Here is a 115,343-nt window from a genome sequence, read left to right on the forward strand (position 1 = left end):
TGTACTGACTGGGTTGCCAAACCGCTCGCTATTTTCAACTCGTCTTGCTCAATCTATTCACAGAGCAGAACATAGCGGTGAAAAGCTAGCGTTAATATTCTTAGATTTAGATAGATTCAAACATGTTAATGATTCATTTGGGCATAGCATGGGAGATGCGCTTTTAGTCGAAGCCGCCAGCAGGTTGCAATCTTGTATTCATGATGGGCATACCTTGTGTCGTTTTGGTGGTGATGAGTTTGTGATTCTACTCAGAGATGTCAGTGATATTGATATGATCAATCACATATGTACTGAACTACTAAAACAGATAGAAACCCCCTTTGAACTCTATGGCCGAGAGTTTTTTATTTCGACGAGTATCGGAGTCAGTCTATGGCCTGATGATGCAACTCAAGCTGAGAATTTGATTAAAAATGCTGATCAAGCTATGTACCATGCCAAAGAGGAAGGGAAGGGGAATTTTCAATATTACTCCTCTGAGCGAAATTCCGAGGCACTTTATCACCTTCATCTTGAAGCTGAGTTAAGACGCGCTATCGAACGTGATGAGTTTGAGCTTCACTATCAGCCCCAAGTTGATATTCTTAAAGATGATAAGTTGATTGGCATGGAGGCGTTATTGCGTTGGCGCCATCATCAAGATGGGCTGATCCGTACCGATATCTTCATCAAGGTGGCAGAATCTTGTGGTTTAATTATTGATATCGATCGCTGGGTTCTGCGTCAAGCTTGTATTCAAGGCGCACAGTGGGCATCGGTCTATGGCGAGAGCTTTAAACTGTCAGTTAATATCTCAGCGGTTCACTTTCGCCAGCCAGATTTTATTGAGGGAGTGAAGGCGATTATTCATGAGACGCAAATCCCTGCGAAAATATTAAATTTCGAGATAACCGAAGGGGTCTTGATGAAGGAGCTTAATATCGCTAAAGCGCATCTTAAGGAGTTGAAGTGTCTAGGGATTGATGTGGCAATTGATGATTTTGGTACGGGTTACTCCTCGTTGGCTTACCTTCGCCACTTTGATGTTACTACGCTTAAAATTGATCGCTCCTTCCTAATCGATATAGCGACTAATGAGGCTGATCAAGCAATTGCCAGCAGTATTATCGAACTTGCTAGAAACCTGAAGTTAAGTGTTGTTGCTGAAGGGGTAGAAACGAAGGCCCAGTTAGAGCAAGTTTTCAGTAGAGGCTGCTACATTATTCAGGGCTATTACTTTTCTAAGCCTTTAACTCAGCCTGAGATGGAACGTTATATGAAAAGTCAAAACTAGGTGTTTAGGTCCTGATTAAATAATAAGCGTGTTGGCTTTTTTGTGTTTTATCTATGTTGTGTTTTTTTTGATACTATACGGCAGCCTTGTATAGAAATTAATTAAGACATAACACCCTATGATACGTTCTACAGCACTATTCCTACTACTCTCTCTTCTCTCCAGCTCTGTTTTTGCGGAAGTCAGACCTAAAATTGGTCTAGTGCTCAGTGGTGGTGGGGCCAAAGGGGCTGCCCATATTGGCGTGCTTAAAGTTCTCGAGGAAAATCGAGTACCTGTCGATTATATCGCTGGGACAAGTATTGGTGCCTATGTCGCTGGTATGTATGCACTCGGTTATAGCGCTGCAGAGATTGAACAGATCATGATGAATGAGTCTTGGTCAAACGGTTACTCCGATACGATCCCAAGGGAGTCGTTGAGTTATCGCAATAAGCAGCAGCGAGATCGTTTTAATATTCCGTTAAACATTGGCTATAGCGATGAAACCGTGAAACTCCCCAATGGCCTGCTTCGTGGTCAAACCATGTCGCAACTATTACAACGCTCAACTGGGTTGGTTCATCAATTTGGGCACTTCGATGAACTCGCTATCCCCTACCGCGCAGTAGCGACAGATCTGGAAACCAGTAACCCTGTTATCCTCTCAACAGGCAGTATCGTCAAAGCGATGCAAGCATCCGCAACCGTACCCGGAGCACTTCAACCAATTGAGTATGAAGGCAAACTGTTAGTTGATGGTGGTATTGCGAATAATATGCCTGTCGATGTCGTCAAAGCGCTAGGCGCCGATATCGTAATCGCTGTAGATATTGGTTCATCTCTGGTGAAAAAAGAGGCATTAGATAGCACTGTAGCTGTACTTAATCAGCTATCAACCATGCTGACCAATGCAAGTACTGAGAAGCAAAAGTTGTTGCTTACTGAAGATGATATTTTGATCCGGCCTGATGTTGGGGATATGAGCACAACCGATTTTGAGATTATGCCTCAGGCCTACGCGCTTGGCGAAAAAGCGGCACTTGAACATCTGTTAAGTCTTAAAGGCTTGGGTGTTGGTGAGGCCGAGTATGTGGTTTATCAAGATAACAAGCAGAGATTAAGCAAGCGTTGGCAAGATAGTGTGGAACGTCCTTTAGTGGAGATTGTGTTTAATAACAACTCTAAAGTGAGTGAGTCCCTGTTAAGAGAGACACTCGATCTTCATGAAGGTGAGGTGGTGACGAAAGAGGAGTTAGAGAGAGCCATTGCTAATGTTTATTCATTAGATAAGTTTGAGCGAGTGAATGCTGAATTTGTCGATACGGATAGAGGACGGATCTTGACCCTAAATACTCGAGCAAAATCTTGGGGGCCTAACTATTTTGGCCTCGGATTTAGTTGGGAAGATGACCTTACTGAAGACTCAAGTATGTCTTTGGACTTCTCCTATACCATGACAGATCTAACCGATACTGGTGGAGAGTGGCGTAATGAGTTAAGGCTTGGTTTTGAGAAGTTACTATCAACCGAGTTTTATCTGCCAATGGATTATGATCAGGCTTTCTATGCCAGAGCAGGGCTGGCTTATGAGCTCAAGGATTTTAGTATCTATGAAGATAACGCTAAATTTGTGGAGTTTTCTCAAACTGTGTACCGAGCAGATGTAGGCGTTGGCTATAACTATACATTGGAAGGTTTGGTTGAGTTGGGGGTTACCAATGAGAAAGGTGAATTTGAATTTCTTAAAGATACTTATGACTATGACTCTTACGGTATTTATTTAAAGCTAGGTTTCGATAACCTCAATAGTATGAACTTCCCAACGTCAGGTAATCGATTCACTTTTAATATGTATTATCGAAGAGACGTAAATGAGTTATCTGGTGAGGACTCTTACGCTGAGAACTCGCTTCAAATAGAAGCCGACTGGCGAGGGGCTTTGAGCTTAGGGAACCATGCAATAGTAGGTATTGCCTCATTGGCAACCATTGATACTGAAGAGCAGTTTAGTCCACATCTATCTGAACTGGGTGGCTTCCTTAATCTCTCCGGTTACCACAAAAACTCCTTGGTTGGCTCTCATAAAATATTTGGTGCTTTTGTGTATCAATATGATTTGGGACGTGATGTGCTGGGAATGACGGATTACCCACTCTATCTTGGTGGTAGTTTGGAAGCTGGTAACGTTTGGCAGAACAAAGATAACATTGACCTCAACGATCTCATCTATTCAGGTAGCCTATTTTTCGGTACTGATACCAGTATGGGGCCCGCAGCCTTAGGTTTTGGTTGGGCCGATGATGGTGAGATGACGCTGTTTCTCTTTTTAGGAAAGAGTTGGTAAGTCATAGAAAGTTACAAATACAACCTGTAGGCCTATGGGACTAATGTTAAGGTTAAAATGTTAAGCTAAATCATAATAAAATCGGGGATTATAATGAAAAGAGTAAGCAAGCTGGCAATTGGCATCGCCTTAAGTTTAGGTCTTGCTGCGTGCAGTAGTAATGAGCCAAGTGCACCGGAAGTACAATCAAAGAGCATGGTTTCTGGTGTCGAGAAGGCTAACTTCGATACCTCTGTACGCCACCAAGATGATTTTTATTATAGTGTTAATGGTCACTGGCTAGCGAACACACCAATCCCCGATGATAAGTCTAACTATGGTGCCTTCTCTGTTCTCTATGAGCGGAGCCAAAAAGCGCTAAAACAGATTATCGATGATGCTGCATCTAAGCCAAATAAACTAGATGGCTCCAGTGAGCAAAAAGTGGGTGACTTCTATAACAGCTATATGAATACCGATATTGTAGAGCGGTTAGGTATTGCACCACTAAGTGAGCAGCTTTCTGATATCTCTCTGGCGAAAGATCATGATGATATTGCCAGTTTAATGGGAGGCCTCTTGCTCAATGGTGTGCAGATCCCATTTGGCTTTTACGTTAATAATGACGCAAAAAAATCTACTCAGTATGCCGTTTACCTTTATCAGTCAGGCCTAAGCCTGCCAGATCGTGACTATTACTTAAAAGATGATGCAAAGTTTGTGGCTAATAGAGCCGCACTTAATACTTATGTCACCGATATTATGACTCAAGCAGGCAGTAAAGATGCAAAGCGTATCGCTGCTAGTGTTGCGAAAATAGAGCACTTTATTGCTAAGAGTCAATGGAGCCGTGTGGAGTCTCGCGATGCTAATAAGAGTTATAACAAAATGAATAGAGCAGAACTACAGGCAAGTATGCCTGAGTTTGATTTTGTTCAGTTTGCTGCGAGTGCAGATATTGGCAAAGTGAAAGAGGTTATTGTTCGTCAAAAATCCTACTTTGAGGAGTTTGGCAGGCACTTCACCGGATTCACTGTTACTGAATGGCAGGATTACCTCTCTTTTCATCTTGTTGATAGTTATGCCGAGCTATTAAGTCAAAACTTTGTTGATCTGCATTTTAATTTTCACAGTAAAACCCTGATGGGCATAGAAGCACAGAAGCCACGTTGGAAAAGAGCGGTTGATGCTGCAGACCAAGTGCTCGGTGAGCTAGTTGGTAAGGAGTATGTAAAGGAACACTTCAAGCCAGAAGCCAAAGAGAAGATGGAGTCACTGATCCAAGATCTGATCAAAGGGTTTGAAGTGAGCATTAATGAACTTGAATGGATGACGCCTGAAACAAAGGTCGCCGCTCAGGAAAAACTCTCTAAGTTCACTTATAAGATAGGTTACCCAGATAAATGGAGAGATTACACCGACCTCCAAATTAAACCAGATGAGCTGGTGGGTAATTATCAGCGTTACGCTAAGTTTGAATATAACACCATGCTAGATAAGCTTGGTAAGCCTATCGATCGCACTGAATGGCATATGACGCCGCAAACCGTTAATGCTTACTATAATCCGGTAATGAATGAAATTGTGTTTCCAGCCGCGATTTTACAGCCTCCCTTCTTTAATCTTGAAGCGGATGATGCAATCAACTTTGGTGGTATCGGTGCGGTGATTGGCCATGAGATAAGTCATGGTTTCGATGATCAAGGCGCTAAGTATGATGGTGATGGTAATTTACGTAATTGGTGGACAGATGCCGATCGTGAGGAGTTTCAAAAACGTGGTGCTCAACTATCTGCTCAATACTCTAAATATGAAGCGCTACCAGGTAAACATGTAAATGGTGATCTGACATTAGGTGAGAATATCGGTGATCTTGGAGGCTTAACGGTTGCAGCACGTTCATATCACCTAAGCTTAGATGGTCAAGAAGCACCAGTTATTGACGGATTAACTGGAGAGCAGAGGCTCTTTATTGGCTGGTCACAAGTATGGCGTCGTAACTATCGTGATGAAGAGCTAAGTCGTCGTTTAATGACAGACTCTCACTCACCTAGTCACTTCCGTGCGATGGGGACGCCAAGAAATATTCCTGCATTTTATCAAGCCTTCGATTTAAAAGAGGGAGATAAGATGTTCTTAGCTCCAGAAGATCGAGTAAAGATCTGGTAGTGAGTTGATAAAGTCTATAAATAAAGAGCCCATCGTTTGATGGGCTCTTTATTTTCAAGCTGTAAAACAGTATTCGTGTGGTGATTTTGTCAACTATTGTGGATAAGTCAGGGGGTAAGTGGTGTGTAGAATGTGGCTAAAAGTGGCTTTTAAAAAAAGATCGTTTTTTATGAAAAAAGCCCTTGTGCTCTGGGCTGAACTGCCTATAATGCGCATCCACTGACACGGCACAGCAGGTCAACTACCCAGCGTAAGCGCTAGATAGAACGGGACTTGTAGCTCAATCAGTATCTCTTTTAACAAAGAGATGAGAGATTAACTTCTTTGGAAATTAATCTCTGGTGACAAACGCTTTAAGGGCTTCGGGTTTTGTTTCTTTTACGAGAGTGTTTCACTCTGCTGATTAAGAAATCATCGCTTGAAAAACTTCTTCAAATAAGCGCTTGACGCCAACCACGGAGAGTGTAGAATACGCCTCCTCAAGCCAACGACCTAGCGTCAACGGCGGCATCTGAAAGATTGATGCTAACGCTCTTTAACAATTCAAAACAAGAAATCTGTGTGGACACTCACAGGTGTTGAGTTATTCGAAATTGCTTTCTTGTCCTTCGGGATGTAAGCAATCAAAAATTTTCTCAATGAACCACTGAGTGACCATAGCAATATGTAAACTATGAATCGCAAGATTCATAAAACAGTATAATTCATTGAGCCGTTCTTCATTCTTAATCGGATGAGAACACAAAACTTTAATTGAAGAGTTTGATCATGGCTCAGATTGAACGCTGGCGGCAGGCCTAACACATGCAAGTCGAGCGGAAACAGGAGAGTAGCTTGCTACTTTCGCTGTCGAGCGGCGGACGGGTGAGTAATGCCTAGATATCTGCCTAGTCGTGGGGGATAACAGTTGGAAACGACTGCTAATACCGCATACGCCCTACGGGGGAAAGGAGGGGACCTTCGGGCCTTTCGCGATTAGATGAGTCTAGGTGGGATTAGCTAGTAGGTGAGGTAATGGCTCACCTAGGCGACGATCCCTAGCTGTTCTGAGAGGATGATCAGCCACACTGGGACTGAGACACGGCCCAGACTCCTACGGGAGGCAGCAGTGGGGAATATTGCACAATGGGCGAAAGCCTGATGCAGCCATGCCGCGTGTGTGAAGAAGGCCTTCGGGTTGTAAAGCACTTTCAGCGAGGAGGAAAGGTTAACGGTTAATAACCGTTAGCTGTGACGTTACTCGCAGAAGAAGCACCGGCTAACTTCGTGCCAGCAGCCGCGGTAATACGAGGGGTGCAAGCGTTAATCGGAATTACTGGGCGTAAAGCGTACGCAGGCGGTTTGTTAAGCCAGATGTGAAAGCCCCGGGCTCAACCTGGGAATTGCATTTGGAACTGGCAAACTAGAGTCTTGTAGAGGGGGGTAGAATTTCAGGTGTAGCGGTGAAATGCGTAGAGATCTGAAGGAATACCGGTGGCGAAGGCGGCCCCCTGGACAAAGACTGACGCTCAGGTACGAAAGCGTGGGGAGCAAACAGGATTAGATACCCTGGTAGTCCACGCCGTAAACGATGTCTACTCGGAGTTTGGTAACTTAGTTACTGGGCTCCCAAGCTAACGCATTAAGTAGACCGCCTGGGGAGTACGGCCGCAAGGTTAAAACTCAAATGAATTGACGGGGGCCCGCACAAGCGGTGGAGCATGTGGTTTAATTCGATGCAACGCGAAGAACCTTACCTACTCTTGACATCCTCAGAAGAGCTTAGAGATAAGCTTGTGCCTTCGGGAACTGAGAGACAGGTGCTGCATGGCTGTCGTCAGCTCGTGTTGTGAAATGTTGGGTTAAGTCCCGCAACGAGCGCAACCCTTATCCTTATTTGCCAGCACTTCGGGTGGGAACTTTAGGGAGACTGCCGGTGATAAACCGGAGGAAGGTGGGGACGACGTCAAGTCATCATGGCCCTTACGAGTAGGGCTACACACGTGCTACAATGGTCGGTACAGAGGGTTGCGAAGCCGCGAGGTGGAGCTAATCCCATAAAGCCGGTCGTAGTCCGGATTGGAGTCTGCAACTCGACTCCATGAAGTCGGAATCGCTAGTAATCGTGGATCAGAATGCCACGGTGAATACGTTCCCGGGCCTTGTACACACCGCCCGTCACACCATGGGAGTGGGCTGCACCAGAAGTAGATAGCTTAACCTTCGGGAGGGCGTTTACCACGGTGTGGTTCATGACTGGGGTGAAGTCGTAACAAGGTAGCCCTAGGGGAACCTGGGGCTGGATCACCTCCTTACCTATACGACTAACTCGATATTTGCTGAGTGTTCACACAGATAACTTGTTCTTGTTAGAGCGAGTGGCACGCCTTTACGGCGATGCTTGTTCTTTAAAAATTTGGAAAGCTGATAGTATTAATTTAACGATTAATGCGAAATAAATAATTGAGTTCTCAAACACTTAAATCAAGTGCCGAAGGATTTACCTTAGGGTAATGAATTCATGAGTATTCTTTTGGCGAAAGTAAACACCATTAGTTGCGATACAACGACTGAGCTTACCCGCTTGGTAGAGTTTGTTTCCTTGTGAAACTTATTTGGGTTGTATGGTTAAGTGACTAAGCGTATACGGTGGATGCCTTGGCAGTCAGAGGCGATGAAGGACGTAGTAACTTGCGAAAAGCGTTGGCGAGCTAGTAACAAGCATTTGAGCTAACGATGTCCGAATGGGGAAACCCACTTACATAAGTAAGTATCATTAACTGAATACATAGGTTAATGAGGCAAACCCGGGGAACTGAAACATCTAAGTACCCGGAGGAAAAGAAATCAACCGAGATTCCCCTAGTAGCGGCGAGCGAACGGGGATTAGCCCTTAAGCGTAGAGGGTGTTAGTGGAATGAGTTGGAAAGCTCAGCGGCACAGGGTGATAGCCCCGTACATGAAAACTAACTTTACGTGAAAACGAGTAGGACGGGACACGTGACATCTTGTCTGAACATGGGGGGACCATCCTCCAAGGCTAAATACTCCTGACTGACCGATAGTGAACCAGTACCGTGAGGGAAAGGCGAAAAGAACCCCTGTGAGGGGAGTGAAATAGAACCTGAAACCGTATACGTACAAGCAGTGGGAGCGGTTCTTGAGACCGTGACTGCGTACCTTTTGTATAATGGGTCAGCGACTTACATTTTGTAGCGAGGTTAAGCGAATAGCGGAGCCGTAGGGAAACCGAGTGTTAACTGCGCGTTTAGTTGCAAGGTGTAGACCCGAAACCCGGTGATCTATCCATGGGCAGGTTGAAGATTGAGTAACATCAATTGGAGGACCGAACCGACTTATGTTGAAAAATGAGCGGATGACTTGTGGATGGGGGTGAAAGGCCAATCAAACCGGGAGATATCTGGTTCTCCTCGAAAGCTATTTAGGTAGCGCCTCGAGCGAATACCATTGGGGGTAGAGCACTGTTAAGGCTAGGGGGTCATCCCGACTTACCAACCCTTTGCAAACTCCGAATACCAATGAGTACTACTCGGGAGACACACGGCGGGTGCTAACGTCCGTCGTGAAAAGGGAAACAACCCAGACCGTCAGCTAAGGTCCCAAAGTTATTGCTAAGTGGGAAACGATGTGGGAAGGCTTAGACAGCTAGGATGTTGGCTTAGAAGCAGCCATCATTTAAAGAAAGCGTAATAGCTCACTAGTCGAGTCGGCCTGCGCGGAAGATTTAACGGGGCTAAGCAATACACCGAAGCTACGGGTTTGCATCTTAGGATGCAAGCGGTAGAGGAGCGTTCTGTAAGCCGTTGAAGGTGAAGGGGTAACCCACACTGGAGGTATCAGAAGTGCGAATGCTGACATGAGTAACGATAAAGGGAGTGAAAAACTCCCTCGCCGAAAGACCAAGGGTTCCTGTCCAATGTTAATCAGGGCAGGGTGAGTCGACCCCTAAGGCGAGGCCGAAAGGCGTAGTCGATGGGAAACGGGTTAATATTCCCGTACTTCTGCTAACTGCGATGGAGAGACGGAGAAGGCTAGGCTAGCGCGGCGTTGGTTGTCCGCGTTTAAGGCTGTAGGCTGTTCACTTAGGCAAATCCGGGTGAACATTAGGCTGAGAGTTGATGACGAGGTCCTAAGGGACTGAAGTAGTTGATGCCATGCTTCCAGGAAAATCTTCTAAGCTTCAGGTTAGTAGGAATCGTACCCCAAACCGACACAGGTGGTTGGGTAGAGAATACCAAGGCGCTTGAGAGAACTCGGCTGAAGGAACTAGGCAAAATGGTACCGTAACTTCGGGAGAAGGTACGCTCCCGACGGTGATGAGACTTGCTCTCTAAGCTGTTGGGAGTCGCAGATACCAGGTGGCTGCAACTGTTTATCAAAAACACAGTACTGTGCAAACTCGCAAGAGGAAGTATACGGTATGACGCCTGCCCGGTGCCGGAAGGTTAATTGATTGGGTTATCTTCGGAGAAGCTCATGATCGAAGCCCCGGTAAACGGCGGCCGTAACTATAACGGTCCTAAGGTAGCGAAATTCCTTGTCGGGTAAGTTCCGACCTGCACGAATGGCGTAATGATGGCCACGCTGTCTCCAGCCGAGACTCAGTGAAGTTGAAATTGCGGTGAAGATGCCGTATACCCGCGGCTAGACGGAAAGACCCCGTGCACCTTTACTATAGCTTGGCACTGAACATTGAACCTACATGTGTAGGATAGGTGGGAGACTTTGAAGATGGGACGCTAGTTCTATTGGAGTCAACCTTGAAATACCACCCTTGTAGCTTTGATGTTCTAACTCTGGCCCCTGAATCGGGGTTGAGGACAGTGCCTGGTGGGTAGTTTGACTGGGGCGGTCTCCTCCCAAAGAGTAACGGAGGAGCACGAAGGTTGGCTAAGTACGGTCGGACATCGTACGGTTAGTGCAATGGCATAAGCCAGCTTAACTGCGAGACATACACGTCGAGCAGGTACGAAAGTAGGTCATAGTGATCCGGTGGTTCTGAATGGAAGGGCCATCGCTCAACGGATAAAAGGTACGCCGGGGATAACAGGCTGATACCGCCCAAGAGTTCATATCGACGGCGGTGTTTGGCACCTCGATGTCGGCTCATCACATCCTGGGGCTGAAGTCGGTCCCAAGGGTATGGCTGTTCGCCATTTAAAGTGGTACGCGAGCTGGGTTCAGAACGTCGTGAGACAGTTCGGTCCCTATCTGCCGTGGGCGTTGGATGATTGAAGGAAGCTGCTCCTAGTACGAGAGGACCGGAGTGGACGAACCGCTGGTGTTCGGGTTGTTATGCCAATAGCATTGCCCGGTAGCTACGTTCGGAATCGATAACCGCTGAAAGCATCTAAGCGGGAAGCGAGTCCTAAGATGAGTCATCCCTAGGGATTTAATCCCTCTAAAGAGCCGTTCGAGACTAGGACGTTGATAGGTCAGGTGTGTAAGCGTTGTGAGGCGTTGAGCTAACTGATACTAATGACTCGTGAGGCTTAACCATACAACCCAGATGGGTTTTATGAGTAGCTAGTGTGATTACTTCATAAGCACAAAAGAATACGAACTTGATTTAAGTTTGAGACAATTATTTAAGCTTTCTAAATTTACCCAATTAGTCTGGAAACAATAGCATTGTGGTCCCACCTGATCCCATCTCGAACTCAGAAGTGAAACGCAATCGCGCCGATGGTAGTGTGGGGTCTCCCCATGTGAGAGTAGGTCATTTCCAGGCGCCTAATACACGAAAAAGCCCTAGCAGAAAACGCTAGGGCTTTTTTCGTATATACGCTCCGCGAAGGAGCTATTCTCGATGTCAACCCACCGCTGAGCGGGACCTCCAGTTCAGCGACTACGTCGCTTCTCGCTACAAAGTAGCAAAATGCTGCCGCATTCAAAGCACTACTTTTCCGCCCCCATGTGTTCGCTGCGCGAACGTCGAGAGTAGGGCGAATATCGCGCTAGTGATGTGTTTATGGCTAAAAATAGCTCCATGCATTTTCAGCATTCCCCACATCCATGTGGGTTAGCGCGAAGCTGACCATGACAGGCGCCTATTTAAGTGAAGAAGCTAGCCCGCTGTATATGAGAAGAGTAGATGGCTTTTTTGTACAGGAAGTACTTATCCTTGATTGCCATGGATGGCATAGGAGAGGATTTGCGTTTGGGGCTTTGTAAAATTATTAACTTTACGTCTCGAATTTACAGTGCTGATATCAGGTGGCTGTTCCACTTAAGCACGTACGTGCAATGCTTACTCCCGATGTCGGTCGATAATTGCATCCTGCATAATGGACACTTCCGCCATCCATGTGGGTCGTAGGGTGAAATAGGCGTTGTTGGTGAAGCGCAGCTTTGCGCCTATTGAACGCGGAGAGCTGGCTCGCAGCTGGGCTATTGGAAGGCGCCTTTGGGATGGCTAAGAAATCACTTTTTATTGGCTTACCCACTTAAGCACGTACGTGCAATACCTACTCATATGCAGGTTGATATGATGCTTCTCAGGCTCTAACATCCTAGGTAACAGCTCCTGTATTACTCTCTATAATTGCTCCTGCATATTCTACCTTCAGCGATCCATGGCTTCGTACCTCCTGCATCTATCTGTTTCTGACACTCGGTACATCTATGGTCTCGTACCTCATATATCCATATGATGTGTTCATGGGGTCAGGTGCATTTCGGAAACGATCTTACAAAGGAAGTTGAATACAGGGGGCTGTCTTTTTAATTGAACATATTCTGTTCCATATAAATATTGAGTGGCTATTGCTATTAATACCTAGGTTGTTATTTTAGCTGCTATTAATGGATTACTGCTTAGGGTCTTTATGAAGCTTGAGATGATTTGTACTGGTGAAGAGGTGTTAGCGGGTCAGATTGTTGATACCAATGCTGCTTGGTTTGCGAATACTTTGATTGAGCGAGGTGTTGAGTGTCAGCGACGCATTACCGTTGGTGATCGCCTTGAAGATCTTGTTGCTGTTTTTAAAGAGCGTAGTACAGAAGCTGATGTGATCATGGTCAATGGCGGTTTAGGGCCTACTAGTGATGACCTGTCCACCGAGGCGATGGCTTTGGCTCTTGGTGTGCCTTTAGTTGAGAATAAGGAGTGGCGCAGTAAGTTAGAAGCTTGGTTTGCTAAAAATGCCAGAGTAATGGCTGAGAGTAACCTGAAGCAGGCGTTATTGCCACAAGGGGCTATTATGATTGATAACCCTGTTGGTACTGCTTGTGGCTTTGCCATTAAACTTAACCAAGCATGGCTTTTCTTTACTCCTGGTGTTCCTTTTGAGTTTAAACGTATGGTGAAGGAGCAGTTCATCCCTTTCATTGAGGAGCATTTTCCTCTATCTGAGCCTGTTTCAGTCAAGAAGCTTCTGACCTTAGGTCATGGTGAGTCGGCTCTTGCTGATAAGTTAGAAGTGATACCTCTGCCTAAAGGGGTTACTTTGGGTTACCGCTCCTATATGCCCTATATTGAAATTAAGCTTTTTGCGAGAGGCCAATTAGCGATTGATTCGCTTGCAACGATAGAAACTGAAGTGAAAAAGATACTTGGGCATAGTGTGGTTGCTGAAGATATTACCACTTTAGATCAGGAGATCCATAATAGCTTGGTCAATTCAGGCTTTAGCTTGAGTGTTGCGGAATCTTGCACTGGAGGTTTAATTGCGAGTGGTTTGGTGGCTTTTGCTGGCAGCTCTGCATATCTCCATCAAGGCTTAGTGACCTATAGTAATGAAGCAAAGGTCAAGGTATTAGGTGTAAACCCTCAGACCTTAGATGATTATGGCGCAGTTTCTATTGCGACAGTTGAGGAGATGGCTAAGGGAGCAAGGGGCATACTGGATAGTGATTATGCGCTTGCTACTAGTGGTATTGCGGGGCCAGATGGAGGCAGTGATGAGAAACCCGTTGGAACAGTTGCAATTGCTTTAGCGACTAAATACGGTGTGTATAGTCAGATGTTGAAGCTACCTAGTCGTTCAAGAGCCTTAGTTCGTAGCTTAGGCACTGCTATTGCCTACGATATGTTGAGGCGTGAGCTGTTAGGTGAGGCTGTAATTGTTGATTACTCCTCTTTTTCTCGTTTTAGCAAATAACTTTTAGCAAGTACGTTGGTATTAGATACAAAAAATGCAATCAACTAAGCTGATTGCATTTTTTAGTTTATGGATTAGATGTTGAAGTTAAGCTACTCGTCAAATATCAGTTTTAACTTTCCTGGTTTCACCTCAATTCGCTTTGTCATCTCAGCGATTAAAGCCTGATTGGACTCTGAGGTGTCCAGTATATAAACCGGCTGCGTTTCCAGAAAGTGGGTTAAAAACCCCATCATCTGCGGTGCTACCTGCTTAACTGCTTTTTCAATATCCTTAGGGTTAGACTCGATACTCACAAGTCTTAATTGCTTTAAGTAAACGCTATGGCTATCGGCATCGTACCAAGGTTCAGCCTCAAAGGTCGTCTTCATTTTTGCTTTAAATGGCACTAATGGATTTCTGACTTTTACGATACTATCTGCAGTCACAGACATGGTATCGACCTTATGGCCTAAGCTAACATCTATATTGTTGATACGCATCTCGATACCAAAGAGTTGATTGCCCTCTTTAATTTCAAAATGGATCTCATCGGATAGATAACCCTCTAGCTCTTTTTCTGTAATGCTGTACTGACTAACACACCCGCTTAGTAGCAGTAGTGTCAGTGGCATTATGTAGCTCAGTAATTTCATCAGCCCGTATTTCTCATGCCTGCCGCAACTCCAGCGATGGTTAACATTAGCGCCAACTCTACATTGGTTGATTGCACCTCATCTTTACGTGTACGAGCCAGCAGCTCAGCTTGCATAAAGTTAAGGGGATCAATGTAAGGGTTACGTAAGGTCACTGATTCTCGGTTCCACGGAGTGTGTTCCATTAAGGCCTGCGACTGAGTGAGTGCTAACACGGCTTTAACGCCTGTTGCTAAACGCCCTCTCAATGCATCACCCAGATGATGAAGGTTTTCAGGCACCAAACAGGTTTCGTAGTATTTAGCTAAATTAGGTTCCGCCTTGGCGTAGACCATCTCTAACATCGAGATCCGTGTTTTGAAGAAGGGCCACTTCTGCTCCATCTCTTGAAGCAGTTCCATCTCTCCTCTATCACTTGCCGCTTGCAGTGCTTCTCCAGCTCCCAGCCATGCAGGGAGCATTAAGCGGTTTTGTGACCAAGCAAAGATCCATGGAATTGCGCGAAGAGACTCAATGCCGCCATCGACACGCCGTTTTGCTGGGCGACTGCCTAATGGCAGCTTACCTAGTTCTACTTCAGGCGTTGCGGCGCGGAAGTAGGCGACAAAATCAGGCTCTTCTCGAACGATAGAGCGGTATGCAGCAACTGACTCTTCAGCCAATCTTTGCATGCAGGCTCGCCATTCAGGTTTAGGCGCCGGAGGTGGTAGCAGTGTGGCTTCCATGACTGCTGAGGTGTATAAAGCCAAGCTTTGTACAGCTAGTTTAGGTAAACCAAATTTAAAGCGGATCATCTCTCCTTGCTCTGTCACACGGATGCGTCCATCAACAGATCCTGGAGGTTGAGAAAGTATCGCCTCATGAGCGGGTCCGCCTCCACGACCAATCGTACCGCCTCGGCCATGGAAGAGGGTAAGTTTTACATCAGCTTGACGACTGACTTCTACTAATTGCTCCTGTGCATGGTATTGCGCCCAAGCGGCAGCCATTACACCTGCATCTTTTGCGGAGTCAGAATAGCCAATCATCACCTCTTGATGACCTTTGGTGTAACCACGGTACCAATCAATAGCAAATAGCGCTGACATACAGCTAGAAGCATTATTGAGGTCGTCTAAGGTTTCAAACAGTGGTACAACACGCATTGGGTGTGGGCAGCCGGTTTCTTTTAGCAATAAAAGAACAGTGAGTACATCTGATGGCTTGCTGGCCATAGAGATAACATAAGAGCCTAGGGCTCGTGCGGGTTGAGTCGCAATAAGTCGGCAAGTGCTGACGACCTCTGCAACGTCTTCGCTTGGTTGCCAGTTCGATGGGATCAATGGACGCTTACTACTGAGCTCTCTGAGAAGAAAGGCTTGCTTCTCGTTTTCATCCCAGTGGTTAAAATCACCCATGCCTAAGTAACGGGTGAGCTCTGCAACAACATCACAGTGGCGTTGAGCATCCTGCCTGATATCTAGCCTGAGCATATGTATGCCGAAGCAGGCGATACGACGTAGCATGTCCAGCAGTAGACCGTTAGCGATTAGACTCATTCCTGAATCGGATAGACTCTTATACAGCATCATTAGTGGCGCTTTAAGATCGTCCTCATTCCAAATAATGCTGTTTTTATCGACTTCAGGTTGATGACCTTCTAGGCGCTCATTTAGGTAATCTATGGTGTTCCTAAGTTTCTGTCTGATTCCACGAAGTACGTCACGGTAGGGTTCATGACTATTGTTAGTGAGCGCTAACAGTTCATCGTTGGCCTCTTCCATGGAAAGGTCGTTAACCAGTAAGACAACATCTTTTAGGTATAAACGTGCTGCTGTATGGCGGTTTCTATCTAAAACCTCTTGAGTGACCTGAGCGGTAACAAATGGGTTTCCGTCGCGATCTCCCCCCATCCAGCTAGAAAAGCGCACTGGAGCGATATCGATTGGGAGCTGTTTGCCGGTTCTCTCTTCAACTTGCTCATTGAGTTGTCTGAGAAAGTCTGGAATGGCCTGCCAAAGTGAAACCTCAATGGTGCTTAACCCCCAGCGAGCCTCATCAACTGGGGTTGGACGTTCGTGGCGGATCTCGTTGGTATGCCAAATTTGTGCGATAAGCTGGCGCAGACGAAGATGTTGCTGCTTTTTCTCACGCTCAGTGAGTAATGGGTTCTCAAGTGCAGCAAGACTGTCGACAACTGAGGCATACTTTTGAATTAAGGTGCGACGGGAAATCTCTGTTGGGTGCGCAGTCAGTACTAAATCAATGTCTAGGTTTTGCAGGCAGTCCAACATCTTGTCTTGCTCTATATTACTACTTAGCACTCTCCCAAGTAGTTGCTCTACAGGATCTGGAACACAGACAAGTTCGTCACAGTTACGGCTGATGGTATGAAACTGCTCGGCGATATTGGCTAAGTTAAGAAATTGGTTAAAGGCTTTAGCAAAAGGAACCAGCTCATCGTCGGGAAGTGCGGCGAGTAGTTTAAGCATCTCTTCTCGTGAGGCTTCATCGCCTTGTCTCGAGCTTTTAGCTAACTGACGGATCTGCTCTATTTTATCAAGAAAAGGATCGTCTAAATTGGTGCGAATAGTTTCACCAAGGATCTGTCCTAAAGTGCCCACATTGGACCTTAAGGACGCATACATATCTGTCATACTTTCTCCATACCAATATTTACGCTAATCCTTCACAATACCTAGGCTTACTGGCCAAGGTCAATATTGGCGTGCGAGATATTGTGAGCTTATGTGTTCTACATCACTTCTGTGCTTATCATGGGTAAGCTTGAGCTCACTTATTACTTTATACAGGCGTGATAGATAAGCTGTTTAAGTAGCTCTACTGTCTTATTTAGGTATTGAGTATCTAGATATTCATCGGGTTGATGAGCCTGCTCAATGCTCCCTGGGCCTAGGACTAAAGTTTGACATCCAAGTTTTGAGATATAGGGCGCTTCTGTCGCATAGTTAACGACCTCGGGAGCATTAGCTGAAAGCTCAGCGACGAGTTTACTCCAACTATTCTCACGACTGTCTGCAAAAGGCTCTGACCCCGGGTAGAGTGGCGCAACATTGATACAACCTGGGTATTGGTCATTAATCGGTTTTAGATAGTTCATTACCATCTGCTCTAGTATCTCTAATTCCAAACCAGGAAGAGGGCGGATATCAATATGCAGATCGCAACAACCACAGATACGGTTAGCGGCATCGCCTCCATGTACATGGCCAAAATTCATCGTTGGGTAGGGGACACTAAATGCTTCCTCTCGGTAGTTATCTGCAAGATGCTGTTTGAGTTTTAACAGCTGCCCCATGACCAAATGCATGATCTCTATTGCATTTACTCCTTTAGCTGGATCGGAAGAGTGTCCGCTTTTACCTATGACTCGAATACCTTGAGTGAGGTGCCCCTTATGCATATATACCGGCTTTAAGCTTGTCGGCTCTCCTATGATGGCATAGTCAGGTGCAATCGACTTTTGCTGTGCGAATGCTTTAGCGCCATTCATGGTTGTCTCTTCATCTGCGCTGGCGAGAATATGCAGAGGGCGCTTAAATTGGGCCAGAGGCATATCTTTGAGAGCTTCGAGTACAAGAGCAAAAAAACCTTTCATGTCACAGGTGCCTAGCCCATACCAGCGATTATCTTTTTCGGTCAAAGTGAATGGATCTTGACTCCAGCGTCCTTCATCAAAAGGAACTGTATCAGTATGTCCTGCAAGCAGTAGCCCGCCTTTTCCTGAGCCAAGACTGGCGACTAGGTTATGTTTACTTCGTGAATCTTTAACTGCCTGAGCTTTGCATTCAAAACCAAGTTCAGAGAACCAAGTTTGCAGTAGATCAATAACACCTTGATTACTCATATCTTGCTCAACTTCAAGTGCACTGATTGAGGGGGATGCAATGAGCTGGCTAAAATTGCTTTTTAGATCTGCTAAAGAGGCCATAAAAAATTCCGTAAAATATATATTCAAATATATTGCATAATTAGTTTTGTGTGTTAGTCTATCAAACAGCTAAGACAAGCACCAGAATACAATTCATATTATTGAGAGCATAAATGAATAATCTACAAATAAAATTTATTATTAAGGCGATGTGTAAAGACTTCCTGCGACGATAAACTTGTCAAAATTGGTATTTCTACCAGGGCTTAAGTTGTGCCCCCTCTTTTTTTACTTCCAAGCATTAATTTTTAAATTAAGAAGTGTCAGATTATTATGAAAAGCATTGCGATTATTGGCGCTAGTGGTTACACCGGCGCACAAATTACCTCTCTTATCGATGCCGATAAAAACTTAGTGATACAAGGTTTGTACGTATCTGAAAATAGTGTCGATAAAGGTAAACCCTTATCTGAACTCTACCCTACATATAGTCATATCTCCCTACCGTTATCACCTCTTAGTGATGAAGCTAAAGCGCTTATCGCTGAACAGGCCGATGGCGTAGTACTGGCAACGGATCATGCGGTGAGCCTACATCTGGCAGCTTGGTTTTTTGAGCAAGGTTTAACAGTATTTGATCTTAGTGGCGCTTATCGGTTCTCTGACAAATCTCAGTATCCACAGTGGTATGGCTTTGAGCATGATTATCCTCAGGTTTTATCCCATGCAGTTTATGGCTTGGCTGAGTGGAACGGTGCTGATATTGCCGATAGTAAGATGATTGCAGTTCCAGGCTGTTATCCGACAGCCTCCTTAACTGCGCTTAAGCCAATCCATTCCTTAATGACCTCCTCTTTACCTGTTATCAATGCAGTGAGTGGTGTGACTGGAGCGGGAAGGAAAGCGCAGTTAAATACTAGCTTTTGTGAAGTGAGCTTGACCCCTTATGGCGTACTAGGTCACAGACATCAACCTGAGATAGCAACTCAGTTGGGACAGGAGGTGATATTCACACCTCACCTGGGTAATTTTAAGCGAGGTATTTTGGCAACGATAACCGTGCAGTTGAAAGAGGGAGTGACGCAGGCTGATATCGAACAAGCCTATGCTATTTACGATAATGCTCCTCTGGTCACGGTAAAGCAGAATCAATTCCCTAAGGTAGATGATGTAACTAATACTCCAAATTGCCACCTAGGCTGGAAGTTTGATCCTAAGACAGGTTATTTAGTCGTTGCAAGTGCAATTGATAACCTGATGAAGGGCGCTGCTAGCCAAGCTCATCAGTGCATAAAGATTCATTTTAAATACTAAATCGACAAGCGAGTAGATTACGATGACACAGAGTAATAAAGCATTAGTTATCAAGGTTGGCGGCGCTCTGCTTCAGTGCGAAATGGGGATGGCAAGGTTGATGGACACTGCGGCAAAGATGCTAGCAGCAGGGCAGAAACTGATTTTAGTGCATGGCGGAGGGTGTTTGGTTGATGAACAGCTGTCGGCTAATGGCATGAAAACTGAAAAGCTAGATGGTCTAAGAGTGACGCCTGCTGAGCAGATCCCTGTCATTGTCGGTGCACTTGCAGGTACTTCAAATAAAGTTTTACAGGCAGCAGCAATAAAAGCTGGAGTGACATCCATCGGCATGAGCTTGGGCGATGGAGATATGGTTACTGCTCAGGTAAAAGATGAGCGTTTGGGTTTTGTGGGAGAGGTGGCACCAAAGAGCTCGGCATACCTCGATTTCATTTTGTCTCAGGGCTGGTTGCCGATAGTGAGCTCTATTGCCATTGATGAAGCAGGTCAACTGCTCAATGTTAATGCTGACCAAGCGGCTACAGTACTGGCGAAGCTGGTTGATGCGAAGTTAGTACTTTTGTCTGATGTTTCAGGCGTTCTTGATGGTAAAGGTCAACTTATCTTAAGTTTGAATAGAGCTCAGGTTGACGATCTGACCCATAAGGGTGTGATTGAAAAAGGGATGAAAGTGAAAGTTGAGGCAGCATTAGATGTTGCTGAACTAATGGGGCAGGCTGTGCAAGTCGCTTCATGGAGAAGTGCTGAGCAACTTCTCGCGTTATCTAACGGAGAGAGTGTTGGTACGCAGATCCAACCTCATTAAACCCTAAAAATTAAGTTTTATCGGGCCTAAAAAGGGCCCGCTATAAAAGTGACAGACTTGGTGGTATCACCAATTAGAGGAGTTATACATGGACCACTTATTATCGATTAAAGACCTGTCTCAGGAGCAGCTTAAAGAGTTGTTATCACTTGCTAAGAAGATTAAGGCGAATCCTGCTGAGTATCGACATGCCTTGGACGGTAAAAGTGTGGTTATGCTGTTTGAGAAGCCTTCATTAAGAACACGTGTGAGCTTTGATATAGGTATTAATAAGTTAGGTGGTCATTGCCTCTATCTTGATCAACAAAATGGTGCATTAGGTAAGCGTGAACCTGTGTCAGACTTCGCTGCTAATATCTCTTGTTGGGCTGATGCCATTGTGGCGAGAACCTTCCTACACTCGACGATAGAGACGTTAGCTGAACATGGCAGTGTTCCTGTTATTAATGCGCTATCAGATCTTTATCACCCTTGTCAGGGCCTGGCTGATTTTCTCACGCTTTCGGAGCAGTTTGATGACGTTAGCCAAGTAAAGCTTGCTTATGTTGGCGACGGTAACAATGTAACCCACTCCTTGATGTACGGAGCGGCAATTCTAGGTGCGACGATGACAGTTGTTTGTCCGCCGGGACACTTTCCCGATGGTCAAGTGGTGGTTGAGGCTCAGGCATTGGCGGCTAAATATGGCGGTAAGCTAATACTCACCTCTGATGTTGAACAGTTGGCCGAGCAAGATGCCATCTATACCGACACCTGGATCTCAATGGGTGATGATACTGACTTAAGCGAGATCAAAGCCAAGTTTCAGCCCTACCAAGTTAATGAAGCCATGATGAAACAAGCTGGTGCTAGTTACTTCATGCACTGTTTACCGGCATATCGCGAAGTGGAGGTGACAGCTGAAGTGGTTGATGGTGAAGGCTCACTGATACTGCAGCAAGCTGAGAACAGAATGCATGCACAAAATGCCGTTTTAGTTACTTTATTAGGTCAATAATTTAATCCATATTGGTTCTCGTAGGCACGCCTGCGGGACAAGTTTAGAAATTAGGAAATAGAAGATGTCTGCAGAAATTAAGAAAACCGGTGTGAAAAAAGTTGTTTTGGCTTATTCAGGTGGACTCGATACATCAGCGATCATCCCTTGGTTAAAAGAGACTTATGATGATTGTGAAATTGTCGCATTTTGTGCCGACGTGGGGCAGGGAGAAGCTGAGTTAGAGGGTTTGCATGAAAAGGCCATCGCTTCAGGTGCTTCTGAGTGTTATATCGTCGATCTAAAAGAGGAGTTGGTTGCAGATTATATCTACCCAACTATCGCAACCGGCGCTATCTATGAAGGGACATATTTACTCGGCACTTCTATGGCAAGGCCTATTATCGCTAAAGCGCAGGTAGAAGTTGCACGTAAAGTTGGCGCCGATGCTGTCTGTCACGGTTGTACAGGTAAAGGTAATGATCAGGTACGTTTTGAAGGCTGCTTTGCTGCACTGGCACCGGATCTAAAAGTGATCGCACCTTGGCGTGAATGGGAGATGGTGAGCCGTGAAGATCTGCTTGATTACCTTGCTGAGCGTAATATCGAAACCACAGCATCAGCCACCAAAATTTACAGCCGTGATGCTAATGCTTGGCATATCTCCCATGAAGGTGGCGAGTTAGAAGATCCATGGAATGAGCCAACCAAAGGCGTGTGGACCATGACTGTCGCACCAGAAGATGCACCGGATAAACCTGAATATGTGACGATCGATATCGAGCAGGGCAAAATCACTAAGGTGAACGGTGAGCTCCTTTCCCCTTATGCAGCACTAATGGTGCTAAATGAGATAGCGGGTGCACATGGTGTAGGTAGAATTGATATCACAGAGAATAGACTCGTTGGCATGAAGTCTCGTGGCTGTTATGAAACACCTGGTGGCACCGTTATGTTTGCTGCGCTCCGTGCCATTGAGGAGTTGGTGTTAGATAAGAGCAGTCGTGAATGGCGTGAGCAGGTCGGTGCCCAGATGGCACACCTTGTTTATGATGGTCGCTGGTTTACTCCTCTGTGCGAGTCTCTGTTAGGTGCATCTCAGCCTTTAGCTAACCTTGTTAATGGTGAGGTTGTTATCAAGCTCTATAAGGGGCAGGCTCAAGCGGTTCAGAAGCGCTCACCTAATAGCTTGTATTCAGAAGAGTTTGCGACATTTGGTGAGGATGATGTCTATAACCAAAAAGATGCAGAGGGCTTTATTCGCCTTTACTCACTAGCCAGTCGTATCAGAGCGTTAAATAGTAAGAGCTAGGCAAACCCATAGTCTATCTATATTAAGTTAATAAATTAAATGGGGCGCTAAGCGTCCCTTTTTACAGAACAAGAGGAACTCACCATGGCACTATGGGGCGGAAGGTTTAGTCAAGAGAGTAGCGCACTGTTTAAGTTGTTTAATGACTCGCTACCTGTTGATTATCGTTTAGTTGAGCAAGATATTGTTGGCTCAATCGCTTGGGCTGCTGCAATTACCCAAGTAGGGATTTTGAGCCAAGATGAGTGTGAAAAGCTGCAACAGGCATTGAAAGAGTTGTTATCTGAAGTTGAAGGTAATCCTGAGCTTATCTTGGCATCGGGTGCTGAAGATATTCATAGTTTTGTTGAACAGTCCTTGATTGCTAAAGTTGGTGACTTAGGTAAAAAGCTGCATACGGGCCGTTCACGTAACGATCAAGTGGCCACGGATCTTAAACTCTGGTGTAAAAAAGAGGGACAGCAGCAGCTTGTATTGCTAGCTAAATTAAGAGAAGCCCTGCTTGCATTGGCTGAGCGTGAGCTCGATGCTGTTATGCCTGGTTATACTCATCTTCAGCGTGCACAGCCAGTTGCTTTTGGCCATTGGTGCCTAGCCTATGTTGAGATGTTTGAGCGTGATATCAGTCGCCTTGAAGATGCATTAAAGCGTGCCGATACCTGTCCGCTTGGAACCGGTGCCTTAGCGGGGACTGCATATCCGATGGATAGATATAAACTTGCTGAATCTTTAGGTTTTGCCTCTCCAACCTTAAATAGCTTAGATACCGTATCAGATAGAGATCACGTGGTTGAGATCTGTAGCGATGCCTCCATTAGCATGATGCACTTGAGTCGTATGGCTGAAGATCTAATCTTCTTTAATAGCGGTGAAGCTGGATTTATCGATCTAGATGATGAGGTCACCTCTGGTTCATCTTTGATGCCGCAGAAGAAAAACCCTGATGCACTTGAGCTTATCCGTGGCAAAACTGGCCGTGTTTATGGCAGTTTGATTGGTATTCTCACCACCATGAAGGCGCTGCCGCTTGCGTATAATAAAGATATGCAGGAGGACAAAGAGGGCTTGTTTGATGTCATGGACAGCTGGTCGATCTGTTTAGAGATGGCTGCGTTAGTACTAAGTGGTTTGAAGGTCAATCGTGAGAATACACTTAAAGCTGCCCAGCAAGGTTATGCAAACTCTACTGAGCTTGCTGATTATTTGGTCGCAAAGGGGATGCCTTTTAGAGAGGCTCATCATGTTGTCGGTGAGGTTGTTGTACATGCGATTAGCGAGCAGAAACCATTAGAGGATTTTGCACTTGAACAGCTGCAGTCTTTTGCGAGCATTATTGAGCAAGATGTCTATGACTGCTTAACAATTGAGTCATGTTTAGCTAAACGTGAGGCGCTTGGTGGAACGGCATTACCACAAGTTCAGTCAGCATTAGCGGCTAAAAAGGTTAAAAAATAGCCCGTTGAGATTTTTTAAAAAAATATTTTTGTGGGGTGTCAAAAAATAGTCACTAGAATAGTAGTTTAGTATTAGTGATATTGATGATTAAAGCACGAAAGGTTGAACTAGCCTTTCGTGCTTTTTAATGGAGTTATTTAGTCGCTATTTTACTGAAATAGATCTTCAGGAGACTCATCGATGAAAATATCATTAGACTCCTCCTCAGCTTGGGGGGCAAATTCAGTTGGTTCGGTACCTGAGATAAAGTATTCGAACTTACTTGTGTGATCTGTTTTGCGGCTGAGTTTGCCTGTGGCTAAATCAATTCTGACTGAAACGATGCCATCTGGTGGAGAGCTTGGCACTTCAGGCTGGCCTGCAAGGGCATTTTTCATAAACTCATTCCAAGCAGGACCTGCTGTTTTCGCTCCGGCTTCAGCTGCTGAAATCTGATCCTTAGCCCCATTTGCATTCCAACTGGTTCTCCCCAACTCTTGGCTGTGATCATCAAACCCAACCCAAACGGTTGTTGCTAAACTTGGGTTGAACCCACTAAACCAGGTATCGCGAGATTCGTTTGTAGTACCAGTTTTACCTGCAATATCGTGTCTCTTTACCACTCGTGAAGCACGCCAAGCTGTTCCATTCCAGCCGGTGCCTTTACTCCAATTTCCTCCTCCCCAAATAACACTCTTAAGTGCGTCAGTGATGAGGAAAGCTGTCTGCTCGGAGATTATTTGAGGCGCATAACGGCTATCAGAGTTACCACATAAAGAGATGGGTTGTGGTGTTGCAGGCTCAGCTTGAAGCTCATCAGCCATTGAGGCAAACGGATCCACCTCTGATGTTTCTTCAATGATAGCAGCAGGCGTTGGGGTACAAGCCAGCGTTGGATTTGATTTCTCAATCACATCACCATAGGCATCTTCAATACGTTCTATAAAGTAAGGCTCGACTTTATAGCCGCCATTGGCGAAGACAGAAAATGCGGTAACAACTTGCAATGGTGTCACCGATGGTGAACCTAGAGCGACAGATTCGTTTTTAGGAAGATCGGCAGGATCAAAGCCGAATCTAATCAAGGTTTCGATGGCAGTGTCTAAGCTCGCGTAACGAATAGCTCTAACGGCCATCACATTAATAGATTGAGCTAATCCCATTTTGAGTCGTGTCGGCCCTGTGTATCTGTCCGGAGAGTTCTTTGGTCGCCAAGCAGTTCCCTGTCGTGTGTCAGGCTTATTAATAGGTGCATTATTGATTAAGGTTGCTAAGGTGTAGCCCTTCTCCATCGCAGCGGTATAGATGAAAGGCTTAATATTGGAGCCTAACTGACGCTTAGCCTGAGTGACTCTGTTGTACTGACTCGTGTGGAAGCTAAAACCTCCGACTAAGGTGCGTATGGCACCATCATGGGGATCCAAAGATACGATGGCACTGGATACTTTAGGGATTTGGGACAGCTGCCAAAATTCACCATTGTTACGCACCCATACTTGTTCGCCCGGAGTCAAGATTTGAGTGGCTGTTTTAGGTGCCTTACCTTGGCGCTTATTGGTGATAAATTTGCGGGCCCAGTTTAATCCTGGCCACTCGATTTTTATCTCCTCACCTTCAGAAGTCAGTACTTGTGCACTGAGTTCGTCAACACTAAGGACCGCGGCAGGTACCATGCCTTGAAAGGCATTGGTCTTTTTGAGTCTTGCAATAATTGAATCGGTATCTAATGGCGTATCAGTCCATAAGACCTTAGTGCGCCCACGATAGCCGTGTCTTTCATCGTATGCATAAACATTATCTCTTAGTGCTTCCTGCGCGTAGATCTGCAGGCGAGAGTCGATGCTGGTATAGATGTTATAGCCGCCAGTATAAGCTTCCTCCTCCCCAGACTTATCGACTAAGTAGTCGCGAGCCATTTCGGAGATGTAGGGAGCGTATAGGTTTATCTCTGCTCCATGGTATTTAGCTGTAACTGGCGCCTGAGTTGCTGCAGCATATTGTGCTTGTGTTATGTTATTTTTCTCGAGCATTCTGCTAAGCACCCAATTGCGTCGGTTGGTCGCTCTTTCAGGGTTTCGTATTGGGTTTGCAGCTGATGGTGCTTGAGGTAAACCAGCAATCATCGCCATTTCTGGAAGGGTTAGCTGCTCTAACTCTTTGCCGTAGTACACTTGTGCAGCAGCGCCAACGCCATAAGCGCGATTTCCTAAGAAGGATCTGTTGAGATATAGCTCTAATATCTCCTCTTTAGAAAGGGCTTTTTCAATCTTGATTGCTAGGAATATCTCTTTGATTTTACGTATATAAGTCTTTTCTCGTGTAAGAAAGAACCCTCTTGCTACCTGCTGGGTTATGGTACTTGCACCTTGGCTCTTTTTTCCTGTCGTTAGAAGGATAAATGCTGCGCGGGTAATACCAATAGGATCAATACCGTGGTGTTCAAAGAACCTTGCATCTTCAGTATCTAAAACGGCGTTAATCAATTGTGGGGGAACATCATCAAATGCCACAGGGATACGTCTTTTCTCACCAAATTGAGAGATAAGCTTACCGTCACTACTATAAACTCGTAGTGGAGTTTGAAGTTTGACTGTCTTTAATGTGTTGACATCCGGCAACTCTGGCAACACGTAAAAATAAGCCGCAGCAATAGCAGCAATGCCTAGAAGAGCTAGGCTGAATAGAGCAATAATTATACGTTTAAACCACTTCACCGGAATATTCCAAAATTTGAGCAAGGGCAACAGTATATAAGGCACTAAGCAATTGGTGAAGCAAAAATGGTCGTCAAAAAAATGTCAATTGTAAAAACGTGAAACATTCTGTACAAATACCTATAACGAGTTGATTTTGTGCTAATCTAGTTCTTGTAACAATAACAATAAGCGACAATAAGACTATGCTTTCTAATTTATGGAAGCGTCAGGCTCCGCAGATGGTTGGAATTGATGTTGGTTCCCACGAAATAAAAGCAATCTTGCTGAGTAAGACGGCCGATGGTTATAAAATTTTAAGTCATGCTGCAGTCCCTTTAAAAAAAGGGGCTGTGAATGATCATGAGATCAGAGATGCCGATGCAGTCGTAGAGTCATTAAAACAGGTGAAACGCATACTTCCAAAAGGTGCGAAATTAGCAGCTGTTGCTGTATCAGGTTCTGCCGTGATGACCAAAGTCATATATATGGATGCGTCATTAAGTGAAGAGGAGATGGAAGCTCAAATTGAGATTGAAGCGGACAACTTAATTCCCTATTCCCTCGACGAAGTTAGTATTGATTTTGAAACACTCAATGTTAATAGTACTGACCCAACCAAAGTTGATGTCCTACTGAGCGCATGTAGAACTGAGAATATTGATGCGCGGGTTGATTCACTTGATGAGGTGAATATTGAGGTTAAAGTCGTAGATGTTGAAGGTTATGCCTTAGGCCGCTCATATGAAGTTGTTGCGGCTCAGTTGCCTGAAGGTACTGAAAATAAAATTGTTGCTTTGGTTGATATTGGAGCCAATATCACCACTTTTGCAGTCGTTGAAAATGGTCAAACTAGTTTCATTCGTGAACAGGCATTTGGCGGTGAGCAGTTTACACAGTCGATTTTGTCGTTTTATGGTATGTCACATGAACAGGCTGAAAAAGCCAAGCTTGAAGGAGATCTTCCTCGCAACTATATGTTTGAAGTTTTATCTCCTTTCCAAACTCAACTATTACAGCAAATAAAAAGAACACTGCAGATTTATTGTACATCGAGTGGTAAAGATAAAGTCGATCATATAATTTTATGCGGCGGAACATCTAAATTAGAAGGGATGGCTAACTTATTAACAAATGAATTAGGTGTGCACACGATAATTGCAGACCCATTTCAAGGTTGTTTGCATGCCGATGAGGATATCAAGAATAGTCTTAAACCCGATATAAGCAAATATATGGTTGCTTGTGGCTTAGCCCTAAGGAGCTACTCACAATGGCGAACATAAATTTATTACCTTGGCGAGAAGAGGCCAGAGAGAAACAGAAGAAAGATTATATCGGCATTTTGGCGCTGGTTTTTTTACTCTCATCTTTTATTGTTTATTTGTCATTAAGCTTTGTAGAGATGATGACTGATAATCAAAAGGCAAGAAATGCATACCTAACTTCTGAAATTCAATTATTAGAAAAGCAGATAGCTGAAATAAAGAAGATAAGAACGCGAAAGAAAGATATTGAGCGCAGAACTGAGATTATTTTAAATCTGCAGCAAGCACGAAACTTACCTACCCATGTTTTAGATGAGTTAGTGAGAATCGTTCCACCAGGGATCTACCTTTCAAGCATAGAGAAAAAAGGCAGCTTGTTGTGGATTCAGGGACGGAGTGAGTCTAACAACAATGTGGCTAATATGATGAGGAAAGTGAAAACCTCTCAATGGCTACAAGATCCAAGCATGCAATCTATCGTTGCTCAAAACGAAGAGTTAAGACAGTTACAGAGTTTCAGCTTAAAAGTAACCATACAACAAGTTGAAGAGGTAACGAGTCAGGCTGCCAAAGGAGCGAGTAGATGAATCTGGATCTAAATCAGTTCAATGACATCGACTTTGAAAATGTAGGGGCATGGCCGCCACTGGTTAAAATCGTTTTCGCTGCTATTTTATCTATCTGTATTTTTGTGGCGAGTTACTTCCTATTTGTGTCTGACGCAGTAGCGCAACTCGATAAAGAGCAGAGAACAGAGCTGCAGCTACGAGAAGACTTTAAATCGAAATATCAATTAGCTGCTAATCTAAAGCTCTACCGTGAACAGTTAGCTGTGATGGAAAGCCAGTTTGCTGAACTATTAAAGATGTTGCCCTCTAAAAATGAGATGCCAGGTTTACTGGATGATTTGACCTTTGTCGCAACTGACTCAGGCCTGAAAATTGATAGTCTAGATTGGCGTGAGGTGATTCAGCGAGATTTTTATATTGAATTTCCAATCAGTATGTCTGTCACGGGTGAGTATCATGAATTGGGGCAGTTGGTTAGTGGCGTTGCTAGATTACCAAGAATCGTTAGCCTGCATGATTTTGTCATTAAAAAATCTGATACCGGTGGGTTAGGTATGGAGATTATGGCAAAAACTTACCGCTTTAAAGAGGGGAGCGAGCTCCCAGATAAGGCAAAGAAGGGGAAAAAGTAATGAAACAACTCCTTCTGATTATTTTTGTTTTCTCTTTAGTTGGCTGCGTAGGCGATCGTAGTGATTTGGAGCTATTTGTCACTACGACCAAAGCGCAACATGTTGCTCATATTCCTCCTTTAAAAGAGGCGCCTAAGTTTGAACATTTTGCTTATCAGGCCGATTTGATGCGAAGCCCTTTTGTGCCTCCATCAAGAGAGTTAACTGAAGAAGTTATTGATACAACAAAAGATTGTTTGCAACCAGATCTAAAAAGACGAAAGGGAAGGTTGGAAACTTATGCGTTAGATAACTTAAAAATGCGAGGCACCTTAAGTGAAGTTGAGAAGATATGGGCGCTAGTTGAAAGTAATGATGGCAGTGTATATCGCTTAGGTTTAGGTGAGTATCTAGGACTTTATAATGGAAGAATCGCTAAAGTTACTCCGCAAAAAGTCGAAATAATTGAATTAATTCCGGATGGTTCTGGTTGCTGGACTGAAAGAGTCAGCAACATGGAACTAACCGGAGAATAACAAGCGAAGGATGAGGGAATAATGGGATCTTCTGCCGCGACAAATACTGTATTAAGTGTGCCATCGCTATCTAGGCTGGTGGGCTGTTTAGCCCTTTTTATCATTGGGATCTCCAATGCTGCTGCGTCTAATAGATTAGTTGATGTTAAGTATCACGCTGTTGTTGACCACCAACTGGAGCTTCAATTGGTGTTTGAGGACGAAGTTGATAAGCCTGAAATAGAGCTTAACGCTGAACCTGCACAGATCATACTGCTCTTTAAAGAGAGTATCTCTGGACTGGAAAAAGACAAACTGCCAATTAAGACTGTAGGTGTTGAGTCTGTGAGTATTAACCAGACTAACGGTGCAATGAGGCTGGTGGTCGATCTTGATAAGGTAAAGGCATATAAAGGAAAGCTATCTGGCAATACCTACAACATCACAATAAACGATGAGGTCGCTGAACGAGACGATAGTAGCGAAAATCCGTTTGTTAACTCAATCCAAAATATCGACTTTAGAAGAACGGCGGAAGGTGGCGGAGAGTTAATCGTCAAGCTGAATAATAATAGAGTCGCAGCGAATGTAGAACAGGTAGGGGCTAAGTTAGAGCTTAAACTTTACAACACAGAGATAGGATCTGATTTTCTTTATGTGATGGATGTGCAAGATTTTGCCACTCCAGTAAGAAGCTTCGAAACTTTCAAAGAGGAGTTAACCTCCCGTGTTCTTATCGATATCTCAGGCGAGTATGAGTACAACTATCGCCAAGAGGAGGACCTATTTAAATTAAGCATTAACAAAGCTGAGCGCATTGTGGTCGCTAAAGAGGAGGAGAAATACGATGGAAAGTCTCTTTCACTCAACTTCCAAAGCATCTCTGTAAGGACTGTACTGCAGATCATTGCCGATTATAACAACTTTAATTTAGTGACCAGTGACACCGTTGAGGGCGATATTACCCTTAGACTGGATGATGTGCCATGGGATCAAGCGTTAGATTTGATTCTTCAAACTAAAGGGTTAGATAAGCGCATTGAAGGTAACATTCTTATGGTGGCGCCCAGAGAGGAGTTGGCCATTCGTGAGAGCCAGATGCTTAAAGATATGCAGGAGGTGAAAGAACTCTCTCCTCTCTACTCTGAATATATTCAGATAAATTACGCTAAAAGTGCCGACATTGCTGAACTGTTAAAAAGTACTGATTCAAGTTTATTGTCTTCTCGAGGCAGTGTTGCTGTTGACGAAAGGACCAATACATTACTGATTAAAGATACAGAAGAGATCATTGAGAATATCCACCGATTAATAAAAATCTTGGACATCCCAATTCGCCAAGTATTAATTGAAGCTAGAATGGTCACAGTGAAAGATGATGTATCTGAAGATCTTGGGATCAAGTGGGGAATTAGTGATAAACAAGGTAGTAAAGGCACATCTGGCAGTATTGGTGGTGCACAAGATATTGCTAATGGCATTATTCCCAGCGTCAATGATAGGTTAAATGTAAACTTTCCTGCCCCCGAAGCGGCTGCAAGTATTGCATTTCATGTCGCAAAACTTGCCGATGGCACCATACTCGATATGGAGTTGAGTGCCCTTGAGCAGGAGAATAAAGGTGAGATTATTGCCAGCCCGCGCATTACCACCTCGAACCAGAAAGCTGCTTACATTGAGCAAGGTGTCGAGATCCCCTATGTTGAGGCAAGCTCAAGTGGTGCTGCAACCGTTAGCTTTAAAAAAGCGGTTTTATCGCTTAGGGTTACACCACAGATCACCCCAGATAATCGTGTGATTCTGGATTTAGAGATTTCACAAGACTCTCAAGGTAAAGTGGTTGCGACACCATTGGGAGAGGTTGTTTCAATTGATACTCAGAGGATCGGTACGCAAGTGTTGGTCGATCATGGTGAGACCATTGTATTGGGCGGTATCTATCAGCAGAACTTGATTAGCCGTGTTTCTAAGGTGCCTGTTTTGGGTGATATTCCCTTTGTTGGCTTCCTATTTAGAAGCACATCGGATAAAAATGAGCGACAAGAACTGCTCATATTTGTGACACCGAAAATTATCTCTGAAGAGATTTAAACGTAATTCATTATGATATAAAACCAGCATCTAAGGTGCTGGTTTTTATTTTTTAATCATACAATATTCTAATTATGTGGGATACATGGCTTGCCTTTAATGGTGTTTAACTGAGATAATCAGGGGTCAAGTCTCATTAGAGCAAGGTAACATATAAGGTCGGTTTTATTTTTCAAATCGACGTAGGCAAACTTAATATAAGATTCAGACGTAAAGCAATGGCTGAGAAACGTAATATTTTTCTAGTAGGTCCTATGGGGGCTGGTAAAAGCACTATAGGCCGTCATCTGGCACAGATGCTGCACTTAGAGTTCCACGATTCCGATCAAGAGATTGAAAGCCGTACAGGTGCGGATATAGCGTGGGTTTTTGATGTCGAAGGCGAAGAGGGTTTTCGTATTCGTGAAACACAGGTAGTCGCAGATTTAACTGAGAAGCAAGGCATTGTCCTAGCGACTGGCGGCGGATCAATTCAGAGTAAAGAGATACGCAATAATCTTTCTGCTCGTGGGATCGTCGTTTACCTGGAAACTACAATTGATAAGCAAGTGGCTCGTACACAACGAGACAAACGCCGTCCATTGTTACAAGTAGAAGATCCAAGAGAAGTTTTGGAGAACCTAGCTGCCACTCGTAATCCTTTGTATGAAGAGATTGCTGATGTCATCGTGAAAACTGATGAACAGAGTGCGAAAGTGGTCGCAAATCAAATTATTGAACAGTTAGGTTTCTAGGCGGAAAAATGAAGCAAATTCAGGTTGATCTCGGGGTACGTAGTTATCCTATTGTTATTGGTCGGAATTTGATGAGTTGTGGCGAGCATTTTGCTCGCTTCCTCCAAGATAAAAAAATCCTAATCGTTACCAATGAAACTGTTGCTCCTCTATATTTAGAGAAGCTTGAGTTACAGCTATCCTCATTTGATTGTGTTGAGCCTGTCATCTTACCCGATGGCGAGCAATATAAGACGTTAGCTCAGATGGATAGTATCTTTACCTCATTACTACAGCAAAACTCTGGCAGAGACACCGTTCTTATTGCCTTAGGTGGCGGTGTAATTGGTGATATGACCGGTTTTGCGGCCGCAAGTTACCAAAGAGGTATCGATTTTATCCAGATCCCTACGACACTGTTGGCGCAAGTCGACTCCTCAGTCGGTGGGAAAACAGCAGTAAACCATCCCTTAGGTAAAAATATGATAGGTGCCTTCTATCAACCTAAGCTTGTGGTGATTGATACTGACTGTTTATCTACATTACCTGCTAAAGAGTTTTCTGCTGGAATGGCGGAGGTGATTAAGTACGGTATTATCTGGGATAGTGAATTTTTTAGCTGGTTAGAAAATAACGTCGAACGCTTAAAGACATTAGATGATGAAGCACTAGCGTATGCTATCGGTCGTTGTTGTGAAATTAAAGCCGATGTTGTCGCCGAAGATGAGACAGAACAGGGTGTGCGTGCTCTGCTGAATCTGGGTCATACATTTGGTCATGCAATTGAAGCTGAGATGGGTTACGGTGTTTGGTTGCACGGTGAAGCCGTTGCTGCTGGCACAGTACTTGCTGCATCTACTGCGAGCAGGATGGGATTAATTGATGGGTCAATTGTTTGTCGAATTACAAAATTATTTGAAGCATTTGATCTCCCCGTTTCCCCTCCCGATTCAATGAATTTCGAACAATTCATTAAACATATGCGGCGAGATAAGAAAGTACTTAAAGGTCAAGTCAGATTAGTTCTACCTGAAGCTATGGGTCAGGCGGGAGTGTATTCTGAAGTGAGCGATGAACTACTGGAAGATGTTATTCGCTGCGCATAGTTTGTGTGGTGTATGAGTGACTTTTAAAGACTCCATTTTATTACCAAGCCAAGAAAATCTTCTGCAGAGACTCCAACATGTCAGTCTCTACGGTCAACAGCTGCTTGTTGTTACGGGGCAAAATGGCTCAGGTAAAACAAGATTAATTACCTCCTTGATTAACGAGCTTGATGACTTTAGCTCTGCACTCGTTCTATGCCCAAAGCATTGTGATAATAGCGAGATCCGCCGTAAGATCTTGGTTCAACTGCTAACCGATCCTGTTTTTGATGATGAAACACCTCTAGCTGAAACTCTATTAAGGTTTGCGGATTCACTCCCCCAATCCTGTTTTATCGTGCTCGATGATGCGCATCATCTCTCTATAGAGTTGATTGCTGAATGCATCGTATTAAGCCAGCTGTCGATTGCGGGCAAGTCAATCTCGATCACACTCACTTCAACTGAAGAGTTTTTCTATCACCTGGTTGAGCAGTTACCGGAAACCCAGCAAGATAATTTGCTCTCGATTAATATTGAACCTCTTACTGCGCAAGAGAAAGAAGCTCTCTATTACACACTACTTAGTCGAAGCGAGCAGGCACCCTTTACACCCAGAGAGATAGTTAGAGCTCAACTTGAGAAGCAGTCAGGAACGCCCCAAGAGGTGGTGAACTTATTGGAGTTAGCACTTCATGGAAAGGAGGTAGAAGTTCCTAAGAGTGCTAAATATAAGTGGATTATATCTATTGCACTGCTTTTACTACTATCCCTTGGAGCATATCTACTGCTGCCGAAGGAGGCCAGGGATGAAAAAATATCAAGCCCTGCTAAGCTAGTTTTAGATAGCTCAAGTGAGATGAACTGGCTTGCCAACTATGGTAAAAACCTTTTGGAAGCAGACTTTTCTGCTGAAAAAAAAGAGGGTAAAGCTGAGCTCATTTCTAGTAACACCGCCTCAGTAGATAGCACGTTAACCCAGCAAGCCGCTAGTACTGAACCGCAATCAGAACCTCATAAAGGTAAGATGGTTGATGAGAGCACTTCATTAGTTAATCACGATGAGGTGGAGGTTTTTAAAGGATTAGGGGAGATAAAATCATCCCAATTACCTCACAAGGTTAATGTTGAGCCCAAAATTGAACCCATTGCTCTTAAAGGTTATACGCTGCAGTTAGCAAGTGTAAAAAAACAAGAGTCGTTGGATAATCTATTAAAGCGCTTTAGTGGTGAGTCCGATGTTAAGGTGGCACGTTATGGGGAGTTCTGGGTTGTATTGTTAGGTGAGTTTTCTGATATCAATCTTGCCCGTATAAAATCCAAGCAGATGGTGAATAAATATCAGCTAACAACCCCTTGGATCCGCCAATGGAAAGATTTAAGCGGTTATAAGGTACAAGATAGTATTCCAGCCCGTGATATTCCTTTGTAAAGAGAGTACAATCGATGACTTCTTTTTTCTTGGTATTCAATCAATTTAGATGAGTAAAAAACAGAGAGCCTTTCTTAAGTGGGCAGGTGGAAAATTTAAACTGATTGAAGCTCTCACTGAGCACTTACCTGAAGGTCAACGGCTCGTTGAACCATTTGTTGGAGCGGGATCGGTTTTTCTTAACACTGATTATCCAAGTTACCTTTTGTGTGATATCAACAAAGATCTCATCAATCTTTATAAAATCATTCAAAAAGAGCCTGAGAAATATATCGCTGCCGCGAAAGCCATGTTTGTTCCTGAAATGAACGAAAAAGAAGCCTATTACCGTGTTCGTGCTGAGTTTAACCTCAGTACAGACCCTTTCCTCCGCTCTGTTTATTTTCTTTATATGAATCGCCATGGTTTTAATGGCTTGTGCCGTTATAACCGGAAGGGGGGCTTTAATGTTCCCTTTGGTTCCTATAAGAAACCTTACTTTCCTGAGAATGAGATCCGTGCTTTTTCTGAAAAAGCACAAAAAGCTGAATTCAAGTGTATTGGTTATGAGGATGCGTTCGAGCTGACTACAAGTGGTGATGTTGTCTACTGCGATCCGCCTTATGCGCCGCTTTCAACAACGGCAAGTTTTACGACTTATGTAGGCACAGGTTTTAGTTTGGATGACCAAGCGTTACTTGCCCGTAAATCACGCCACACTGCGATTGATAATGGTATACCAGTGCTGATAAGTAATCATGATATCCCTCTTACCCGAGAGCTATATCACGGTGCTCGATTTGATACTATTCAGGTGCAGCGAAATATCAGTCAGAAGGGCAGTGCGCGTAAGAAAGTCGATGAGTTAATGGCTCTTTATGATGACCGTTACCATAGTGAAAATGATTAAGCCTAGTCAATACTAGGCAAGTACTTGATTAACAATGAGTAAAAGTGTGATAACAAAAATGGCCGCTAATATGATTCCCATAATAATGAAGGGAATTGGTGAGCTGGTTTGAAAGTCACGAAGCCTATTCTTATCGCTTTGAACACCTAAAAATGCAGCCAAAGTACTCGAAAATAACTGCCAAGCTTTAAATAGCATTAAAGCTTATTTTTTTGATTACTAAGTGAAACTTCATCGACAGGGCTGTCTTGATGACCATGAAGTAGCTCTAAAAGATCGACGAAATGCAGTTGATTGGAGCGACTGTTACCACTAAACCAATTAGCCCAGTTTAACTCTTGTGATTGACGAGCGCAGCGATTACCTGGGTGGCTAGTTGGTAGGGAGCTATTGTAACTTGTCGTAGATTCTTTTGAGCAGACGCAAGCTGATTCACTATCAGAAGATGATAGATTTTGAGCACCCACGGCAGTAAGGGCAATAAATATTGCCGAAGTTGCAAGAAAAGCAGCAGGTTTAGCACCCACGATTAGCTTTTTACTACTCTTCATTTTATCTTCCCTTATAAAACAAAACCTACACAGCTTTTAATTATAGCAAAAGAGATTACATTTTAAACACTATTTTTAACTAAATCTTAATATCGTATAAATGTATGAATTTTTTCGTGAGATTATAGATAAATGAGGGATAAGCCCTAGAGGCTTAGGTTCTCAAAAGGTAGAATAGCGTACTTCTTAGACACTGTTGTGAGTATTCTATGCGCCCATTTCTTATCGCCCCCTCTATTTTGTCTGCTGATTTTGCCCGTTTGGGTGAGGATGTTGATGCCGTTCTTAACGCAGGTGCCGATGTAGTTCACTTTGATGTTATGGATAACCATTATGTTCCTAACCTAACCATAGGTCCTATGGTGTGCCAAGCATTGCGAGATTACGGCGTGACAGCTGATATTGATGTCCATCTTATGGTGAAGCCAGTCGATCGCATTATTCCTGACTTTGCAAAAGCAGGGGCTTCGATTATTACCTTTCATCCTGAAGCGAGTGAGCATTTAGATCGCTCTCTACAATTGATTAAAGAGTCAGGCTGTAAAGCGGGCCTGGTATTTAACCCTGCAACACCACTGCATTATTTAGATCATGTGATGGATAAGCTCGATGTCATCTTGTTGATGTCAGTAAACCCAGGTTTTGGAGGGCAATCTTTTATTCCTTCAACGTTAGATAAACTGCGTCAGGTAAGAAAGCTTATCGATGACAGTGGCTACGATATTCGTCTTGAGGTCGATGGCGGTGTTAAGGTCGATAATATTGCTGAAATCGCTGCAGCAGGTGCAGATATGTTTGTTGCTGGCTCGGCGATCTTTAACAAACCTGATTATAAAGCTGTGATCGATGAGATGCGTAGCGAACTTGCTAGTATAGAGTCTTAAATCATGGCCTCCTGGGATAAGCTTAAAGCGATAGCGTTCGACCTTGATGGCACACTTATCGATAGTGCGCCAGATCTCGCGGCTGCAACTCAAGCGACTCTTACTGAGTTGAAACTGCCTAGTTGCAGTGAAGAGCAAGTGAGATCTTGGATAGGTAATGGCGCTAAGGTGTTAATGCAAAGGGCATTAACTCACTCTCTAGACAGGCCTGTAGAAGCGGATATGTTAGAAGATACTATGCCGCTTTTTATGAAACATTATCAAGAGAATTTAGAGCAACATAGTCAACTTTATCCCGGAGTTCTTGAGGTACTCAATGAGCTAACATCACTTGGGTACTCCATGGCGGTTGTGACCAATAAACCCTACCGATTTGCCATTCCACTTTTAAAAGCGTTTAAGATAGAGCATCACTTTACCAAGGTGCTTGGTGGGGACTCTCTTGAAAAGATGAAGCCTGATCCTTTGCCGTTAACTCACCTGCTCGATAAGTGGAAGCTTAAACCTGAAGCGCTTTTGATGGTCGGCGACTCTAAAAATGACATTTTAGCGGCAAAAGCAGCAGGTATTAGCTCGATAGGCTTGACCTATGGGTATAACTACGGTGAAGATATCGGGCTAAGCTGTCCCGACGCTGTTTGTGTCCAGTTTAGTGAAATTTTAAAATTCGTAAATAACAGTGTAAAAGTAATGGAGCATGAGAGCGTATGACTAACCCAGTAAAACCCATAGTACTTAGCGGTGCACAGCCGTCAGGTGAGCTGACAATAGGTAACTACATGGGCGCATTAAGGCAGTGGGTAGCCATGCAAGACAGTCACGACTGTCTCTATTGTGTTGTCGATCTTCATGCGATCACTGTAAGGCAAGATCCTAAACTTCTCAGAGAAGCTTGTTTAGACACATTAGCACTTTACTTAGCTTGTGGTGTAGACCCGAAAAAAAGCACTGTCTTTATTCAATCTCAGGTGCCTCAGCATACTCAACTTGGTTGGGCGTTAAACTGTTATACCCAGATGGGTGAACTGAATCGTATGACTCAGTTCAAAGATAAGTCTCAAAAGCATGCGAATAATATCAATGTTGGCTTGTTTGGTTATCCGGTACTTATGGCTGCAGATATTTTACTATATCAAGCCAATGAGATCCCTGTAGGCCAAGATCAAAAACAACATCTTGAGCTGACTCGTGATATCGCGACTCGCTTTAATAATGCTTATGGAGATACATTTACTATCCCTGAGCCATTTATTCCTGAGCATGGGGCTAAGGTGATGTCACTGCAAGATCCGCTTAAGAAGATGTCTAAGTCTGACGATAACCGTAATAATGTTATTGGTTTGCTGGAAGATCCTAAGAAGATCATGAAGAAGATTAAGAAGGCGATGACAGATAGCGATGAGCCGCCAGTGGTTCGTTTCGATACTGAAAACAAGCCGGGTGTATCAAACCTATTAAGCTTGATGTCAGGTGTTTCTGGTAAGAGCATTGCTGGTCTTGAGGCTGAGTTTGAAGGGAAGATGTATGGTCATCTTAAAGTGGCTGCCGGCGAAGCGGTTGTCGAGATGATAGAGCCACTGCAAGCTAGATATCGTGAGTTTAGAGAAGATCAGACTTTCCTAAATCAGGTGATGAGCGATGGCGCTGAGAAAGCCCAAACTCGTGCTGAAGTGACGGTTAAAAAGGTATACGAGAAGATCGGATTGCTGGTTTAATACTATGTGATTTAATGAAAGCCAGCGATACACGCTGGCTTTTTTATTGGCTTTTTCTATCTGATTACAGACTATTCCTACTTATACTGATTGGTATTAACCAGATCACAAAGGTAATAGCTGGTGGGGTCATGTGTCTTTAAAGATCAAGAGTCTGGAGATTCAAATACCTTAATGACTTTACGTACTCCGGCAGTATTACGCGCGACATCAACGGCGAGATCGGCTTGATCTCGTTGGACAATACCTAGTAAAAATACCTCACCATTTTCTGTGATCACTTTAATACGTGTGGTATCTAAGTTATCAGTGTTTAACATGCGGGTTTTTACCTTGGTTGTTATCCAAGTATCATTGCTACGAGTGGTAAATGAGGTGGGATTACCTATACGGATCTGATTATGGATCTTGCCACCAATCTCAATAGCTTGCACCGTTCGAATCGCCTTATCTCTTAACATGGAGTTAGGAGCTTGGCCAATCATCAACACATTGCCGTTCATTACCACCCCGGTGATGTTTGCCTGATTTTTTACATCTTCCAATGCTGCAAGCTCACTGGCTATTTGAAAATCGGCATTTGTGTCATCGAGTTGAGTTGAAAAGCTACGCTCATCATTAACCATCATGGCACCACCTACGGCTCCAACCATCACCGCACCGGCGCAGCCTTGTAGCATAAATATGACAGCGATAAGTGAGAGCGTTTTTATCATTATGGTTCCTTTAAAAGGTGTGTAACTGCCGTGATTGAACTGAATAACGTTAAGGCGTTGAACTAAAGCCACCAAAATATTTGCTGGTGGCTAAACACTTTATCCCCTCGATTGCTTACTCATCCTGTGGGAATAGTGTACGGTCGATATTGTCACATAGGCAGTGGATCGCGAGTAGGTGAACCTCTTGTATACGCGCCGTGCTGTTAGAAGGCACACGGATCTCAACATCATTGATACTAAGCAGGCCTGCCATCGGACCACCATCTTTACCTGTAAGGGCGACAATAGTCATGTCTCGGCTCAATGCTGCTTCAATCGCTTTGATCACATTACCAGAGTGACCACTGGTCGAAATAGCCAGCAGAATATCACCAGGTTGCCCTAATGCTAAAATCTGCTTAGAGAAGATCTCATCATAACTATAATCATTAGCGATGGCGGTAATGGTTGAAGTATCTGTTGTTAACGCAATCGCTGGCAGCGGTGGGCGCTCAACTTCAAAGCGGTTTAATAGCTCGGCAGAGAAATGCTGAGCATCACCGGCGCTGCCACCATTACCACATGCTAGAATTTTATTCCCACCTAGTAGACAGTGAACCATCATCTCAGCGGCCTTAGCTATAGACTCTGGAAGCGCTTCAGACGCATCTATCTTGGTTTGAATTGAGTGGGTAAAACTATCTTTAATGCGTTCTAACATGGGTCAATCCTTAATATTAAATCTGGTGTTATCATGCCATAACTTTTAAGTCGTTAAGGCACAAACATTATTCATTTTGTTTAAAAAGCATTTGGGAGCCAATGTATTTGGCTCGCATCAATGGCTATAAGATCAAATCGGCAAACCGCATCAATCTTATGTATCTGTATATAGTGCTCAGCGGCACGTCTCAGTCGGCCTATTTGCGCAGGGCTTAGTGCGTTTAGTGCGCCACCATACTGAGCTTTGGAGCGGTATTTTACCTCAATAAATATCCACTCTTTACCATCTTTCATGATTAGATCTATTTCACCAAACTTGTACCTGACATTTGCCTCTACAAAGTTAAGACCTCGCTCGGCTAAATAGTTCATCGCCAGCTTTTCACCTGCCTGACCATGCTCTCTTGGGATCTGGTGTTTATTATCTATCATTGAGGGCGTAAATTACCTCTTTTATAGCGTCCCCAGCTCAGCTGTCTGTTAACGGTACCGTCAGGTGCGACCGATAACATGCCACTTCTTCCTGAGAACTGATAGCCAGGCAGAGCCCTCATTTGAGCCAGCTTGCCGACTAATTCGAGTGCATCATAGCCCATAATATAGAGGCGCTTTTGTCCATAACTCCAGGTTGGCCATAGTGACTGTACCTGTTGTGCTTCAGGGCTGTCGGTTAACAGCCAAGGTATATCGCTGATATTTAAATTGTTGAGCTCCAAAGCCGTATTCCTTGAGCTGTCCTCAACTCGGCTGCGACTGCTAGCATAGAGGGGAACAGGCTCTGCAAATACACTGAAATTAACATCGATAAAGGGCTTTAACAGTGGAAGGTCACGATTACCTGAGATCATATAGATGGCATCGATATCTCGTCTGGATCTAAAGTCGGCTTCTACCTTATTACCTATTAAGGCTTTGATGCGGGCGATGCGCTCTTTGCTGTCGATAACGCCAAGTGACTTCTGCACTGTGACTTTCATCTTATCGCCAGCGTCATAAAAGTGGACTTCAGCATCTTTGTTGGTCAGCTCATTCCACCTCTTGTTGAAGCTCTCTGCCATCCTTTTACCTATGCCATTATTACTAGCCAAAATGAGTGGGTGAACAATACCGTCAGCATAGAGTTTATCAGCAGCATCACTAGCTTCATTGGCCGGTGAAAGCGCGAAGTAAAAGGTGTCATCGTTGGGGGTAAATTGATCGACATGATTCAGATAAAGCTGTGGCACCATGTTGGGAGTAAAGCTTGGCTTAGGAGCATCAATTTGGCCCGCTTCTATGCTTGAGCTTTCGACTTGTGCTACCTGAGTTTCAGACACTATTGGTGTTGCTTGCTGAAGTTGCTCGACTTCAGACTGGAAAAGAGGCCCGATAATAAACTCAGCGCCAGCCGATACAGCGGCTTGGTAAGCGCTCTGTGCTCCCTTTGCTGTATCGAAAAAATTAATTGAAACTTGATTGTCAGGATTCGATAAGTAGCGCGACATTATCCCCTGTTTAACCATGTTGGCGACAGAGGCTCTGTTGCCACTTAGAGGAAGTAATACTGCAATATTCTTAGGCTGATAGGGCTTAGCATTTAGCGCTTTTTCAAGATCTGTTGGCAGCTTGATAGCGCCTGGATGGGTTGGATTTGCGTGTTGCCAGTTTCCAAGATGTTGAACAAGCTCACTCGGGTTAATAGCATAGTGCTTGGCAATATAAGCAAGTTGCAACCAGCCTGCAAAAATAGGTGTTTGTGAGTCTTGGCTAAAGTCGAGTAATGTTTGCTCATGCAAGGGCTGCAAGATACGCCAGATCTGGTCATTCACTTCATTAGCTTGGGCTGTAGGTAGATAAGCTGTGAGTAAACTTAGCTGCCTAGCTTGCTCTATTGGTTGCTTGATATGTTGATACAGGCGCGCCTTAAATTGGTAGTAAGCCACCATCTGCCAATCTGCCAGCTTCCAACTACTTGGATACTCAAGTTCACGTAAAGCATCATCATAGGTTGAAGTTAGCTCTAATACTCTTGCTTTGAGGTATTTATGTTCAGCAAGCAGCTCAACATTTTGGCCTAAATCTTTTTCAACAGAGTTGAGCGTCTTAGTGGCAGCATTTGCGTCGCCTTCATTAATGAAAGCGTGAGATGCCAATAATAGGTAGCGTGTTCGCCGCTCAGGATTGTCTGTAGTAGCCGCTTTGTTCAGGTAGTCTGCGGGTTGCAGGCTAGCACTCACTAAGGAGATCTGGCTTTGTTCAGGCTCTACTTTTGTAGGCGTAGTCCCACAACCGAACAAAATTGTGGTTAAAACCGCAACGGAGATTAATTTAGTTGTATTCAGTCTTTTCAACACAGGTCTTCACTCTGGTAAGATGCTACCACTAGTTTAACCTTCTCTTACGCTTGACGAAAGTCTTGTAATAGCCAAACCGAGGTAGATATGGATCTGGCGGCCGCACTTTACATTGTACCAACCCCCATAGGCAACTTAGGGGATATCAGTTCCCGTGCTATCGATGTGCTTAACAATGTCAAATTAATAGCCTGTGAGGACACCCGTCATAGCGGTATTCTCCTGAGTCATTTTGGCATAGAAACACGAAAAACAGCGCTGCATGATCATAATGAGAGAGACAGAGCCGAGTGGATCATCCAGAAGTTAAGTAATGGCGAAGCGATTGCGCTTATTTCAGATGCGGGGACCCCTTTGATTTCAGATCCAGGCTATCACCTGGTTTCACAAGTTAGGGCTGCCGGTTATAAGGTTATTCCACTGCCAGGTGCTTGCGCCGCTATTACGGCTTTAAGTGCATCAGGCTTACCGTCAGATAGATTCTCTTTTGAAGGATTCCTGCCATCAAAGGAGAAGGGGCGTCTAGATAAGCTTACCGAGCTTAAGGAAGATCCAAGAACCTTGATCTTCTATGAATCACCACATCGTATCGTCCACAGCCTAGAGTCTATTCTCACCGCTTTAGGAGAGGACCGTATCATTGCCATGGCGCGCGAGGTCACTAAGACATTTGAGACCTTCCTTTATGGCACAGTTAAAGAGGTTTTAGAGCAGGTTAAATCAGATCCCAATCAACAAAAAGGTGAGATCGTCCTGATGTGTCACGGGTACCGTCTTGTAGAAGATGAGGGGATCCCTGCGGTCGTGATAAATACCTTAAAGCTGCTTTGTGAAGAGTTGCCATTGAAAAAAGCATCCGCATTAGCGGGGCAGATCCATGGTATGAAAAAGAATGCACTTTACAAATATGGGCTCGAAAACGGCTTGTAAAGAACGCTTTTTAATCGGACGTATTAGCTACTGGTGATTTTTAATGGTGTGATGAGCCACCTTAGGCTATAATCCGCGCCGAGTTGGCTAGACAGTTGCTGCGTTCGCAAGAACGGGGAGGAAAGTCCGGGCTTCATAGAGCAGGGTACCAGGTAACGCCTGGGCGGTGTGAACCGACGACAAGTGCAGCAGAGAGGAGACCGCCAATCTTAGGATTGGTAAGGGTGAAAGGGTGCGGTAAGAGCGCACCGGGCGGCTAGTAATAGTCGTTGCAAGGTAAACTCTACCCGAAGCAAGACCAAATAGGGTTCCAGACGGCGCGGCTCGCGTTGGAACCGGGTAGGTCGCTTGAGCCTGCGAGCGATTGCAGGCCTAGATGAATAACTGTCCACGACAAGACCCGGCTTATCGGCCAACTCACCTAATATCACGAAAACCGCATCTCGAAAGGGATGCGGTTTTTTGTTTTTATCGAAAGCTAAAATATTAGTTAATTTTCCAACTACAAGACTTTATCTACGCATTATCCATGAAAAGATGCATAGATTAGTTCTTCACATTCAAACTTCACCATTTCTCCTCTAAAGTCGCTACTTTCAACTATATACCAGTCTCAAAGCCTGCTTCAGAAGATATGACAAGTTCTCATGGTCGCTAGAACATTGAACATCTACAGTTGAACCGCTATGTTATTGATTAATAGACTCATCAATGATGCAAAAGCTTACCTGCTTGATGGGGTAGATGATAAAACAATAAATGAATTAATTACCACAAGTGAGGCATTTTAATGAGCGATTGGAAATGTGAAGATAAAGAGTGGATGAAGCAGCGTAAAAAAGAGTGGCCACAGTATCGCTTTAATATTTCTGATGCCTTGGTGGAGGTTACTGATTTAGTAAAAGATGAGATGGAAGATTTAAAAAACTATTTTCTTATAGGTGACAAGAGTGCACTTAAAACTATTTATAAGATAAGGAGTGGGTTACTCCTCGAGCTCTGGCTACACCCAAGTGAAGATATCGAGGTTTTAAAGCAAGTATTCAATCGCCATCGTGAAGAAAAAACACACTATTGCGAAACACCTGCTTATAGAGTGAATGAAAGAAATAAATTTTATAGCTTGGCTAAACATAGACACAAAGTACCATTCAAAGGTGCTAGTCGCCTGAATGGCCGGGAGTGGGTGATAGATCAAGTTTTTATGCCTCAGACGTTAGAGGAGTTCATAGCTATAGAGGGAGAAGAGCAGCGAGATTTTATTATTGGTAAGTTTTGTATTGGCCCATGCTATGAATGGGGGGATTTTCTGACTAGAACAGAACGTTTCGATACCGATATCTGTGTGAATAAGATAGATATATGGAAGTCTGCAGTTAAATTGAGTTTTGAGCAGTATAAAGATGAAAAAGGAATCGTGTGGCTTATTGAAGATCTTGATACTTTTTTAGCTTCGAATGATGAAAAGCATCCAAAACAGATTAAGTTGGCTCAAGACATTATTGATGCGATTAACGACCCTGAAATGCCCCAAGCCCTCAGAGACAGAGTCGCTGAAATTAGAGCCAGTAAATATGCAACCAAGTAAATAGAGTAGCCATTGTTAATTGTTCAAAGACTTCCCAATTGAGAATGCAAAATAGTAGGCGTTAATATGGCAAAGTTTAGCTTTCACAAAGAAGTATGGTTATTAAAAGATACCCAATGGCTGTCCGATAGGAAGCTTGCATGGGAGCCTATAGAGTATCAGTTGCTGTGTGAGAGTGCTGTGAATAAGAACCAGATATCAGCAATGAGGCGTTACTTTATCAAAGGTGAGTGGACTGAGGGTTCTGAATATGCACCATCTCTTGATACTCGAATGAGGTGGTGCCCAGCTATTTCAAGAGCTTATTTTGGTGAAATGGTTAGTGAAGCAAAAACACAATATGAGACGCAATACCTTAGAGAAACATTAGTTAAGTCGGTTATGAAAGTTGTTCCTGAAGAGTTTATGTCACTTGATGATTGGCATAGACGTTTAACCCTGTATCAGTGGGTGGTTGATAATGAGGTTGAATATACGAATAAACAAATAGAATTTAATTCTTTTCAGGTCAGAGCATTCCCTCTTGAAACAAGTAAAGCAAACAGAAATGATTTTTCAAAGCTTTACCTTCACTGGGTAGCCGATTGGCTACACACTCTTAATAGTAATCAATATCAGGGTTTTATAATCTTACTGCCTTTTTGGTTCACGTCCCTACGCTACATGGATGAGTCAATATTTGAATGGGATCAAAACGTAAAGACACTAAATCAACTGTTTATTTACATTAGACATTTTATTCCTGAACACTCATGCCACGCAGCATCCCAAGCAAAAAAAGAGTTCGTCACTGAATTTTTGAAGTGTGTTGAAAAGTATGGTCTCTCTCTGGTGAGGATGACTGAGCTATGGGAAGAAGCGGCTCAAAATAAGGAGGATGAGTCAGTAGGTCGTGAGGTTCGTAGCTTGCCGTTAACTTCAGATAATTTAGAGACTCGACTTGAGGATGCTTTTTATAATACTTATATTTGTGATTATAAGAGTAAACCTGACCCTGTTTTTATAATTCATGAGGCAATGGAGTCTTTGGGGTTATGTGAACAGAAGTACAATAAAAGTGATATTAAGCTGGTTGATATTTCTAATGTGCTAACATCTGAATTCAAAAGTGAGTTATGCCACGATACTGTACATGCTTATCATGTCTGTTTCCAATTATCACCTTTTTACATTGGTTCGGAGAAATTAACTGTATATCAGAATATTTTTGTATTAGTTGATAACAATAATAACCTAAAGGTTATTATGACTGAAAGCTCAGCATTGAGGAATGTTGTATGTAATTCTAGAATATTCAGTAGTCGAAGGTTATTCCTTATGGATACTTTAAGGGAAGAGCATGGTTTAGGTTTTAAACGTTACTTAAATTATACCCACGATGATAGTGACCCTAATAGTATACCTCCAGAGCCAGAAGAATATCTAACTTATCTCAAATTGCTGGATATTCCTTTTGAGGATAAAGATTATAGTATCTTTATCTATGGTGCGTATGGGTTACAGTACGGTGTAGATGACCAGTTTAAAGTGGTTGATGGCCCTAGTTACTCTGATTTTGTCTCAAAAGTAATTAAATCAGGCCACCCACAATAAATGGTGCATTTTTCATCCTACTAACCTAAACAAAAGCCCATTCACCTTTCGGCAAATGGGCTTTTTATATCAGACAAAATAAATGTGGACAGGCATAGTTAATTGCGTAAATTCCACACCTCCTACTAAGCTTTAGTTATCGGTAAAAAGTAGGAGTTAGCCATGCCTCGTCCCAGAAGAACCCAGATCAGTATTGAACTTTCCATATGAATAAGAAGTCCCTATTACCATGCATGGAGTAGAACAGTTCGTAGAGCCTTTCTAACGGGAGTTGATGAACTCTCGTAGTAAAAAGTGTGGGAAATCTTACGAACATAGATGTGGAAGGGTTGAACCTAAGTTACTGAATTAACAAAGTTGAATATTTCATCAGACAACTGGATAAGACTCACCTCAGAATTTGGCGAACTGTTTCACGGCCCAGTAGGGGAAACACAATCGTTAACTCGCTATTGTGAGCATCTTCAAAAACGTCGACGGCATTTCTCAAAAAGCTGCCAGCACTTTCAAGCTGATTAGTTAAACTTAAACCACTTATCTACAACATTATCCATGACAAGAAGCATGGATTGGTTCTCCACATTCAAACTTCACCATTTTTCCTCTAAAGTCGCTACTTCCAACGATATATCAGCTTCAAAGCCTACTTTAGAAGATTCGATAAGCTTTCGTGTTATCTAGAGCATTGAACATCTACAGTAGAGCCGCTATGTTATTGATTAATTATGGCTGGCTCTATTTTTTCTATTTAGATAATAACTTGCTGGAAGGTATGGAAGACTTAATTAACGCCGTGGAGTAGTAAAACATGTATTGGAAAGTTGAAGATAAAAAGTGGATGAAGGCTCGTAAGGTATTATGGGCTGAGTTAAAAAAATGCCTTTTAGAGCATCAATACTCTAAAAAAGAGGTTAAATATATGGAGCCCTATTTTTTAAAGGGAATACGTAAACAAGAAGATATTGCATGGGCAGAACCGGTACCGCTTATCTACTGTTTAGCGTGGCACCCATCAGATGATATTAACGTTTGGTTTGCAGAGTTTCAGCGCATCAAATCTGAAGCTCGCTGTGAAGAATCGATGCTGAGCAGTATCAGCACTAGCTATATATTAATAAAAAATAGAAGTCGATTGTCGACTCCATTAAATGCGACTGAAAATGTAAAGTCACTTTTTTTGCAGCGTGAGCAACTACTTTATCAGTTTTTATTCTTAAATAAGCAGTTTCTTGATGACCCCTATGTTAAACAGGCTGAAAAATGGCGGCTTGAAGAGCTTCGGCCGTTAAATAGCGGGGCATTATTCTCTATCGATAAGTTGGCGGCAATTATTAAAAAGGATAAAGAGGGTGAACCATTCCAGCCATATTTTAATGCTTTCTCTATTCAGCATCTTTGTCATTTAAGTCAATATCTCTCTACAGAAATGTATAGAAGACAAATGCGATGGGATGATTCTGAAGAAAAGCTCGGGCGGATGCTGGCGACTAGCCTGAAGTTTTACCAGCAACGGCTGCAATATTCAGTGGCGTTTCAAACAATCGCAGAGCTATGGTTTAAGCAACTTGATTCAGACGAGATTGCTACTGAATGGAAAACTATTTGGGTAAATGCCAAGTCCGGTAAGTACCTAACACGTGATGAATTCTTTTCAAAAGATAAAGCTGATGAAGCGGGTATAGAGAACAGTAAGACTAATGTAGAAGATGAACTTAATCAGCTACTACTTGACGGTACAAATAGATCTGAAATCATAGACTGTTTAGCTGACCATTTTGAAGCTGAAACGATTGAGTTATTTGATATTAATGATTTAGATAATATTTGCTCACCTTATATAGGTTTTATTGACCCCTTAGAGCAGTTAGTTAAGTTACGTGGCGGGCGTGATTGTGTTAGTTACCAAGATGAGGTCAAAGATGATGTATTAACGATTAGCTTAAATGAAAAAGTGATAGGTGAGATTAATCTGGATGAGGTTTTTAGCAATGAAACTGCAGATTACTTTCAGCACATTATAAATTTGGCTATGGAATGGTTTCCGAATCAAGCATTATTATCGGTTGAGGAGGGTTCAACTTCCTTGTTTATCTTACCTAGTAATATATTTAAGCTGCTAAAAGAAAATGAAATTGAGTCAGACTTACTAACTCAGCAATAATAATTAAAAAATAAATCAGGCCACCCACAATAAATGGTGCATTTTTCATCCTGAAAAAAATAAATCAGGCCACCCACAATAAATGGTGCATTTTTCATCCTGAATAACTAAGACACCCACAATTGTGGATGTCAGTTTCCTCTACTAGGCTTTAGCTATTACTCTCACTCGTTATTTTAACGTCCACTCCACTTGTTGCTCGAAAGCGGGCTCAGCCGCGAGCTGATTAATGTAAAAAGTAACGGTATCGGCAGCATTAGTTACTTTGAGTAAAATTCTACTTTGGTTTAATGACGCCGTAAATTTATCGTCGTAGGTTAGCCAATCTGGCCCAACATTTGGCGCAACATAGCTGACCTCACCATCAATACCATCGAATATTGGCATGAGAAACTCATTACCTGTAGGGAAAATATCAACAGCATATTTGTCAGTTGTACCGGAAAGAGGGCTGATAGTCAGCGATAGGCTCCCCATTTTGTGAGTCACTGTTTTATCAGGACTCCAGGGAAAAGAGTAGGTTTTCAATTGAGCTGGCTGGTAGTGCGCGGTGGCCGTAATTTTATCAATCTTGGCCAAATCACCCTTGGCTAACCATCCCAGAGGCAAGAATCCCTGCTCAACTACCACCCCATCCTCTGCTGGCATTATCATGGAGGGTTGAGTTGGCATGAGCTTGATATCCAACACTGGCTGCAGAGATGAGCTGGCACGCATGTTTGTAAACCAGAGCTCTCCAGCAGGAGTTATCTCTCCATCTGTGAGCAATAGCTTGGTATAAAAAGTATTGCCGTTGTCCAGTAGCTCACCCTGAGTGAATTTGAACAGCTCATCAGCGGTAGGTTCTACGTGCTGTGTGACAATTTCGTTTGGTTTGCTCAGTTCAAACCAATAGTCATTTTCTATTAACTGCTCGAGATCGGCTATAAATGAAGGCAGTTTATTGCTATTAAGTCTGTGCATTAATATGCTGTGATGGGCTGTGCCTTGTATTCCCATGGATTCCATCGGCATGACACTGATTAGGGCTAATTTTTCTATCCAACCATTGTCACGGCTGAGAATTACTTTTCCAAACAACTTGGTTTGTTCATTTGCACTGTTTATTAGTAACGTCAGTTGCTCATCTGTGACTTTGTCGACCTGTAATACTGCATCATGAATACCTACCTCGGTTACGGGTAACTTCTCGCCTACTTTGGCGGGGATCTGTTTAACAAATCCCGGTGAGTTAAGGCTATTTTTGATTGAGTCAATAAATCCTTCACCAGATTTCTGCAGCATTTTCTGCCAAATTTTAGCGTTTTTACCACTCATGTTGAGTAGCTCACCAGTATTTGGATCCAGAGTGATATCAAAGCCGGCGCTCATCAACTGTTGGAGCTCTTGCTGCCGCTGAGTCGGTCGGGCACTGTGAAAATTATTCCTGTTTCCTGAAAACTGCATCAGCTCAGGAATGACTGAGAACTTAAGGATTTTGTCATCAACCTGATCGATTTGGTAATGCAATAGGGCCAAAGAGGTTTGATCGATTTCAATGTTCTTTAAATTGATATTTGATTTGGTTTTCATCCAATATCTTGCTGAATCGCCTGGTTGGGCCTTGAACTCGACAATGTCTGGTTCATGTTGTTGAGAACAAGCGGGTAACAGCAGAAGCAAAGCAAGAGCTATGGTGGGGTATTTCATATTTGTCCTTAAATAAATGACACGTTTCCGATAATTATGCTGATCTTGGTTGTAAACAATACACTATTATCCTTTTTTTCTTGTTTCTAACCGTCAAAAGTTTCAGTTTCCTAGTCGTGAATAGTTGGGATATGACATCAGCCTTTGGTTATCTATACCAAACTACAGAATGTTTTTGCGTTGCTTTCTTACTGACGTTTTTGATATATACCGTGACATGCTCAGGGGGATTATCTACTTTTAGCTGCCAAGACATTTGGTTTGTTGGCACTAAAGGTCTGTCTCCCAAACCAAGCCACTGGGGGCCAACTTTTGGGGGAAGCCGACTGAATTGACCTTCAACGCCTCCAAATACGGGAAGTAGATAATCATCATTGGCGCTGATATAAGTCACTTCGTAGATATTGCTTTTATTTGGCACAGGTGTAATTTCTAGTTGCGCTTGTCCCAGTGAGTACGTCTTAGGTTTGTTTGAAGGCCATGGTAGGGTGTGACTTTCTATTTTTGCAGGGTAATAGACCATCTCAGCGGTAATGCTATCAATTAAATTCAAACTACTAAGCCTTGCGGATGTCAATGCCATGAGGCGCATGTTTGCATACACGCCTTGTTCTGTGGAAGATATCATGGGGTTGAATCGAGGGCTGAATTTGATATTGAGTTCCGGGTCAATTGTCGACTGACCCCGTAGGTTCTCAAACCTGACTTCTCCCTGAGGTTGTTGTTTTTCATCTGAAATTTTTAGGTCGGTGTCGATTATCTCACCCCATTGTTGCATTCGCGCTTGGCTGAATTGAAAGAAACTTTTATCGATGGGAGCGTCTTGGGCTGCGTGATATTTGGCAGTTTGCGATATATCTGTCCAATTACTCTCAACGCGCCTATGATCCTTTATTACGGTGATTAATCCTGGGGCATCATATTCGTTGGTTTTTTGCATAACTGTTCTTCTATAGGCTGTCTGGTACGATCCCAAAGGTTTTTCCGCAATCAATGTTGCATGCTGTAACCAGCCATTACTCTGGTTCACTATAACTTTACCGTATTGCCTGAATTGAGGATCATCTCTAGTAAAGCTTAACTCAATAGTTTGCGAAGTCACCTTATCGACAATCATAGTCAGCGTAAAACCGCTGAAATCGTGGAGTGTTATCTTTGAGCCTATTATTTTTGGAATGGTTTGAATAAAGCCAGGTGCATTGACAGTGTTCCTTAATGATTTGACTAACAGACTAGTGCCTTTATCCAGCATGGTTTGCCAGCCACTTGCTGATGTCCTCTGGAGATTAATCAATGAGCCATCGGCAGGGTTCAGATCAAGTTTAAAACCTTCCCATACTAAGGCGCAATATTTAGCAACTTTGGTCTGCAAGCGTCTAAATTGGTTTTCACAGTAGGGGGTATTTTGAAAGTACTCTGGGATGACAGAAAATCGAAGTGTAGTTGCATCAGTCTGTTCAATCCGGTACCGGAGCAAGCTTAACGTAGTGCTTTCGCCTATAGTAGCGGTTGCCAAATCAATCCTGCTGACATGCTGAACCCAATATTTTGCTGAGTCTCCAACATTAGCCTTGAATTCCACTGCGTCTTTATTGTGATTGTCAGAGCAGGCACTCAAAATCAGAATTACAGCAAACAATGTGACGGATAGTTTCATTTTACTCCCTGAGTGAAACGTATTTTTCCGACTATTATGCTGACTTTAGTTGATAATTAAACAGTTTGTTTGGTTTCTTTGGGGCAAAGGCTTGTTACTTCTTGACAGAAATGATGGGCGATAATAAATGGTGCACCCACAATAAATTATGCTTTTTCCTCCTACTAACCTAAACAAAAGCCCATTCACCTTTCGGCAAATGGGCTTTTTATATCAGAAACTAAGCTTCAATATAGATCGCTGAAAAATCTATCTTCGCGGGGAATATAGTAGTTATCGTAATTGAGTGAGAAGGCTATTTGGGTTGCTTTGCCCTTAAGTTCGGCTCTTGGGACAAAGCCGTATACGCGAGAGTCGACACTGTTGCGGCGGTTATCTCCCATTACCATGTAGTGGTTTTCAGGGACGGTGATGGTGGCAAAGTGGCTTAGGTTGTTGCTGGCACTTTTCTCGATTCGGATCTTATGGCGCAAGCCTGTGAGCTCTTCCTCGGCAATAAGCTCTTGGCTATTATTATCTAGGACCGTGTAGTTTAGTGGTCTGCCGTTAATGGACAATATCTCGTTGCTTAAACTGATTTTGTCGCCGGGTAGGCCAATCACGCGTTTTATTAAGCGATTTTTTGCCGCTTTCGATTCAAAAACGATTATCTCTCCCCGTTGTGGCTCACCGGTTTCGAGCAGTGATATTTGGGTGAAAGGAACTCTTAAATCATAGGCCATCTTGTCCACGACAATGCGGTCGCCCTCTTTAATGGTGGGTTGCATTGAGCCTGTGGGCACGGTGTACCAATCTGCCACAGCGCTTCTAAAAACAGACATTAGAATAATAAAAATGAATAGCTGCCTGTTATTTTTCCAAAAAGTTTTTATTTTACTCATTAGCTTTGTCTCCCTGCTTACTTTTGCGATTAAGTTAGTAGGCCATAGAAGTATGCTTAAGTTCATGATGTAAGTGTTACTAAGTGTGTGGTTAGTGACTGTTAAAAACTGACTACGACAAGCGATAGTTCTTTCTAAATTCTGAGGGTAATTCGCCAAAAAACAGCCTGAACTGTTTGCTGAAGTAGCTGTGATCGGTAAAACCTGTTGCGTCTCCTACCTGCGAAATTGGCATATCGGTTTCTACTAAAAGTCTTCGTGCGTTTTCAAGGCGAACCTCATTGATAAACTGCTTTGGTGTTTTAGTGAGGTATTTTTTAAAGCGCCTCTCTAAGGCGCTGACAGAGAGGTGAGCGACCTCTGCTAACTCTTCAATGGCGAGGTGTCGGGAGTAGTGCTCTCTCACAAAGTCCACTGGGGCTTTGATGGCATCGACGCCAGAGAGTGCCATCGCCTGTTTTTGCAGATGTCGAGTGATGCCATATGATCCTATGATCTCGCCCGCTTGATTTGAGAGTGGACGTTTGGAGGTGGCATACCAAGCTGGATCGCCAGCTTGTGTCATGTTCATCTCTAAGCGTTCAGTGACAGTTTGGCCCGCTAAGATTTTTTTATCATCACGGATAAACTGCTTAGCCAGATGGGGAGGTGAGAAGTCATAGTCGTTTTTCCCTAATATTTGATTGAGTCCCCGCACCTCTTTATGTTCAATAAAGGCTTGGTTCGCATGAACAAAGTTATGGTTTTTATCCTTAATCCAAAAGAGCACGCCTGGCAGTAGGTCGAACATGCTGATCACTTGTTCTACCTCAACCAGATTGAGAAATGTATTCTCTTTATCCCAGCTCATCTACCCCTCCCTATCCGATATTTGTTGATTGCAATAAATAACAAACGCCGAATTTGTTGCATCGATAACCGATTTATTAATAACACATATTAAGACCTCAATCCTATAGTGGTTAAATTCTTACTTGGTATGTTTATCACAATGAAAAAGATTCGGATGGGAATGGTTGGTGGCGGACAAGGTGCATTTATTGGTGCTGTACACCGTATTGCCGCTTTTTTAGATGGTGAAATAGAGCTGGTGTGTGGCGCATTTAGCTCAAATCCCCAGCGTAGTATTGAGTCTGGAAAGGCGCTTTATCTGCCTGAACATCGCTGTTATGACTCCTATCAGGAGATGATTCTGTGTGAAGAGAAGCTCCCTGAAGAGATGCGCATGGAGTTTGTTGTCATTGTGACGCCCAATCATCTGCATTTTCCCGTGGCAAAAATGGCAATCGAGCATGGTTTCCATGTGTTGTCAGATAAACCTGCGACCATCAGTTTAGATGAGGCATTGAGGTTAAAGCAGCTCTTAGAGAAACATGACCAACTCTATGGCTTGACCCAAACATACACTGGCTATCCCTTAATCAAACAAGCCCGTCATTTAATCGCTACGGGAGAGTTGGGCAATATCGTTAAGGTGGTGGTTGAGTACAGCCAAGGCTGGCTTGCATCGAAAGAAGATGAGACGAGTAAACAAGCGAGTTGGCGATTAGATGAGAAGCAGTCAGGTATTAGCTGCTGCATGGGCGATATTGGTGTGCATGCTGCCAATTTAGCCGAGTATGTCTCTGGGCTGAACATGGCAGAGCTGTGCGCTGACATTACCTCTACGGTTGCCGGGCGAACTTTAGATGATGACGGTACTGTGCTGTTGAAGTTTTCTAACGGTGCTAAAGGCGTGCTATTAGCAAGCCAAGTGGCCCTTGGTGACGAGAACAACCTTAAGCTGCGAGTTTACGGGGACAGAAAAAGTGTCGAGTGGTCTCAGCTTGAATCAAACACCCTTTGGCTGAAATCTAATACAGAAGCGACACAGATGATCCGCGCTGGAGTCGGTGATCTGTGCGCCGCTGCCAAGCAAGCGATGCGAACACCTGCGGGCCATCCAGAGGGATATTTGGAGGCATTCGCTAATATCTACAGTAACTTTGCTAAGCAGATCAGGGCAAAAAATGCAGGTGAGGTTTGTGATAACCAGCTGTTTGATGTACCGGGTATTGAGCAAGCTGTTCGTGGTATGGCCTTTATTGAGAATGTGGTTCAAGCCAGCGCATCTAATGAAAAGTGGCACCCGTTTTCACTTAAATCAGATAGCAATATGGGGGAGGAGTAGATGTCTCAAATAAAGGGGCCAGGTATCTTCCTAGCGCAATTTTGTCAGGATGATGCACCATTTAATAACTTAACCAGTATCTGCCAATGGGTGGCTGACTTAGGTTATAAGGCGGTGCAGATCCCAACTTGGGATAAACGTTTATTTGATCTCAAGCTCGCCTATCAGAGTCAGACCTATTGTGATGATGTGAAAGGCATTATTGCAGATACGGGCTTGAGCATCAGTGAGTTATCGACTCATCTGCAGGGGCAGCTAGTGGCTGTTCACCCTGCATACGATAAGCAGTTCGACGCCTTTGCACCCGAGGAGGTTAAAAACAAGCCTCAGGCTCGAGCTCAGTGGGCGGTTGAGCAGGTTTCAATGGCGGCTAAGGTGAGTCAGACATTAGGGCTTAATGCCCATGCGACATTCTCTGGGGCTCTGTTATGGCAAACCGCTTACCCCTGGCCCCAGCGCCCAGCTGGTTTGGTTGAGGAGGGGTTTAAGGAGTTGGGTAAGAGGTGGTTACCTTTGCTCAACAAGTTTGAAGATGCCGGAGTGGATCTCTGTTATGAGCTTCATCCAGGTGAAGATCTCCATGATGGCGTGACCTTTGAGCGATTCTTAGCGGCAACAGGGGATCATGCTAGAGCGAATATTCTTTACGATCCGAGCCACTTTGTACTGCAACAGCTCGATTATCTAGCATTTATTGATATCTATCATGAGCGGATTAAGGCTTTTCATGTCAAAGATGCCGAGTTTAGACCTAATGGTCGAAGTGGCGTTTATGGGGGATATCAAGATTGGCAACAACGTCCAGGCCGTTTTAGATCTTTAGGAGATGGCCAGATAGATTTTAAACAGATCTTTAGCAAATTAACTCAATATGGTTTCGATGGTTGGGCAGTGCTTGAGTGGGAGTGTTGTTTGAAACACCCTGCAGATGGTGCAAAAGAGGGCGCCCCCTTTATTGAGCAACATCTGATAAGAACACCTGAATATGCGTTCGATGATTTTGCATCAAGTGGTGTGGATGAATCGTTAAATCGCAGCATTCTAGGACTATAGGGGGAGCATATGTCTGCTGACATAGATCGAAATCGAATTTTTACCGCGAGTTGCCTAGCACTGACGGTAACCGCCATGACGTTCGCTATCCGCGCCGGTATTTTAGGTCAGCTTAGTCAAGACTTTGGTTTATCCGATGCAGAGTTAGGCTGGATAAATGCCATGGCTTTTTTGGGCTTTCCTGTTGCCACCATATTGGGCGGCTTACTGTATAACTTTTTAGGGGCTAAAAAGTTAGTGCTTATCGCTTTTGTGGGCCATATTCTTGGTTTACTGCTCACCATGTCGGCAGATGGTTTTTGGCTATTGTTGATCTCCAGTTTCTGTATCGGTTTTGCCAACGGCGCGGTTGAAGCTGGGTGTAATCCTTTGATTGCAGATATCTATCATAAGAAGCAGACTGTTATGTTAAACCGCTTTCATGTCTGGTTTCCCGGCGGCATTGTGGTGGGAGCTCTTATCTCTAAAGCGATGACAGACATGAGCTTTGGTTGGCAAGCGCAGATTGCCGTGATGTTAGTGCCAACGCTTATCTATGGGTATCTGATCATCAGTCAGACATTTCCTAAAACCGATAATATCAACACCTCTACCTCTGCTAATTTAAAGGGGCTGTTCTCACCTTTGTTCCTATTTATGGCCTTTTGCATGACCTTAACGGCCACCAGTGAACTTGGTACTCAGCAGTGGATTGAGCGTATTCTTGGCGCTTCTGGGGCATCGCCTATGTTAATTATGGCGATGGTGACGGGAGTGATGGCCGTTGGACGCTTTTTTGCGGGCCCCTTAGTGCACAAGCTAAACCCATATGGTGTGCTGCTTTACTCTGCGATAGTAACGACAATTGGTATCTACTCCATGAGCTTAGCAACTGGGAATATGGTGTATGTATCTGCCCTTATTTTTGCATTAGGGGTGACCTATTTCTGGCCAACCATGATAGGTTTTGTGGCGGAGAATATTCCTCAAACTGGCGCCTTAGGGATGTCGGTAATGGGGGGCGTTGGCATGTTTGCTGTCAGTATGTGGAACCCTGTGATTGGACATTGGATTGATAAGGGCAGAGAGCAGGCAGTAGCGGCGCATACCACCCCTGAAATCGTTGAGTTAGCAGCAGGGCAATCAACCTTGGCTAACCTGAGTGTGTTCCCCTTGGTGCTGATATTTGCCTTTGCTGGTTTGGCGCTTTATATGCGACAGCAAAAGCAGAAAGTGAGCCAAGCTCAAGATAGCGCTCAGGCGGAGTCATCATTCTAACTAGGGTAATGGCTAGAGTAATGGTGCTGAGACAAGAGCGCTGATCCATCATTTAACAGCGGTAGTAAAGAGCATAGATAGGTGAGTATTCATGAAGGCTGTATTAACAAGCTTAATAGGATTTTTGATGGTTATCTCAACAACAAGTATGGCCCATGAGGCGTATAGCCTAACGCCGCCAAAGGTGAGCGTTCAGCTTTGGTCAGTTAAAGATCAACTTAAAGATGATTTTGAAGCCACTGTTGAGGCACTGGCCCAAATGGGGTTTGACGGTGTTGAGTTTGCCGGAGATTTCGGCCCATTTAATGAGGATGCCAATGGGTTGAGGTTATACCTAGATTCATTAGGCATGGTGGCAAGTGGTGCTCATGTCTCCTTTGAGCAGCTCAATGATGAGAATTTCACTGAAACGGTCGCGTTTTACCAAGCGTTAGGGGCGAAGGTGTTAATTGTAGGGTGGGACAAGAGGGCTTGGGATCCTAAGGGGATAGATTTTGTCGTTAATGAACTTAATCGTATCTCGCTGAAGCTAAAGCCTTTAGGGATCAAATTTGGTTTCCATAACCATGAGCATGAGTTTAATGGTTTTAAGGGCACCACTTTTTGGGACTACTTGGCTAAAAATACAATGCAAGATGTGGTTCTTCAACAAGATGTTGGTTGGACTACCTATGCGGGACGGGATCCCATTGAATATGTGAAGCGCTACCCAGGTAGAACTATTACCACGCACTATAAGGTGAAACTACCAGAAGGGGTCGAGGGAAAGCTGCCTATCATAGGCCAGGACACCATAGATTGGTTAGCACTGACAAAGGCAAATATCGCTGTTGGTGGTACCCAGTGGTTAGTGGTAGAGCAGGAGGAGTATCCTAATGGATTAACCCCGCTACAAGCGGTGGAAAAGTCGAAGCTGGGCTTAGATAACATATTAAAACAACTATAAAAAACATTAATAAAACAGCGATAAAAACAGTTTAACTGTGTGAGGGAGTGCAATGACTAAGTGGGGAGTAAGTATTAAGAGTCGGTCGCAACAGGTGATTGCAGCCTTACTGCTATCGACAGTGGCAACGGCAGGTGTTGCTGCTGATAACCAGCTATCAAAAAAGGAGAAAGAGGCTGGGTGGCAACTGCTGTTTAATGGTAAAGATATGTCCCAGTGGCGCAACTTTAAGCAGCAGGGAGTGAACCCTAAATGGGTTATCGATCAAGATAGTATTCATCTCTCAGGTGGTGGAGGAGGCGATCTTCTCACTAAACAAGCCTACAAGAACTTCGAATTGACACTGGATTGGAAGATATCCCGAGCTGGCAATAGCGGCATCTTTGTATTGGCCGATGAACTTGGCTCCAAGATTTATTCCCATGCCATAGAGGTGCAGATCTTAGATAATCAAAGACATGCGGATAATAAAATAGACTCCCACCTATCGGGTTCAATCTATGATATTCAGGCATCACCGCCAGCCTCTCACAGAGTTGCAGGTGAGTGGAATAAGGTGCGCATTCGTATGCATAACAACAGTTTATCTGTTTGGCAAAATGGTATTTTAACGGCTGACCTTATTGTTGGCAGTGAAAAATGGAATAGCTTAGTTGCCGAGAGTAAGTTCAGGACTTGGACTGGTTTTGCTCAGACATCACAGGGGCATATTGGTTTGCAGGATCATAGCGATCCAGTTTGGTTTAAAAACATCAAACTGAGGGAGCTGTAATGATGGAAGGGCAAATTAATGGTCACGATTATGATGTGATTGTTGTTGGCTCCGGTGCTGGTGGTGCCATGGCAGCTTACACATTAACAAAATCGGGACGTAAAGTGCTGATGTTAGAGGCGGGGCGAGACTACGACCCAAAAACAGAAACCCCCATGTTCAAGAGTAACTTTGATGCACCACTGCTCGGCGCGGGGAACTCAGATAAAGACTTTGGTTTTTATGATGCAACTGTTGATGGCGGCTGGGAGGTACCGGGAGAGCCCTACACTAAAGGTGAGGGGAGTGAGTTTCTCTGGTGGCGTGCTCGTATGTTAGGGGGGCGAACTAACCATTGGGGTCGCTACTCACTGCGATTTAGTGAACATGATTTTAAAGGCTTTAGTCGTGATGGTTTAGGTGCTGACTGGCCATTCGAATACTGGGATCTGGCGCCTTGGTATGATGAGACCGAAGCCTTGGTTGGGATCTGCGGTACCAATACAGGTTTAGATGATATGCCTGATTCTCCTGAGGGCGTATTGCAGCCACCACCTAAACCGCGTGTGCCTGAGTTGCTTGTCTCGGCTGCGGCGAAAAAGTTGGGTATCCCCACTGCGCCTATGCATCGTGCTGTTCTCACTCGTCCAAAAGATGATCGCCAAGCGTGTTTCTATGCTACCCCTTGTGGCCGTGGTTGCTCCATTGGCGCTGCATTTCAAACGACAACCTCATTGATCCCGATGGCGCAAGCAACGGGGCTGCTCACTGTGATCACCGATGCCATGGTGAAAGAGGTCAATGTCGATGAGAAAGGCAAGGTCAATGCCCTGACCTATATCGACAAGAAAACCAAACAAGCCCATAGATTGGATGCCAAGGTGATCATTCTTGCGGCGAGTGCCTGTGAGTCTGCACGTATACTGCTTAATTCTAAAAGTGAATCACATCCAAATGGATTAGCTAACTCAAGTGGCCATGTGGGCAGAAATATTATGGACTCAACTGGTGTGAGCTATGGCGCCCATATCCCTGCGCTTGAGGGACGTCCTAAATATAATGAAGATGGGCATACGGCGAATCATCTGTTTATCCCCTGGTGGGGACATAAGGTACAGGAGAAAAAGGCGATGGCCTTTCCTCGTGGTTACCATTTCGAGATAGGCTCTGGCTTTAGGGCTCCGAGCTCCTGGGTGAGTGGCGATCTCGATGGTTATGGAAAGCCGTTAAAAGAGATAGCAAAGCAAGCCTATGGCTCCTATGTGGGATTGGCACTGAGGGGAGAGATGCTGCCCAATGATGATTGCTATATGGAGATCGACGAGGATGTGAAGGATAAATGGGGCATTCCTGTGGTCAAGTTTCATTGGAAATGGTCTCAGCACGAGCTTAAACAGGTTGAGCACGGTTTAAAGACCGCCCGTCAGATCCTTGAAACCATGGGGGCTAAGTTCGATAAACCTCTACCCAAAGCGGAAGATGCGATCCTAAAGGGGGGGCAGATCATTCATGAGGTAGGAAGCACCCGTATGGGAGACTCACCGACAGAGTCAGTGACCAATCAATGGGGACAAACCTGGGATTGCAGTAATCTGTTTGTGATGGATGCTGGTGTGTTTGCATCTAACCCCCATAAAAACTGCACCTTAACCATTATGACATTAGCCATGAGAAACAGCACTTGGCTGGCGAGACAGTTAGATAAGGGGGAGTTGTAAAATGAGTTTGGTAAAACGTTACTCAAGCAAAAAACCTTATCTCGCTTCATTAAGCAGACGTGATGCGATCAAGTGGATTGGTGCTCTCTCTGTCACGGCGGCGTTTCCAGGGCTGACCGCATGCAGTAGTCAAGCATTAGCGCCCCAGAGTGAGTTAGCCAAAGGTCATTGGCCGCAGTTGGAGCTGCCTGTTATCAATGCCACTGGCTATGGAAAAGATCCAAACTTAATCATCGCGCCAAGAGCATCATGGCCCAGAACACTAACGGCCGCGCAGCTTACCTTCATTGCTATATTTGCCGATATCGTTGCGCCAAGGGAGGGGTCGGTGCCCTCTGCCAGTGAAGTGAAAGTGCCAGATCTGCTTGATGAGTGGGTGAGTGCCCCCTATGAGCGACAACAGCAGGACAGGGTCTCTTTTCTACATCTGCTTGCATGGCTAGATGAGGAGGCTAGACGACGTTTCGATAACCTGTTTGTTGATGTGACGGCATCTCAGCAGTTAGCAATAATCGATGATATCGCCTATAAAAAAGCGATGCAGAGTGAGGAGTTCGTTAGACCCGCTAAAGCCTTTGCAGATTTTAGGCGCTTAGTACTGGCCTGTTTTTTCTGTAGTCCTGCGGGCGTAAAAGATATCGGTTATCTAGGTAATGTGCCGATTGTCGGTGATTATCCAGGCCCCAGCGATGAAGCGATGACACATTTACAGGGTGTGTTGGATGAGTTGGGGTTAACCCTGTAATTTTTACGTGCCTAAAAAAGCCCGTATGCTGTTAAACATACGGGCTTTTTCATTTAAACCAATTGTGATAGCAATTATTATACTGATTGGTATTGTTAGTTAGGCTGAAAGATACACTTTAAGCGCTTAGCTATGATGAGCCTAGACATGGTTAAGAAACCGCTGACCGTCTTTTGGTGTAGACGGAAGATGGTATCGTAGAGGCGTCTGACTAAACGTCCCTTCAAAATTAACCTGTCATTCATCATGGTACTAATAGCGTAGTTATGACCAATTGCCACGACCATGCCACCATCTTTGTAAACAAACGGCGTGAGAGTTTTCCCCTGCATTAACCCAAGTAGGCTTTTTGCTAAGTGCACTGCGGCGCGATTAGCTGCCTGAGCCTTAGGAGGCACAGTACTGCCATCGGCTTGAGGAATTGCAGCACAATCTCCAAGGGAGAAGATACTAGGATCTTGTGTTGTCGCGAGGGTCTGCTGCACCACTAACTGGTTTGCATTGTTACTCTCGAGACCGCCTATGTTTTTAAGCCAATCCGGGGCTTTTATCCCTGCAGCCCAAAACTGTAGATCGGCATCTAACGTTATCCCTTCGCTGGTGGTCATTCCTTGCTTATCGACACTGGCAATACGAGTGTTGAGCAGCAGGTTTACGTTGAACTTTTCTAATCTTGACTGTGCTTGCTGAGACATCTTTAATGGGCTGTTTGGCAATACTCTATCTGCAGCTTCAATCAAGTTGATTGTCAGTCTTGCTGCATGTGGGTTACGTTCTAGTTTACCGCTAACCTTGGCAAGTTCAGCGGCAAGCTCAAGCCCTGTAGCACCTGCACCAACTATATTGATAGTGCGCTGCTCTCCAGATCTAAGTAGCGCGCTTATCTGCTGCCAACTTTCTCTTGCCTGTTCAGGAGTGTCCAGAAATAGGCTGTGCTCAAGTGCACCTTTGGTGGCAAAGTCATTGCTGATAGCACCGACAGCGATCACCAAGTAATCATAGGCTAATGTGTCTGTTTCACCGTTAGTTTTATAGACAACCAGCTGCTTCTCTTCACGATTGATATTTGTCATTCTACCTTGATAATGACGATAACCGTTTTTGGCTCCATGGCTGAAGTAGCACAGACTATCGAGATCGTTATCGAATGTGCCCGCAGCGATTTCATGGAACCTAGGCTTCCAGTAGTGGTGAGTCTCCCCCTCGACTAAGATAACTTCATCTTGTTTGTTGACTGAACGACCTAAAAGGCTGGCAAGTTCCAGCCCAGCAGCACCGCCACCAACGATGACAACACGAGACATAATATTTCCTTAACGCAGCTGAAGAGCTACGTGATTAACATTGAATTGTTGGCCTAGCGACTGAGCGAGCAGATCTTTATACGAACTGGTATTAAGACTTTGCGGAGAGTTGGGAGGCGTATCTGATGGCGGCTATTATAATTCGGGTTCGAATTGGAACAATTAGGCGAAAAGGTAAATCACTTTTGCTCAATCGTAATAATCCAAGCTATGACTGGTTTCCTGAGAAAATAAGCGAGTTAATTGCCGTTAATGTAAACCATTTAATGGTTTACAACGTATTACCTTATTCGTTTAACAATGGATTATCGCCATGCCACCAGTAAAACTGAGAGCTCGTAGCCATAGTTATAGTCATTTAAATTGCTGGCTTACAAAGGGGAGGTTATTCTCAATCACCTTGATGGGAGCAGTTTTGCCGGTATTTGGTGCAATCTCTGATGAGGGAGTGTTAATGACACCTTTAGTGACGCTCAGCGAGCAGCAATCCACTGATTGGAAATTAATTAATGACACTGTAATGGGGGCGTTTCTAATAGCCTGCTTGATATCAGTGCAGGTATTGCAACCTTTAGTGGCCATTTATCACTCGAGCAAAATGGTGGTTTTGCCTCTACCAGAATATCCATTAGTCAGGTGATACCTAGTGAGCTTAATCTTATTCGGATTCATGTGAAAGGTGATGGTAGGACTTATCAGTTAAGGCTGAGAACCGATGACAGCTGGGACTCTTTTTCATATTCACACCCATTTAAAACAGAGAGGGAGAGATGGGTTAGTATTGAGTTTAAAGCGGACGATTTTATACCTGTGTATCGCGGACGTACTCTTGATGCTCCACAATTAAATTATGCCGATATTAAGCAAGTGGGATTTTTATTGGCAGATAAACAAGATGGTGATTTCGCGTTATCATTTAAAAATATTGAATTAATCGACTCAAATAGGGATAAGTAACATTGAGTATTAGGGTGAATACCCACTTTGATTTCAGCCATATTCAAGGTGTAATTTTCGACTTGGACGGCACACTTGCAGACTCTAACCCTGATTTTGAGGGATTGAGGCGTGAGCTTGGTTTAAAGTCAGGGACCGATATTCTTGCTCATATGGAGTCAATAATAGATCCGGTACTTGCATCAAAAACAAAAGAGATAGTGACGCGTTATGAGCTTGAAAGCTCAAGTCGTGCGACTTGGGTGACAGGTGCTGAGCAGCTCGTTGCATTATTTAGGCGTTTAAAGCTGCCTCAAGCGATACTGACGCGCAATATTCCTCAGGCCGCTGGGATTACTTTAGCAAACCTTGGGTTAGAGATGGACTTGGTGTTGACTCGATTTGATGCCAAAGCTAAGCCTCACCCCGAAGGTGTAGAGTTGATTTGCGAGCAATGGCAGCTTGAACCGGCTAATATTTTGTTTATTGGGGACTATCTTTATGATCTGCAAACAGCACGAAATGCAGGGACTAAAAGCGTGCTTTATAGTCCAGATTTAATACCCGACTATGCATCACAAGCAGATATTGTCTGCCAGTGTTATACCGCTCTTATTCAGCACTTTAATACCCAGATATAAAACTGGCCTGTAATAAGGAGTGCTTTTAGTTTGCTACTTCTGCGTTGAGTGAACCCACAAGGGAACAAGCACTCTATCCTTACTTGTGGGATGCCAAAGCTTGAGTTAAGTGATCCAGTAACATACGCACCTTAGGCGATAGATGCCGATTATGTGGGTAGAGTGCCCAAATTCCCTCCTCTGGTGAGCGGTTTTGCTCCAGCAGCGGTACCAGTTGCCCATCCTCAATGAAGGATTGTAAATAGTAGTCAGGGAGTTGAATTATTCCAATTCCCTTTATTGCTGCGTCGACTAAGGCGTGACCGCTGTTACAGCTTAGATTCCCTTTTACTCTGACATTTCTAGTTTTGCCATTATCTTCGAATCGCCAGTAGTCCATGGTTCCCAATAAGCAGTTGTGCTGCTCAAGTTCTGAAAGGGAGTGAGGGATACCAAAAGTTGAAAGGTAGCTGGGTGAGGCGCAAACATACTGAGTGCGAGAGCTTAATCGCTTGGCCATCATGCTTGAGTCTTCAAGTTGGCCTAATCTGATGGCCAGATCATAGCCCTCGTCGATCAGGTCAAGTTTCTGATTAGTTAAGTTTATCTTAACTTCTAGCTCTGGATACTTGGCGGCAAAATCATTAATCAGTGGGGCAATCGTCATCTCTCCATAGGTTACTGGCGCTGTGATCTTGAGTAATCCCCGCGGTGAGCTTTGCAAATTGGTGATGGCACGTTCAGCTTCATCTAGCCCATCTAAGACCTGTCTGCAGTGCTGGTAATAGACTCTTCCTACCTCTGTGGTGGAGACTTTTCGGGTTGTGCGGTGAAACAGTTTTGTGGCTAAGCGGGTTTCTAATGCGCTGACTTGCCTGCTAACTTGTGCGGTGGAGATCCCCAAGCGTTGTGAAGCCTTAGTAAAGCTCTCGGCCTCTGCAACTGCAACAAATTCACTGATGCCTTCCCAATTGAACATAATAATTACCAGACTGTTTTCTCTATTGTGATTATCTCCGAATCTTCAATAAATGCAATTTTTGTTTTCACTATGGGAGTCTAGTTAAGTATTTGTATTTTAGTGTTTTTATTGTTTTTGGTGCTTTCTGGATTCTTACTGATTAGTAAAAGATTTTTTCAAAACATTAGGATTATCATTATTTGAATGAGGAATATAATTCTGCCCATCGAAATGACGTAGGCATTACTCCGAAATCATAACGTCAATAGCAGGGCCGAGTTGTTAGCTCTTTAACAACAATGAAGAGAACAACTATTCAAGTCACCTGCTTCTAATATTAAGTTATTTTACTGGATTACTAGGACGGCACTCAAAGAGCTGTTTACTAGGGAAGATCCATGGAGTTTTTATGAAAGTGTTAATTCACCCACAAGTTGATAATGGAGTTACTCAGAGCCAGGAAGGCTTTTCCGGTGGTACTTTAGGGTGTCAATGTCAGGCGCAACGAGTTGAGGTTTCAGTTACGGCGCAAACAGCTCATAACCACGTTTGTGGCTGCAGCAAATGTTGGAAACCAGAGGGAGCTTTATTTGCTCAAATCGCCGTTGTTTCACGTGATAATGTTCAAGTGATTAACAATGCTGATAAATTGATGGTAGTCGATGAGTCTGCCGCTATTCAACGCCACGCCTGCAAAGAGTGTGGAACCCATATGTATGGCCGCATTGAGAATGCTGCTCACCCCTTTTATGGATTGGATTTTGTACACACCGAATTATCATCAGAGGAGGGATGGTCTCAACCTGAGTTTGCTGCGTTTGTCTCTTCAATCATAGAGTCAGGCGCCTCTGCAGACTCTATGGCAGATGTTCGTCAAACCCTCAAAGATTTAGGTCTTGAGCCATATGACTGTTTATCACCTGCGTTAATGGATGCAATTGCGGTGCATCTTGCTAAGAGCGCGTAATATCAATTGGTTTATGAGTAAAAAAGGCGCTTCGGCGCTTTTTTTGTATCTGCTATATAGGGAGCGTGGAGTCGCGTCTAAGAGAGCTTAGCAAGGGGGAAGAAACAAGGTTTTATATTGACGGCTATTATTACCAAAAGGTAAAAGTCATTTGCAATTATCTGGGATTATCATCTTTATATAGTTGAATATAATGTTTGCTATCGGATAGGCAGTCGCTTCAAGCTTTATTCATCTATTTGACGGTAGTAAATCAGTAGGTGGGTGTATTGCCTTCTTGGTTACTTGGGCGTATAGCTAAACATTAGTGGAGGTTAAAATGGCTGGTGGTTGGTCTAGAGATGGTGCGGTACAAGATCAGATCGATAACAGTGTCGATGATGGTGTTGCTCAAGCCAGAAGTCGGTTACCGGTTGGTCAAAGCCTACTTTATTGTGAGGAGTGTGACAGCCCCATTCCACAGGCGCGAAGAGAAGCCGTTATCGGAGTTCGCCTCTGTGTTAGTTGTCAGCAGGAAGCTGATAAGCAGTTTAAAAGTTTTAGTAATTTTAACCGGCGTGCGGGGAAAGATAGCCAGTTAAGATAGGGGGATTTAGGTTCTTGCAAAGAACCAAGGCATTTAGGCCATCACCCTTGGCTCACATCGAGCGTTAATATTTTATCATTATTACCATGTGGTAAAAGTCATTTGCATCTAGAGGGTATTATCAATTTAATCGCACTAGATATAATGTTTACCATAGATTCATAGAAACGTTTTAATTTACCTATTTAGGATATAACAATGACAGCACAAACAATTAAATCAAAAGCAGCAGTCGCTTGGGCTGTGGGTGAGCCACTATCTATGGAGATCGTAGATGTAATGCCACCACAAAAAGGTGAAGTTCGTATTAAGATGATCGCAACAGGCGTTTGTCATACCGATGCTTTCACTTTATCTGGTGATGATCCTGAAGGTATCTTCCCATGTATTTTAGGCCATGAAGGCGGCGGAATCGTTGAATCTATCGGCGAAGGCGTTACTAGCGTTCAGGTCGGAGATCACGTTATCCCTCTTTACACTCCTGAGTGTGGTGAATGTAAATTCTGTAAGTCTGGTAAGACTAACCTTTGCCAGAAGATCCGTGAAACCCAAGGTAAAGGCTTAATGCCAGATGGCACGACTCGCTTCTCTAAAGATGGCGTTGATATTTTCCACTACATGGGAACATCTACCTTCTCTGAGTACACTGTATTACCTGAAATTTCATTGGCTAAAGTTAACCCAGAAGCGCCACTTGAAGAGGTGTGTCTGTTAGGTTGTGGTGTAACTACTGGTATGGGCGCTGTAATGAATACGGCTAAAGTTGAAGAGGGCTCAACAGTCGCTATCTTCGGCATGGGCGGTATCGGTCTATCGGCAGTTATTGGTGCAACTATGGCTAAAGCCGCTCGCATCATTGTTATCGATATTAACGAAAGCAAGTTTGAGCTAGCCCGTAAACTAGGTGCTACTGATTGCATCAATCCAAAAGATTATGACAAGCCAATTCAAGATGTGATTGTTGAGTTGACTGATGGCGGCGTTGATTACTCATTCGAGTGTATCGGTAATGTTCACGTGATGCGCTCTGCACTTGAGTGTTGTCATAAAGGTTGGGGCGAATCTGTGGTTATCGGTGTGGCTGGCGCAGGTCAAGAGATCTCTACTCGTCCATTCCAACTTGTCACTGGTCGCGTATGGAAAGGCAGCGCATTTGGTGGTGTTAAAGGCCGCTCTGAGCTACCTGAATATGTTGAACGTTACATGGCAGGTGAGTTTAAGTTAAACGACTTTATTACTCACACTATGGGACTTGAGCAGGTAAATGAAGCGTTTGACCTTATGCACGAAGGTAAGAGCATACGTACTGTTATCCATTTCGATAAGTAATAAGCTGACTTAGGCATTGTTAAACCTCGAAATTGATCCCCTTTGTCAACTGAGTTTGCATGATTGCAAACTCAGTAGGAGACCCAAGCGTGACAATTGAAAATGTGAGTGTGAATAAGAGCTTTGATGGCTGGCATAAGCAGTATAGCCACAGATCCAGTGTCTTAAATTGTGAGATGCGATTCGCCATCTACCTGCCACCACAAGCATCTAATGGTGAGAAAGTACCAGTACTCTATTGGTTATCTGGCTTAACCTGCACTGATGAAAACTTTATGCAGAAAGCTGGGGCACAGGCATTGGCAGCTGAGCTTGGTATCGCTATTGTTGCACCGGATACCAGCCCAAGAGGCGATGATGTAGCCGATGATGAAGGATACGATCTGGGCAAAGGGGCGGGGTTCTATGTTAATGCGACTCAGGTACCTTGGAGCCGCCATTATCAGATGTATGACTATGTCGTTGATGAGCTGCCAAAGCTGATTGAATCTATGTTCCCAGTTAGTGATAAGCGCTCGATCGCAGGACACTCTATGGGTGGACATGGCGCTTTAGTTATTGCACTGAGAAACAGTGACACCTATCAGTCTGTGTCGGCGTTTAGTCCTATTAGTAATCCGATCAATTGTCCTTGGGGCAAGAAGGCATTTACGGCTTATTTAGGTCGAGATACCAAAACTTGGTCTGATTATGATGCTAGTGTACTTATGCGTCAGGCGACAAGCTTTGTTCCAGCTTTAGTGGACCAAGGTGATGGTGATAACTTTATGGTTGAGCAGTTAAAGCCTGAAATGCTTGAAGCTGCAGCGAGCGTGAGCGGTTACCCTTTAACCTTGAACATCCGTGAAGGCTATGATCACAGTTACTACTTTATCTCTAGCTATATCGAGAACCACCTGCGTTTTCATGCTGAGCACTTAAAGAAGTAAGCTCCTGTTATAATTTATATGAAAGGTGTCGTCAGTAATGACGGCACCTTTTTTTATATATGATTATTACTGATTGGTAAAAGTGATTTGCAAATTACCTTAATTATCATTCAGTAGAATAGAAATATAATAGCTAAAACAGAGACCCAAACCGCAGGATTACCCTGTTATTACTTAAGGTGTTGAACATGAGTTGGATTTTTCTAATATTGGGTGTAGTTGCTGAGGCATTATCACATGTTGCACTCAAGGCTACCGATGGGTTTACTCGTCCACTTCCCGCAGCTCTCGTTATCTTGGGGCATCTGACGGCATTTATCTTTTTAGGTCAGGCGATGAAAGGGATGCCAGTAGGCATAGTGCATGCGCTGTGGGCGGGCCTTGCAATCGTGACAGTGACTCTGATGTCGACGCTCCTATATCGGCAGCATCTCGATACCACTGCTTGGATAGGCATGTTGCTGGTTGCAGGTGGTGTGATGATGATTAACCTCTCTCAGGGACACTCCCACTAGTTTAAAAACCTACCCTCGGCAGATGGACCTGCCTCCATCAACCTTAATGGCGGTTCCAGTCACAAAGGGGTTAGCCAGAATAAACTCTATGGTCTGAAATACAGGATTAAATCCGGCTTCAAAGGGGAGTAAGGTCGCGTTAAGCACTTGCTCTTTTTGTGCTTGACTATGTTCGGGTAGGAACTTAAGTGGCCCTGGCATAATTGAGTTACAGCGTATGCCTGGTGCGAACTTTTTGGCGAAGGAGCGCGTGAGGTTCTCAAGTCCCGCCTTAGTTGAACAGTAGAGTGAGTGTTGATGGCTAGGGTTGTCAGCGTAGATATCTGTCATATTCACCACTAATCCGGGGGTCTTCTCATCAAAGAGGAGGGGGGCTAGCTCGTGAGTTAGTAGGCTAGGAAAGAGCATATGGATCTGAAAAAAAAGGGTCAGTTTAGATTCAATCTCTTGATTGTCTTTTGGATCCGCTTCAAAGACAGAAGCATTGTTGATGAGTAGATCGATATGACTCACTTGTGGCTTTATGGCTGTAACAGCTTGCTCAACACCTAGCTTATCGTAACCATGAATTTGAACTGCATGAAAGTTTGCTGAATCGATAGAGGTAAACTCATTAGAGGTACTTCGTGATACCGCGAAAACCCTATCTCCTCTGGCAATAAACTGCTCTGCTAGAAAGAGACCTAATCGACGACTTGCTCCGGTGATCACAACTGTTTTCATCATTTCTTGCCTAGGTGCCAACTAAATTCTATTTAATTTACCATAGCTTATAAGAAAATAGTTAGAAACGATTTCGTACTTGAAAGCTCCACTCCCAGCTATTGACCTCCTCCCCAGAAGTAAAAGGTACGCTGATATCAATATGGGCGACGTTGCCGTAACTTGAGCGTGATGAGTAGATGCGGGCACCAATACCTATGCTGCCGATAGGCTTTGACACTTCGTTGTTATCATCGGGTCCGCCACTGGCTTGGCCCACATCAACAAATGCAGCCCAGCCAAGTTCGGCTAATTGATAGAGATTGATATTGGGGTAGTTACGCAGCTCAGCGGTAAATAGCCACTGATTATCCCCATGCTGATAATCATTGGGGTAGCCACGAATACCAGTTTCATCCCCTAGTGCAAAGGTCTTGTCTAGGTAGTTATTTTTTGAGGTACTTAGGCGAGTCTTCGCGTAGGCGGTCCATTTGGGGCTGATGCGATAGAAATATTCAGCTTTCATATTGATCTGGTAAAAGTCTTTCTGATTGGTCGCAAAAACGCCAGCTCCGTCGAAGGATAGTAGGAGAAGATCGCCATTGTCTTGGTAGCCTCGGGTTGTTTTCCAGTTGATATGGTATCCGAGGGAGGATTCTCCCAAGTCTTGAGTTTCAAGTCCGAGCTTTAGAAAGTGGTGCCAACCTAGATTGATATCTTCGTTGTAGTTAATTAAGTGAATATTTTGCAGCACCTTATAGTCATCCTGCAGGTACTCATAGGCGGCCCATGGATAGAGAAAGTCTCTGTTTTGAGGAAGCTCTGTATCTGGGAACTTATCCTGATTGGCAAACTCACTCTTATTGCGGGTGATACCTGTGATAACTCGGGTACGCGAATTAGCTGTTTTATTGATACGCCAACCATATTGGAGATTAAAAAAATCCTGTTTGTGCTCAAACTCGTTAATATCCATGCCATTTTGTTTGATGGTATCGGTTCTGAGGTCGTCGCTGTAGCTGAGCCCATACATATTATTGGCATCGAGTGTGTAGAAGGGCTTAATAAACCTAAATTGGGTCGCTTGGCCATCACTGTTGTCATGATAACTGGCGGCTATGGTTGAGTGTTTGATGAGGTTGTCCAGTGGTGCTTGCACCGACAACTTATAGCCTGTTCTTTCACTGTCAGACTTATATTTTATCCGCGTCCGTATACCGTAACCAAGTAGGTTATCCTCCTTCAAGCCGACTGAATATTTAGTATCTCCTCCGCTGCGACTTAAGCTCACAGTGGGTAGCAGTGACCAGTTATCCCAAGTCTCCACTAACACGACCTCTCCCTCATCTGGGGCATCAGCGTCGGGGGCGCGCTCGACGAAGGTGATTTTTGCATCACGAATGTAGGGTTCATATCTGAGGTTTCTCTGTGCCTCTTCAATATCCTTTTGACTCACTTGGCTTTGCTCATCGAAGGTGAGCTTATTTAAAATCGTGGATTCCCGAGTATTGATATGCAGATAGTTTGCCCAATCATGAATAAAAAAACTGTCGGGAGCGGATTCATCGAAGATAGGGTGGCTAGTGATAATGATCTTATGCAGTGACTTTTTTTCGGTAAAGGCCTCTGTTTTTTCCGCACTCTCTTCAGCTAAGCCCGTTTGAGCAGCTAAGAAGCTAATGCTGATAAAAACTAAAGAGGTCTTGTATGTCACGTTAGATACATCCTTACTGAAAAAGTGTGTATTTACGGCGAGGCAAAAGACTTGTTTAAACGAATACCAAATCTACTAATACCAATCAGTATAAAGATCTGATCGCTCAGCGAGAGTTTAGCGCTTCTGAGGCAAGGCAACGAGTGAAGAGCATAGTTATTCTACGGTTAAGCTCGTTAACGCAGTTTCAGAACCGCTAAAACTCGCCTGTAAGGAGTGTTTTTGGCTGCCTACTTCTGCGTTGAATGCACTCACAAGGGAATAACCATTCTATCATCCATTCGCCTTGAATTAGTTTGCCAAAAGACACTCTGAGTAGATCAACTTCTTATACTGATTGGTATAAATATTTAATGTAGCTAGTATTAATAACACACCTAGCTGGCGAGTTAGTCAAGGTAGAAATGAAAATAAGCTGATGATTTACTTTAAGCACTAGCAGTGAGTTTTAAGCTCACTGCCAGAGGTATGCTAGAGAGTTCTTCTGGGAGAAACGGCAACGTTTGCAAAGATTAACCCTGCAACAAGAGACATAAATATCAGGAATATCTGAGTACCAATATGGGACTGATTCAGCATGGTTTCACCCAAGATAAGGGTGTTTAGCCCGATATAAGTTTTACTGCCTGGGACTAAGATCACTATGCCTTGAAGTAGTGCGATAGAGGCGGGGGCTTTCATCCAACGAGCAAAGAGGTTGGAGTAAACACCTACTGCAAAGGCACCAAAAAAGATCCCGATAGACTCACCGAGATAGATTGCACCGAGCATGGATGAGCAGAAGGCGACAATACCTGCCAATATTCCCCAGGGTGAATCCTTCATGCGGGCTTTAAAGATGATCACCAGCGCCATGGATAAGATGGGTACAGCTGACCAAACGGCTATCTGAGGTAGAGGTTCAGGTTCAAAGTAGATCGCCTCGCCAAAAATAGCGGTACCGACAACCATACCAAAAATAGCGCCGAAATAGAGTTTAAATAGCAGCATACAGGCATCCATAATGCGCGCTGTACCTGAGATAAGATCCCTTGCCGCTAACTCAGCTAAACCTAAGGTGAGTGCTAAGCCGGGCACAAAGACAATTATGCCGGAGAGGATCACCACAGGAATGTTGATGCTGGGATCGAACTGTGAGATCCCACAGGTGATGATGGCGGCTAAGATGGCGGCTAGAGGTTCAAGCATCTCCGCCATACGCTTGGAGCGTTCGGCGCGATAAACCAGACCATAGACCATAAAACCTAACGTCGCTGACCAGAAAACATCATTCCAACTGGTACCCATCAGCATGGCGAAAGCCCCTGCTGAACTACCAAATGCCAATAGCGTTAGTAGCGAACCATAGGGGTTAGGTTTATTGGCTATCTCATCGAGGCGATCTAAGGCTTCATCAAGGGTTCTCTTACCTGATACCAACTCCTCAACCAGCTCATCGGTTCTTGCCAAAGAGCCCAGATCAAGCTCGCCAGGCTTAACCCTCGCGACATGGTTATATTCCTGCTCGTCGTCACGCTGAAGCACAAATGTCATCGCAGTGGGAGAGATGAGAAAATAGCCCTCTAAACCGAGAAAGTTAGAGACCGCTTGAAGATGAGCTTCTAGTCGATAAGCTGGGGTGCCAAACTTATGGAGATACTTTCCTAACTTTATGATAAAGCGACGCTTTACTAAAAAATCCTGAGTGTCCACTGGCAAGGTCCATTGTTGTTAAAAAAAGCATCAAAAAATGAGGTGTTATCAAACGAGCGCATAGTAACCCAATTTGTGGAAAAAAGGTTAATCGAATGGAAAATATTTACTTCCATAAGATAAGTTGTCATCTTGGTTAAAAAGCTGTTGTATCAACAGATATTAACTATAGACAGGGAAACATATGCCAGTTGCAATCTCCGGGTTATATATCAGTATTACAGCCATCTTAGTGGTGATGTTTGCCATGCGGGTGGTCAAGCTGCGCCGTAAACATAAGATAGGCATAGGTAGCTCAGACAATAAAGAGCTGAGAATTGCAGGTCGAGTGCATGCTAATTTAATTGAAAATGCTCCCATTGCTATGGCATTGCTGCTTGTGGCTGAGCTCAATGGGTTAACCCCTTTGGCATTGCATCTACTGGGGATCATGTGGGTGATTGGGCGAGTGCTTCATGCCATTGGATTGACCAAGGGGCAGGGAGGCTATCACATAGGTAGGTTTTGGGGAGGCCTACTGAGCTGGTTGATGATATTAATCCTTGCGGGGATCAATCTTGGGTATTTTGTTTATAGCCAGATATAAACGATATGGCCCTAACTACCGTATGGGTAAACATCCATACTGTGAGTAGGGCTACCAAATAAAAGCGGTTGTTTAGTGCTTAAAACCGCTCGGCTGGTTGTTTTTTGTTCGCCTTTGTCACCCTTCTCCTGCTATAATCCGCGTCCCATTTATCAATGGTGAGTCTATTACTCACTCTCTTGATAACGCCGTGGGCGCCGATGTTTCTCCTATTTTTTATGTTTTAATAGTCAGGCTATAACACACATGCAAGTTGAATCTACGTTATTTACGTATCCTAAGTATCGCGCTGAAATGAAGCGACCAGCCCCATTTTTACCTATGTCTCGTAAAGAGATGGACAGGTTAGGTTGGGATAGTTGCGACATCATCATAGTGACCGGTGACGCTTATGTAGATCATCCTAGTTTTGGCATGGCAGTTATTGGTCGTATGCTTGAATCACAGGGCTTTAGAGTGGGGATAATCTCTCAGCCTGACTGGTCAAATAAAAATGACTTTATGAAGCTGGGTAAGCCAAATCTCTATTTTGGTGTGACCGCGGGAAATATGGACTCGATGATCAATCGCTATACTGCCGAGCGCCGTATGCGTCATGACGATGCCTACACTGCGGGTAATATTGGCGGAAAACGTCCCGATCGCGCCGTCACTGTGTATACCCAAAGATGTAAAGAAGCCTATAAACAGGTGCCTGTAGTTATAGGTGGTATCGAAGCTAGCCTACGCCGTATTGCACACTACGATTACTGGTCCGATAAAATTCGCCGCAGTGTTATTCTAGATGCTAAGGCTGATATCTTAGTTTATGGCAATGCCGAGCGTCCGTTGGTGGAGCTATCACATCGCCTCGCCGATGGTGAGCCTATCTCTGAGCTGCATAATATTCGCGGCACCACAGTGATCCGTAAAGAGCCCCTTTCTGGTTGGAAAGGGATGGACTCGCGTAAAATCGATCAACTTCATAAGATAGATCCCATTCCTCACCCCTATGGCGCCGATGATGTAGGTTGTAAAAACCTCTCAGGCCCATCGGATGTGAAGATATTTGATAACGATGCGCCTAAAGCTATCAGTGTTCAACCTGCTAGGCCTAAGCCTTGGGAGAAGACCTATGTCTTGCTGCCGAGTTTTGAGAAGGTATCAGGTGATAAGTATCTCTACGCTCACGCATCGCGGATTTTGCATCAGGAGCAGAATCCTGGTTGTGCTCGAGCTCTATTTCAAAAGCATGCCGAACGCGCTATTTGGGTAAATCCACCTGCTTGGCCGCTCAATACCGACGAGATGGATGGTGTATTTGGCTTAGCCTATGCGCGTGTGCCTCACCCTTCATACGGTAAAGAGGTTATTCCTGCTTACGACATGATTAAGACCTCAATTAATATCATGCGTGGTTGTTTCGGTGGTTGCTCATTCTGCTCCATTACCGAGCACGAGGGGCGGATCATTCAAAGTCGTTCACAAGAGTCGATTGTGAACGAGATTAAAGATATTCAAGATAAAGTGCCTGGTTTTACTGGTGTGATCTCTGATCTCGGAGGCCCGACAGCCAACATGTACCATTTAGGCTGTAAGAGTGAGAAGGCGGAGAAAACTTGTCGTCGCATCTCCTGTATCTTCCCAGATATCTGTGGCCATATGGATACGGATCATCAACCGACTATCGATCTCTATCGCGCCGCACGTGATGTGCCAGGCATTAAGAAGATCTTAATCGCCTCGGGTGTGCGTTATGACTTAGCATCTGAAGATCCCCGCTATGTGAAGGAGCTTGCGACTCACCATGTTGGTGGCTACCTTAAAATCGCCCCAGAGCATACCGAAGAGGGCCCGCTGAATAAGATGATGAAGCCGGGCATGGGAACCTACGACAAGTTTAAAGAGCTTTTTGATAAATATTCGAAAGAAGCGGGTAAGAAGCAGTACCTGATCCCCTACTTTATCTCGGCGCATCCAGGAACGACTAACGAAGATATGGTCAATCTGGCTTTGTGGCTGAAGGGGGAGAAGTTCAAATTAGATCAGGTGCAAAACTTCTATCCATCGCCCATGGCAAATGCGACAACCATTTACCACACTGAGCTGAACTCTCTTAAAAATGTGAAGCACACCAGTGAACAAGTGACTGTGCCTAAAAAGGGGCGTCAACGTAAGTTACACAAGGCGTTGCTGCGTTATCACGATGAAGCTGGCTGGCCTATGATCCGTGAAGCCCTGATTGAGATGGGCAAAGAGAAGTTAATTGGCAGTGGTGCAAACTGTTTGGTCCCTGCTGAGTCGCGTCAGGAGCGTGAAGCTAGACGTAATAAGGGTAAAGGCGGCAACAAGAGCAGCAAGAGTAATGGTGGTCAAAAGGCATTAACTCGCTTCTCTGAAGATCAATTTAGCGATCGTAAACCTAAAGGTGGAAAGTCAGGTAGTGCCGGTAAACAGGGCTCAGGTAAGGGCGGTAACGGGCAGGCTAAGAACTCCGCTGGCTCTAAGCGACCGCCGAAGAAAAATGCTTGGGGCACTACACCTAAACATCAGCGATGAACTAGCTAAATATAATCAAATAGGGGAATATTATTGATATTCCCCTTTTTTATAGGAGCTTTCGATGAGTGATAATTCAGATAATGCGGCAACTGATGGCTATAGCGAAGAGGGGTTCTGGCTTAAGGTGAAGCAGTTTGCTGTGAAAGCGGGACGAGAGGTGATCGATAATGCCTTGTGCTTGTACTATGCAGCGAAAAGACCTGATACCCCCAAATGGGCTAAGACGATTATTTTTGGTGCACTTGCCTATTTTATTACGCCACTGGATGCGATACCGGATCTAACGCCTATGGTGGGTTTTACCGATGATCTTGGTGCATTAGCCGCTGCACTGGCGATGGTGGCCATGTATGTGGATGACACAGTGAAAAACCAGGCAGCAGAAAAGAGCGCAGCCTGGTTCGATTAAGCCTTGCTCAGTTCAACTGAGTTAAGGTTCGTGAGTTATGCGTTGTCCTTTAACCATTGAGTCGATGTGGTGGCTTTTGCGCCGCCAAATGAGAGAGATAATAGATTCGCGGCAACTAACTGATCTCCACTGAACTTATGCTCACCGTAAGGCAGAGATGGTGCAGCAATAGCATCGCTTATCACCTCGCAACTATAGCCCTTGTTTACCGCACTGCGTGTGATGGTTTGCACACAAGCTTGTGCCATGGCGCCGACTATCACTAGCTTATCAACTCCTAACTCAACTAAGCTCTGTTCAAGAGAGGTATCGATAAAACTGTCTATCTGATGCTTGATTACAACAGGCTCCTCGGCCAAGGGTGCCACGCTTGTTTCAATCTCTATACCCGTGGTATTGGCGGTAAAGAAGGGGGCATTGTCATCTTCAAAAATATGCTGAATATGGATCACGGGCAGCGCATTTTTTCTAAAATGTGACAGTAAAGTTTTCGCATGTTGGGTGGCAATGTCTGTGTTATCCAGTGGGAAACGACCTCCTGAGAAGTAGTCGTTTTGTAGGTCGACAAGTACCAGAGCGGTACGCTTGTCATCATCAAGTGGAGCAGGGTGCTGAGTCAGTACACTAAAGTCATCCTCCTCTAAGTACCACTGACCATCATCATTTAGTGTCCATAACTCCTTGCTGATAAAGCCACTAGCAATATTCATTGACCAGTTGGCAGACAAGATAGCTTGTTTATCGTTAAGCACTTTAATCTCTACATTGCGGTAAACCAGTTTAGTTGGGCCGCTTTTGGCAAACTCATTCCAAAATCCTGCTATCGCCTCCATGCCGTTGAAGCGACCAAATGGAGAGACCTGCATGGTCGCCTCTTTTTGGTAACGCTCTGTACAGGCCTGCACATTACCTTGGTTAAAATTCGCTATCCACTCACGGCTCGCTTGCATAACTGATTGGCGTACTGATTGACTCATGATGTTTCTCCCGATTAATTCAGTTGTTTTCCTATGGCGAGCAGTTTATTGTTATTTCATCTTTTAATAATTAGCCTGTTGGTGAAATGAATGTTCATAAAAAATGAACAAAGGAGGCTGGCATATCAGATGCTGGTATTCGATGAGGTGATCAAGAGGGGCTCCTTTACAGCGGCTGCTGAATCTTTAGGTCACACCAAATCAGCGGTTAGTCAGTATGTGAGTCAATTGGAGGGGGATCTCGGTGTTAGGTTGCTTAACCGCAGTACTCGACAGCTAAATTTGACTGTTGTAGGCGAGCAGTTGGCTAAGCGAAGTGAGCAACTGTTGGATCTACTATCGACAGCGGTTGAAGAGGTGAGATCCCAAGAGCAGGCGCCGTCAGGTCGTGTTGCCATCACTGCTCCCCACGCGTTTGAGTCGAGCTTAGTTACTCCTATCGTCGCTCAGCTTTGTCAGGAGTATCCCAAGTTAGTACCAGAGTTGAATTTCAGCGATGAAAGGCTAGATCTGTTACAGGCAAACTTGGACATGGCTATCTCGGTAGGGCCGCAAAAAGACAGTGCTTACCACGCCATATTGATCGGCAGGTTAGACAGTATTCTAGTAGCATCCCCAACGTATTTAGCTAAAAACAGAGTTAACGACAGGGAGTTACATCTACAAAATATTGTCGCTCTACCTTGGCAGCAGCAAGCAGTACTTGAGAATCATCAAGGGAAAAGGATTTTGTTTAGCAGTGATAAACAGTTCAGGGTGAACACCTCCACCAGTGCGATCAATAGTGTGAAGTGCGGTGTTGGTATCGGCCTGATGCCCTCAATCTTCGTGCGTGAAGCTCTTAACGCAGGAGTGCTGCAGCGAGTACTGCCTGATTATCAAGGAGAGGTTCGAGATGTCTTTGCACTTCACTCTTACCAGCAGCAACTGCCTTTGGCATTAAGACGGTTTGTGGAGCAGTTAAAGCTGGCCTTTAGTCGGGTAAGTGCTGGAAAAATTTAGTGGTGAGTTTCAGTTTAAATTTATTCCTTTGTGGTAATCTTTTTGATCAAATTGATGGAGAAGATAATTAAAATGAAAAAATACCCACAGATTTTGGCCCTCTCTGCGACCTGTATAGCGCTGCCTGCTGCGGCAATAACGGCTGAGCAGAGTGCATTTTTCGATAGCATCGCCGCCCATTGTGGTAAGGCCTATGAAGGTACTGTCATAGGTGCTACTTCGGCAGATTCATCCTTCAGTGGTAAAAAGCTGGTTATGCATGTACGTGAGTGCAGCGACAATGAGCTTAAAGTGCCGTTTCATGTGGGTGACGATCACTCCCGTACTTGGGTTATCACTAAGACTCAACACGGACTTCATTTAGCCCACGATCATCGCCATAAAGATGGCAGCGAAGACAAGGTCACCATGTATGGCGGCATGACAGCGATGATGGGCAGTGCAACTGAGCAATCCTTCCCTGTCGATGCCTACTCCATTAACAACTTCAGAGAGAACGGCTTAGATGTGTCTGTCACTAACGTGTGGCATATGTATATTAAACCGACTGAGTTTACCTACCGACTCACACGTGAGAATCGAGACTTTAGAGTGGATTTTGACCTCACCAAACCCGTTGACCTACCGCCGGTACCTTGGGGACATAAGTAACTTGCCTTCGAATGAAGGCTGGGCATTTTGGATTTAGCTTCTGGCTGAGTTGGTATTGGGCGGTGGGTGTGAAGGTTATACTTTCAATATAACCTACCGCCTGACTGGCGAGGCAGGTGAAAACGCCTCTTCGAAACGCTTTACGCCATTCATGGCCGCTTAACGAAAACATCCATGTTTTCGATCCCCTTAGTCGCATTTACACTCGGTTATTTCTCTCTTCGATTGTGGTTATGGCTAGTGTTCCGTAACTCACTAGTGCCCAAAGTTAGCTAGCCTTCAAATGAAGGCTGATTACATTTCTTGATTAATATTCAGTTGTTTTGTTATTTGGTGGTCTGTTTGAAGGTCGTACCTTTATGGTTACCTATCGCCTCCAGCGGGGGAATGTGTAGTTACTTCTGCGAGACGCTGTGAATATATCCCTATACGCTCTACGACTTCATCCCTGAAGTCGAAGCTCGCAGCCGCATCTACACCTGTTCATTTTTCTCTTCGATTTGGCTTTATCTCTTTATGCATTAGTGTCAGTAATTTGCCCTATGCAGTACTGATCTTTTTGTAATACTTTTCCTCATCAGTTAGCAAGGTATGGGTTCCGTCTCGCGACAACCTTTTAGTTAACCAATGTTTGCACTTTTATACAGTAGTATCGGTTTAGTGCGGTAAATCTCTAAGTTTTTGCGCAATCAGTTCACGGTTTGTAGTTGAGTGAAAATAAAAATAGATGTAAATTCAAGTAACTAAAAACGCGCTTGCTCGGTTTGCAGGAGATACGAGGCAAACAAAGTGTGCGACTAAGTTTTGTCCGAATGTGTATTGGATACAATCTTAAGCGTAAGTGTTTAATAAGCTGTTATTAATTAACTTTTCAGGCATATTACTGCGCACGCTTTCTCAACATGGCTTGGCAAAACGCGCAAGCCGTATATACAAATGTTAGGAAGTTAGTCAGAGGAAGGCGTAAATATGAAGTATGGATATCTATTACTAGTTATATTGCTTCTTAGTGGATGTTTGAATATACCACCACCGCAAAGAGGGTATACTGCTCCCGCTAATAATGTTTGCTCTGTAATCGCAGGAGCTACTATCGTTGCATCTGACGGACAATATCTAGGTAAAATTACAAATCAGTATGATTCAGATTCGGTGTTAAATGACTATGGCTCATACGGTGGTAGTTACAGTGCTACGAGCATTTGGAATCAGTACGGTAGTTATGGTGGTGAGTATTCCGCGAATTCGCCATTTAATGAGTTCTCTTCTTCTCCACCGAGAATCGTAAAGGGTGGAAGTGTTATTGGCTATTTGTCAGTAAATCAAAGTTTGGCTAATTCGTTAAATCCATATGTTATTAAGTCATGTAAGTTTTATTAACTTCCTAACAAGAGACTATGGCGTCAATAGCTAAATTTGAGCTTTTGGCGCTTCCCACATAACACCATCTCTTAGCATCGAGTTTAACGTTACAACCATCTTCCTGATACAGGCAATTATCGCCACTTTTTTCGGTTTTCCAGCAGCGACTAATCGCTGATAAGTTTGTTTGAAAACTGGGTTAGACTGAATTGCAGACATCATAGCCATGTATAAAACTGTTCTGACTTGATGCCTTCCTCCTTGAATTTTTCTTTGGCCTTTGAAACGGCCACTTTCCTTATTCATTGGTGCAACACCAACCAGTGAACTTGCTTCTTTGTTATTGATATATCCGAGTTCAGGGAGATTACTAATAATAGAAGCTGCGGCTATTTTACCTATCCCTTTCATGCTTTGTAGAATGATGTTTTTGGCTTGATAGTCAGGGCATGACTCGATGAGTTTAATGATTTTAGCTTCAATCTTTTCTATCTGATTTTTAAAGGCTGTTAAGATAGGTTTTATTGTCATTGCTAGGTCTTTAGGCAGAATTTGAAGGCGGTTTTTCTCCATAGTTTGCATTGCCAAAATTTGGTTACGCCTTGAAACCAAATCGCTCATAGCCTGCATGATGCTGGGCTTTAAAGTAGATAGCTTAGGTTTAATTGCTTCACCATAATGAGCGATAAGTTTAGCGTCTAATTTGTCTGTTTTTGCGCGTTGACCAATCGCGCCAGCAAAACGTTTTATGTGTATAGGGTTGGCGATAACGAAGGGTAGATTGGCTTCAGCACAGGCCATGATAAATGGCATTTCTAGGCGACCTGTCGCTTCAATAACAATACGTTTTGGTGTGTATTGTTTAATGCTGTTTACCGCATCCTTAATCCCTTTCTCATCGTTTTTAACGGTGAAAAAGATATCGAGTGGCCGAATATAAATGTCGAGCTGAAACTTGCCAGTATCGACACCTACGCTAATGTTTTGATTAGTTTTTGAATTCATAATAAGCTAACTCTTGCTTGCAAATGCGGGTTCGAGACCCAGTAGACTATTCGAGTGTTTTGCTTGGAGTCCTTTGTCGCGTTCTTTCTTGTTATCGGTCTCTCAATAGAGGAGCCATCGCTCAATCGAACTACGACAAGGAAAGCTTTAGTTGCAGCTAAAGCCTGGGTCTCACATTACCCGAAACAGGGAAGTATTTGTAAATTAGGTGAGTTTATTATCCATACAAGGCGCTCAAGAACGGACAAAAAACAGTTGGCTTTTGTTCACTACGTTCACTATTTTAGCCAACAATTTTTTGCCGCTTAGCGTGGCGTTATACGGTCGAGCTCAATGAATATTGAGCTGTACGGATACTCACTTGAAGTGGATGTAAAGAAGACAAAGAGAACCTACGAGAGCATACAGTCCAGTGGCTGTGAAGAATGTGGTTGTCTTTATTGTCAGAATTTTCAAAAATCAATTCCTGAGTGTTTCCCAAAAGAATTGCTAGATTTTTTTGAAAAGTCATGTATCGACCTTATTAAAGACGCTGAAGTCTACCACTACACTGATGTTAGTGATGATATTTTGAATTATGGTGGTGAATTCTATCTTTGGGGTAAAGTACTGAAGCATCCTTCAGGAGAACCTGAATTGGCAAATAATTTTACATTCTCATTCACCGAGCCTAGCCCCTTAGCACAAGAAGCGTTCAAGGGAAGTGGGGCTATTTGCTTTTCGTTTTCTGGTGATATTAAGTGGCTAATGTAACAACGTATAACAAGGCCAGTAACGGCGAGCAACTTTTCCATCGCTCTTTTGTGGCGAAAACGACTGCCACAAAAAATCAACTCCAAAGCTGCCGCGTTCTGGCGGCGTTATGCGTAAGGAGATAGCGTGAACGAAATAGAATTTTGGAAGCTAATATCAAAACTAAACTGGGATGAGACTGGTGATGATGAAGCTGTTATTGAACCTGTTGTAAATGCTTTGGCAAAAATGGACAACGAAGATATTTTTCATTTTGAAGAAATTCTCGCTCAGAAACTTTTTGCACTGGATACCATGGCACATGCTAAAGAGATTGGAGATGATGCTTATGTCAGTGATGAAAAGTATTTCTCTCCTGACTCTTTCCTATATTCTAGATGTGTCGTTGTCGCTAATGGTAAGGCCTTTTTCGAAGAGATTTTAGCTAACCCCTCTGAGTTCCCTAAAGATATGGAGTTTGAAGCTATTTTAGAAATATCTTCATCTGCTTATGAGGAAAAGAATGATGATGAATGGGACTATGTATCCCCGACTGACTATGAATCATTTAAGAACGTAGCAGGCTGGAAGTAAACGCATAACTAACTAAGGATAGGCCGCGCGCAGCCGCGTCCTGCTTTAGTAAAATAGATGGCGATTGTTGAACAAGCCCGAGGCTGAGGTTTATTAATACTCTTTATTATGCAAATAGCAGAACGAGATTTCGCTCTGTTTGAGGTGATTTTTCTTGGAACCATTTCAGATAGTTGTATTGATCCCTTAGCCTCGCAGCTAATAAAATATTATCTTTTATAAATATAAATGCGGACAGGCATAGTTAATAGCGTAAATTTCACACCCCCTTGTCTAAATTACAAGACACCTTTTGAAACCTATACTGAAATGAGTGGTGCACTTCTACTTTGAACAAGGGTAGCCGTTATGTTACTGATTAATAATGGCTGGCTAGATTTATCTGCTGAAGTTTTTGCACACTCAGAGAGCGCAGGCTATAAATAAAACTGAAATATTGGTATGCAGAATACTGGCAAGTATCAAATCAGCCCAATGAGTTCAATCTAAAAGCTATTTCAAACTTGTTATCCGACAAGTTATCTCACCTTGTTCGTGCCAAACTATTCACCTTTACCCCAGTAGAGATAAAGATACTCTGTGGGCATTTTGAAGATGACGCCATCTGGACTGAGCCCTGATTTTCGGTACACCCAGTTGCCATTTTGGTCCTCAAATGTACCTATATAGGCCTCGTCAACTGGAGCTAAATTATAGCTGATCCCATCGTCCCGATTGATACTGATGTATCCTTGTCGTTGCGAGAAGGTACAGGGGGTAGAAGTGAGCAGCTCCCCTTGGGGTTTATCATAAATATCACAGCGCGATTGCATTGTATCTGCTTGTGATGGCGTAGCTATAATACTGAGTAATACTGCAAGCCCTGAGAGATAGGTATGGCTTAGTTTCATTGAAATTCCTCTCTTACTTCTCTTCAAAGGTAAATGATTGTCCAGCTAGGGCTGCTTCAAACATTAAGCCACCTTTAGCCATGGTGTAGACTGCCATTCCATTGATGTATGCAGCTTTGGCCGCTTTTCCTCCGGCACCGCTCGAGTTACCGGTAGTGCCAGCTTGGGCGTTGGCGCCTATATTGATGGCGACAGCAGATGCTTGAGCGCCAAACTCGAAACTGCCACTGGTAAACTCTTCATAGGCTTTGGCATTCTTAAAGAAGATGATTTCACTGTATGCTTGACCGCCAATCTGAAAGCCTAGGGAGATCTGTGTCAGGCTGGTGTCGCCTGTGTAGCTTTGATTACGAAATACCTGTCCTTTTCCGTAGGCTGCACCTATTCCTAGGCCACCTTTGCCAACGGTTGGAAAGATAGCATAACCATAGGCATTATCGAAAAATCTGTGTGTGTCGCTGGCCTGCTTGAACTTGGCTATCGTGTCTGAGTACTCACTATCGGCAAGGGCGGCCTGAGTAAACATAAGGCTGGCTGCGAGAGAGAGTGTTGAGATAAGACGTATAAGCTTTTTCATAATGGACTCCAGTTCAAATCACTTAACTTCAGCATACTTAGCTAAAAACAAAAAAGCGCCTTTTACGGCGCATTTTTATAAAGTTGTCAGCTTAGGTTCAGTTACTCTTTACCTGAGATTTTTTGACCTAAAACATAATGGTTGAACCATTTCTGATCCCACTCCATCTTAGCTTTTCTGTGCTGATACTTACTTAAGCCATGTCCTTCGCCTGGATAAACGACTAGCTCTACTGGTACATTTAGGTAGTGTTTAAGGGAGCGATATAGGCCTTGAGCATGGCCTAGTGGTACGCGCTGATCGTTTTCACCGATATGGATTAAGGTTGGCGTTTTTATCTTATCTGCGTAGGTCAGAGATGAGCCATGATTGTAAGCTTCAGGTTTCTCCCAAGGTAGACCTTGCATAAAGTTCACCACGTGACCTGGGGTATCCTCAAGCATCCACTGCAGACGTTGGTCGAAAACACCTGCACCAGAGCTGGCAGCTTTAAAGCGGTTATTGGTGCTGATTAGGGCGTTAGTGAGGTAGCCACCGTTACTCCACCCCATCACGGCCATCTTATCTGCATCGACGATCCCCTCATTAATTAAGTGGTCGACACCCGCCATAATATCTTTGACTTCAATATCATGTTCACGACCAACAAGCTGGGTTAAGAACTTATCGCCGTAACCTGTCGAACCGCGATAGTTAGGGGATAGAAGTGCCCAGCCGTTTGCGGTGAAGGTTGAGCGTCCATAGGATCTATGTTGTAGCGCATAGGGGGTCGCAGAAGTTGGGCCACCGTGGATCTGGACTATGAGTGGCAGCGGGCCATCCTCTCTCTTATAGCCTGCTGGTAGGTCTAAAATACCTTCGACAACCGCGCCATCGGGAGCTGTCCATTTGACGATAGAGATCTGCGGTAATTTCCAACTATCCACTTGAGGGTTGATGTTACTCAAGCGTTTTGCTTTGGCACGTTTGCGATTGGCATCGGCAATAAACATGTCTGAGAAGTGATCTAAACCGTTGTGACTAAATGCGACTGTTTTGCCGTTCTGGCTAAAGCTGTAACTGCCGATCACCATGTCGCCCTGGATAACGTTGCGAGTCTTGCCCTGTTCGCCATCATCAATCTCGGTACATAAGAGCTTTACGCGGCCATGATCGGCACCTCGGTAACAGATCTCATCGCTGTTGGGGCGCCATTTGATATCGCTTGAGTTTAGCGTGACGTCACCTGAGCGTTTGAGCTCCAGTGAGGGGGCATCCATTTTACGGGCGTTGGCAATAAAGAGCTTACCGGGATGGCCGTCAAAATCGATTCTAAAGGCAAGCTCAGTATTATTTTCCTGCCATGATAAACCCAGCAACCAGCCGTATGGAGAAGGGGCATCATCTCGCCATTGGGTGTCTACAAGTGTGGAATTCGTTGCCGTTTGAGTGTCGAATATTTCGATGTTAGACCAACCCTCTAGGCGAACAAGTTCGTTATCATCTGTGGTGATACGGGCAATTTTGCTTTCATCGCTATTGACCTTAAACTCCCAAACCACCTTGTCATCATCGATCAGTATCTTCTGCTTAAAGTGTTGTAAGTCGAGCTGGTAGAGTGGATTTGTTTTACGCTCGCCATGACCATATTTAGGTGCTGAATGTGACGAGCGCATTGAAGCCCACTCATCTTTATCTTTGACGGTTTTGCTGGTTAAAAAGTAGAGGCTATTCCCGTCGTGGCTTAGCTGAAAGCGGTTAACACCCTCGACCTCTTTGGTCATAGGTTGGCTATCACCTGTGTTGACTGAGAGTCGAAATACCTGAGCTTTTCCATTGTAGGGAGCTTTCGCTTTATCCTGTTTTATCTTTCCAAGGTAATAGATGTATTGTCCATCAGGGCTCCACTGAGGGCTGGACTCGCTCTCATTGGTAAAGGTCATACGTTTGGATTGACGTGTTTTAGTATCGATTAACCAGAGATCGCGCTGACTTTTATTAAGCTCTTTATCCCAGCGAGACTCGAGCCAAACCGCTTGTTTGCCGTTAGGACTGAGTTGAACGTTGGACATGCCACCAATATCGAAAAAGTCGTCTGTGGTGATGTCGTGTGTTCTTTGTGTTGCTGCGATTGATGCGCTTGATACAAATGTACTGGCTGTTATGACTGCCAGCATACTAAAACTGCTTAGCTTCCCCATGATGGTCCCCCTCCTACTATATTGTATACCCAAACTACCTGTAAATGCTCGTTTCAGAGGCGTTGTGCGAGTTCACTTCTAGACACAGTGGCGTAGAAATGGCCCCTCCTTTTAAGTCAATGTAACAACGAAGTGGGCTTGAACAAAGCCTTCGTTGATGGGTTTTAATGCACTTTATTCTGCGTCATTGATTTTGCTAAGGGAACAACCATTAACTACAAACAATGCCTTGCCTAAAGCGCATTAAATTCCCACTGAATCCTGCACTTTCAAGTAGCTTGGGTATATGCAGACACAATAACTTAAAATTAAAAGGGCTTAAATGAGATAAGGGGAAAAGGGTGAGTAAATTTGTTCATCTTGTAGGAAAGTGAATGCTAATCAGGTTTGTGGCTCTCTTTTTTGTCATCTTTCATCAGCTGATGAAGGTAGTTGAGTTCCTCTGAATTTAATAGTTGGCTACTGGCTTTGATTGGAGTTGACACCCTGTCGTTAGCGTAGGTGAGCTTGCCTCTTAAGTAAGCGGCTTTGGTTATCTGTTTAAGGCCGTAAATCGCGAGAACATAGACAGTGAGCAGAAGCTGAAGTCGAGTCATGGCCTGAGTCATTTCGGAGATCTGATCGCCAAGATAGAAGGGAAGGATCACCAGTAGTGTCCTCACTAACCAATTACACACCATGGCGAAGGTGAGTACCAATAACCAGCGAAACTTTATATCTTGTAGGCTCTCTTGATGAGCTTTATGTGATCGCCCCCTGTACCTTTTTAGCATCTGAATAATCAGTACAAAATAGATAGAGGTTTGGATAGAGAGAATACCAGGAAGCAAGGTTCCTAGTGCTCCTATATGGGTAAATGTCAGTCTACCTGATTCAGGAATGTTGCTCAGTTGAACCGTAAAATGTTGGTTAATGATTGAGGCGATAAGTACCAAAATGGCAATAATGAGTGCCGGATAAAAGTGTTTAGAGAGCTTTATATCACGCTTGATGTTATTCAAACTTCGATAGCAATACAGATAGAGCAGTGGCATCAAGAGAAAATAAACGGGAATTATAAGGGTAAAAACAAGGTGGATAGGAGCGGGTGAGTTATCTCTGTTGAGCATACCAGTAAAAAAATACAGCCCCATTAGGCTAAAGATGCTCCCCAATAGCTTGTGATTACCGTTACTTTCACGATAGATATAGCGTATATAGAGGCCTAAACCTATGCAGTGAAGACCACCGAGCAGGGAGAGCCACCAATATCCTTGTGAGAAAAAGCTATTGAATTCATTCATAACAATTCATTGTTATGGCAACGGCTTGTCAGAAGCAAGACTAGAGAGGAATTTTTCATCAAATATTTGGAGCCGCTATTGATAGAAAAGTTCCCAAGTGATTAGTTAAGCTGAAATATGCAGCATCACTAAGGCTAATAGTGTTAAATGCTTTAGTGCTACTTTGCTTTTCTTAAATGTCTATTTGATGCGTGGACTGGTGGTTTACCTGGGGCTGCTTTGCGTTCGGCGAGTAGGTGGCGTATGGCCATAATAGGATGTGGAAGCAGCATTCTTGGGCCTGCGAAGATCATGATCTCTCTGGCTTTGGCTTTCATATGTGGCTTATAGCAATGAACGGGACACTTATTGCACGTAGGTTTATCTTGTCCATAGGGGCAGCGATCGAGTCGGGTATGGGCATACTCTAAAAAAGCTTGGCAATCTTCGCACTGATCAACACAAGCGGCATGGTGATGTGCTTTGCAATAGATCTGCACCATAGCGCTTATGGTTTTATATTCGTAGAGTAGCTTGCCGTCTAGTAGCGCTTGTTCTGTCATCTGTGTATCTCTACTCATTGCTCAAGTTCTTAACACTATTTTAGACGAATGGCAGGGAGAATCTATGAAGGTGCGCACAGAATGTAGCTTTTAAACTATGAGGTGATATCTCTCGTCTTGTTAATGCCTATTCCATTAACAAATTAATACCTTATTGATCCCCATCAAGTGTCCTAGTTAGGTATAATACTCCAGTGTTTATTTTGATTTCTGCGGTTTTCTTTATCGGTATTGTAATAAAGCTCAGTAGAACTCTCTTGTTTTATTGAAATTTTTAATCGGATATTCTCTTACTGAAACAGAACCCGATAATGATAAAACAGAGGTTTTTGGGATGTTGAAATAAAAAATCGGATAAACACTTGATTTATAGCAAGAGAATGAATTAATAATACTGGTTACTAGTTGTACATTTATATGTAAACAAACATAATCAGATTTTTAGAGTTAGCAGAAAATTATTGGTGGATGACAATGAAAGTTATATTAATTTTGTTACTCGTTTTTTTAGGCGTTTACCTTTATATGCGAGCAAAACGACTGGCAGAAAAAGAGCAAGAAGTGGCTAAGCCAGTTGAGAAAGAGATCCACGAATCGACAGCTGTTGAGCAGAAAGCAGCAGAGGAGGTTAGCATTGTAGATGTTGTTGATACCTCTGTGGCTGATAAGGTTGAGACCGTTGAGACCGTTAAGGCGGATGTGAGCGACGAGCAGAAACTAGATACCGCGAACTCTGAGGCGACTCAAGATGAGGTGGCTATTGCTGTGGCTTTGCCGGATGTTGACCCTGCAGAGCCAGAGCCAGAGCCAGAGCCAGAGCCAGAGCCAGAGCCAGAGCCAGAGCCAGAGCCAGAGCCAGAGCCAGAGCCAGAGCCAGAGCCAGAGCCAGAGCCAGAGCCAGTTAGTGTTGCAACCGATGAGTCATGGGCGAATGCTAAATTAGCGGGTTCTTTGAAAGAGTACCGTAGCTCATCGGATAGTGCGATTCAGCACTCAGCGCTGCTTGCAGCCATTGGTGAGTGTTATAAACAGCGTAAACAAGCTGAATATGCAAATTATGGTGCTGGATTAACACCAGAATATATTGAGGTATTTGCATCGCTTAAGTCTCCGACTAATGAGAAAGGGGTTGGCTTTATGCACCTTTCTACCTTGCTTAACGACACGGGAATGTTCGATAAAGCCATTGAAGTGTGTCAAAAAGCGATAACTTATGGTTTGAGTGATGGCACTGTGACAGGGTTTGAGGGGCGCATTAGCCGTATCGAGAAAGCCAAGGCCAAAGCAAACAAGTAAATCTAGTGGGTATTAGTATAAAATAGGGCGAACTTAGGTTCGTCCTTTTTATTGGTTACCGTTTTACGGCATGTTGGAGTCATTATGCGTTTAGTGTTACTGGGTTTCTTGCTCTCTTTATTGACCGCTTGTACTCAAAATCCTGAGTGGACCCTATTTTATTACCCTGATGAGCCACAGATCCCAGCTGATGCTGAGTTAGGCGAGCATATCTCAGGCTACTATGGCACCTCAGAGCAGTGCTTGCTCAAAGGTGCTGGTATGGTGAAATTGAGTGATTCAGGTATTGGTAGTTACCAATGTGGCCACTTGTGTGTGGCAAAAGAGCAAAATGACTTAAGTTGTCAAACTTACCTAGATTCATTAATTCCTACGTCAGACTGAAAAATTTAATTTCCATAGCTCATTCAAATTTATATCTGTATTTTAAGAGATCTCATTAATGAAGTTACAGTCCATCTCGCTTGATCCTACGTCGAAGAGCTTATCTATTGTGGCCGATATCGATTTTGAAGCCTTTGAGCTTTTCGCTGAGCCACTGTCGAGGGCGATAGATGCCAGAGTGATAGAGCGTCAATGGGGGGCTGACAGACATCAATGGTTACTGGATTTTGAAGGAACTCAGATACAGCTTAACTATGAGTTTTACGGAGATATCTGCTGGTTGTCAGTGGAGCGAGATGATGAGTTTGAAGTGCTAGAGTTTCTCGCTAGCCTGCTGGAGAGACAAAGATGAATCAAGAACAGCAAGGGGCGGGGTTTCATTACCAAGCATTAACGCCTGATCTTATTTTAGATGCCATTGAAAGCTTAGAGATCTACCCAGAAACAGGTCTATTGCCCCTAAATAGTTATGAGAACCGGGTGTATCAGTTTCGCTGTGATAATGGTGTTCGTTATGTGGTGAAGTTTTATCGTCCAGAGCGCTGGAGCAATGAGCAGATACAGGAGGAGCACGACTTTTCTCAGGCGCTATTTGATGAGGAGGTACCAGTTGCTACACCAGTCATTATCGGTGGCCGTTCATTACATGAGTATCAAGGCTTTAGATTTGCTCTCTTCCCATCTATTGGTGGTCGCTCCTTTGAGGTGGACAACTTAGAGCAGCTTGAAGCGACAGGTCGCTTTATTGGACGTATTCATCAATTTTCACGGCAGGGGAGTTTTCAGCATAGAGACTTAGTCAATCCTCAGGTGCTCGGTGATGAGTCTCTGCTTTGGTTAAAAGAGTCAGGCCATGTCCCAAGCTCTTTGGTTTTGCCCTACTTCACCATTGTTGAGCAGGTATTGGACAAGTCGAAAGAGATCTGGAGTCAGCAAAACCCTAAGCAGATACGCCTTCATGGTGATCTGCATCCGGGAAATATCCTCTGGACACCTGACGGCCCAGGTTTTGTCGATCTCGATGATGCGCGTACAGGGCCTGCAATTCAGGATCTGTGGATGATGATCATTGGTGATAAACCACAGAAACTGCTTCAGTTAGAGATTTTACTCGAGGCATATGAGGAGTTTTGTGAGTTTGACTCTAAAGAGCTAAAACTGATTGAACCCTTAAGAGCGATGCGAATGTTGCATTATAACGCTTGGCTCAGCCGCCGCTGGGAAGATCCGGCTTTTCCAATGAACTTCCCTTGGTATGGTGAGGAGAAGTATTGGGAGCAGCAGATCCTCTCATTTAAGGAACAGCTTGCTGTACTCGACGAGCCTGCATTGAGCTTAATTCCGGGGTATTAACCGAGATCTAATATTGAGTGAGATAGATATAACTCTCATTTTGTAACAGAAAAATGAACTAATGCGCTTGAGGTAGACTCGAAAGAACATTATCTTATTCGCAAATTATTAAAAACCATTTAGCGTTTTGCGCAAAAAAGGAATCATCATGAAAAAAGCATTACTGATTGCTCTGGCCCTGTTAACGGCTCCAATGGCAGCATTGGCTGTCGATTACAAAGAGGGTGTGCATTACACTGTGATCAACCAAGGCCCAGCAACGGCTAAGCCAGAAATTACTGAATTTTTCTCATTTTATTGTGGTCACTGCTATAACTTCTCTAAAGTACAGGTACCACAAATAAAGGCTAACTTGCCTGAAGGTGTTGTTTTTAAGCAGAACCATGTTGAGTTTATCGGCAGAGAGATGGGTACTGAGATGTCACGTGCATTCGCTGTGGCTCATCAGCTGAAGGTTGAAGATAAGATTGAGAAAGCTATTTTTGCCGCTATTCATGATAAGAAGCAGCACTTCACCAACCGTGATGATGTACGTAAGCTGTTTATTGCTAATGGTGTAGACGGTAAAGCTTTCGATGCCGCAGCTGATTCATTTATGGTGAGCGCTCAGATGTCACAGATGAAACGCGCTACCGAAAACGCTCAGATCTCAGGTGTTCCTTCTTTAGTGGTTAATGGTAAATACCGTGTTGAAACCGGTGCTATCAAATCCTATGACGAGCTGCTGGATATCGCTTACTACCTAACTTCAATGAAGTAAGTTTTAGCGTTAAACATAAAGGAGCCTAATGGCTCCTTTTTTGTACATGGATGTACTTATCCCTGATCGCAAGGATAGCGATTGAAGGGATTTGTGTCTGGCCAAAAATGTTCCCTACATTTTATGGCATTTCCTCCATCCTTGGAGGTCAGAACACTTATTCCAAAGCCCAGGGATGGAACGCTTTGGTGTTTGTACATGGCAGGAGATGTTCCTACATCTCTGTGCATTCCTATCACTGACCCATAGGGATATGGGAAATGTCTTTAAAGCGAATGGAGCGCTTAAGACCGTGATAGTCAGAGCACTTATCCCTGATTGCAGTACACCAGAAATGGTTCCTTCGACTTCCACTGCGTCATAGAGATGAACGAATAAAGGCTGGACTAAGGGATTAACATGAGGGGGTATGGAATTTGGAGAAAGGCTTTATTGAAAATAAAAAGCAAAAAAAACCGTATTTCCTGGTCGCAAGAAATACGGCTATTGAGCCATGAGGCTCAGTTTTACCCTGAGTAACAAGACTAACTTAACAGGCTGTCAATTTGTTGGCAAGTGTCAATGTTATTTGTTTGACTAGCTATAAGTCTGATAGACAAAAACTTTTTTAACTTTTATACGATTGGTTTCAAATATTTACAATTATAAACATTTTTTAATGCAACTCTCATGGTAAAACACCTGTCAAATACTGAAGTATTATCCATAATTAATTAAGAATAAAAGCGGTAATAGGAGGCCTAAGTGAGAGTTTTTCCTGTCTATGCACCAAAGCTTATCGTTAAGCATGCACGTATATTTTTGTCTGGGGTGATCTGGGTGAAGGACCTAGGTCGATTAGAGTTCGACAAGGGGAGGTTTTTACTTCCTAGAAAAAGCTTACCTGAGGTAAAGCAAGCTGTGATTGAGCTTAATGATCTCATTGAGGCTCAAAGTAGCGAAGCGAAGATAGCTTAGATCTTCGCATTCGTACAATACTGAACTTATTTAGTTCACTTCTTCGTTGAGCAAGCCAACGAGTCCGGTGACTTTCTCGTTCCAAGAGTTGAGATCTTGACTCAGTTGTTGGTTTTGCTCTGCCAGACCAATACTCTTTTGTTTCTCTTCCTCAAGCTCCATTTTTAGTAGCTCAATTGTTTCAAGTGCTGTCTGGATTTTTGTCTCCAGTTTGGACAGTAATTCAAGGCTCATGGGAGTCCTAATAGTTTCTGGATGGTAACTCTGATTCTATCAGTGCAAGTACAGTAGTGAACAGTTAATTATGCTGAGTAGGCAAAAAAAATTCGATAATTTAGCTGAGATTTCATTATTTTTATAATTGTTATTAAGTCGTTAGTATTCCTCTCTTTATCTCCCTATTATTCCCATCATTTTTACTGTTTTTTTTCGCTAGCTTTCGCTTCTATTATTCCAGATTTGAATGTTTGATGCTCTTTTGTAGGTCTCTTGATTAAAGAGGGGAGGTCTATGATGCGTTTTTTAGTTTTTTTACTCATAATTTTTAGTTGGGACTCCTATGGGGAGCAGAGCTTGGTTGATTTTAAAAAACAGAGCAAAACGACTCAGCCATATATTATCGAGCTCTATACTTCTCAAGGTTGCAGTAGTTGCCCACCTGCTGAAAGCTGGCTTTCTGGGTTTGTTGAGCGTGATACCCTGTGGCAAGAGTATTTTCCTCTGGCTTTCCATGTTACCTATTGGGATTACATTGGTTGGAAAGACCCCTTTGGTCAGCGTGGGTTTAGTCAGCGCCAATATGATCATCTCAATGCTAAAAATACTGGGCAGGTTTATACACCGCAATTTGTCATTAATGGTGAAGAGTGGCGAGGCTGGTTTGCTCGGGATCTGTTGCTTGGTTTTAATCGACAGGAGCAGGAGGTCGGGGTGTTGAAGGTGGCTGTTAACGATAAAAAACTTAAGGCGAGCTTTTTGGCTGCTAAGAAGGTAAAAAGTGACTCGCTAAAGTTACATATGGCGTTGGTAGGTATAGGGTTGAACACGTACGTTAGAAAGGGGGAGAATCGTAACGTTCGTTTGTTGCATAATTTTACCGTGCTAGAACATCAGATTTTTGAACCTAGCGGCCTTACAGCTGGTGGAGATGAACTGCTTTTTTCTGGTGATGTTGCGAATTTTAATATGCAAAAAGGCAGTCCAGAGAGTTTGGCTCTGGTAGCTTGGGTAGAGCAAGAGGGAAAAGCGATTCAAGCCGTGGGAGATTGGTTATCAGCTAAGTAGTGTTCTACCCATAAAAAAGCCCCTAATGGGGCTTTGCTAACAATCAGCTTAGAAGCGGTAATCAACACCTAGATAAACCTGCTGAGTATCGTTGAGTGAGAACTTAGCTGAGTAATCTGTATCAGACGCTGAGACATCGTAGTCTTGCTTTAAGTAGCGGTAGCCGATCTCAGTACTAAGTTTGTCATTGATCTTATACATAAGACCGGTTTGACCACCCCAAACAAAAGTATTTTTTGAGCTCAACTCATCAAAATCAGGGCTAGTGTGGTTCATACCTGCTGTTGCACCAACAAACCAATTAAGCTTTTTACCTGCCCCCAAAGGAACAAGGTAATCATATGATGCTAGGAAGCTCTGCTGCTTTGCAAAATCGTCAGAGTTGTATGAGTAAGTACCATAGACTCGATTGTTGTCATTGAGGTAAGTACCAACACGTAGCTGGTAACTCATATCTTTCTCTTTAGCTTTATCTGATTCCGTTGCCCCATTTTCAGTCTCTTTTATCTTATAGGTGTCTTGCTGATAACCAACTGCGCCACCGACGAACCAGTCAGCTGCCATGCTTGGCGCTGAAATTGCTGTTGCCAAAACGGCTGCGACTGCTAAAGATTGTTTTTTCATAATCGTTCTCACTTTGAAATCGTTTCAGGAGTTGTTTCGTTGAGGGCATAGTAGAGGGGGCTAGCTGAATGATAACTGAATGGTATAACCGTACGGAATTCCACACTAATTAATTATAAACAGCGTGTTACCAATGTTTTGCGTTTGTTGGTTTTGTGTCGCTCTTGATCTTGTTTGCTGCTTTTTGAGCCAGCGCTAGGTTAACTGTTTATCTTTTTTGCTCATAAACGCAAAAAGCCCCTGACGGGGCTTTGTTGCTAAAAATCAGCTTAGAAGCGGTAATCTAGGCCTAAGTACACCTGCTGGCTGTCATTGAGAGAGTTGTTAACTGTAACGTTTGTCACTGCTTCCACACCGTTAGAGATGCTGAATTGGTTTGTTTCATTCACATCTTGTCTTAGGTAGCGGTAACCTATTTCAGTGCTTAGATTGTCATTGATCTTGTACATGAGACCAGTCTGGCCGCCCCAAACGAAATTATTGCTTGAACCGATATGATCTGTGCTAGGACTTGTGTGATTAACGCCTGCTGTAGCACCAATGAACCAGTTTAGTTTGTTGGATTCACCTAAGCCTACTAAATAATCATATGACATCAATACGCTTTGTTGTTTAGTGTAATCATCTGAGTTGTAAGAGTAAGTACCGTATACACGATTGTTGTCATTTAAATAAGCACCAGCTCGTACTTCGTATATTGCATTTGTGTCATTATTTTTCCAGTAGTCGGCTTGAGCGTTAAATCCTGGGTCTACACTGTCTGCTGCTGTAGATGAAGATTTGTAAACGTTTTTCTGTGCGCCGACGGCGCCACCGACAAACCAATCTGCTGCCATTGTAGGAGCTGACATGGCGGTAGCTAAAAGGGCTGCTAATGCTAAAGATTGCTTTTTCATAATATGTTCTCACTCTCTGAATAGTAATTGAATCCGTTTCGTTGAGGTCATAGTAGGGGGGATTTGCTGAATGATAACTGAACAGGGAGTTGCTATAAGTTATTGTATCATTTGATAAATGCTTCTTGATTCAGCTGTTGGTTTTTGGGGTGATCACCGATCTTTATTGTTGTATTTTTGTTTGTTTTTAGTGTGCTCATCCTGTTTTATGCTCTTATCACGGTTTCAGAGAAGGAGTTGGAAGGAGGTTTTGCTCAATAGGAACTTGATAGCTAAGGGCTGAGAAGTGTTAACCGAGTTTACAGTTTCATTTTTGAAGATATTGTGGCTAGTCCCCGTTTTACTTGACTTTATTATGACCACTGATAGGCTGCTCAGTCAGTAATTAAGGTGGTATGCAATGCAAATAAATTATAACTTAAAACCTGCGTTAGAGCGCCGTACTGAGCAGTTCGAGCCCGAAACCAATGTTGGCTTCGGCAACCTCAGAACCGATCATATGTTTTTAATGGATTATCGCGACGGGGAGTGGTGTGATCCAAGGGTTGTTCCCTACGGGCCTTTTGAAGTTGCACCTGGTGCAATCGCCCTACATTATGGCCAGTCAGTGTTTGAAGGTGCTAAGGCTTTTCAACATGATGATGGTGAGATCTACACCTTCCGTTTAAATAAGAATGCCGAGAGGCTTAATCGCTCTGCCGATATCTTATGTATTCCGAGTTTACCTGAGTCAATGCAGCTTGCAGGCATTAATGCCCTAATCGATGTTGATAGACTCTGGTTCCCGATGCAAGAGGGAGCTTGCCTCTATATCAGACCTTTTATCTTTGCGACCGAAGATAGGCTCTCTGTGAGTCCAAGCCAAGCCTATACCTTCTGTGTGATGTTGAGCCCGAGTGGCCCCTATTATGCTGATGGTTTCGATAAAGCGATTCGTTTGCTTATTAGTGAGCGTTTCCATCGTGCGGTTTCCGGTGGAACGGGGGCATCTAAAGCGGCGGGTAACTATGCTGCATCACTGAAGGCGGGTAAAGCTGCTGCTGAATATGGTGCGGCTCAGGTACTATACCTAGATGCTACCAACAAGCAGATAGAGGAGGTGGGTGCGATGAATCACTTCCATATCTTAAAAGACGGCACAGTGATCATTCCAAGTTTTACTGACACTATTCTTAAATCTATTACCTCACAGTCCATCTTGGAGCTTGGGGATATTTTAGGTTGCGAAGTGCGTCAAGAGACGGTGATGTTGGATAAGTTCATTAGTGATATTGAGTCCGGTGAAATTATTGAAGCGGGTGGTTTTGGTACTGCTGCTGTTGTGTCGCCAGTAGGTTCCTATATCTTTGAAGATAATAGGGTAGTAACAGTGGGCGACGGTCAAGTTGGTGAGCATACTCGACGTCTATACCAGGTGTTGACGGATATTCAGAAAGGCAAAGTTCAAGGTCCTGATGGCTGGATGCAGCACGTAGCGCGCACTGTTTAAATTTATACCTATCTTCTAGGTATAAAAAAGGCGCCTATGGCGCCTTTTTACTATGTTTTTATATTGTTTAGTACTAGCTAGTCTTGCCCAATGAACATAGAAACTGTCACAGCTTGCTTTTCATAGTTAGCTGTCGTTGCATTGAACTCTTGCTTAGGAAACTCAGCAATTTGGCTTTCACTTGGGTTAAATCCAGCCTGATTTTCACTCAATTTGAGTGCTTCAATTTTACCTTCTGGATTAATCGTGAATTGCGCAGTGAAAGAGTGTTGCACCTCATCGTCAGAAAAAACTGACCAATCTAATACGCCATCTTTAACTACCCAATACAGCCCTAGCTCAGTCACATCTATATTTGATTGAGTGTCTTTTTGTGTGTGTACTAAATTCGCGCAACCACAAAGGACGAGTGATAAACCACTAATCGTTATAGCTTTGCGTATGGATCTACCCTTAAACGAACTTTTTATCATAATTATTATTTTTATATTTTTTAACAGGCTAAAGACTAATAACATATCGATAACATGTCTAGTGTTTAATCAAGTTAAGTGTTCGTGTGTGGGGGTAAAAACAGAGGGAAATTGATGATTTATCTTTATAAATAGAGGGCTTACTGCTTATCGAAAGAGTTTTACAAGGTATTGAAACCAGATGTTTGCTTCAATACCTTAGGCTAATTAGTGTAAGAGATGTAAACCTTAATTACTCAGGCTTATCCTCTTTGGCAACACCGTGCTCTAGCATCACTTGATGGATCTGCTCATCTTTCTCTTCCCATAATTGGTTTAACCAACGCTGGAATTCGACGCGATAAGGGGCTTCAGAAAAGTAACGTTTATTGTCAACTTGCGGGACTGGTAATACCTCAATTTTGACGATGATCTTCTTAATTTTTCCATGCATCACCTCAGAGAGTGGGTCTGACTGAGCTTCCGGATAGACTAAGGTACAGTTGAGAAGGTGAGTAAACTGCTCTCCCATAGCTGAGAGAGTAAAGGCGATACCACCCGCCTTAGGCCTTAATAGATAACGGTAGGGAGAGTCCTGACGGACTCGCTTCTCCTCGGTAAAACGACTGCCCTCAACATAGTTAATGATAGAGGTAGGCATGGTTTTAAACTTTTCGCAGGCGCGGCGGGTAGAGATAAGATCTTTCCCTTTAAGCTTGGGGTTCTTTTTTAGTTTCGCTGGGCTGGTGCGGCTCATAAAAGGCATATCCAGTGCCCAACATCCTAAACCTAAGAATGGAACAAACATCAGCTCACGCTTAAGGAAAAACTTGAGCATAGGGATATTGTTACGCAGCACATAGGTCTGCACGGCGATATCGAAGCCACTTAGGTGGTTACTGATAAGCAGGTACCAGCTATTTTTATCTAAATTTTCTAACCCCTGAATATCCCACTCTATATCAGCAAGGAGATAGAGGATGCCGCCATTGCAAGTCGCCCAAGCCCACATGAACCGGTTCATTATCTTAGTAAGAAGATTGCGACCAGCAGTGAAAGGCACAAACAGTTTGATGATGCCACCTATGCTAATTAATCCTGCCCATACCGTGGTATTAATGACTAAAAGCAGTGAACTCATCAGGTACAGCAATGAAGCGGGTAAAAAATTTAGCATCGTACAGTTACACCTTCTGTTTCACTTGGTTGTCTTGCGCTAATAGATCCAGCATCTGGTCTTTCTCTTGCCAAATTAGGTTCAGCTGCTCTTGGAATGCGATCTTAAAATCTCGATCTTTCATATAATCCCCACGCATCTCATCAGGGATCTCGGTGACTGTAATATGCACGCGAACCTCTTTTACTTGGCCGCTAATATACTCCCAGTAACTTGGTACCTTCTCTGGATAATAGATAGAGACGTTTACCAGTTTATTTATATGCTCGCCCATTGCTGACAACGCAAAGGCAAGACCACCGGCTTTGGGTTTTAGTAGGTGTTTAAATTGAGAGTTTTGCTGTTGATGTTTCTCCGCTTTAAACCGGGTTCCCTCAACAAAATTCATCACGCTTACAGGTTTGCTTTTAAATTTGGCGCACGCTCTACGCGTGATCTCAATATCTTTACCCTTAAGTTTAGGGTTCCTCCTGAGTTGAGCCGTGCTATAACGGCGCATAAATGGGAAGTCTAATGCCCACCAAGCTAGCCCTAAAAAGGGCACAAAGATAAGCTCCTTTTTAAGAAAGAACTTTAAAAAAGGAATTTTACGGTTAAGCACTCGCTGTAAGATTAAAATATCGACCCAAGATTGGTGGTTGGCAATGACCATATACCACTCTTTTGGAGTTAACTCTGCATTACTGTGTAGGTCAATTTTTACCGGGTGAAAAATACGTTCAATGACACCATTGATCGAGATCCAAGCGGTTGCACAGTTATCAAGCAGAGAGGATATTGCAGTTCTAAGTGCCGGAATGGGAATTAATTTAATCGGGCTTAAGAGGACGATGGGGAGTACCCAAAACAGCGTATTGACGACCCAACAGACAAAAGCCAAAGAGCCCCTGATTAAAGACAAAATTCCACCCACTTAACATCCCCCGATACAAATTGGAGACTTATACTACTCTCAGTAGGGCTTTTGCTCAATGTTGATGTGTCGGATTGGTGAAATTTTCATATTTTTAAAGGGATAAAATACCTTATATTAATAGCTAGTTTTAAGACTATTTAACAATCTATCCATAGCCCGATAACCCAATGCCTGGGCGATATGATTTCGCTCTACGTTTTCACTTTGTTGCAGATCTGCAATGGTGCGAGATACCCGCTGAAGTCGATGAAAGCTGCGTATCGATAGGTTTAATTTATTCACACTTTGCTCTAAAAAAAGTAGATCTGCTTGCTTAAATCTTCCCAGATCTTTGAGCTGTTTACCGCTTAATTCACTATTGAGCACCCCTGCTCGGTTGAGTTGTCGCTCTCTAGCAAGTTTTACTCTTTGTGCAATGGTTGAACTGGTCTCTGCATTCTTGTTCTCTTGGGTGAGGGCGCCAGCAGGAAGTCTGGGAACCTCAATGGTGAGATCAAACCTATCGAGAAAGGGGCCAGATAAGCGAGATAAATATCTCTGGATCTGATCTGGTGTCGCTCTGGCATTATCCAAGTCGCCACAAGGGCTGGGATTCATGGCGGCGATTAGCTGGAAGCGGCTGGAAAAAGTAAGTTTAGCGGCTGCACGGGAGATCACTACCTCACCAGTCTCCATAGGTTCTCGCAAACAATCGAGCACCTTGCGCGGGAACTCAACCACTTCGTCTAGGAAGAGCACCCCTCGGTGGGCTAATGAGATCTCGCCAGGCCTAGGAACGCTGCCTCCACCCACGAGTGAGATGGCTGAGCTGGTATGGTGTGGGTTTCGAAAGGGGCGGGTGTAAAACGCATTAGGGTGGATCTGATGTCCGGCAACAGAGTGCAGTGTTGCGACCTCCAAGGCTTCATCATAGCCAAGAGGGGGTAACAGTTGCATCATACGGCTGGCAAGCATACTCTTCCCTGTACCTGGTGGGCCAAGTAGCAGAATGTTATGGTTGCCAGCTGCGGCTATCTCTAACCCATGTTTTGCATGGTATTGACCAATCACCTCGCTAAAACAGCTCTGACTCTCCTCTTTCTCATGTTCAATCCATTCAAGCCCTGATTCGATACCAGGGAGTCGAGACTGACCATGAAGATATTCGCTTAATCCTTGCAGGTGGGAGGCAAAATATACCCTGTTATAACCCACAAGTTCAGCATCGGCTCGGTTTTCTAGTGGTAGCACTAAGTTGATCCCTTGCTGACGCGCCTCGACAATAACAGGCAGTAAGCCCTGGCTTTGTCTTATGTGTCCAGAGAGGGCAAGCTCTCCGACGAATTCATGATCCTTAATTGCTTTTTCAGGGATCTGCTTCGAAGCGACCAAGATCCCGATGGCTATCGGAAGATCATAGCGACCTCCCTGCTTAGGAAGATCGGCTGGGGCAAGGTTGACTGTGATCCTGCGCATGGGAAACTCAAAGCCAGCATTAATAATGGCGCTGCGCACCCGCTCTTTGGCCTCTTTGACAGAGGTTTCAGGCAAACCTACTAGATTGAATGCTGGAAGGCCGTTACTCAGGTGAACCTCAACGGTGACGGAGGGAGCGTCCACGCCTTTGCTGGCACGGGTGGCGACACAAGCGATGGCCATAAACAAATCCTTTTGTTTAATAGATCTGCTACGCATCTCTATTTATATCGCAATGCGATGTTATTAAAGTTATTTTTAATAAGGTTTCAAATTTAAAGTGTAGCAGGGGATTGAGTATTTCGACTGGTGTTGTCGAAATTGAAGGATTCTTCTAAACTCCGTTTGGAGAAAAGTCGTAGACGTCTCGTCCACACTTTATGGCCTGACGGTCATTAACGTCGTGGGTCTTCAACCCACACCCGACCAAAGAGGACTACTCGTCCTCATCCTCCTTGGAACCACCATGACGTCCCAGCGAAGTTACATGCATTGAGTTCGGGCCCAATTTCAATTGAGCTAAATCTCTATCGCCTCATATTTGCCATCCATGGCTCACCTGAGACTATCTCGGCCTCCATGCCTCAATCACGTGATTAAACTAATCTCACTTAGGTAACTTCCAATGGGGTCTATCTTACCTGCAAGCGAATTGAGAGGTTTTACCGTGTATTACTCGACAGGTTTGTCGTGAAAGGAGGTTGAGATGTAATAGTCTTTTTAAGGGAGGGGGGAGATTCTACGGACTGAGGCACTATTGAGGGTGTATTAAAACACTGAAAGGGTAATTCAGTAAATATCTGTATGCCTTTAAAACTCGACAAAAGTTGAAAATTAAAGTATCTCGAGTTAAATAGTTGGTAGCAATATTCTAAAATTGGTCTAGCATGGAGTAAATTTTATTAATGGTTCTGTTTGTTAAAGTGTACTCTCTTGTATTTGTATCCATAACAACCATTTTGTAGTTTTCTAAGTCACTGATTAGTGTCTCAACATCGACGTAATCAATATTTTTGACCCGCTGCACTATCTCTTGAGTTGAGAGACCGTTTGGTTCTGATTTGAATATTGTTCGAATAATTAGATGATACATGGAAAGGTTTGCACTGTTAGCCGAAGAGTTTGCATTGGTATCTATCATTTCCATTATTAATGCAGTTAACCCTTTTTTGCCCTTTTCTGTTGTTAATTTAGCTTTGATCTCAGCATCGTAATCATGCTGGTTTATGGGAAGCTCAGTTTGTTTATTATGTCTACCTACAGCATTATCTGTGGGTTTTAGATGAGTGTCTACGGTCTCGATAAAGGAGGGTTCTATTTGTTGAGGTGAGGGAGTTATCTTAGATAAGGCCTCTATTTGCCCTCTAAGTTTCTTAACCTCTTCTTCATGTCGAGTTTTTTGCTCACGTATTAAATTATATAGCTGCTGGCTATCTTCTGTAGTAAGCAGAACCTTTTTCTCGATTGCAACTGCAACCTTTGTTTTTAAGTTCTTATCAATAAACGTCCATATAAGGTTCGAACCGTTATAAATTACGGGGTAAAAGATCACGTATGCTATAGAGGCTAAAGCTGGAGAAATGAGGAGTGGCCAGATGTCTAAAAAATGAGTTTCAACATACGCTATTTTCTTAGAGGGACTCTCAGTCTGCATCAGGATGTAGTAGACCAGTTTCCAGTTGAAGATGATCCATGAGAAGAAGAAAGCACCTCCGATTGGACTCTTAATTCTGTCATTAAAGTTCTGAGCTAATGACTGAAATGTGTCAGAAATTGTCTTTATGAATTCCATAAAGTCACCTTCTTATTCTGCGTTATCTGTTAATGGTTCAGGATTGAGCATCGCTTTAGGGTTATTCATATATTCGACGTTAGATATACTCGCTATAGGGATAGCTATCGTCTTGATTTTACCGCTGATATCACTTTGTTGATAAAAGAACATAAATTTACTTGTTGCAGATATTAGGCTTAATGAAGTGTCCTGTTTATAAGGGATGCAGCCACCAGAACGAAGATGTACGATGGCAACAGATGTTTGACCTTGGATGACTCTCAATTGTGAATCGATAGTCATTTTAAAAATGCTATAAGCTAGAATAAAAATAAAAGTAATACCTAATATACTCAGGAAAAATATCCCATATCGTCCAAGCTTATTCTTTTTTTGGTTTGCTTTTTCTGGATTTAATTTTGAGAACTCATCATCTGACTTTTTGAATGCTACGGTTATGCTATACAAAAAGCCCACCATAAGACACATGAAAATAATATATATTGATGAAGCGGGGACTTTCCAAGCAGCTAAAAGGAAGTCGTCAAGTTCAGCATAGTTTACGAAGTTGACACCAAACTGCTTTAAAAGGGTGTATTGAGTGGCATAACCAATAGTTGACGCAAGGAGACCAAAAGTAGTTAAAACCAGTAAAGAGTGATTAAGGAAAAACTCCCATAATTTCTGAATATCTGAAACTTTCTCACCCTCTTCCACATTCATTCCTTAATTGCGGCACTATTTTTACCATCTGAACTTATTAGTTACTGCACCTTAAATCAACTACTTTGTTAATATTCCCCTGCAACTTCTCTATACGTTCAGCTCGCTTACACTCACACTCACACTCACACTTAGACACTGGAAACTGTTTGTCTAAAGCTGTCTCTGCTGCTTACTCATCTTGTCTTTAGGGAATGTCAGTTTCATGTAAATATAGGTTCTGGTGATACAGCCACGGGCTGAGTCAGTGGTTGCACCTCCTAGCTCTCTATATGCATGTCATAGCTACCAAACATGGCTGGGGTAGGTGGAAGCATTGTGAAGTTATAGTTACTTCTCACGGCGTTTTCTGCACCTATCGTGGGGTATAGGTTGTACATGTCGGCCTGCATGTATCGATACTCTTTGTTAATCTTCTCTGCGCACTTACGGCCATTGAATGACTTACTTTTGCTGTTAACGCACTGAGCATGACCTTCACGTCACTTAGGGAAAGCTCTGCCAAAGTTCTCAGCCAGTACGACATGTTCCCATTCAACCTTCTTTGCACGTTTGACATGTTTGGGGGGGGGGGTAAGCCTGTAGGGGCAGTGATGTTCTTCTTTGAGCCGAACTTTGCACCACAGTAGGCTGTAACTCTATTGTCTTGGTAGACCTCACGCTCCAACATCTTTTTTGCTTTGTTGAAGGAGTCGTTAGTGGTGTTGGCCGTACTAGCTGCTAGCGCAGGGAAGGCTAGGGTGAAGAGTGCTAGAGGCAATGCTTTGAGTAACTTCATAGAGTAATGCTTTAAGAACTGTTGGTGGTGATTATGGACTTAAAATGTTTAACTGCCAAGTAGATACTTTGACTCATTGCAATGATTAAGTAGTTGTTTTTTCTAGCCCAAATAAATAGTTAGTAGTATTCTGTCATAGACATTGGGTTACTAATCGAATAGAGGTTTACATGACGTCGGAAGCTAAACTTGATTGGTCAGAGCCGAAGAAGATTGATTTGGGTGATGGTCAGTTTGAAACCTTGCCAGCAGATAAACTACAGCGTCAGGAGTATGCAGATTTCATTGCAGACTTTCTTGCAAACCAAGGGTTCGAAGAAGCATCTGGAGAACGGAAAAACTATGTTCTGAATCTCAATGCGGAATGGGGTTCTGGAAAAACGTACTTTCTTCGCAGACTATCAGAAGATTTGAAACAACATCACCCTGTTGTTTATTTGGATGCTTGGAAGCAAGACTATTCAGAAGACCCATTGATGACTGTTGTATCTTCAATGATTAGCCAATTAAAGAGCCAAGCAAGATTAACTGATGTCGATGAGGGTACCTTTGAAGCGCCAAAAAAGCTACTGGGTCTGCTAAAAGCTGCTGCTCCTAGCATTGCAGGGGCTTTTGTAAAAAGGTATGGCGGATTCGATCCTCTTGAGCTTTGGAAGAATAGTGAAACTGAGGGCGTGCCACCAAAAACTACTGGTGATACTGATTCGAACGAAGTGGATATTAGTGCAACGGCTTCTCAAATGGTTAAGGAACTACTTTGCCAGCATGAGGATAAATCTGAGGCGATTGAAAGCATAAAACTTAATGTAAAAGGCTGGGTTGAAGCAGTGGTTGGATTGGACACGGCTAGAGATGATTACCATAGAAAGTTTCCAGCATTTGTATTTATTGATGAGTTAGACCGCTGTAGACCTAGTTATGCGGTAGAAATGCTGGAAGTTATTAAGCATATATTTGATATCGAAGGAGTTGTTTTTATCGTCGCCACAGATACTGCACAATTACAGCATGCAGTTAAAGCCATCTATGGAGAAGGGTTTGATGCTAGAACATATTTAAGTCGCTTCTTTAATAGTAGATTTACTTTAAGACAACCTTCTATAGATAGTCTGATTTATGCCCACTGTGATTGTGACAAACTTTCAGGAAAATACCTAAAAGAAAAACATATTGTTGTATGGCCTGAGTGTGAGAGTTACGAGCATAATATTAGTAATATCAATTCTGTAATTTCATGTTTTGGTCTTCCAGCTAGAACCATAATTCAGATAACAGACAGGATTATTGCTATTTTAGGTCATATGAAAAGCGGCAGTAAGGTTGATTTATTGATGTTGACAGCACTTATGAGCCTTAGAGAAAAGAATGAAGATGTGTATGAAGCAGTAATATCTAATAAGTTTGGACTTAGCGAATGGTCAAGAGGTAATCAGGTTAAGCTAAATAGATATTTAACTGAGAACTATGACTTTAAAAATAGAGCTATCATGCTTAATGTGGATTCTAATGTGCCTTTCGACTCTCAACTTGAAGAAAGCCTAACTCGGTACCCTGATGCTGTGTATAAAGCTAATTTGTCGCATTATATGAAAGATATTTTCAGCATATATTTAAACTCTGTGGAATCCGGTTATTACAGCAGTGGGAATATAGGGCGTCGCCTTTCTGCACATATACCACTTAAAGAGAAGTTAGCTCAACGGATATGTACTTATCCAGCTAACAGTGATTCACATGAAGATGAAAATACTTCAAATGCGTGGTTAGATTTTTACCATAGTCTGCACAAACTCGAAGATGTTGAGATCGCCTATTATCAAAATTTAATAGAGCTAGCTTCTGCTCTTGAGTGGGACGACCAACCATAATTTCGGTCAATTATAACCACTATTAAATAACCTACTATTACACACTCTGTCTGTTGGTAAATCTTTTTAATCAATGGCTTGACGCTTCTCGAAAAAAGGTGAGGCCTCTAAACATTACTTAACTAAGGATATAGGGCGAGCAATAATTAACCTTGCGCTATCGCTGTGAAAAGACAAAGTGCCGGTCAAAGAGATGTTACTGTGTCCCTCCTGAAATCGAGTACTCATTGAATGAACAGCGATTTCCACTAAAGGTCGTAAGGCATGGGTAATCGGAGAAATAGTTAAGTAAAGCTATACTACTTAAGGAGATAAGTAATGAGCTTATTGCTTCACTAGCTTGTAAGAGGTGAGAGCTCAATGCTGAGAGCGATAGAGGGGTCACAGAGCTTTGAACTCATGTACTGCCCCACAGTCGTGGCAAATAAGTGCGACTCGGTCATTGCTCATGTCGGCTTTGACAGCTTTGGAAGAGCACTCTAAGCAAGCCAAACCGTGCTCATCTGCAGGCTTTGGCTTGAACTCACCAACCTCGCTTGAGTTGAATAGAGGGTGCAATTCATCCATCCAGTACAGCTCTGGTGACTTTGTAAAACCAGCGTCTTCATCTTCAAGTAATAGGTCAAAAAGAACCTTACTTAACGCACTTCGAGGACAAGCAGATACCCTACTGCTAGGATACATTGACCACTCTCCCTTCAATGCTCTTTCTCCTAGAGACATCATCTTATTAGGGATAGTATTTCCAGCATGTTTTTTACCTGTGGAGTACCCTTTTGAATAAAACAAATGTGCGTTATCAACAGCCTTGCGAACGAAGTAATAGATTTGAGATACCGAAAAGTTCTCTAGTAGAACCTGGATGACTTCACGCGCTTTCTTATCTGCACCGAATTGGACGTCTAACTCATCAGCCTTATAGTAAAGATACTGTAGAACTTCTTCGGTAGCGATTAGGTACAGGAGGCCGTATAGCTCCTCTCCCCAGCTTTGCTTGTCATTTTCTCTTAGGTCTCTATAGATAGCCAGATGAAGAGTTTTTAAGTCGGCACGTGTGCCTGCATCAATAGAAATATTGGAAATCCATTGCACTCTGAGCGGGTAAAAAGACTCAAAATCCTCCTCCTCATTAAATGCACTAAAACGGGACTTAGGGTCAACAACGATGACTTTTGCTTCATAAAGGTGGGCTATGAATTCATTTGTCATGGATTCAGTGGGACATAAAGGGTCAACTCGTACTGAGTCATTTAATGAAAGAATACAGTCAAATTCACCGTCTGTATGGTCTCTAAATAAGGTCAACAGTATGAGCTTTTCTAAAAAGTTTAGAGATGAATATGGAAGAGGCTGTTTAGATTCAACAGAGTAGTGGCTTTCAATTTTCTCTCTGTCTTCAAGCTCCTTTACTCTTTTAGCCTCTAGCCGCTTTTGTGCGCATTGCTTACATCTGCACTGCTGGTTAGAGTAACTGTTCTCGTATACCTCATGGCCGCACGCTGAACATTCGATTGGGTGAGCGCTGCTGTAACCACTCTTACTTTTACGCTTCTGCAGCATAGGGAGGTCGCAGTAATCACATTGGCAGTCATCACGTAACAGAGGTGGCAACAGTTTGATCAGTTTATTGGGGTTAGTCTCTATGGAGAACTCTTCAATTAGCTCTGAGTTCTTAACTCCAGATAGGTACTTTTGATACAGTTCTTCAATCTGCTCAGCAGAAAGGTGGCTAACTTCAGGCTCTAGTTCTATTTCAATGCTACCCATCTTATCCTCAAGTAAGCCTTATTTTTTTTAAGATAATATCTGAATAGATGACACTATAACTGTGACGACAACCAAATCAATGACTAAATACTCGGATACTTTGGTTGTTTACTATCCGTACCAGCTGACGTCCACAAGACTCACAGACCAGCTGCTCAACTTTAAGCGGTAAGTCTTTTCTTTTTATCGGTTTAAGCCATTTTCTTGCTCTTTTCATAGTCTTAATCTGGTAAACATTAGTTTTAGTCAAACCACCGCATGGGCAAATCATAATCAACTCCTAAATTCAGGCAATAGAATCCATAAAGCCTACTGTGAAGTACGGTAGACTTGAGGAGCGAAGTGACAACATCATTAATCAAAGAACCTACTCCTTATCAGCAACCCGTGAACCTTTCGGAGCGTGGGTAAAACGCAAGCAGAGCCATCGTTACCGCTGATGGTGGGATAATCTTCACCGTTAGTGCTGTTTATCCCCGAGGCAATGATGTGTGCCATTAGGGAGTCCGACTTAAGACCGCATTGAGTTCATTCGATAGGCAGGTAGTAGGTCAATTGTTTATAGACCTTGTGTTTGTCGTGGGCTGCAAAGTTTTGATAACTCGCCTTCATCACTACTAACTACATCGAGAGTCTACAGGCACAAACCAAAAACGACTTATGGAAGTGTTATCTGTAAACTTCTCTTGAGTAATTAATAGTTATAAATGCCAATCTTTTGAGAATGCTGGAAGACCGTTACTCAGGTGAACCTCAACGGTGACGGAGGGAGCGTCGACGCCTTTGCTGGCACGGGTGGCGACACAAGCGATGGCCATAAACAAATCCTTTTGTTTAATAGAGTGATTAGGCTGCTCTATTTGTATGTTATTAAAAGTTAATTTTTCCTAAGTATTGAGTGTAGCAGTGGAATTGTTCTATGGCTTATTGAACCGAAATGATAGTGCTTGGTGATGTATCTATTTGAGGTAAAATTATTAGCTTAGTTTGTCGAGTCAAACTTAATATTTGGCTCGCTAGTTGACTGCGGAGTTAATCCCTATGACACCTATTCGTACCCTAAAAGCTATGTTGTTCATTGGCGTAGTGGCTGCCACAGAGGTAATGGCAGCGAGTTCTGGCCATACTTTTGAAACTGAATTTGGAGCTCCTCTGATGCCGGAGAGGATTGGACAGCCTTATGCTGACGTTAAGGAGGAGAGTACTCTCTCGGGAGCGGCCCAGCTGAGTAAGATGTTTGCGCAATCAGGTTATAACCTTGAGACAGTTAGGCAAGACAATAGGGCTCCTGAGCTGTATGTGATAAATCTTCCAGATGATCTTAACCAGCAGCCTGTTGAGAGTAAGATTAACGATTTTGTGCGCTTGTTGTTGCCTAACGTCTTAGCGGTCAATCAGCAGATCTTCAAAGTCAGGCAAAGCCTTATGTCGATGGCTAAACGGCCTACTGAGAGTTTGACTGCGAAGGAGACAGTGTGGCTACAGGGGTTGGCGAATGACTACGGCCTTAAAGAGCGTGATGTGAAAAGTGGCAAGAGCAAGGCGGTAGATATTAAGCTGCTTCTGCAACATATCGATGTGATCCCGACGGGCATGGTGTTGGCTCAAGGGATAGATGAAAGCGGCTGGGGCACCAGTCACTTTGCAATACAGGGGAACGCGCTTTATGGGGAGCATCTACCTCAAAGTGGCGGCAAATACCTGACCACACCAGGTGGTCATGTCAAAGTTGCCGCCTTCGACAGCTTGTACCAGGGGACCGCTGCTTATATTTATAATCTTAACTCTAGCCGCGCCTACCACGGGCTGTGGCAGTTACGTCAGCAGCTGCGCTTGCAGGGAAAGCCCGTTACAGGATATGAGTTAGTTGGGGCTTTAGTGGATTACTCGGTACGTGGTCAAGCCTATGTGGATAACCTACGCAGTCTAATCGAACATCATCAGCTGGATAGTTATGATAACGTTGAGCTAACACCTGAGCTTGGGCGTAAACGTATTAAGTTTAATTAAGCTATCTTACTACTCTTTTCTCTCTAATATGGCAGCAATACCATTAAGAATGGGCTTTGCATGTTCGAAGAACTGACTAAGCCCTGAGCATAGGTAGTTTAAACCTAGCTCACCATCAGGGGTACGAATTAACCTGTTTTTAGGGCACTCTCCCCAGCATAAATTTAGATGGGGGCACGATTTGCAATAATTTGGCAAGCTGTCACGCTTAGCCATACCAAAGGTTTCTTGGCGAGTTGAAAATACCAAGTTATTTAAACTGCTTTGATGGATATTCCCTAGCTCATATTCGGGATAGACATAATGATCACATGAATATACTTTGCCATCATGCTCTACAGCTATGCCTTTGCCACAAAATTCTGCCATTACGCAGATTTGAGCGGGTAACCCCATTGTTTGTGCGACGGCAGTTTCAAACAAGTTCACCAATACTCGACCCAAATCGTTATTGACCCATTCATCGAAAACCGAAATTAAAAATCTTCCCCAATCATCAGGATCTACCGACCAACTTGTAACTACTGACATTGGATGACCTGGTTTTGAAAGCTCACTTCCTATAATTGGAATCATCTGTTCATTCCAAAATTGTGGTGCGGTTTGAGTGAAGTTATTACCTTCTACACAAGGGGTAAATTGAATATAAGTTGCGCCTAATTCTTGAGTTAGAAATCGGTAAACCTCTTTCGGATAAAGCACATTTTTACGGTTGATAACCGCTAGGGCATTAAATTGAACACCGTATTTTTTGAGTATTCTCGCTGCAGCCATTACTAATACAAAGGTGGGTTTTCCACTACGAGTAACACGATACATATCGTGTAGCTCTTGTGGGCCATCAATGGATAATCCGACTAAAAAGTCATGCTGTTTTAGAAAAATAGCCCACTCTTTGTTGAGTAATACTCCATTGGTTTGTAAGTCATTTTTTATGGTTACTCCAAGTGGGCAGTATCTTTGTTGAAGTTGGATCACTTTCTTGAAGAAATCCAACCCCATTAGTGTTGGCTCGCCACCTTGCCAGGAAAATATGATCTCATCGCCATCTTGGCTATCTATATAATTTTGAATAAAAAGGGAAAGTGTTTCATCAGACATGTGACTCTGTTGAGGCTGGCCTAATAAGTCCTTTTTGTGTAGATAGAAGCAGTACTGACAATCTATGTTGCACCTTGACCCCGTTGGTTTGGCCATCGCATGGAAACGCCGAACGTAAGCGGGATGAGGGTTGAGATCTTTCTCTGCACTTAGCAGGGGAGCTGCGTCCATATAGGTACTCTGTTTCATTGAATATTGAACCATACACTGCCGCCTAATTTTGAATACATTTGAAGCTTGTCCCACCTAGGAAATATGTTATTTTACAAAGCTTGCTGGTTTTTGCCGGGGAGGATAAGCGGCTAGTGTGGCTTTCATTTTGCCGATCTCTGCTAGTGCTGGCATCATGATAAAGGAGTGCTCATACCACCATTTATCATAACCAAATCCAGTATCACCGCGCTCGAATGGATCTGTTTCCATATCGAATAGTAGTGGTGCTCTCAGCTTGGTAAATGGATCTCGCCAAACATCAATGCCACTACTTTCTTGAATGTTGAAATGTAACTTCCAGCGACCATATCGCATGGCGAGTAGATCACCATCGTCACTCCAGTAGAAGAAATTTTGTCGAGCTGTGGGCCCTGTACCCATAATGAGTTTTCGTTGATCAAAACCGTCTAGGTGAACTTTATAAGTAAGTTCATTAACGGTGTAGCCGTTGAGAAGTTTATTTTTAATTTCAGTCTCTCCCGCGGCTGCTAGCAGGGTGGGTAACCAATCTTCACTAGCAAACATTTCTCGGATCACAGAGCCTGGTTGTACCTGTCCAGGCCATTTAATCAGTGTTGGCACTCGAAATCCCCCCTCCCATCCTGTGTTCTTTTCACCCCTAAATGGTGCCATGCCTGCATCAGGCCAAGTGGAGAGCATTGGGCCGTTATCTGTGGTGTAGATAATGATGGTATTATCGTCTATGCCCATCTTCTCAACTTTATCTAATAGCTTGCCGACTTGATCATCATGTTGCAGCATTCCGTCAGCATATTCATTTAAGCCTGTTTTACCTTTGTACTGTGGTGGAACATGGGTAAAGTTATGCATGCGACTCGGGTTTACCCATATAAAGAAAGGCGTGTCACTCTGAACCTGTCGTTCCATGAAATCACTGGCTGCAGACATAAATTCATTGTCAATGGTTTCCATACGTTTGCGTGTTAAGGGGCCTGTATCGATTACGTCACCTTGGGATGGTGAAATGTTTCCTTGAGGATTATCTTTTTCGACACTTTTAGCTGTGGACTTTAATACGCCTCTGGGAGCGAAGTGTTTAAGGAAGTTAGGATCTTTTGGATAGTCGGAGTGTTCAGGTTCCTCCTCTGAATTCAGGTGGTACAAATTGCCCATGAATTCATCAAAACCATGATTAGTTGGTAGGTACTCATTGAGATCCCCTAAGTGATTTTTACCGAACTGCCCAGTGGCGTAGCCTAAATTTTTGAGTAGGGTCGCCATGGTGGGATCTTGTTTTGATATCCCTTGTTTAGCTCCTGGAAAACCTACTTTTGTCAGACCTGTTCTAATGGGCATCTGTCCAGTAATAAATGCTGAACGCCCGGCCGTAGAGCTTTGCTGTGCATAATAAGAGGTAAATTTAGCGCCCTCTTTGGCGATACGGTCAATATTTGGCGTGCTATAACCAAGCATGCCTTGGTTATAAGTACTTAGATTCCAATAACCTATGTCATCGCCCATGATGACGAGGATGTTTGGTTTATCAGCCGCATAAGCGTGTATGGCACAGCTACTTAAAGCAGTTGTTATCGCTGTGGTCATTAGATTCTTTTTGATTATTTGCATTGGACCCTCTTTACTCTTAGCAGTGCATTACTGTGTTGGTAACTCACATATTTAGGTTACTAATATTGATCGATAAACCGATTGATCTATTTAGCAGGTAAAAAAGTTCCAAAGCCTTTATCAATACCTAATTCAGGCGCTAGAGTGTTATTTTCAAATGCCAACTTGCCATTAATGAGCACCGTATTGACTAAGTCTGGGTTTCGATTGACTAACCTCTGTAAGTTAAAGTTTTCCATCTCTTGCCAGCAAACCTCCTCTAGGTTTTGCTTGAAATGCTGTGGGTTGATAATGGTGACATCTGCACGATCGCCTATTTGAATTCTACCAGCATCAATACCAAACCAATCAGCCTGATCGCCTGTCATTTTCCATACTGCTTTCTCCATACTCATCATAGGCTGGCCTTCGTCAATACTCTCTTTAACGAGTTTTAGCATGCGTAATGGCAAATTATAAAAAGCCATATTGCGTATGTGAGCTCCCGCATCGCTGAAGGTGATAAGTGATTTATCATCTTTCACCATGTGCTTTAAAATATGCTTTCGATGGTTTGCTACTGTGGTATACCACCTTAAGCTTGTACCGAATTCCACCACCAGATCTAGAAACAGATCCACCACATGAACATCACGGTTTTGAGCGACATCAGAGAAGTTTTTTCCAATAATACTGGCATCAGGACAGTCTAAAATAATGGCGTCGCCAAAGTCTCGTTGCCAGACTCTAGGGCTGAGTTTCTCTCCATAAAACTTTCTAAAATCTCGACGATATTTTTCATC

The 115,343-nt window shown here is 43.6% G+C and carries 97 protein-coding genes, 3 rRNA genes, 1 other RNA gene and 2 pseudogenes (2 of these 103 cut by a window edge); 62 read left to right on the top strand and 41 right to left on the bottom strand.

Annotation, left to right across the window (positions count from 1 at the left end):
• The 7 genes from SWOO_RS01665 to SWOO_RS01695 all read left to right on the top strand — a co-directional run.
• Positions 1-1,276: the end of an EAL domain-containing protein gene (locus SWOO_RS01665; RefSeq protein ID WP_012322972.1), read on the top strand. It extends 3,170 nt beyond the left edge of the window; only the last 1,276 of its 4,446 coding nucleotides appear in the window; its start codon lies off the left edge, out of view; it ends in the stop codon at positions 1,274-1,276.
• 118 nt (positions 1,277-1,394) lie between these two features.
• Positions 1,395-3,602 (top strand): patatin-like phospholipase family protein, encoded by a 2,208-nt coding sequence (locus SWOO_RS01670; protein WP_012322973.1) that lies wholly within the window; start codon positions 1,395-1,397, stop codon positions 3,600-3,602.
• 93 nt (positions 3,603-3,695) lie between these two features.
• A complete protein-coding gene (locus SWOO_RS01675; protein ID WP_012322974.1) occupies positions 3,696-5,750 on the top strand; it encodes a M13 family metallopeptidase in 2,055 nt (684 codons plus the stop codon).
• A 750-nt stretch (positions 5,751-6,500) separates the two neighbouring features.
• A 16S ribosomal RNA gene (locus tag SWOO_RS01680) occupies positions 6,501-8,044 on the top strand.
• Between the two features lie 311 nt (positions 8,045-8,355).
• Positions 8,356-11,250: ribosomal RNA gene (locus tag SWOO_RS01685) — 23S ribosomal RNA — on the top strand.
• 115 nt (positions 11,251-11,365) lie between these two features.
• Positions 11,366-11,481 (top strand): 5S ribosomal RNA (gene rrf, locus SWOO_RS01690).
• The 16S, 23S and 5S rRNA genes sit together here, the layout of an rRNA operon.
• 1,096 nt (positions 11,482-12,577) lie before the next feature.
• Positions 12,578-13,852, top strand: a complete 1,275-nt coding sequence (locus SWOO_RS01695; protein ID WP_012322975.1) for a CinA family nicotinamide mononucleotide deamidase-related protein — start codon at positions 12,578-12,580, stop codon at positions 13,850-13,852.
• Positions 13,853-13,944: 92 nt separating this feature from the next.
• On the opposite strand, the gene SWOO_RS01700 is transcribed toward SWOO_RS01695, so the two are convergent.
• From SWOO_RS01700 to argE, 3 genes are all read right to left on the bottom strand, one after another.
• Positions 13,945-14,487 (bottom strand): DUF1439 domain-containing protein, encoded by a 543-nt coding sequence (locus SWOO_RS01700; protein ID WP_012322976.1) that lies wholly within the window; start codon positions 14,485-14,487, stop codon positions 13,945-13,947.
• Positions 14,487-17,123, bottom strand: coding sequence for a phosphoenolpyruvate carboxylase (ppc, locus tag SWOO_RS01705; RefSeq protein WP_012322977.1), 2,637 nt, complete (start codon positions 17,121-17,123; stop codon positions 14,487-14,489). The genes SWOO_RS01700 and ppc overlap by 1 nt, the downstream gene beginning before the upstream one ends.
• A 143-nt stretch (positions 17,124-17,266) precedes the next feature.
• Entirely contained in the window at positions 17,267-18,418 is a 1,152-nt protein-coding gene (gene argE, locus SWOO_RS01710; protein WP_012322978.1) for an acetylornithine deacetylase, read from the bottom strand.
• Positions 18,419-18,691: 273 nt separating this feature from the next.
• Here argE and argC point away from each other — a divergent pair, with 273 nt between their 5' ends.
• The 5 genes from argC to argH all read left to right on the top strand — a co-directional run bounded on the left by argC (position 18,692) and on the right by argH (position 24,223).
• Positions 18,692-19,672 carry an N-acetyl-gamma-glutamyl-phosphate reductase gene (gene argC, locus SWOO_RS01715; protein WP_012322979.1) on the top strand — a complete coding sequence of 327 codons (981 nt, stop codon included), beginning with the start codon at positions 18,692-18,694 and terminating at the stop codon, positions 19,670-19,672.
• A gap of 22 nt (positions 19,673-19,694) precedes the next feature.
• Positions 19,695-20,480: an acetylglutamate kinase gene (argB, locus tag SWOO_RS01720; RefSeq protein WP_012322980.1), complete on the top strand. Its 786-nt coding sequence runs from the start codon at positions 19,695-19,697 to the stop codon at positions 20,478-20,480.
• An 88-nt stretch (positions 20,481-20,568) separates the two neighbouring features.
• Positions 20,569-21,477: an ornithine carbamoyltransferase gene (locus tag SWOO_RS01725; protein ID WP_012322981.1), complete on the top strand. Its 909-nt coding sequence runs from the start codon at positions 20,569-20,571 to the stop codon at positions 21,475-21,477.
• A gap of 64 nt (positions 21,478-21,541) precedes the next feature.
• On the top strand, positions 21,542-22,768 hold the full coding sequence (locus SWOO_RS01730) for an argininosuccinate synthase (RefSeq protein WP_012322982.1): 1,227 nt from the start codon (positions 21,542-21,544) through the stop codon (positions 22,766-22,768).
• A gap of 84 nt (positions 22,769-22,852) precedes the next feature.
• Positions 22,853-24,223 carry an argininosuccinate lyase gene (gene argH, locus SWOO_RS01735; RefSeq protein ID WP_012322983.1) on the top strand — a complete coding sequence of 457 codons (1,371 nt, stop codon included), beginning with the start codon at positions 22,853-22,855 and terminating at the stop codon, positions 24,221-24,223.
• 149 nt (positions 24,224-24,372) lie between these two features.
• Here the strand turns inward: argH and SWOO_RS01740 are convergent, their stop codons facing one another.
• A complete protein-coding gene (locus tag SWOO_RS01740; RefSeq protein WP_012322984.1) occupies positions 24,373-26,916 on the bottom strand; it encodes a penicillin-binding protein 1A in 2,544 nt (847 codons plus the stop codon).
• A gap of 185 nt (positions 26,917-27,101) precedes the next feature.
• Here SWOO_RS01740 and SWOO_RS01745 point away from each other — a divergent pair, with 185 nt between their 5' ends.
• The 9 genes from SWOO_RS01745 (at position 27,102) to SWOO_RS01785 (ending at position 36,068) form a co-directional block, all read left to right on the top strand.
• The gene (locus SWOO_RS01745; protein WP_012322985.1) at positions 27,102-28,181 is read left to right on the top strand and encodes a pilus assembly protein PilM; all 1,080 of its coding nucleotides are present in this window, start codon (positions 27,102-27,104) and stop codon (positions 28,179-28,181) included.
• A complete protein-coding gene (locus SWOO_RS01750; RefSeq protein WP_012322986.1) occupies positions 28,169-28,750 on the top strand; it encodes a PilN domain-containing protein in 582 nt (193 codons plus the stop codon). The genes SWOO_RS01745 and SWOO_RS01750 overlap by 13 nt, the downstream gene beginning before the upstream one ends.
• Positions 28,747-29,364, top strand: a complete 618-nt coding sequence (locus tag SWOO_RS01755) for a type IV pilus inner membrane component PilO (protein ID WP_012322987.1) — start codon at positions 28,747-28,749, stop codon at positions 29,362-29,364. The genes SWOO_RS01750 and SWOO_RS01755 overlap by 4 nt, the downstream gene beginning before the upstream one ends.
• The gene (locus tag SWOO_RS01760; RefSeq protein WP_012322988.1) at positions 29,364-29,879 is read left to right on the top strand and encodes a pilus assembly protein PilP; all 516 of its coding nucleotides are present in this window, start codon (positions 29,364-29,366) and stop codon (positions 29,877-29,879) included. Before SWOO_RS01755 ends, SWOO_RS01760 begins: the two co-directional genes overlap by 1 nt.
• Positions 29,880-29,900: 21 nt before the next feature.
• On the top strand, positions 29,901-31,949 hold the full coding sequence (locus tag SWOO_RS01765; protein ID WP_012322989.1) for a type IV pilus secretin PilQ: 2,049 nt from the start codon (positions 29,901-29,903) through the stop codon (positions 31,947-31,949).
• 218 nt (positions 31,950-32,167) lie between these two features.
• Positions 32,168-32,683 carry a shikimate kinase AroK gene (aroK, locus tag SWOO_RS01770; protein ID WP_012322990.1) on the top strand — a complete coding sequence of 172 codons (516 nt, stop codon included), beginning with the start codon at positions 32,168-32,170 and terminating at the stop codon, positions 32,681-32,683.
• A gap of 8 nt (positions 32,684-32,691) precedes the next feature.
• Positions 32,692-33,768 (top strand): 3-dehydroquinate synthase, encoded by a 1,077-nt coding sequence (gene aroB / locus SWOO_RS01775; RefSeq protein WP_012322991.1) that lies wholly within the window; start codon positions 32,692-32,694, stop codon positions 33,766-33,768.
• Between the two features lie 16 nt (positions 33,769-33,784).
• Positions 33,785-35,179 carry an ATP-binding protein gene (locus tag SWOO_RS01780; RefSeq protein WP_012322992.1) on the top strand — a complete coding sequence of 465 codons (1,395 nt, stop codon included), beginning with the start codon at positions 33,785-33,787 and terminating at the stop codon, positions 35,177-35,179.
• Positions 35,180-35,228: 49 nt separating this feature from the next.
• Positions 35,229-36,068, top strand: a complete 840-nt coding sequence (locus SWOO_RS01785; RefSeq protein ID WP_012322993.1) for a Dam family site-specific DNA-(adenine-N6)-methyltransferase — start codon at positions 35,229-35,231, stop codon at positions 36,066-36,068.
• 12 nt (positions 36,069-36,080) lie between these two features.
• On the opposite strand, the gene SWOO_RS01790 is transcribed toward SWOO_RS01785, so the two are convergent.
• Together SWOO_RS01790 and SWOO_RS01795 are read right to left on the bottom strand one after the other, a co-directional pair.
• Positions 36,081-36,266 carry a DUF2970 domain-containing protein gene (locus tag SWOO_RS01790; protein WP_012322994.1) on the bottom strand — a complete coding sequence of 62 codons (186 nt, stop codon included), beginning with the start codon at positions 36,264-36,266 and terminating at the stop codon, positions 36,081-36,083.
• On the bottom strand, positions 36,266-36,619 hold the full coding sequence (locus SWOO_RS01795; RefSeq protein WP_012322995.1) for a hypothetical protein: 354 nt from the start codon (positions 36,617-36,619) through the stop codon (positions 36,266-36,268). Before SWOO_RS01795 ends, SWOO_RS01790 begins: the two co-directional genes overlap by 1 nt.
• 209 nt (positions 36,620-36,828) lie before the next feature.
• Here SWOO_RS01795 and rpe point away from each other — a divergent pair, with 209 nt between their 5' ends.
• The 3 genes from rpe to trpS are packed head-to-tail and all read left to right on the top strand — an operon-like array spanning position 36,829 to position 39,218.
• Positions 36,829-37,503, top strand: coding sequence for a ribulose-phosphate 3-epimerase (gene rpe / locus SWOO_RS01800; RefSeq protein WP_012322996.1), 675 nt, complete (start codon positions 36,829-36,831; stop codon positions 37,501-37,503).
• Between the two features lie 3 nt (positions 37,504-37,506).
• A complete protein-coding gene (locus tag SWOO_RS01805; RefSeq protein ID WP_012322997.1) occupies positions 37,507-38,214 on the top strand; it encodes a phosphoglycolate phosphatase in 708 nt (235 codons plus the stop codon).
• Positions 38,211-39,218 carry a tryptophan--tRNA ligase gene (gene trpS, locus SWOO_RS01810; RefSeq protein ID WP_012322998.1) on the top strand — a complete coding sequence of 336 codons (1,008 nt, stop codon included), beginning with the start codon at positions 38,211-38,213 and terminating at the stop codon, positions 39,216-39,218. The genes SWOO_RS01805 and trpS overlap by 4 nt, the downstream gene beginning before the upstream one ends.
• 146 nt (positions 39,219-39,364) lie before the next feature.
• Here trpS and SWOO_RS01815 read toward each other — a convergent pair whose 3' ends face one another.
• The 4 genes from SWOO_RS01815 to SWOO_RS01830 all read right to left on the bottom strand — a co-directional run bounded on the left by SWOO_RS01815 (position 39,365) and on the right by SWOO_RS01830 (position 42,972).
• Complete coding sequence (locus SWOO_RS01815; RefSeq protein WP_012322999.1) at positions 39,365-39,934, bottom strand: BON domain-containing protein; 570 nt, start codon at positions 39,932-39,934, stop codon at positions 39,365-39,367.
• Positions 39,935-40,049: 115 nt separating this feature from the next.
• The gene (locus tag SWOO_RS01820) at positions 40,050-40,637 is read right to left on the bottom strand and encodes a phosphoheptose isomerase (RefSeq protein ID WP_012323000.1); all 588 of its coding nucleotides are present in this window, start codon (positions 40,635-40,637) and stop codon (positions 40,050-40,052) included.
• 80 nt (positions 40,638-40,717) lie between these two features.
• Positions 40,718-41,071, bottom strand: coding sequence for a YraN family protein (locus SWOO_RS01825; RefSeq protein ID WP_012323001.1), 354 nt, complete (start codon positions 41,069-41,071; stop codon positions 40,718-40,720).
• On the bottom strand, positions 41,068-42,972 hold the full coding sequence (locus SWOO_RS01830; protein ID WP_012323002.1) for a penicillin-binding protein activator: 1,905 nt from the start codon (positions 42,970-42,972) through the stop codon (positions 41,068-41,070). The genes SWOO_RS01825 and SWOO_RS01830 overlap by 4 nt, the downstream gene beginning before the upstream one ends.
• An 87-nt stretch (positions 42,973-43,059) precedes the next feature.
• Between SWOO_RS01830 and rsmI the strand changes: the two genes are divergently transcribed.
• The 6 genes and pseudogenes from rsmI (at position 43,060) to SWOO_RS01850 (ending at position 49,244) form a co-directional block, all read left to right on the top strand.
• Positions 43,060-43,902, top strand: a complete 843-nt coding sequence (gene rsmI, locus SWOO_RS01835) for a 16S rRNA (cytidine(1402)-2'-O)-methyltransferase (protein WP_012323003.1) — start codon at positions 43,060-43,062, stop codon at positions 43,900-43,902.
• 79 nt (positions 43,903-43,981) lie between these two features.
• An RNA gene (gene rnpB / locus SWOO_RS25715) (RNase P RNA component class A) lies at positions 43,982-44,326 on the top strand.
• A gap of 366 nt (positions 44,327-44,692) precedes the next feature.
• On the top strand, positions 44,693-45,490 hold the full coding sequence (locus tag SWOO_RS01840) for a hypothetical protein (protein WP_012323004.1): 798 nt from the start codon (positions 44,693-44,695) through the stop codon (positions 45,488-45,490).
• A 66-nt stretch (positions 45,491-45,556) separates the two neighbouring features.
• Complete coding sequence (locus tag SWOO_RS01845) at positions 45,557-47,083, top strand: hypothetical protein (protein WP_012323005.1); 1,527 nt, start codon at positions 45,557-45,559, stop codon at positions 47,081-47,083.
• A 348-nt stretch (positions 47,084-47,431) separates the two neighbouring features.
• Positions 47,432-47,602 (top strand): annotated as a pseudogene (locus tag SWOO_RS26210) (transposase); the annotation flags it as partial.
• 289 nt (positions 47,603-47,891) lie between these two features.
• Positions 47,892-49,244, top strand: coding sequence for a hypothetical protein (locus SWOO_RS01850; protein ID WP_012323006.1), 1,353 nt, complete (start codon positions 47,892-47,894; stop codon positions 49,242-49,244).
• A gap of 171 nt (positions 49,245-49,415) precedes the next feature.
• Here the strand turns inward: SWOO_RS01850 and SWOO_RS01855 are convergent, their stop codons facing one another.
• The 4 genes from SWOO_RS01855 to SWOO_RS01870 form a co-directional block, all read right to left on the bottom strand.
• The gene (locus tag SWOO_RS01855; protein ID WP_012323007.1) at positions 49,416-50,933 is read right to left on the bottom strand and encodes a hypothetical protein; all 1,518 of its coding nucleotides are present in this window, start codon (positions 50,931-50,933) and stop codon (positions 49,416-49,418) included.
• Positions 50,934-51,081: 148 nt separating this feature from the next.
• Positions 51,082-52,590, bottom strand: a complete 1,509-nt coding sequence (locus SWOO_RS01860; RefSeq protein ID WP_012323008.1) for a hypothetical protein — start codon at positions 52,588-52,590, stop codon at positions 51,082-51,084.
• A gap of 227 nt (positions 52,591-52,817) precedes the next feature.
• Complete coding sequence (gene lepB / locus SWOO_RS01865; protein ID WP_012323009.1) at positions 52,818-53,471, bottom strand: signal peptidase I; 654 nt, start codon at positions 53,469-53,471, stop codon at positions 52,818-52,820.
• Positions 53,472-53,583: 112 nt separating this feature from the next.
• A complete protein-coding gene (locus SWOO_RS01870) occupies positions 53,584-54,321 on the bottom strand; it encodes an AraC family transcriptional regulator (protein WP_012323010.1) in 738 nt (245 codons plus the stop codon).
• Between the two features lie 141 nt (positions 54,322-54,462).
• Between SWOO_RS01870 and SWOO_RS01875 the strand changes: the two genes are divergently transcribed.
• From SWOO_RS01875 to SWOO_RS01905, 7 genes are all read left to right on the top strand, one after another.
• Positions 54,463-55,641 (top strand): Gfo/Idh/MocA family protein, encoded by a 1,179-nt coding sequence (locus SWOO_RS01875; RefSeq protein WP_041417890.1) that lies wholly within the window; start codon positions 54,463-54,465, stop codon positions 55,639-55,641.
• Positions 55,642-56,694 carry a sugar phosphate isomerase/epimerase family protein gene (locus SWOO_RS01880; protein WP_012323012.1) on the top strand — a complete coding sequence of 351 codons (1,053 nt, stop codon included), beginning with the start codon at positions 55,642-55,644 and terminating at the stop codon, positions 56,692-56,694.
• A gap of 9 nt (positions 56,695-56,703) precedes the next feature.
• Entirely contained in the window at positions 56,704-57,951 is a 1,248-nt protein-coding gene (locus SWOO_RS01885) for an MFS transporter (RefSeq protein WP_012323013.1), read from the top strand.
• 127 nt (positions 57,952-58,078) lie between these two features.
• Entirely contained in the window at positions 58,079-58,897 is an 819-nt protein-coding gene (locus tag SWOO_RS01890; RefSeq protein ID WP_229377279.1) for a sugar phosphate isomerase/epimerase family protein, read from the top strand.
• Between the two features lie 52 nt (positions 58,898-58,949).
• Positions 58,950-59,669 (top strand): 3-keto-disaccharide hydrolase, encoded by a 720-nt coding sequence (locus SWOO_RS01895; RefSeq protein ID WP_012323015.1) that lies wholly within the window; start codon positions 58,950-58,952, stop codon positions 59,667-59,669.
• The gene (locus SWOO_RS01900; RefSeq protein ID WP_012323016.1) at positions 59,669-61,366 is read left to right on the top strand and encodes a GMC family oxidoreductase; all 1,698 of its coding nucleotides are present in this window, start codon (positions 59,669-59,671) and stop codon (positions 61,364-61,366) included. Before SWOO_RS01895 ends, SWOO_RS01900 begins: the two co-directional genes overlap by 1 nt.
• Before the next feature lies 1 nt (position 61,367).
• A complete protein-coding gene (locus SWOO_RS01905; RefSeq protein ID WP_012323017.1) occupies positions 61,368-62,111 on the top strand; it encodes a gluconate 2-dehydrogenase subunit 3 family protein in 744 nt (247 codons plus the stop codon).
• Positions 62,112-62,206: 95 nt separating this feature from the next.
• Here the strand turns inward: SWOO_RS01905 and SWOO_RS01910 are convergent, their stop codons facing one another.
• Positions 62,207-63,415: an NAD(P)/FAD-dependent oxidoreductase gene (locus SWOO_RS01910; RefSeq protein ID WP_012323018.1), complete on the bottom strand. Its 1,209-nt coding sequence runs from the start codon at positions 63,413-63,415 to the stop codon at positions 62,207-62,209.
• Positions 63,416-63,728: 313 nt separating this feature from the next.
• Here SWOO_RS01910 and SWOO_RS25375 point away from each other — a divergent pair, with 313 nt between their 5' ends.
• From SWOO_RS25375 to SWOO_RS01920, 3 genes are read left to right on the top strand one after another with little or no spacing between them, the layout of a single operon-like run.
• A complete protein-coding gene (locus SWOO_RS25375) occupies positions 63,729-64,055 on the top strand; it encodes a hypothetical protein (RefSeq protein WP_195742844.1) in 327 nt (108 codons plus the stop codon).
• A complete protein-coding gene (locus SWOO_RS01915; RefSeq protein WP_229377366.1) occupies positions 63,977-64,372 on the top strand; it encodes a CIA30 family protein in 396 nt (131 codons plus the stop codon). Before SWOO_RS25375 ends, SWOO_RS01915 begins: the two co-directional genes overlap by 79 nt.
• A gap of 2 nt (positions 64,373-64,374) precedes the next feature.
• Positions 64,375-64,992, top strand: coding sequence for an HAD family hydrolase (locus SWOO_RS01920; RefSeq protein WP_012323019.1), 618 nt, complete (start codon positions 64,375-64,377; stop codon positions 64,990-64,992).
• A gap of 79 nt (positions 64,993-65,071) precedes the next feature.
• Here SWOO_RS01920 and SWOO_RS01925 read toward each other — a convergent pair whose 3' ends face one another.
• Positions 65,072-65,950 carry a LysR substrate-binding domain-containing protein gene (locus tag SWOO_RS01925; protein ID WP_012323020.1) on the bottom strand — a complete coding sequence of 293 codons (879 nt, stop codon included), beginning with the start codon at positions 65,948-65,950 and terminating at the stop codon, positions 65,072-65,074.
• Positions 65,951-66,341: 391 nt separating this feature from the next.
• Between SWOO_RS01925 and gfa the strand changes: the two genes are divergently transcribed.
• The 5 genes from gfa (at position 66,342) to SWOO_RS01950 (ending at position 70,258) form a co-directional block, all read left to right on the top strand.
• On the top strand, positions 66,342-66,899 hold the full coding sequence (gene gfa / locus SWOO_RS01930) for an S-(hydroxymethyl)glutathione synthase (RefSeq protein WP_012323021.1): 558 nt from the start codon (positions 66,342-66,344) through the stop codon (positions 66,897-66,899).
• A gap of 319 nt (positions 66,900-67,218) precedes the next feature.
• The gene (locus tag SWOO_RS01935; RefSeq protein ID WP_012323022.1) at positions 67,219-67,485 is read left to right on the top strand and encodes a DksA/TraR family C4-type zinc finger protein; all 267 of its coding nucleotides are present in this window, start codon (positions 67,219-67,221) and stop codon (positions 67,483-67,485) included.
• A 198-nt stretch (positions 67,486-67,683) separates the two neighbouring features.
• The gene (locus tag SWOO_RS01940) at positions 67,684-68,814 is read left to right on the top strand and encodes an S-(hydroxymethyl)glutathione dehydrogenase/class III alcohol dehydrogenase (RefSeq protein WP_012323023.1); all 1,131 of its coding nucleotides are present in this window, start codon (positions 67,684-67,686) and stop codon (positions 68,812-68,814) included.
• Positions 68,815-68,903: 89 nt separating this feature from the next.
• Positions 68,904-69,743: an S-formylglutathione hydrolase gene (gene fghA / locus SWOO_RS01945; protein ID WP_041417462.1), complete on the top strand. Its 840-nt coding sequence runs from the start codon at positions 68,904-68,906 to the stop codon at positions 69,741-69,743.
• 188 nt (positions 69,744-69,931) lie between these two features.
• Positions 69,932-70,258 (top strand): DMT family transporter, encoded by a 327-nt coding sequence (locus tag SWOO_RS01950; protein ID WP_012323025.1) that lies wholly within the window; start codon positions 69,932-69,934, stop codon positions 70,256-70,258.
• A 9-nt stretch (positions 70,259-70,267) separates the two neighbouring features.
• Here SWOO_RS01950 and SWOO_RS01955 read toward each other — a convergent pair whose 3' ends face one another.
• The 3 genes from SWOO_RS01955 to SWOO_RS01965 all read right to left on the bottom strand — a co-directional run bounded on the left by SWOO_RS01955 (position 70,268) and on the right by SWOO_RS01965 (position 74,366).
• A complete protein-coding gene (locus SWOO_RS01955; protein WP_012323026.1) occupies positions 70,268-70,984 on the bottom strand; it encodes an SDR family NAD(P)-dependent oxidoreductase in 717 nt (238 codons plus the stop codon).
• 58 nt (positions 70,985-71,042) lie between these two features.
• The gene (locus SWOO_RS01960; protein WP_012323027.1) at positions 71,043-72,674 is read right to left on the bottom strand and encodes a ShlB/FhaC/HecB family hemolysin secretion/activation protein; all 1,632 of its coding nucleotides are present in this window, start codon (positions 72,672-72,674) and stop codon (positions 71,043-71,045) included.
• Positions 72,675-73,145: 471 nt separating this feature from the next.
• On the bottom strand, positions 73,146-74,366 hold the full coding sequence (locus tag SWOO_RS01965) for a threonine/serine exporter family protein (RefSeq protein ID WP_012323028.1): 1,221 nt from the start codon (positions 74,364-74,366) through the stop codon (positions 73,146-73,148).
• Positions 74,367-74,550: 184 nt separating this feature from the next.
• On the opposite strand from SWOO_RS01965, the gene SWOO_RS01970 reads away from it, so the two are divergent.
• The 3 genes from SWOO_RS01970 to SWOO_RS01980 all read left to right on the top strand — a co-directional run bounded on the left by SWOO_RS01970 (position 74,551) and on the right by SWOO_RS01980 (position 77,902).
• Entirely contained in the window at positions 74,551-74,952 is a 402-nt protein-coding gene (locus SWOO_RS01970; protein WP_012323029.1) for an MAPEG family protein, read from the top strand.
• 246 nt (positions 74,953-75,198) lie between these two features.
• Positions 75,199-77,490 carry a YgiQ family radical SAM protein gene (locus SWOO_RS01975; RefSeq protein ID WP_012323030.1) on the top strand — a complete coding sequence of 764 codons (2,292 nt, stop codon included), beginning with the start codon at positions 75,199-75,201 and terminating at the stop codon, positions 77,488-77,490.
• Between the two features lie 64 nt (positions 77,491-77,554).
• Positions 77,555-77,902, top strand: coding sequence for a YkvA family protein (locus tag SWOO_RS01980; RefSeq protein WP_012323031.1), 348 nt, complete (start codon positions 77,555-77,557; stop codon positions 77,900-77,902).
• 35 nt (positions 77,903-77,937) lie between these two features.
• Here SWOO_RS01980 and SWOO_RS25380 read toward each other — a convergent pair whose 3' ends face one another.
• The gene (locus SWOO_RS25380; RefSeq protein WP_012323032.1) at positions 77,938-78,879 is read right to left on the bottom strand and encodes a cysteine hydrolase family protein; all 942 of its coding nucleotides are present in this window, start codon (positions 78,877-78,879) and stop codon (positions 77,938-77,940) included.
• Positions 78,880-78,969: 90 nt separating this feature from the next.
• On the opposite strand from SWOO_RS25380, the gene SWOO_RS01990 reads away from it, so the two are divergent.
• Positions 78,970-79,881, top strand: a complete 912-nt coding sequence (locus tag SWOO_RS01990) for a LysR family transcriptional regulator (RefSeq protein WP_229377280.1) — start codon at positions 78,970-78,972, stop codon at positions 79,879-79,881.
• Positions 79,882-79,953: 72 nt separating this feature from the next.
• Positions 79,954-80,532: a hypothetical protein gene (locus SWOO_RS01995; protein WP_012323034.1), complete on the top strand. Its 579-nt coding sequence runs from the start codon at positions 79,954-79,956 to the stop codon at positions 80,530-80,532.
• Positions 80,533-81,942: 1,410 nt separating this feature from the next.
• On the opposite strand, the gene SWOO_RS02005 is transcribed toward SWOO_RS01995, so the two are convergent.
• The gene (locus SWOO_RS02005) at positions 81,943-82,899 is read right to left on the bottom strand and encodes an IS110-like element ISShwo3 family transposase (protein WP_012323036.1); all 957 of its coding nucleotides are present in this window, start codon (positions 82,897-82,899) and stop codon (positions 81,943-81,945) included.
• A gap of 333 nt (positions 82,900-83,232) precedes the next feature.
• Between SWOO_RS02005 and SWOO_RS02010 the strand changes: the two genes are divergently transcribed.
• Positions 83,233-83,652: a hypothetical protein gene (locus tag SWOO_RS02010; RefSeq protein ID WP_012323037.1), complete on the top strand. Its 420-nt coding sequence runs from the start codon at positions 83,233-83,235 to the stop codon at positions 83,650-83,652.
• A 126-nt stretch (positions 83,653-83,778) separates the two neighbouring features.
• Positions 83,779-84,225, top strand: coding sequence for a DUF4240 domain-containing protein (locus SWOO_RS02015; RefSeq protein WP_012323038.1), 447 nt, complete (start codon positions 83,779-83,781; stop codon positions 84,223-84,225).
• 542 nt (positions 84,226-84,767) lie between these two features.
• Here SWOO_RS02015 and SWOO_RS02020 read toward each other — a convergent pair.
• The 5 genes from SWOO_RS02020 to SWOO_RS02040 form a co-directional block, all read right to left on the bottom strand.
• On the bottom strand, positions 84,768-85,115 hold the full coding sequence (locus SWOO_RS02020) for a hypothetical protein (protein ID WP_012323039.1): 348 nt from the start codon (positions 85,113-85,115) through the stop codon (positions 84,768-84,770).
• Positions 85,116-85,128: 13 nt separating this feature from the next.
• Positions 85,129-85,692 carry a lipid-binding SYLF domain-containing protein gene (locus SWOO_RS02025; protein ID WP_012323040.1) on the bottom strand — a complete coding sequence of 188 codons (564 nt, stop codon included), beginning with the start codon at positions 85,690-85,692 and terminating at the stop codon, positions 85,129-85,131.
• Positions 85,693-85,793: 101 nt separating this feature from the next.
• Positions 85,794-87,848: a S9 family peptidase gene (locus SWOO_RS02030; protein ID WP_229377281.1), complete on the bottom strand. Its 2,055-nt coding sequence runs from the start codon at positions 87,846-87,848 to the stop codon at positions 85,794-85,796.
• Positions 87,849-88,249: 401 nt separating this feature from the next.
• Positions 88,250-89,155 carry a hypothetical protein gene (locus tag SWOO_RS02035; protein WP_012323042.1) on the bottom strand — a complete coding sequence of 302 codons (906 nt, stop codon included), beginning with the start codon at positions 89,153-89,155 and terminating at the stop codon, positions 88,250-88,252.
• 158 nt (positions 89,156-89,313) lie between these two features.
• The gene (locus tag SWOO_RS02040) at positions 89,314-89,697 is read right to left on the bottom strand and encodes a nitrous oxide-stimulated promoter family protein (protein WP_012323043.1); all 384 of its coding nucleotides are present in this window, start codon (positions 89,695-89,697) and stop codon (positions 89,314-89,316) included.
• Positions 89,698-90,171: 474 nt separating this feature from the next.
• Between SWOO_RS02040 and SWOO_RS02045 the strand changes: the two genes are divergently transcribed.
• The 6 genes from SWOO_RS02045 (at position 90,172) to SWOO_RS02070 (ending at position 94,447) form a co-directional block, all read left to right on the top strand.
• A complete protein-coding gene (locus tag SWOO_RS02045) occupies positions 90,172-90,993 on the top strand; it encodes a hypothetical protein (RefSeq protein ID WP_012323044.1) in 822 nt (273 codons plus the stop codon).
• 84 nt (positions 90,994-91,077) lie between these two features.
• Positions 91,078-91,377 (top strand): hypothetical protein, encoded by a 300-nt coding sequence (locus tag SWOO_RS02050; protein WP_012323045.1) that lies wholly within the window; start codon positions 91,078-91,080, stop codon positions 91,375-91,377.
• Between the two features lie 58 nt (positions 91,378-91,435).
• Positions 91,436-91,729: a DUF3630 family protein gene (locus SWOO_RS02055; protein ID WP_012323046.1), complete on the top strand. Its 294-nt coding sequence runs from the start codon at positions 91,436-91,438 to the stop codon at positions 91,727-91,729.
• On the top strand, positions 91,726-92,730 hold the full coding sequence (locus tag SWOO_RS02060) for a serine/threonine protein kinase (protein ID WP_012323047.1): 1,005 nt from the start codon (positions 91,726-91,728) through the stop codon (positions 92,728-92,730). Before SWOO_RS02055 ends, SWOO_RS02060 begins: the two co-directional genes overlap by 4 nt.
• 148 nt (positions 92,731-92,878) lie before the next feature.
• A complete protein-coding gene (locus tag SWOO_RS02065) occupies positions 92,879-93,490 on the top strand; it encodes a thiol:disulfide interchange protein DsbA/DsbL (protein WP_012323048.1) in 612 nt (203 codons plus the stop codon).
• A 744-nt stretch (positions 93,491-94,234) separates the two neighbouring features.
• The gene (locus SWOO_RS02070; RefSeq protein WP_012323049.1) at positions 94,235-94,447 is read left to right on the top strand and encodes a DUF1107 domain-containing protein; all 213 of its coding nucleotides are present in this window, start codon (positions 94,235-94,237) and stop codon (positions 94,445-94,447) included.
• A gap of 30 nt (positions 94,448-94,477) precedes the next feature.
• Here the strand turns inward: SWOO_RS02070 and SWOO_RS02075 are convergent, their stop codons facing one another.
• The gene (locus tag SWOO_RS02075) at positions 94,478-94,681 is read right to left on the bottom strand and encodes a cell division protein ZapB (RefSeq protein WP_012323050.1); all 204 of its coding nucleotides are present in this window, start codon (positions 94,679-94,681) and stop codon (positions 94,478-94,480) included.
• 276 nt (positions 94,682-94,957) lie between these two features.
• On the opposite strand from SWOO_RS02075, the gene SWOO_RS02080 reads away from it, so the two are divergent.
• Positions 94,958-95,731 (top strand): DUF1223 domain-containing protein, encoded by a 774-nt coding sequence (locus tag SWOO_RS02080; protein ID WP_229377282.1) that lies wholly within the window; start codon positions 94,958-94,960, stop codon positions 95,729-95,731.
• A gap of 48 nt (positions 95,732-95,779) precedes the next feature.
• Here SWOO_RS02080 and SWOO_RS02085 read toward each other — a convergent pair whose 3' ends face one another.
• Together SWOO_RS02085 and SWOO_RS02090 are read right to left on the bottom strand one after the other, a co-directional pair.
• Positions 95,780-96,355, bottom strand: coding sequence for an outer membrane beta-barrel protein (locus SWOO_RS02085; RefSeq protein ID WP_012323052.1), 576 nt, complete (start codon positions 96,353-96,355; stop codon positions 95,780-95,782).
• A gap of 269 nt (positions 96,356-96,624) precedes the next feature.
• On the bottom strand, positions 96,625-97,251 hold the full coding sequence (locus tag SWOO_RS02090) for an outer membrane beta-barrel protein (RefSeq protein WP_012323053.1): 627 nt from the start codon (positions 97,249-97,251) through the stop codon (positions 96,625-96,627).
• A 400-nt stretch (positions 97,252-97,651) separates the two neighbouring features.
• Between SWOO_RS02090 and SWOO_RS02095 the strand changes: the two genes are divergently transcribed.
• Positions 97,652-98,740 (top strand): branched-chain amino acid aminotransferase, encoded by a 1,089-nt coding sequence (locus SWOO_RS02095; RefSeq protein ID WP_012323054.1) that lies wholly within the window; start codon positions 97,652-97,654, stop codon positions 98,738-98,740.
• A gap of 77 nt (positions 98,741-98,817) precedes the next feature.
• Here SWOO_RS02095 and SWOO_RS25735 read toward each other — a convergent pair whose 3' ends face one another.
• From SWOO_RS25735 to SWOO_RS26490, 7 genes are all read right to left on the bottom strand, one after another.
• A complete protein-coding gene (locus tag SWOO_RS25735) occupies positions 98,818-99,258 on the bottom strand; it encodes a hypothetical protein (protein ID WP_012323055.1) in 441 nt (146 codons plus the stop codon).
• Between the two features lie 187 nt (positions 99,259-99,445).
• Positions 99,446-100,369: an acyltransferase gene (locus tag SWOO_RS02105; RefSeq protein ID WP_012323056.1), complete on the bottom strand. Its 924-nt coding sequence runs from the start codon at positions 100,367-100,369 to the stop codon at positions 99,446-99,448.
• Between the two features lie 7 nt (positions 100,370-100,376).
• A complete protein-coding gene (locus SWOO_RS02110; RefSeq protein ID WP_012323057.1) occupies positions 100,377-101,282 on the bottom strand; it encodes an acyltransferase in 906 nt (301 codons plus the stop codon).
• 117 nt (positions 101,283-101,399) lie between these two features.
• Positions 101,400-102,923, bottom strand: a complete 1,524-nt coding sequence (locus tag SWOO_RS02115) for a YifB family Mg chelatase-like AAA ATPase (protein ID WP_012323058.1) — start codon at positions 102,921-102,923, stop codon at positions 101,400-101,402.
• A 688-nt stretch (positions 102,924-103,611) separates the two neighbouring features.
• Complete coding sequence (locus tag SWOO_RS02120) at positions 103,612-104,532, bottom strand: hypothetical protein (protein ID WP_012323059.1); 921 nt, start codon at positions 104,530-104,532, stop codon at positions 103,612-103,614.
• Positions 104,533-104,544: 12 nt separating this feature from the next.
• Complete coding sequence (locus SWOO_RS02125; RefSeq protein WP_041417464.1) at positions 104,545-105,231, bottom strand: hypothetical protein; 687 nt, start codon at positions 105,229-105,231, stop codon at positions 104,545-104,547.
• Positions 105,232-105,497: 266 nt separating this feature from the next.
• Positions 105,498-105,629, bottom strand: coding sequence for a hypothetical protein (locus tag SWOO_RS26490; protein ID WP_407636065.1), 132 nt, complete (start codon positions 105,627-105,629; stop codon positions 105,498-105,500).
• Positions 105,630-106,185: 556 nt separating this feature from the next.
• Here SWOO_RS26490 and SWOO_RS02135 point away from each other — a divergent pair.
• The gene (locus SWOO_RS02135) at positions 106,186-107,883 is read left to right on the top strand and encodes a KAP family P-loop NTPase fold protein (RefSeq protein WP_012323061.1); all 1,698 of its coding nucleotides are present in this window, start codon (positions 106,186-106,188) and stop codon (positions 107,881-107,883) included.
• Between the two features lie 381 nt (positions 107,884-108,264).
• On the opposite strand, the gene SWOO_RS02140 is transcribed toward SWOO_RS02135, so the two are convergent.
• Positions 108,265-109,650, bottom strand: coding sequence for a hypothetical protein (locus SWOO_RS02140; protein ID WP_012323062.1), 1,386 nt, complete (start codon positions 109,648-109,650; stop codon positions 108,265-108,267).
• A gap of 719 nt (positions 109,651-110,369) precedes the next feature.
• A pseudogene (locus SWOO_RS02150) lies at positions 110,370-110,468 on the bottom strand (magnesium chelatase); the annotation flags it as partial.
• A gap of 223 nt (positions 110,469-110,691) precedes the next feature.
• On the opposite strand from SWOO_RS02150, the gene SWOO_RS02155 reads away from it, so the two are divergent.
• Entirely contained in the window at positions 110,692-111,660 is a 969-nt protein-coding gene (locus tag SWOO_RS02155; RefSeq protein WP_012323064.1) for a glucosaminidase domain-containing protein, read from the top strand.
• A 9-nt stretch (positions 111,661-111,669) separates the two neighbouring features.
• On the opposite strand, the gene SWOO_RS02160 is transcribed toward SWOO_RS02155, so the two are convergent.
• From SWOO_RS02160 to SWOO_RS02170, 3 genes are all read right to left on the bottom strand, one after another.
• Positions 111,670-112,965 carry an anaerobic sulfatase maturase gene (locus tag SWOO_RS02160; RefSeq protein ID WP_012323065.1) on the bottom strand — a complete coding sequence of 432 codons (1,296 nt, stop codon included), beginning with the start codon at positions 112,963-112,965 and terminating at the stop codon, positions 111,670-111,672.
• 54 nt (positions 112,966-113,019) lie between these two features.
• Positions 113,020-114,561, bottom strand: a complete 1,542-nt coding sequence (locus SWOO_RS02165) for an arylsulfatase (RefSeq protein ID WP_012323066.1) — start codon at positions 114,559-114,561, stop codon at positions 113,020-113,022.
• A gap of 86 nt (positions 114,562-114,647) precedes the next feature.
• Positions 114,648-115,343, bottom strand: the end of a protein-coding gene (locus SWOO_RS02170) for an N-acyl-D-amino-acid deacylase family protein (RefSeq protein WP_012323067.1). 1,044 nt of this gene lie beyond the right edge of the window; the window shows 696 of its 1,740 coding nt (coding positions 1,045-1,740); the start codon falls outside the window, past its right edge; its stop codon occupies positions 114,648-114,650.

Source organism: Shewanella woodyi ATCC 51908 (genome assembly GCF_000019525.1).
GTDB lineage: Bacteria > Pseudomonadota > Gammaproteobacteria > Enterobacterales > Shewanellaceae > Shewanella > Shewanella woodyi.

What these genes read in the sequence shown, in the direction of transcription:
- SWOO_RS01670 (WP_012322973.1), top strand. Translation starts at nt 1,395, where the DNA reads ATGATACGTTCTACAGCACTATTCCTACTACTCTCTCTTCTCTCCAGC.
- SWOO_RS01675 (WP_012322974.1), top strand. Translation starts at nt 3,696, where the DNA reads ATGAAAAGAGTAAGCAAGCTGGCAATTGGCATCGCCTTAAGTTTAGGT.
- SWOO_RS01695 (WP_012322975.1), top strand. Translation starts at nt 12,578, where the DNA reads ATGAAGCTTGAGATGATTTGTACTGGTGAAGAGGTGTTAGCGGGTCAG.
- SWOO_RS01700 (WP_012322976.1), bottom strand. Translation starts at nt 14,487, where the DNA reads ATGAAATTACTGAGCTACATAATGCCACTGACACTACTGCTACTAAGC.
- ppc (WP_012322977.1), bottom strand. Translation starts at nt 17,123, where the DNA reads ATGACAGATATGTATGCGTCCTTAAGGTCCAATGTGGGCACTTTAGGA.
- argE (WP_012322978.1), bottom strand. Translation starts at nt 18,418, where the DNA reads ATGGCCTCTTTAGCAGATCTAAAAAGCAATTTTAGCCAGCTCATTGCA.
- argC (WP_012322979.1), top strand. Translation starts at nt 18,692, where the DNA reads ATGAAAAGCATTGCGATTATTGGCGCTAGTGGTTACACCGGCGCACAA.
- argB (WP_012322980.1), top strand. Translation starts at nt 19,695, where the DNA reads ATGACACAGAGTAATAAAGCATTAGTTATCAAGGTTGGCGGCGCTCTG.
- SWOO_RS01725 (WP_012322981.1), top strand. Translation starts at nt 20,569, where the DNA reads ATGGACCACTTATTATCGATTAAAGACCTGTCTCAGGAGCAGCTTAAA.
- SWOO_RS01730 (WP_012322982.1), top strand. Translation starts at nt 21,542, where the DNA reads ATGTCTGCAGAAATTAAGAAAACCGGTGTGAAAAAAGTTGTTTTGGCT.
- argH (WP_012322983.1), top strand. Translation starts at nt 22,853, where the DNA reads ATGGCACTATGGGGCGGAAGGTTTAGTCAAGAGAGTAGCGCACTGTTT.
- SWOO_RS01745 (WP_012322985.1), top strand. Translation starts at nt 27,102, where the DNA reads ATGCTTTCTAATTTATGGAAGCGTCAGGCTCCGCAGATGGTTGGAATT.
- SWOO_RS01750 (WP_012322986.1), top strand. Translation starts at nt 28,169, where the DNA reads ATGGCGAACATAAATTTATTACCTTGGCGAGAAGAGGCCAGAGAGAAA.
- SWOO_RS01755 (WP_012322987.1), top strand. Translation starts at nt 28,747, where the DNA reads ATGAATCTGGATCTAAATCAGTTCAATGACATCGACTTTGAAAATGTA.
- SWOO_RS01760 (WP_012322988.1), top strand. Translation starts at nt 29,364, where the DNA reads ATGAAACAACTCCTTCTGATTATTTTTGTTTTCTCTTTAGTTGGCTGC.
- SWOO_RS01765 (WP_012322989.1), top strand. Translation starts at nt 29,901, where the DNA reads ATGGGATCTTCTGCCGCGACAAATACTGTATTAAGTGTGCCATCGCTA.
- aroK (WP_012322990.1), top strand. Translation starts at nt 32,168, where the DNA reads ATGGCTGAGAAACGTAATATTTTTCTAGTAGGTCCTATGGGGGCTGGT.
- aroB (WP_012322991.1), top strand. Translation starts at nt 32,692, where the DNA reads ATGAAGCAAATTCAGGTTGATCTCGGGGTACGTAGTTATCCTATTGTT.
- SWOO_RS01785 (WP_012322993.1), top strand. Translation starts at nt 35,229, where the DNA reads ATGAGTAAAAAACAGAGAGCCTTTCTTAAGTGGGCAGGTGGAAAATTT.
- SWOO_RS01790 (WP_012322994.1), bottom strand. Translation starts at nt 36,266, where the DNA reads ATGCTATTTAAAGCTTGGCAGTTATTTTCGAGTACTTTGGCTGCATTT.
- SWOO_RS01795 (WP_012322995.1), bottom strand. Translation starts at nt 36,619, where the DNA reads ATGAAGAGTAGTAAAAAGCTAATCGTGGGTGCTAAACCTGCTGCTTTT.
- rpe (WP_012322996.1), top strand. Translation starts at nt 36,829, where the DNA reads ATGCGCCCATTTCTTATCGCCCCCTCTATTTTGTCTGCTGATTTTGCC.
- SWOO_RS01805 (WP_012322997.1), top strand. Translation starts at nt 37,507, where the DNA reads ATGGCCTCCTGGGATAAGCTTAAAGCGATAGCGTTCGACCTTGATGGC.
- trpS (WP_012322998.1), top strand. Translation starts at nt 38,211, where the DNA reads ATGACTAACCCAGTAAAACCCATAGTACTTAGCGGTGCACAGCCGTCA.
- SWOO_RS01815 (WP_012322999.1), bottom strand. Translation starts at nt 39,934, where the DNA reads ATGATAAAAACGCTCTCACTTATCGCTGTCATATTTATGCTACAAGGC.
- SWOO_RS01820 (WP_012323000.1), bottom strand. Translation starts at nt 40,637, where the DNA reads ATGTTAGAACGCATTAAAGATAGTTTTACCCACTCAATTCAAACCAAG.
- SWOO_RS01825 (WP_012323001.1), bottom strand. Translation starts at nt 41,071, where the DNA reads ATGATAGATAATAAACACCAGATCCCAAGAGAGCATGGTCAGGCAGGT.
- rsmI (WP_012323003.1), top strand. Translation starts at nt 43,060, where the DNA reads ATGGATCTGGCGGCCGCACTTTACATTGTACCAACCCCCATAGGCAAC.
- SWOO_RS01840 (WP_012323004.1), top strand. Translation starts at nt 44,693, where the DNA reads ATGAGCGATTGGAAATGTGAAGATAAAGAGTGGATGAAGCAGCGTAAA.
- SWOO_RS01845 (WP_012323005.1), top strand. Translation starts at nt 45,557, where the DNA reads ATGGCAAAGTTTAGCTTTCACAAAGAAGTATGGTTATTAAAAGATACC.
- SWOO_RS01850 (WP_012323006.1), top strand. Translation starts at nt 47,892, where the DNA reads ATGTATTGGAAAGTTGAAGATAAAAAGTGGATGAAGGCTCGTAAGGTA.
- SWOO_RS01855 (WP_012323007.1), bottom strand. Translation starts at nt 50,933, where the DNA reads ATGAAATACCCCACCATAGCTCTTGCTTTGCTTCTGCTGTTACCCGCT.
- SWOO_RS01860 (WP_012323008.1), bottom strand. Translation starts at nt 52,590, where the DNA reads ATGAAACTATCCGTCACATTGTTTGCTGTAATTCTGATTTTGAGTGCC.
- lepB (WP_012323009.1), bottom strand. Translation starts at nt 53,471, where the DNA reads ATGAGTAAAATAAAAACTTTTTGGAAAAATAACAGGCAGCTATTCATT.
- SWOO_RS01870 (WP_012323010.1), bottom strand. Translation starts at nt 54,321, where the DNA reads ATGAGCTGGGATAAAGAGAATACATTTCTCAATCTGGTTGAGGTAGAA.
- SWOO_RS01875 (WP_041417890.1), top strand. Translation starts at nt 54,463, where the DNA reads ATGAAAAAGATTCGGATGGGAATGGTTGGTGGCGGACAAGGTGCATTT.
- SWOO_RS01880 (WP_012323012.1), top strand. Translation starts at nt 55,642, where the DNA reads ATGTCTCAAATAAAGGGGCCAGGTATCTTCCTAGCGCAATTTTGTCAG.
- SWOO_RS01885 (WP_012323013.1), top strand. Translation starts at nt 56,704, where the DNA reads ATGTCTGCTGACATAGATCGAAATCGAATTTTTACCGCGAGTTGCCTA.
- SWOO_RS01890 (WP_229377279.1), top strand. Translation starts at nt 58,079, where the DNA reads ATGGTTATCTCAACAACAAGTATGGCCCATGAGGCGTATAGCCTAACG.
- SWOO_RS01895 (WP_012323015.1), top strand. Translation starts at nt 58,950, where the DNA reads ATGACTAAGTGGGGAGTAAGTATTAAGAGTCGGTCGCAACAGGTGATT.
- SWOO_RS01900 (WP_012323016.1), top strand. Translation starts at nt 59,669, where the DNA reads ATGATGGAAGGGCAAATTAATGGTCACGATTATGATGTGATTGTTGTT.
- SWOO_RS01905 (WP_012323017.1), top strand. Translation starts at nt 61,368, where the DNA reads ATGAGTTTGGTAAAACGTTACTCAAGCAAAAAACCTTATCTCGCTTCA.
- SWOO_RS01910 (WP_012323018.1), bottom strand. Translation starts at nt 63,415, where the DNA reads ATGTCTCGTGTTGTCATCGTTGGTGGCGGTGCTGCTGGGCTGGAACTT.
- SWOO_RS25375 (WP_195742844.1), top strand. Translation starts at nt 63,729, where the DNA reads ATGCCACCAGTAAAACTGAGAGCTCGTAGCCATAGTTATAGTCATTTA.
- SWOO_RS01925 (WP_012323020.1), bottom strand. Translation starts at nt 65,950, where the DNA reads ATGTTCAATTGGGAAGGCATCAGTGAATTTGTTGCAGTTGCAGAGGCC.
- gfa (WP_012323021.1), top strand. Translation starts at nt 66,342, where the DNA reads ATGAAAGTGTTAATTCACCCACAAGTTGATAATGGAGTTACTCAGAGC.
- SWOO_RS01935 (WP_012323022.1), top strand. Translation starts at nt 67,219, where the DNA reads ATGGCTGGTGGTTGGTCTAGAGATGGTGCGGTACAAGATCAGATCGAT.
- SWOO_RS01940 (WP_012323023.1), top strand. Translation starts at nt 67,684, where the DNA reads ATGACAGCACAAACAATTAAATCAAAAGCAGCAGTCGCTTGGGCTGTG.
- SWOO_RS01950 (WP_012323025.1), top strand. Translation starts at nt 69,932, where the DNA reads ATGAGTTGGATTTTTCTAATATTGGGTGTAGTTGCTGAGGCATTATCA.
- SWOO_RS01955 (WP_012323026.1), bottom strand. Translation starts at nt 70,984, where the DNA reads ATGATGAAAACAGTTGTGATCACCGGAGCAAGTCGTCGATTAGGTCTC.
- SWOO_RS01970 (WP_012323029.1), top strand. Translation starts at nt 74,551, where the DNA reads ATGCCAGTTGCAATCTCCGGGTTATATATCAGTATTACAGCCATCTTA.
- SWOO_RS01975 (WP_012323030.1), top strand. Translation starts at nt 75,199, where the DNA reads ATGCAAGTTGAATCTACGTTATTTACGTATCCTAAGTATCGCGCTGAA.
- SWOO_RS01980 (WP_012323031.1), top strand. Translation starts at nt 77,555, where the DNA reads ATGAGTGATAATTCAGATAATGCGGCAACTGATGGCTATAGCGAAGAG.
- SWOO_RS25380 (WP_012323032.1), bottom strand. Translation starts at nt 78,879, where the DNA reads ATGAGTCAATCAGTACGCCAATCAGTTATGCAAGCGAGCCGTGAGTGG.
- SWOO_RS01990 (WP_229377280.1), top strand. Translation starts at nt 78,970, where the DNA reads ATGTTCATAAAAAATGAACAAAGGAGGCTGGCATATCAGATGCTGGTA.
- SWOO_RS01995 (WP_012323034.1), top strand. Translation starts at nt 79,954, where the DNA reads ATGAAAAAATACCCACAGATTTTGGCCCTCTCTGCGACCTGTATAGCG.
- SWOO_RS02005 (WP_012323036.1), bottom strand. Translation starts at nt 82,899, where the DNA reads ATGAATTCAAAAACTAATCAAAACATTAGCGTAGGTGTCGATACTGGC.
- SWOO_RS02010 (WP_012323037.1), top strand. Translation starts at nt 83,233, where the DNA reads ATGAATATTGAGCTGTACGGATACTCACTTGAAGTGGATGTAAAGAAG.
- SWOO_RS02020 (WP_012323039.1), bottom strand. Translation starts at nt 85,115, where the DNA reads ATGAAACTAAGCCATACCTATCTCTCAGGGCTTGCAGTATTACTCAGT.
- SWOO_RS02025 (WP_012323040.1), bottom strand. Translation starts at nt 85,692, where the DNA reads ATGAAAAAGCTTATACGTCTTATCTCAACACTCTCTCTCGCAGCCAGC.
- SWOO_RS02030 (WP_229377281.1), bottom strand. Translation starts at nt 87,848, where the DNA reads ATGCTGGCAGTCATAACAGCCAGTACATTTGTATCAAGCGCATCAATC.
- SWOO_RS02035 (WP_012323042.1), bottom strand. Translation starts at nt 89,155, where the DNA reads ATGAATGAATTCAATAGCTTTTTCTCACAAGGATATTGGTGGCTCTCC.
- SWOO_RS02040 (WP_012323043.1), bottom strand. Translation starts at nt 89,697, where the DNA reads ATGACAGAACAAGCGCTACTAGACGGCAAGCTACTCTACGAATATAAA.
- SWOO_RS02045 (WP_012323044.1), top strand. Translation starts at nt 90,172, where the DNA reads ATGAAAGTTATATTAATTTTGTTACTCGTTTTTTTAGGCGTTTACCTT.
- SWOO_RS02050 (WP_012323045.1), top strand. Translation starts at nt 91,078, where the DNA reads ATGCGTTTAGTGTTACTGGGTTTCTTGCTCTCTTTATTGACCGCTTGT.
- SWOO_RS02055 (WP_012323046.1), top strand. Translation starts at nt 91,436, where the DNA reads ATGAAGTTACAGTCCATCTCGCTTGATCCTACGTCGAAGAGCTTATCT.
- SWOO_RS02060 (WP_012323047.1), top strand. Translation starts at nt 91,726, where the DNA reads ATGAATCAAGAACAGCAAGGGGCGGGGTTTCATTACCAAGCATTAACG.
- SWOO_RS02065 (WP_012323048.1), top strand. Translation starts at nt 92,879, where the DNA reads ATGAAAAAAGCATTACTGATTGCTCTGGCCCTGTTAACGGCTCCAATG.
- SWOO_RS02075 (WP_012323050.1), bottom strand. Translation starts at nt 94,681, where the DNA reads ATGAGCCTTGAATTACTGTCCAAACTGGAGACAAAAATCCAGACAGCA.
- SWOO_RS02080 (WP_229377282.1), top strand. Translation starts at nt 94,958, where the DNA reads ATGATGCGTTTTTTAGTTTTTTTACTCATAATTTTTAGTTGGGACTCC.
- SWOO_RS02085 (WP_012323052.1), bottom strand. Translation starts at nt 96,355, where the DNA reads ATGAAAAAACAATCTTTAGCAGTCGCAGCCGTTTTGGCAACAGCAATT.
- SWOO_RS02090 (WP_012323053.1), bottom strand. Translation starts at nt 97,251, where the DNA reads ATGAAAAAGCAATCTTTAGCATTAGCAGCCCTTTTAGCTACCGCCATG.
- SWOO_RS02095 (WP_012323054.1), top strand. Translation starts at nt 97,652, where the DNA reads ATGCAAATAAATTATAACTTAAAACCTGCGTTAGAGCGCCGTACTGAG.
- SWOO_RS25735 (WP_012323055.1), bottom strand. Translation starts at nt 99,258, where the DNA reads ATGTTATTAGTCTTTAGCCTGTTAAAAAATATAAAAATAATAATTATG.
- SWOO_RS02105 (WP_012323056.1), bottom strand. Translation starts at nt 100,369, where the DNA reads ATGCTAAATTTTTTACCCGCTTCATTGCTGTACCTGATGAGTTCACTG.
- SWOO_RS02115 (WP_012323058.1), bottom strand. Translation starts at nt 102,923, where the DNA reads ATGGCCATCGCTTGTGTCGCCACCCGTGCCAGCAAAGGCGTGGACGCT.
- SWOO_RS02120 (WP_012323059.1), bottom strand. Translation starts at nt 104,532, where the DNA reads ATGGAATTCATAAAGACAATTTCTGACACATTTCAGTCATTAGCTCAG.
- SWOO_RS26490 (WP_407636065.1), bottom strand. Translation starts at nt 105,629, where the DNA reads ATGCAGGCCGACATGTACAACCTATACCCCACGATAGGTGCAGAAAAC.
- SWOO_RS02135 (WP_012323061.1), top strand. Translation starts at nt 106,186, where the DNA reads ATGACGTCGGAAGCTAAACTTGATTGGTCAGAGCCGAAGAAGATTGAT.
- SWOO_RS02140 (WP_012323062.1), bottom strand. Translation starts at nt 109,650, where the DNA reads ATGGGTAGCATTGAAATAGAACTAGAGCCTGAAGTTAGCCACCTTTCT.
- SWOO_RS02155 (WP_012323064.1), top strand. Translation starts at nt 110,692, where the DNA reads ATGACACCTATTCGTACCCTAAAAGCTATGTTGTTCATTGGCGTAGTG.
- SWOO_RS02160 (WP_012323065.1), bottom strand. Translation starts at nt 112,965, where the DNA reads ATGGTTCAATATTCAATGAAACAGAGTACCTATATGGACGCAGCTCCC.
- SWOO_RS02165 (WP_012323066.1), bottom strand. Translation starts at nt 114,561, where the DNA reads ATGCAAATAATCAAAAAGAATCTAATGACCACAGCGATAACAACTGCT.